At 63.1% G+C, this 112,750-nt stretch carries 105 protein-coding genes and 1 pseudogene (1 of these 106 cut by a window edge); 64 read left to right on the top strand and 42 right to left on the bottom strand.

The genetic code is table 11. The features are described from left to right. Positions 1-508: TRAP transporter small permease (locus ACCO56_RS20785; protein ID WP_433642764.1), on the top strand; the 508-nt coding region annotated here is incomplete at its 5' end. A 10-nt stretch (positions 509-518) separates the two neighbouring features. Here the strand turns inward: ACCO56_RS20785 and ACCO56_RS20790 are convergent. The 4 genes from ACCO56_RS20790 to ACCO56_RS20805 are packed head-to-tail and all read right to left on the bottom strand — an operon-like array spanning position 519 to position 3,971. Continuing rightward, positions 519-1,364: a metal ABC transporter permease gene (locus ACCO56_RS20790; protein ID WP_433642765.1), complete on the bottom strand. Its 846-nt coding sequence runs from the start codon at positions 1,362-1,364 to the stop codon at positions 519-521. A gap of 2 nt (positions 1,365-1,366) precedes the next feature. Next, complete coding sequence (locus ACCO56_RS20795; protein ID WP_433642766.1) at positions 1,367-2,227, bottom strand: metal ABC transporter permease; 861 nt, start codon at positions 2,225-2,227, stop codon at positions 1,367-1,369. Then, positions 2,224-3,111, bottom strand: a complete 888-nt coding sequence (locus ACCO56_RS20800; RefSeq protein ID WP_433642767.1) for a manganese/iron ABC transporter ATP-binding protein — start codon at positions 3,109-3,111, stop codon at positions 2,224-2,226. The genes ACCO56_RS20795 and ACCO56_RS20800 overlap by 4 nt, the downstream gene beginning before the upstream one ends. Beyond that, the gene (locus tag ACCO56_RS20805; protein ID WP_433643032.1) at positions 3,108-3,971 is read right to left on the bottom strand and encodes a metal ABC transporter substrate-binding protein; all 864 of its coding nucleotides are present in this window, start codon (positions 3,969-3,971) and stop codon (positions 3,108-3,110) included. Before ACCO56_RS20805 ends, ACCO56_RS20800 begins: the two co-directional genes overlap by 4 nt. A gap of 260 nt (positions 3,972-4,231) precedes the next feature. Here ACCO56_RS20805 and ACCO56_RS20810 point away from each other — a divergent pair, with 260 nt between their 5' ends. From ACCO56_RS20810 to ACCO56_RS20900, 19 genes are all read left to right on the top strand, one after another. After that, positions 4,232-4,663, top strand: a complete 432-nt coding sequence (locus ACCO56_RS20810) for a Fur family transcriptional regulator (RefSeq protein ID WP_433642768.1) — start codon at positions 4,232-4,234, stop codon at positions 4,661-4,663. Positions 4,664-4,786: 123 nt separating this feature from the next. Continuing rightward, the gene (gene uxaC / locus ACCO56_RS20815; protein ID WP_433642769.1) at positions 4,787-6,190 is read left to right on the top strand and encodes a glucuronate isomerase; all 1,404 of its coding nucleotides are present in this window, start codon (positions 4,787-4,789) and stop codon (positions 6,188-6,190) included. Between the two features lie 264 nt (positions 6,191-6,454). Beyond that, the gene (locus tag ACCO56_RS20820; protein WP_433642770.1) at positions 6,455-7,438 is read left to right on the top strand and encodes a TRAP transporter substrate-binding protein; all 984 of its coding nucleotides are present in this window, start codon (positions 6,455-6,457) and stop codon (positions 7,436-7,438) included. A gap of 232 nt (positions 7,439-7,670) precedes the next feature. After that, positions 7,671-8,195, top strand: a complete 525-nt coding sequence (locus ACCO56_RS20825) for a TRAP transporter small permease (RefSeq protein ID WP_433643033.1) — start codon at positions 7,671-7,673, stop codon at positions 8,193-8,195. Continuing rightward, positions 8,195-9,475 carry a TRAP transporter large permease gene (locus tag ACCO56_RS20830; RefSeq protein ID WP_433642771.1) on the top strand — a complete coding sequence of 427 codons (1,281 nt, stop codon included), beginning with the start codon at positions 8,195-8,197 and terminating at the stop codon, positions 9,473-9,475. The genes ACCO56_RS20825 and ACCO56_RS20830 overlap by 1 nt, the downstream gene beginning before the upstream one ends. 33 nt (positions 9,476-9,508) lie before the next feature. Then, a complete protein-coding gene (locus tag ACCO56_RS20835; RefSeq protein ID WP_433642772.1) occupies positions 9,509-10,276 on the top strand; it encodes a FadR/GntR family transcriptional regulator in 768 nt (255 codons plus the stop codon). Between the two features lie 11 nt (positions 10,277-10,287). Next, positions 10,288-11,124 (top strand): 5-dehydro-4-deoxy-D-glucuronate isomerase, encoded by an 837-nt coding sequence (gene kduI / locus ACCO56_RS20840; RefSeq protein ID WP_433642773.1) that lies wholly within the window; start codon positions 10,288-10,290, stop codon positions 11,122-11,124. Continuing rightward, positions 11,121-11,885 (top strand): 2-dehydro-3-deoxy-D-gluconate 5-dehydrogenase KduD, encoded by a 765-nt coding sequence (gene kduD / locus ACCO56_RS20845; protein WP_433642774.1) that lies wholly within the window; start codon positions 11,121-11,123, stop codon positions 11,883-11,885. Before kduI ends, kduD begins: the two co-directional genes overlap by 4 nt. A 9-nt stretch (positions 11,886-11,894) precedes the next feature. Beyond that, a complete protein-coding gene (locus ACCO56_RS20850; RefSeq protein WP_433642775.1) occupies positions 11,895-12,233 on the top strand; it encodes a cupin domain-containing protein in 339 nt (112 codons plus the stop codon). Between the two features lie 104 nt (positions 12,234-12,337). After that, complete coding sequence (gene gndA / locus ACCO56_RS20855; RefSeq protein WP_433642776.1) at positions 12,338-13,753, top strand: NADP-dependent phosphogluconate dehydrogenase; 1,416 nt, start codon at positions 12,338-12,340, stop codon at positions 13,751-13,753. 330 nt (positions 13,754-14,083) lie between these two features. Next, positions 14,084-15,316 carry an ABC transporter substrate-binding protein gene (locus ACCO56_RS20860; RefSeq protein WP_433642777.1) on the top strand — a complete coding sequence of 411 codons (1,233 nt, stop codon included), beginning with the start codon at positions 14,084-14,086 and terminating at the stop codon, positions 15,314-15,316. Between the two features lie 154 nt (positions 15,317-15,470). Then, positions 15,471-16,373 carry a carbohydrate ABC transporter permease gene (locus tag ACCO56_RS20865; RefSeq protein WP_433642778.1) on the top strand — a complete coding sequence of 301 codons (903 nt, stop codon included), beginning with the start codon at positions 15,471-15,473 and terminating at the stop codon, positions 16,371-16,373. Further along, on the top strand, positions 16,366-17,304 hold the full coding sequence (locus ACCO56_RS20870; RefSeq protein ID WP_433642779.1) for a carbohydrate ABC transporter permease: 939 nt from the start codon (positions 16,366-16,368) through the stop codon (positions 17,302-17,304). Before ACCO56_RS20865 ends, ACCO56_RS20870 begins: the two co-directional genes overlap by 8 nt. A gap of 4 nt (positions 17,305-17,308) precedes the next feature. After that, a complete protein-coding gene (locus ACCO56_RS20875; RefSeq protein ID WP_433642780.1) occupies positions 17,309-18,394 on the top strand; it encodes an ABC transporter ATP-binding protein in 1,086 nt (361 codons plus the stop codon). A gap of 29 nt (positions 18,395-18,423) precedes the next feature. Continuing rightward, complete coding sequence (locus tag ACCO56_RS20880) at positions 18,424-19,170, top strand: sugar phosphate isomerase/epimerase family protein (RefSeq protein WP_433642781.1); 747 nt, start codon at positions 18,424-18,426, stop codon at positions 19,168-19,170. Between the two features lie 13 nt (positions 19,171-19,183). After that, positions 19,184-20,329 (top strand): Gfo/Idh/MocA family protein, encoded by a 1,146-nt coding sequence (locus ACCO56_RS20885; protein WP_433642782.1) that lies wholly within the window; start codon positions 19,184-19,186, stop codon positions 20,327-20,329. Between the two features lie 92 nt (positions 20,330-20,421). After that, entirely contained in the window at positions 20,422-21,471 is a 1,050-nt protein-coding gene (gene mgrA / locus ACCO56_RS20890) for an L-glyceraldehyde 3-phosphate reductase (protein WP_433642783.1), read from the top strand. A gap of 9 nt (positions 21,472-21,480) precedes the next feature. Continuing rightward, positions 21,481-23,094 (top strand): glycoside hydrolase family 43 protein, encoded by a 1,614-nt coding sequence (locus tag ACCO56_RS20895; protein ID WP_433642784.1) that lies wholly within the window; start codon positions 21,481-21,483, stop codon positions 23,092-23,094. A 232-nt stretch (positions 23,095-23,326) separates the two neighbouring features. Continuing rightward, complete coding sequence (locus tag ACCO56_RS20900) at positions 23,327-24,214, top strand: amidohydrolase family protein (protein ID WP_433642785.1); 888 nt, start codon at positions 23,327-23,329, stop codon at positions 24,212-24,214. Positions 24,215-24,456: 242 nt separating this feature from the next. Here ACCO56_RS20900 and ACCO56_RS20905 read toward each other — a convergent pair whose 3' ends face one another. From ACCO56_RS20905 to ACCO56_RS20920, 4 genes are all read right to left on the bottom strand, one after another. Next, on the bottom strand, positions 24,457-25,302 hold the full coding sequence (locus tag ACCO56_RS20905; RefSeq protein ID WP_433642786.1) for a fumarylacetoacetate hydrolase family protein: 846 nt from the start codon (positions 25,300-25,302) through the stop codon (positions 24,457-24,459). A 99-nt stretch (positions 25,303-25,401) separates the two neighbouring features. Next, on the bottom strand, positions 25,402-26,721 hold the full coding sequence (locus ACCO56_RS20910; protein WP_433642787.1) for an aspartate aminotransferase family protein: 1,320 nt from the start codon (positions 26,719-26,721) through the stop codon (positions 25,402-25,404). A gap of 143 nt (positions 26,722-26,864) precedes the next feature. Next, positions 26,865-27,794, bottom strand: coding sequence for a 2-hydroxyacid dehydrogenase (locus ACCO56_RS20915; RefSeq protein WP_433642788.1), 930 nt, complete (start codon positions 27,792-27,794; stop codon positions 26,865-26,867). Positions 27,795-27,832: 38 nt separating this feature from the next. Next, entirely contained in the window at positions 27,833-28,987 is a 1,155-nt protein-coding gene (locus ACCO56_RS20920; protein WP_433642789.1) for a mandelate racemase/muconate lactonizing enzyme family protein, read from the bottom strand. A 44-nt stretch (positions 28,988-29,031) separates the two neighbouring features. On the opposite strand from ACCO56_RS20920, the pseudogene ACCO56_RS20925 reads away from it, so the two are divergent. The 7 genes and pseudogenes from ACCO56_RS20925 to ACCO56_RS20955 form a co-directional block, all read left to right on the top strand. Then, positions 29,032-29,217: pseudogene (locus ACCO56_RS20925) on the top strand (LacI family DNA-binding transcriptional regulator); the annotation flags it as partial. A 57-nt stretch (positions 29,218-29,274) separates the two neighbouring features. Continuing rightward, positions 29,275-30,105, top strand: coding sequence for a LacI family DNA-binding transcriptional regulator (locus tag ACCO56_RS20930; protein WP_433643034.1), 831 nt, complete (start codon positions 29,275-29,277; stop codon positions 30,103-30,105). 228 nt (positions 30,106-30,333) lie between these two features. Continuing rightward, positions 30,334-31,194: an amidohydrolase family protein gene (locus ACCO56_RS20935; protein ID WP_433642790.1), complete on the top strand. Its 861-nt coding sequence runs from the start codon at positions 30,334-30,336 to the stop codon at positions 31,192-31,194. Between the two features lie 43 nt (positions 31,195-31,237). Further along, the gene (locus ACCO56_RS20940; RefSeq protein ID WP_433642791.1) at positions 31,238-32,209 is read left to right on the top strand and encodes a Bug family tripartite tricarboxylate transporter substrate binding protein; all 972 of its coding nucleotides are present in this window, start codon (positions 31,238-31,240) and stop codon (positions 32,207-32,209) included. Between the two features lie 58 nt (positions 32,210-32,267). Then, positions 32,268-32,759: a tripartite tricarboxylate transporter TctB family protein gene (locus ACCO56_RS20945; RefSeq protein ID WP_433642792.1), complete on the top strand. Its 492-nt coding sequence runs from the start codon at positions 32,268-32,270 to the stop codon at positions 32,757-32,759. Then, the gene (locus ACCO56_RS20950; protein WP_433642793.1) at positions 32,750-34,249 is read left to right on the top strand and encodes a tripartite tricarboxylate transporter permease; all 1,500 of its coding nucleotides are present in this window, start codon (positions 32,750-32,752) and stop codon (positions 34,247-34,249) included. Before ACCO56_RS20945 ends, ACCO56_RS20950 begins: the two co-directional genes overlap by 10 nt. A gap of 70 nt (positions 34,250-34,319) precedes the next feature. Further along, positions 34,320-36,053, top strand: a complete 1,734-nt coding sequence (locus tag ACCO56_RS20955; protein WP_433643035.1) for an IlvD/Edd family dehydratase — start codon at positions 34,320-34,322, stop codon at positions 36,051-36,053. Positions 36,054-36,234: 181 nt separating this feature from the next. Here the strand turns inward: ACCO56_RS20955 and ACCO56_RS20960 are convergent, their stop codons facing one another. Both ACCO56_RS20960 and ACCO56_RS20965 read right to left on the bottom strand, forming a co-directional pair. Further along, on the bottom strand, positions 36,235-37,011 hold the full coding sequence (locus ACCO56_RS20960) for a cyclase family protein (RefSeq protein WP_433642794.1): 777 nt from the start codon (positions 37,009-37,011) through the stop codon (positions 36,235-36,237). Between the two features lie 28 nt (positions 37,012-37,039). Continuing rightward, complete coding sequence (locus tag ACCO56_RS20965; RefSeq protein ID WP_433642795.1) at positions 37,040-38,026, bottom strand: fumarylacetoacetate hydrolase family protein; 987 nt, start codon at positions 38,024-38,026, stop codon at positions 37,040-37,042. Between the two features lie 95 nt (positions 38,027-38,121). On the opposite strand from ACCO56_RS20965, the gene ACCO56_RS20970 reads away from it, so the two are divergent. From ACCO56_RS20970 to ACCO56_RS20995, 6 genes are all read left to right on the top strand, one after another. Then, entirely contained in the window at positions 38,122-39,060 is a 939-nt protein-coding gene (locus ACCO56_RS20970; RefSeq protein ID WP_433642796.1) for an ABC transporter substrate-binding protein, read from the top strand. Continuing rightward, positions 39,057-39,773 (top strand): GntR family transcriptional regulator, encoded by a 717-nt coding sequence (locus tag ACCO56_RS20975; protein ID WP_433642797.1) that lies wholly within the window; start codon positions 39,057-39,059, stop codon positions 39,771-39,773. The genes ACCO56_RS20970 and ACCO56_RS20975 overlap by 4 nt, the downstream gene beginning before the upstream one ends. After that, entirely contained in the window at positions 39,770-40,537 is a 768-nt protein-coding gene (locus tag ACCO56_RS20980) for an ABC transporter ATP-binding protein (RefSeq protein ID WP_433642798.1), read from the top strand. The genes ACCO56_RS20975 and ACCO56_RS20980 overlap by 4 nt, the downstream gene beginning before the upstream one ends. Further along, positions 40,534-41,295 carry an ABC transporter permease gene (locus ACCO56_RS20985; RefSeq protein ID WP_433642799.1) on the top strand — a complete coding sequence of 254 codons (762 nt, stop codon included), beginning with the start codon at positions 40,534-40,536 and terminating at the stop codon, positions 41,293-41,295. The genes ACCO56_RS20980 and ACCO56_RS20985 overlap by 4 nt, the downstream gene beginning before the upstream one ends. 10 nt (positions 41,296-41,305) lie before the next feature. After that, complete coding sequence (locus ACCO56_RS20990) at positions 41,306-42,073, top strand: ABC transporter permease (RefSeq protein ID WP_433642800.1); 768 nt, start codon at positions 41,306-41,308, stop codon at positions 42,071-42,073. Between the two features lie 101 nt (positions 42,074-42,174). Next, positions 42,175-42,579, top strand: coding sequence for a Fur family transcriptional regulator (locus ACCO56_RS20995; RefSeq protein ID WP_433642801.1), 405 nt, complete (start codon positions 42,175-42,177; stop codon positions 42,577-42,579). Between the two features lie 251 nt (positions 42,580-42,830). On the opposite strand, the gene ACCO56_RS21000 is transcribed toward ACCO56_RS20995, so the two are convergent. From ACCO56_RS21000 to ACCO56_RS21050, 11 genes are all read right to left on the bottom strand, one after another. Further along, positions 42,831-43,916 (bottom strand): ABC transporter ATP-binding protein, encoded by a 1,086-nt coding sequence (locus tag ACCO56_RS21000; protein ID WP_433642802.1) that lies wholly within the window; start codon positions 43,914-43,916, stop codon positions 42,831-42,833. Between the two features lie 17 nt (positions 43,917-43,933). Next, a complete protein-coding gene (locus tag ACCO56_RS21005; RefSeq protein WP_433642803.1) occupies positions 43,934-44,761 on the bottom strand; it encodes a carbohydrate ABC transporter permease in 828 nt (275 codons plus the stop codon). Further along, positions 44,758-45,630, bottom strand: coding sequence for a carbohydrate ABC transporter permease (locus ACCO56_RS21010; protein WP_433642804.1), 873 nt, complete (start codon positions 45,628-45,630; stop codon positions 44,758-44,760). The genes ACCO56_RS21005 and ACCO56_RS21010 overlap by 4 nt, the downstream gene beginning before the upstream one ends. A gap of 36 nt (positions 45,631-45,666) precedes the next feature. Next, complete coding sequence (locus tag ACCO56_RS21015) at positions 45,667-46,947, bottom strand: ABC transporter substrate-binding protein (RefSeq protein WP_433642805.1); 1,281 nt, start codon at positions 46,945-46,947, stop codon at positions 45,667-45,669. Between the two features lie 63 nt (positions 46,948-47,010). Then, positions 47,011-47,748, bottom strand: a complete 738-nt coding sequence (locus ACCO56_RS21020; protein ID WP_433642806.1) for an SIS domain-containing protein — start codon at positions 47,746-47,748, stop codon at positions 47,011-47,013. After that, a complete protein-coding gene (locus ACCO56_RS21025) occupies positions 47,745-48,470 on the bottom strand; it encodes a GntR family transcriptional regulator (protein ID WP_433642807.1) in 726 nt (241 codons plus the stop codon). The genes ACCO56_RS21020 and ACCO56_RS21025 overlap by 4 nt, the downstream gene beginning before the upstream one ends. 67 nt (positions 48,471-48,537) lie before the next feature. Next, positions 48,538-50,034, bottom strand: coding sequence for an FGGY-family carbohydrate kinase (locus tag ACCO56_RS21030; protein ID WP_433642808.1), 1,497 nt, complete (start codon positions 50,032-50,034; stop codon positions 48,538-48,540). Positions 50,035-50,079: 45 nt separating this feature from the next. Then, positions 50,080-50,820: a GntR family transcriptional regulator gene (locus tag ACCO56_RS21035; protein ID WP_433642809.1), complete on the bottom strand. Its 741-nt coding sequence runs from the start codon at positions 50,818-50,820 to the stop codon at positions 50,080-50,082. Between the two features lie 72 nt (positions 50,821-50,892). Continuing rightward, positions 50,893-52,071, bottom strand: coding sequence for a hypothetical protein (locus ACCO56_RS21040; RefSeq protein ID WP_433642810.1), 1,179 nt, complete (start codon positions 52,069-52,071; stop codon positions 50,893-50,895). A gap of 23 nt (positions 52,072-52,094) precedes the next feature. Next, positions 52,095-53,678: an N-acyl-D-amino-acid deacylase family protein gene (locus ACCO56_RS21045; RefSeq protein ID WP_433642811.1), complete on the bottom strand. Its 1,584-nt coding sequence runs from the start codon at positions 53,676-53,678 to the stop codon at positions 52,095-52,097. Positions 53,679-53,684: 6 nt separating this feature from the next. Beyond that, positions 53,685-54,695 carry a succinylglutamate desuccinylase/aspartoacylase family protein gene (locus ACCO56_RS21050; RefSeq protein WP_433642812.1) on the bottom strand — a complete coding sequence of 337 codons (1,011 nt, stop codon included), beginning with the start codon at positions 54,693-54,695 and terminating at the stop codon, positions 53,685-53,687. 80 nt (positions 54,696-54,775) lie between these two features. Between ACCO56_RS21050 and ACCO56_RS21055 the strand changes: the two genes are divergently transcribed. Next, positions 54,776-55,711, top strand: coding sequence for an amidohydrolase family protein (locus tag ACCO56_RS21055; protein WP_433642813.1), 936 nt, complete (start codon positions 54,776-54,778; stop codon positions 55,709-55,711). On the opposite strand, the gene ACCO56_RS21060 is transcribed toward ACCO56_RS21055, so the two are convergent. Both ACCO56_RS21060 and ACCO56_RS21065 read right to left on the bottom strand, forming a co-directional pair. Continuing rightward, on the bottom strand, positions 55,685-56,647 hold the full coding sequence (locus ACCO56_RS21060; protein WP_433642814.1) for an ABC transporter permease: 963 nt from the start codon (positions 56,645-56,647) through the stop codon (positions 55,685-55,687). The two genes, ACCO56_RS21055 and ACCO56_RS21060, sit on opposite strands and share 27 nt — an antisense overlap. Continuing rightward, positions 56,644-57,606 (bottom strand): ABC transporter permease, encoded by a 963-nt coding sequence (locus tag ACCO56_RS21065; RefSeq protein WP_433642815.1) that lies wholly within the window; start codon positions 57,604-57,606, stop codon positions 56,644-56,646. Before ACCO56_RS21065 ends, ACCO56_RS21060 begins: the two co-directional genes overlap by 4 nt. A gap of 71 nt (positions 57,607-57,677) precedes the next feature. Here ACCO56_RS21065 and ACCO56_RS21070 point away from each other — a divergent pair, with 71 nt between their 5' ends. Together ACCO56_RS21070 and ACCO56_RS21075 are read left to right on the top strand one after the other, a co-directional pair. Next, complete coding sequence (locus ACCO56_RS21070; protein ID WP_433642816.1) at positions 57,678-57,929, top strand: BrnT family toxin; 252 nt, start codon at positions 57,678-57,680, stop codon at positions 57,927-57,929. After that, positions 57,922-58,368, top strand: coding sequence for a BrnA antitoxin family protein (locus ACCO56_RS21075; RefSeq protein ID WP_433642817.1), 447 nt, complete (start codon positions 57,922-57,924; stop codon positions 58,366-58,368). Before ACCO56_RS21070 ends, ACCO56_RS21075 begins: the two co-directional genes overlap by 8 nt. A gap of 10 nt (positions 58,369-58,378) precedes the next feature. On the opposite strand, the gene ACCO56_RS21080 is transcribed toward ACCO56_RS21075, so the two are convergent. The 3 genes from ACCO56_RS21080 to ACCO56_RS21090 all read right to left on the bottom strand — a co-directional run bounded on the left by ACCO56_RS21080 (position 58,379) and on the right by ACCO56_RS21090 (position 61,716). Then, a complete protein-coding gene (locus ACCO56_RS21080; protein ID WP_433642818.1) occupies positions 58,379-59,887 on the bottom strand; it encodes a sugar ABC transporter ATP-binding protein in 1,509 nt (502 codons plus the stop codon). Between the two features lie 19 nt (positions 59,888-59,906). Beyond that, positions 59,907-60,959 carry an ABC transporter substrate-binding protein gene (locus ACCO56_RS21085; protein ID WP_433642819.1) on the bottom strand — a complete coding sequence of 351 codons (1,053 nt, stop codon included), beginning with the start codon at positions 60,957-60,959 and terminating at the stop codon, positions 59,907-59,909. 274 nt (positions 60,960-61,233) lie between these two features. Next, a complete protein-coding gene (locus ACCO56_RS21090) occupies positions 61,234-61,716 on the bottom strand; it encodes an SRPBCC domain-containing protein (RefSeq protein WP_433642820.1) in 483 nt (160 codons plus the stop codon). Between the two features lie 51 nt (positions 61,717-61,767). Between ACCO56_RS21090 and ACCO56_RS21095 the strand changes: the two genes are divergently transcribed. Beyond that, positions 61,768-62,091, top strand: coding sequence for an ArsR/SmtB family transcription factor (locus ACCO56_RS21095; RefSeq protein WP_433642821.1), 324 nt, complete (start codon positions 61,768-61,770; stop codon positions 62,089-62,091). A gap of 15 nt (positions 62,092-62,106) precedes the next feature. On the opposite strand, the gene ACCO56_RS21100 is transcribed toward ACCO56_RS21095, so the two are convergent. Continuing rightward, on the bottom strand, positions 62,107-62,913 hold the full coding sequence (locus ACCO56_RS21100; RefSeq protein WP_433642822.1) for an MBL fold metallo-hydrolase: 807 nt from the start codon (positions 62,911-62,913) through the stop codon (positions 62,107-62,109). Positions 62,914-63,126: 213 nt separating this feature from the next. Here ACCO56_RS21100 and ACCO56_RS21105 point away from each other — a divergent pair, with 213 nt between their 5' ends. Together ACCO56_RS21105 and ACCO56_RS21110 are read left to right on the top strand one after the other, a co-directional pair. Next, entirely contained in the window at positions 63,127-63,876 is a 750-nt protein-coding gene (locus tag ACCO56_RS21105; RefSeq protein ID WP_433642823.1) for a YebC/PmpR family DNA-binding transcriptional regulator, read from the top strand. Beyond that, a complete protein-coding gene (locus tag ACCO56_RS21110) occupies positions 63,873-64,169 on the top strand; it encodes a SelT/SelW/SelH family protein (protein WP_433642824.1) in 297 nt (98 codons plus the stop codon). The genes ACCO56_RS21105 and ACCO56_RS21110 overlap by 4 nt, the downstream gene beginning before the upstream one ends. 204 nt (positions 64,170-64,373) lie before the next feature. On the opposite strand, the gene ACCO56_RS21115 is transcribed toward ACCO56_RS21110, so the two are convergent. Beyond that, on the bottom strand, positions 64,374-64,862 hold the full coding sequence (locus tag ACCO56_RS21115) for a hypothetical protein (protein ID WP_433642825.1): 489 nt from the start codon (positions 64,860-64,862) through the stop codon (positions 64,374-64,376). 103 nt (positions 64,863-64,965) lie between these two features. On the opposite strand from ACCO56_RS21115, the gene ACCO56_RS21120 reads away from it, so the two are divergent. The 4 genes from ACCO56_RS21120 to ACCO56_RS21135 all read left to right on the top strand — a co-directional run bounded on the left by ACCO56_RS21120 (position 64,966) and on the right by ACCO56_RS21135 (position 69,914). After that, positions 64,966-65,103: a hypothetical protein gene (locus ACCO56_RS21120; RefSeq protein ID WP_433642826.1), complete on the top strand. Its 138-nt coding sequence runs from the start codon at positions 64,966-64,968 to the stop codon at positions 65,101-65,103. A 187-nt stretch (positions 65,104-65,290) separates the two neighbouring features. Next, the gene (locus tag ACCO56_RS21125) at positions 65,291-65,758 is read left to right on the top strand and encodes a hypothetical protein (RefSeq protein ID WP_433642827.1); all 468 of its coding nucleotides are present in this window, start codon (positions 65,291-65,293) and stop codon (positions 65,756-65,758) included. A 203-nt stretch (positions 65,759-65,961) separates the two neighbouring features. Further along, positions 65,962-68,907 carry an amino acid adenylation domain-containing protein gene (locus ACCO56_RS21130; protein ID WP_433642828.1) on the top strand — a complete coding sequence of 982 codons (2,946 nt, stop codon included), beginning with the start codon at positions 65,962-65,964 and terminating at the stop codon, positions 68,905-68,907. 410 nt (positions 68,908-69,317) lie between these two features. Next, on the top strand, positions 69,318-69,914 hold the full coding sequence (locus ACCO56_RS21135) for a 4'-phosphopantetheinyl transferase family protein (protein ID WP_433642829.1): 597 nt from the start codon (positions 69,318-69,320) through the stop codon (positions 69,912-69,914). 176 nt (positions 69,915-70,090) lie between these two features. On the opposite strand, the gene polA is transcribed toward ACCO56_RS21135, so the two are convergent. After that, positions 70,091-73,084 (bottom strand): DNA polymerase I, encoded by a 2,994-nt coding sequence (gene polA, locus ACCO56_RS21140; RefSeq protein WP_433642830.1) that lies wholly within the window; start codon positions 73,082-73,084, stop codon positions 70,091-70,093. A gap of 368 nt (positions 73,085-73,452) precedes the next feature. On the opposite strand from polA, the gene ACCO56_RS21145 reads away from it, so the two are divergent. From ACCO56_RS21145 to ACCO56_RS21165, 5 genes are all read left to right on the top strand, one after another. Further along, positions 73,453-74,844, top strand: a complete 1,392-nt coding sequence (locus ACCO56_RS21145) for a M20/M25/M40 family metallo-hydrolase (protein ID WP_433642831.1) — start codon at positions 73,453-73,455, stop codon at positions 74,842-74,844. A 10-nt stretch (positions 74,845-74,854) separates the two neighbouring features. Then, the gene (locus ACCO56_RS21150) at positions 74,855-75,472 is read left to right on the top strand and encodes a ribonuclease D (RefSeq protein WP_433642832.1); all 618 of its coding nucleotides are present in this window, start codon (positions 74,855-74,857) and stop codon (positions 75,470-75,472) included. Positions 75,473-75,654: 182 nt separating this feature from the next. Further along, complete coding sequence (locus ACCO56_RS21155) at positions 75,655-76,098, top strand: BA14K family protein (RefSeq protein ID WP_433642833.1); 444 nt, start codon at positions 75,655-75,657, stop codon at positions 76,096-76,098. Positions 76,099-76,638: 540 nt separating this feature from the next. Further along, on the top strand, positions 76,639-79,914 hold the full coding sequence (locus tag ACCO56_RS21160; protein ID WP_433642834.1) for an autotransporter outer membrane beta-barrel domain-containing protein: 3,276 nt from the start codon (positions 76,639-76,641) through the stop codon (positions 79,912-79,914). Between the two features lie 156 nt (positions 79,915-80,070). Then, positions 80,071-80,883 (top strand): DUF6065 family protein, encoded by an 813-nt coding sequence (locus tag ACCO56_RS21165; protein ID WP_433642835.1) that lies wholly within the window; start codon positions 80,071-80,073, stop codon positions 80,881-80,883. A gap of 56 nt (positions 80,884-80,939) precedes the next feature. Here ACCO56_RS21165 and ACCO56_RS21170 read toward each other — a convergent pair whose 3' ends face one another. From ACCO56_RS21170 to ACCO56_RS21180, 3 genes are all read right to left on the bottom strand, one after another. Continuing rightward, positions 80,940-82,919 (bottom strand): PAS domain S-box protein, encoded by a 1,980-nt coding sequence (locus ACCO56_RS21170; RefSeq protein ID WP_433642836.1) that lies wholly within the window; start codon positions 82,917-82,919, stop codon positions 80,940-80,942. A gap of 143 nt (positions 82,920-83,062) precedes the next feature. Then, a complete protein-coding gene (locus ACCO56_RS21175) occupies positions 83,063-84,211 on the bottom strand; it encodes an alpha/beta hydrolase (protein ID WP_433642837.1) in 1,149 nt (382 codons plus the stop codon). Between the two features lie 141 nt (positions 84,212-84,352). Next, the gene (locus ACCO56_RS21180) at positions 84,353-84,583 is read right to left on the bottom strand and encodes a hypothetical protein (RefSeq protein ID WP_433642838.1); all 231 of its coding nucleotides are present in this window, start codon (positions 84,581-84,583) and stop codon (positions 84,353-84,355) included. Between ACCO56_RS21180 and ACCO56_RS21185 the strand changes: the two genes are divergently transcribed. Continuing rightward, positions 84,573-86,597, top strand: coding sequence for a transglycosylase domain-containing protein (locus ACCO56_RS21185; RefSeq protein ID WP_433642839.1), 2,025 nt, complete (start codon positions 84,573-84,575; stop codon positions 86,595-86,597). The two genes, ACCO56_RS21180 and ACCO56_RS21185, sit on opposite strands and share 11 nt — an antisense overlap. A 190-nt stretch (positions 86,598-86,787) precedes the next feature. Then, positions 86,788-87,537 carry an SDR family NAD(P)-dependent oxidoreductase gene (locus ACCO56_RS21190; RefSeq protein ID WP_433642840.1) on the top strand — a complete coding sequence of 250 codons (750 nt, stop codon included), beginning with the start codon at positions 86,788-86,790 and terminating at the stop codon, positions 87,535-87,537. A gap of 248 nt (positions 87,538-87,785) precedes the next feature. On the opposite strand, the gene ACCO56_RS21195 is transcribed toward ACCO56_RS21190, so the two are convergent. After that, on the bottom strand, positions 87,786-88,346 hold the full coding sequence (locus ACCO56_RS21195) for a PAS domain S-box protein (protein ID WP_433642841.1): 561 nt from the start codon (positions 88,344-88,346) through the stop codon (positions 87,786-87,788). Positions 88,347-88,773: 427 nt separating this feature from the next. Between ACCO56_RS21195 and ACCO56_RS21200 the strand changes: the two genes are divergently transcribed. From ACCO56_RS21200 to ACCO56_RS21225, 6 genes are all read left to right on the top strand, one after another. Beyond that, on the top strand, positions 88,774-89,973 hold the full coding sequence (locus ACCO56_RS21200) for a substrate-binding domain-containing protein (RefSeq protein WP_433642842.1): 1,200 nt from the start codon (positions 88,774-88,776) through the stop codon (positions 89,971-89,973). 60 nt (positions 89,974-90,033) lie between these two features. Continuing rightward, the gene (locus ACCO56_RS21205) at positions 90,034-90,801 is read left to right on the top strand and encodes an ABC transporter ATP-binding protein (protein ID WP_433642843.1); all 768 of its coding nucleotides are present in this window, start codon (positions 90,034-90,036) and stop codon (positions 90,799-90,801) included. Continuing rightward, positions 90,798-91,517 (top strand): ABC transporter ATP-binding protein, encoded by a 720-nt coding sequence (locus tag ACCO56_RS21210; RefSeq protein ID WP_433642844.1) that lies wholly within the window; start codon positions 90,798-90,800, stop codon positions 91,515-91,517. Before ACCO56_RS21205 ends, ACCO56_RS21210 begins: the two co-directional genes overlap by 4 nt. Before the next feature lie 187 nt (positions 91,518-91,704). Next, positions 91,705-92,700, top strand: a complete 996-nt coding sequence (locus ACCO56_RS21215) for a branched-chain amino acid ABC transporter permease (protein ID WP_433642845.1) — start codon at positions 91,705-91,707, stop codon at positions 92,698-92,700. Positions 92,701-92,706: 6 nt separating this feature from the next. Further along, positions 92,707-93,816, top strand: coding sequence for a branched-chain amino acid ABC transporter permease (locus tag ACCO56_RS21220; protein ID WP_433642846.1), 1,110 nt, complete (start codon positions 92,707-92,709; stop codon positions 93,814-93,816). Continuing rightward, the gene (locus tag ACCO56_RS21225; RefSeq protein ID WP_433642847.1) at positions 93,813-94,652 is read left to right on the top strand and encodes an alpha/beta fold hydrolase; all 840 of its coding nucleotides are present in this window, start codon (positions 93,813-93,815) and stop codon (positions 94,650-94,652) included. Before ACCO56_RS21220 ends, ACCO56_RS21225 begins: the two co-directional genes overlap by 4 nt. Before the next feature lie 20 nt (positions 94,653-94,672). Here ACCO56_RS21225 and recQ read toward each other — a convergent pair whose 3' ends face one another. Both recQ and ACCO56_RS21235 read right to left on the bottom strand, forming a co-directional pair. Then, positions 94,673-96,475, bottom strand: coding sequence for a DNA helicase RecQ (gene recQ / locus ACCO56_RS21230; RefSeq protein ID WP_433642848.1), 1,803 nt, complete (start codon positions 96,473-96,475; stop codon positions 94,673-94,675). A gap of 218 nt (positions 96,476-96,693) precedes the next feature. Further along, a complete protein-coding gene (locus tag ACCO56_RS21235; RefSeq protein WP_433642849.1) occupies positions 96,694-97,143 on the bottom strand; it encodes a host attachment protein in 450 nt (149 codons plus the stop codon). 285 nt (positions 97,144-97,428) lie between these two features. Here ACCO56_RS21235 and cysG point away from each other — a divergent pair, with 285 nt between their 5' ends. From cysG to ACCO56_RS21260, 5 genes are read left to right on the top strand one after another with little or no spacing between them, the layout of a single operon-like run. Beyond that, entirely contained in the window at positions 97,429-98,877 is a 1,449-nt protein-coding gene (cysG, locus tag ACCO56_RS21240; protein WP_433642850.1) for a siroheme synthase CysG, read from the top strand. Beyond that, complete coding sequence (locus tag ACCO56_RS21245; protein WP_433642851.1) at positions 98,874-99,182, top strand: DUF2849 domain-containing protein; 309 nt, start codon at positions 98,874-98,876, stop codon at positions 99,180-99,182. The genes cysG and ACCO56_RS21245 overlap by 4 nt, the downstream gene beginning before the upstream one ends. Positions 99,183-99,201: 19 nt before the next feature. Continuing rightward, positions 99,202-100,872, top strand: a complete 1,671-nt coding sequence (locus tag ACCO56_RS21250; RefSeq protein WP_433642852.1) for a nitrite/sulfite reductase — start codon at positions 99,202-99,204, stop codon at positions 100,870-100,872. Next, positions 100,847-101,605: a phosphoadenylyl-sulfate reductase gene (locus tag ACCO56_RS21255; RefSeq protein WP_433642853.1), complete on the top strand. Its 759-nt coding sequence runs from the start codon at positions 100,847-100,849 to the stop codon at positions 101,603-101,605. Before ACCO56_RS21250 ends, ACCO56_RS21255 begins: the two co-directional genes overlap by 26 nt. A 10-nt stretch (positions 101,606-101,615) precedes the next feature. Continuing rightward, positions 101,616-102,158: a DUF934 domain-containing protein gene (locus ACCO56_RS21260; protein ID WP_433642854.1), complete on the top strand. Its 543-nt coding sequence runs from the start codon at positions 101,616-101,618 to the stop codon at positions 102,156-102,158. A 13-nt stretch (positions 102,159-102,171) separates the two neighbouring features. Here the strand turns inward: ACCO56_RS21260 and ACCO56_RS21265 are convergent, their stop codons facing one another. Continuing rightward, positions 102,172-102,375: a hypothetical protein gene (locus tag ACCO56_RS21265; RefSeq protein ID WP_433642855.1), complete on the bottom strand. Its 204-nt coding sequence runs from the start codon at positions 102,373-102,375 to the stop codon at positions 102,172-102,174. A gap of 289 nt (positions 102,376-102,664) precedes the next feature. Then, the gene (locus ACCO56_RS21270) at positions 102,665-103,861 is read right to left on the bottom strand and encodes an aromatic amino acid transaminase (protein WP_433642856.1); all 1,197 of its coding nucleotides are present in this window, start codon (positions 103,859-103,861) and stop codon (positions 102,665-102,667) included. Between the two features lie 316 nt (positions 103,862-104,177). Here ACCO56_RS21270 and ACCO56_RS21275 point away from each other — a divergent pair, with 316 nt between their 5' ends. Beyond that, positions 104,178-105,947, top strand: coding sequence for a type I secretion system permease/ATPase (locus ACCO56_RS21275; RefSeq protein WP_433642857.1), 1,770 nt, complete (start codon positions 104,178-104,180; stop codon positions 105,945-105,947). Then, positions 105,947-107,254: an HlyD family type I secretion periplasmic adaptor subunit gene (locus ACCO56_RS21280; protein WP_433642858.1), complete on the top strand. Its 1,308-nt coding sequence runs from the start codon at positions 105,947-105,949 to the stop codon at positions 107,252-107,254. The genes ACCO56_RS21275 and ACCO56_RS21280 overlap by 1 nt, the downstream gene beginning before the upstream one ends. A 66-nt stretch (positions 107,255-107,320) precedes the next feature. On the opposite strand, the gene ACCO56_RS21285 is transcribed toward ACCO56_RS21280, so the two are convergent. The 5 genes from ACCO56_RS21285 to ACCO56_RS21305 all read right to left on the bottom strand — a co-directional run bounded on the left by ACCO56_RS21285 (position 107,321) and on the right by ACCO56_RS21305 (position 112,074). After that, positions 107,321-108,058 (bottom strand): tyrosine-protein phosphatase, encoded by a 738-nt coding sequence (locus ACCO56_RS21285; protein ID WP_433642859.1) that lies wholly within the window; start codon positions 108,056-108,058, stop codon positions 107,321-107,323. Beyond that, on the bottom strand, positions 108,058-108,897 hold the full coding sequence (locus ACCO56_RS21290; RefSeq protein WP_433642860.1) for a carbohydrate ABC transporter permease: 840 nt from the start codon (positions 108,895-108,897) through the stop codon (positions 108,058-108,060). The genes ACCO56_RS21285 and ACCO56_RS21290 overlap by 1 nt, the downstream gene beginning before the upstream one ends. Next, on the bottom strand, positions 108,887-109,819 hold the full coding sequence (locus tag ACCO56_RS21295) for a carbohydrate ABC transporter permease (protein WP_433642861.1): 933 nt from the start codon (positions 109,817-109,819) through the stop codon (positions 108,887-108,889). The genes ACCO56_RS21290 and ACCO56_RS21295 overlap by 11 nt, the downstream gene beginning before the upstream one ends. 66 nt (positions 109,820-109,885) lie before the next feature. After that, positions 109,886-111,187, bottom strand: a complete 1,302-nt coding sequence (locus ACCO56_RS21300; protein ID WP_433642862.1) for an ABC transporter substrate-binding protein — start codon at positions 111,185-111,187, stop codon at positions 109,886-109,888. 14 nt (positions 111,188-111,201) lie between these two features. Next, a complete protein-coding gene (locus tag ACCO56_RS21305) occupies positions 111,202-112,074 on the bottom strand; it encodes a metallophosphoesterase (RefSeq protein WP_433642863.1) in 873 nt (290 codons plus the stop codon). A 113-nt stretch (positions 112,075-112,187) separates the two neighbouring features. Here ACCO56_RS21305 and ACCO56_RS21310 point away from each other — a divergent pair, with 113 nt between their 5' ends. Then, positions 112,188-112,750 carry the 5' portion of a TetR/AcrR family transcriptional regulator gene (locus tag ACCO56_RS21310; RefSeq protein ID WP_433642864.1) on the top strand. Its footprint extends 22 nt past the window's final position, so 563 of the gene's 585 nt are visible here — the first part of the coding sequence; its start codon is at positions 112,188-112,190; its stop codon lies beyond the right edge, outside the window.

Genomic DNA, 112,750 nt, shown 5'->3' on the forward strand with positions numbered 1-112,750 from the left:
TCTTGCCGCGGTCGGCGCCGGTTCCATGCTGTTCCTGATGATGATGGTGACGGTGATCAGCGTGGCCGGCCGCTACTTCCTGCAGGCCGACCTCATCCCCGGCGCCTACAACATCGTCGAGCGCATCATCTTCCCGCTGCTGGTCTTCTGGGCGTTGCCGATCGCGCATCGCGAAGGCATGTTTCCGCGCCTGGAGACCCTGGCCGATGCGCAGCCGCCGCGCCGGCGGGCCATCGTCGCGGCCCTGGTGACGGCCGTCGAGATCGCCGTTTACGCCGTGTTCATGTGGTACATCCTGCGCTTCGTCTGGACCAGCATCCAGTCGAACCGGACGATGCAGATCGGCACCTCGTTCTGGCCGTTGTGGCCGATCCTCGTGATGATGCCGCTGGCTTTCGGGCTGATGCTGCTGGAGATGGGCCGGCTGCTCTACCGCGATGTCAGACGGGTCCTGGGCCTCGAGGCCGCCGCCGACGAGCCGGCGTTCCACGGGAGTTCGGCAGTATGACCGCCTGGCTTTAGGTATCCGCCGGAATGCGGCTCTGCACCCGTGCAACGCGCTTTCTGGCGACGAGATAGGCGGCGGCGAAAGTGATGCTCATCAGGAGCACGATCGTTGGTGCGGGCGCCGAATCTAGAAAAAAACTCAGATAGATGCCGAGGAACGACGCCGAAACCGCAACGGCGATCGCGGAAATCAGCATGCGCTCGAACCTGTTCGTCAGGAGAAAGGCGATGGCGCCCGGTGCTATCAGCATGGCGATCGCCAGGATGATGCCGACGGCTTTCAAGGCCCCGACGATCGACAGAGACAATACCGCCAGCAGCCCGTAATGCAGCAGCCGTACCGGCAGGCCGATCGCCTGGGCATGCTGCGGGTCGAAGGCATGGAGCAGCAGGTCGCGCCGAAACACGCCGACCGTCGACAAGACCACCGCGGCGATAATTCCGCTTTCGAGCACGTCGCCCCAGCCGACGCCGAGCATGTCGCCGAACAGGATATGGTCGAGGTGGACGTCGGTCTGTATCTTGGTGTAGAGCACGAGACCGAGACCGAACATGCCGGAGAATACGATGCCCATCACCGTGTCCTCCTTGATGCGGCTGTTCTCCTTGAGAAAGCCGGTGGCGAGCGCGCAGGTCATGCCGGCCGCGAAGGCTCCGACGGCGAGCGGCAGGCCCGCAATGTAGGCGAGCACGATGCCCGGCAGGACGCCATGGCTGATGGCATCGCCCATCAGTGACCAGCCTTTGAGCACGAGGAAGCACGACAGCAGTGCCATCGGCGCCGCGACCAGGATCGCGATGACGAAGGCCTGCTGCATGAAGGCGAACTGGAAGGGCGCGAGGAGCATTTCGACCATGGTCACAGCCCCTGCTCCAGAGCTTGCCGCGCCCGGCGACGGGCGGCGAGCATGCCGTGCTTCGGCGCGAAGGCGAATGCCAGGAGGAAGATCAACGTCTGGAGAACGACGATGATGCCGCCGGTCGCGCCGTCGAGGAAATAGCTCGCATAAGCGCCGACCAAGCTGGTGATCGCGCCGATCCCGACGCTGATCGCGATCAGGCGGGGAAAACGGTCGGTGAGAAGGTAGGCGGTCGCGCCTGGTGTCACGACCATGGCGATGACCAGGAAGGCGCCGACGGTCTGAAGCGCCGCGACGGTGCAGGCCGAAAGCAGCGTGAAGAACAGCACTTTCATCCGGTCCGGATTGAGACCGATCGACCGCGCGTGGTTCTCGTCGAAGAAGGTCACCATGAGGTCCCGCCATTTGACGAACAGGATCAGCAGCGAAATGCCGGCGATGACGACGAGCTGGAGCGTGTCCGCGGCGGTGATGGCGAGGATGTTGCCGAGCACGATGGTCTGGATGTTCACCGAGGTCGGCGAGAGCGACACCATGAACAGGCCGAGGCCGAAGAAGGAGGTGAAGATCAGCCCGATGATGGCGTCTTCCCGAAGCTTGGTCCGCTGATTGAGGAAAAGCATGGCGCCGGCGGCGAGGCCGCCGGAGAGGAAAGCGCCGAAGGCGAAAGGCAGCCCAAGCATGTAGGCCCCGGCCACCCCTGGGACGATGGAATGGGAGAGGGCGTCGCCGATCAGCGACCAGCCCTTCAGCATGAGATAGGCGGACAGGAAGGCGCAGACGCCGCCGACCAGCGCCGAGACCCACATGGCGTTGATCATGTAGCCGTAGGCGAAAGGCTCGGCCAATTGGTCGATCATCTCGGGCCGCCCTGTTCGTCCGAGTTCTCGCCATAGATCACGAAAGGCCGCTCGTCGTCGGTCAGGACCGTCACCTTGCGCGGGTCGGCGTCGTCGTGCAGCTCCGTGCCGCCGAGCGTGAACTGCCGCAAGACGCCGCCGAAAGCTTTCTCCAGATTGGCCTGTGTGAACACTTCGGCGGTCGGGCCTTCCGCCAGCACGGCGCGGTTGATGAGCACGGCGCGGTCGCAGAATTGCGGCACGCTGCCGAGATTGTGGGTCGAGACGAGCATGATCCTGCCCTCGTCGCGCAAGGAACGCAGCAGCTTGACGATGGCGTCCTCGGTCTTGACGTCGACACCGGTGAAAGGCTCGTCGAGGAGGATGATCTGCCCCTCCTGGGCAAGCGCCCTGGCCAGGAAGACGCGCTTCTTCTGGCCGCCCGACAATTCCCCGATCTGGCGCTTGCGGTAGGCGCTCATGCCGACCCGTTCGAGCGCGGCATCCACCTTGTCGCGATCGTCCGGGCGCGGGATGCGCATGAAATTCATATGGCCGTAGCGGCCCATCATCACCACGTCCTCGACGAGCACGGGGAAGTTCCAGTCGACGTCCTCGGATTGCGGCACATACGCGACGGCGTTGCGTCTCAGGGCCTCCACGGCAGGCGCGCCGAACATCGAGACCCTTCCGGCCGCAAGCGGCACGAAGCCCATGATCGCCTTGAAAAGCGTGGATTTGCCAGAGCCGTTGACCCCCACCAGGGCCGTGATCGAGCCGCGGGGGATCGAGAAGCTGGCGTTGCGCAACGCGGTGTGGCCATTGCGGTAGGTGACGGTAATGTTCTCGACCGAGAGGCCGTCCCTGGCTGGCGCGTCCGTGGCGCTGGCTACCGAAAGGTTCATTCCGTCAGGCCTTTGGCGATGGTCTCCGTGGTGGCTCGCAACAAGTCGAGATAGGTAGGCACCGGCCCGTTGGCGTCGCTCAGCGAGTCCACATAGAGCACACCACCGTAATTGGCACCGGTCTCGCGCGCCACCTGCTTGGCGGGATCGGCCGACACGGTGCTTTCGCTGAACACGGCGGGAATGTGGTGGGCGCGCACTGCGTCGATCACCTTGCGCACCTGCTGCGGCGTGCCTTGCTGGTCGGCATTGATGGGCCAGAGATACAGCTCTTTCAGTCCGAAGTCGCGTGCAAGATAGCTGAAAGCGCCTTCGCTCGAGACAAGCCAGCGCCGTTCCTCCGGGATGGCCGAAAGGCGGGCATGGATCGGCTCGACCGTGGCCTTGATCTTTTCCGCGTAGGCGGTGGCGTTGCGGTTGTAGGTCTCGGCATTCTCCGGATCGCGCTCCGCCAACGCCTTGCGGATATTCTCGACGTAAATGAGGGCGGCCGTGGGCGACATCCAGGCGTGCGGGTTGGGTTTTCCGGTATAAGGACCTTCGGCGATCCCCATCGGCTCGACGCCTTCGGACACCACGACGCCCGGCACGTCCTTGAGGTTCTGGAAAAATTTCTGGAACCAGAGCTCCAGGTTCAGGCCGTTCCACAAGATGAGATCGGCGTCCTGTGCCCGGATGAGATCGCCCGGCGTGGGCTGATAGTTGTGGATCTCGGCATTGGGCTTGGTGATGGATTCCACGTCGGCGGCATCGCCGGCGACGTTCCGCGCCATGTCGGCGATGATGGTGAAGGTGGTCACGACCTTCAGTTTTTCACTGTTGCTGGCTTCGCCGCTGCAGGCGGCAAGACCGAGCGCCATGAGCACGGCAATGACGGCGCGGAGCATTTCTGTTGTCACTCCTCGGACGGATCACTTCGGAAGGGCGCGCAAGCACCATGTTCCAAGAAATAGAGGCGGGGCGGACATCTGTCAATGCAATTGCAAATCGTTTGCAATAAGTGTGGTCAACAGCGGGGCCGGCCGTCTTCCCCGGGGCTAAGCGAAGCTGAGGGTTGGATAAGCCGGTTGGAGGGGGCCATTTCTTTGCAACTGGTTGTCATCTGGCGCATAATTCGACCATGACGAAAGCGCCGACTCAAAAACCCGATTACGAGAAACAGCTACGCCGTGCCGGCGTTCGCATAACCCGCCCGCGACGGATTATTCTGGACATTCTGTCGAGCACGGAAGGCCATCCCGACGCGCTCGAGATCTTCCAGATGGCGTCGAAGGCCGACAGCAGCATTTCCCTGTCCACCGTCTACCGGACGATGAAGCTGCTCGAGGGCATGGGCGCCATTCATCGTCATGCATTTGAAGGCGGCCCCTCACGATTCGAGCAGGCCATGGGCGAGCATCACGATCATCTGATCGACATTGAGACAGGCGACGTCATCGAGTTCAAGTCCGACAGGATCGAGCAGCTGCAGGACGAGATCGCGCGCGCGCTCGGCTACGATATTGTCCATCATCGCCTCGAGCTCTACGGCAAGAAGCGGCGCAAGGCCTGACGGCGCATCCGCAGGCAAGAATCACGCTTCAGCTAGAAGTCATCATACAAATTTCGATCTAGCCGATTGACATAGTATCTCTGCCGCCTTACGACTCTCCATCCATCGCGAGGGGGAGATTTCGTGCTGCTGGATGACGATCGCCTTTTCCCCGTCGAACCTGCGGTGCGCGCTCTCGCCCGGGCCCTGTTCGCCGAGGTCCGGGACCTGCCGATCGTCAGTCCCCACGGCCACACGGATCCGCGTTGGTTCGCGGAGAACGAACGATTTCCCGATCCCGCCCAGCTCCTGATCGTCCCGGATCATTATATTTTCCGCATGCTTTTCAGCCAGGGCGTCGCGCTGGAAAGCCTGGGTGTGCCGCGCGCCGACCGTGGGCCCGTCGAGACCGACGGACGCAAGATCTGGCGCATCTTCGCCGAACATTTCCATCTCTTCCGCGGCACCCCGACGAGGCTCTGGCTCGACCATACTTTCGCGACGCTGTTCGGCATCGACGTGCCTTTGTCGGCGGACACGGCGGATTTGTATTATGACCGCATCGCGGAGTGCCTGGAGCGCGACGACTATCGCCCACGGGCGCTGTTCGAGAGATTCCGCATCGAGACGATCGCGACGACGGAAGGCGCGCTCGACGACCTCAAATGGCATCGCATGATCGCCGATTCCGGCTGGGGCGGTCGGGTGATCACGACCTACCGGCCGGACGCAGTCGTCGACCCCGACTTCGCCGGTTTCGCCGACAACCTCCGCATGCTGGGCGAGATCACCGGCTGCGACATCGGTGGTTGGGCGGGCTATCTCGACGCGCATCGGGCGAGGCGGGCCTTTTTCAAGGAGCATGGCGCGACCGCGACCGACCATGGCCACGCCACGGCCGATACTGCGGATCTCTCCCGCGGCGCAGCCGAGGCCCTGTTCGCTCGCATCCGGGCGGGCGAGGCGAATGCCGCGGAGAGGAACCTGTTCCGAGCGCAGATGCTGACCGAGATGGCGCGGATGAGTCTCGTCGACGGGCTTGTCATGCAGATCCATCCCGGCTCTCGCCGCAATCATTCGCCTGGGATCCTCCAGCGTTTCGGCCGGGACAAGGGCTTCGATATTCCCGGCCGCACCGACTACGTCGCTGCCCTGAAGCCGATGCTCGACGCTGTCGGGCTCGAGCCCGGCCTGACCGTCATCCTCTTCACGCTGGACGAGACGGCCTATGCGCGCGAGCTGGCGCCGCTTGCCGGCGTCTACCCCAGCCTGAAGCTCGGTCCTGCCTGGTGGTTCTTCGACAGCCCGGAGGGCATGCGCCGCTTCCGCCAGCTGACGACCGAGACCGCCGGCTTCTACAACACCGTGGGCTTTAACGACGATACCCGCGCCTTCCCTTCCATTCCCGCCCGTCACGACGTCGCGCGGCGGGTCGACTGCGCCTATCTCGCCGGACTCGTCGCGACCGGCCAACTCCGGGAGGAGGAGGCGGCCGAGCTTGCCGTCGAACTCGCCTACGGGCTCGCCAAGCGGGCCTATCGCCTTTGATGCCAACGGTCAAAAACCGTTGGAGCGCGCGACTGCGCGCCGCGGCAGCAGAGCGCCGCGCGTCCGTTCGGGCGCGCAAAGGACGCTCTGCCAGAGTAGGGTTGCCGCATCGTGCTTACCGAACCTTCGGTTCGGGCCGGTGCGGTGGCGCGAAAGCCAAGCGGCCCGGATGGGCCGCGCCGGCGCCTGAGGCGCCCTGGATGTGTCAACATCCAGGGCCATTGAATGAGAACGGAACCGAAATCAGGAATAGGGAGGAGAACCATGAACCTGATCCGGAAGTTCACTGCCGCCGCAGCACTGTCCGCGGTGCTGTTCGGCGGCGCTGCCTATGCGCAGGAAATCACGCTCAAATCGTCCGACACCCATCCGGACGGATATCCGACCGTGGAGGCGGTCAAATTTTTAGGCGAGCTCGTCAAGGAGCGCACGGGCGGACGCATCGCCATCGAGGTTTACCATTCCGCCCAACTCGGCGAGGAGAAAGACACGATCGAACAGACGCGCGCCGGCGTCATTGACATGAACCGCGTCTCGCTCGGGCCTTTCAACAACATCGTCGAGGAGACTCAGGCAGTCTCGCTGCCTTACGTCTTCAAGTCGATCGACCACATGCACAAGGTCATGGACGGGCCGATCGGGGAGGATATCCTGAAGGCTTTCGAGGCGCATGACCTCGTCGGGCTCGCCTTCTACGATTCGGGCTCGCGCTCCTTCTACAACGCCAGGAAGCCGATCAAGTCCATCGACGACCTGAAGGGCATGAAGTTCCGCGTCATCCAGTCCGACGTGTTCGTCGCCATGGTCAATGCCCTCGGCGCCAACGCCGTGCCGATGCCCTATGGCGAAGTCTATTCGGCCATCCAGACGGGCGTGATCGACGGCGCCGAGAATAATTGGCCGAGCTATGAATCTTCGAAGCACTATGAGGTTGCGAAACACTACACGCTCGACCAGCACCTGATCGTGCCGGAAGTGCTGGTCATGTCGAAGGCCTCCTGGGACAAGCTGTCGGCGGAGGACCAGGCGATCGTCAAGGCGGCCGCCAAGGAGAGCGTGGCCAAGATGCGCGCGCTTTGGGCCGCACGCGAAGCCGCGTCCGAAAAGACCGTTCGTGATGCGGGCTCCGAGGTGGTGACCGAGATCGACAAGCAGCCTTTCATCGACGCGATGAAGCCCGTCTACGAGCAGTTCGTGAAGAGCGACAAGCTCAAGGATCTCGTCTCGCGCATTCAGGCGACGGAGTGAGACCGCGGGGGGTCGATGATTGATCGGTCGCGAGCAGCCCCTCACTGTCCTGCCGGACATCTCTCCCCGCTTGCGGGGAGAGAGACGCTGACCGCTTGGGTTTCGCCAACTGCCAACGGCGGGCGATTTGCGAAAGTGGAGATGACAGCGGTCTTCTCCCCGCCTGCGGGGAGAAGTGGCCGGCAGGCCGATGAGGGGCTTGCCCAACGGGCAATCCTTCGAGGGCACTTCCATGCGTGAATACCTGCCGCGGATCGGGCGATTCCTGTCGGCCCTATCGAACCTCGCGCTCTGGCTGGCCGGCATCGGACTCGTTCTGATGACCGCGTTCGTGGCCTGGCAGGTCTGGGGCCGTTACGTGCTTAACGCCAGCCCGAGCTGGACGGAGCCGGCCTCCGTGATGCTGATGAGCTGGTTCATCTTTCTCGGCTCGGCCGTCGGCGTGCGCGAGAACTTCCATCTCGGTTTCGACGTGCTCCTCTACGCCATGCCGAAGGCGCGCGGCGTGCTGAGGACGATATCCGACGTGCTGGTCATGGGCTTCGGCATCGGCATGGTCGTCTATGGCGGAAAGCTCGTGGCCCTGACCTGGGATTCGACGATGCCCGCGCTCGGCCTTCCCGGCGGCCTGGACTACGTGCCGATCGTCGCCGGCGGCATTCTCGTCACCCTGTTCTCGCTGGAGCGCATGGTTCTGCGTTTCGCCGGCGAGCCGGTCGACATCGACGCGGTGATCGCGGAAGAGGCGGCAATCTGATGGAACTGTGGATTCTGTTCGGCGTTTTCACGCTGCTCATGCTGATCGGCACGCCGATCGCCTTCTGCCTGGGTGTCGCCAGCTTCGCGACCGTCCTCTACATGGGCCTGCCCCCGCTGGTGGTGTTCCAGCGCATGAATTCGGGCATGAATGTCTTCTCGCTGATCGCGGTGCCCTTCTTCATCTATGCCGGCGACCTGATGGTGCGGGGCGGCATCGCCCAGCGCATTGTGGCCTTCGCCGGTGCCCTGGTCGGCCATCTGCGCGGCGGGCTCGGTCAGGTGAACATTGCCGCCTCCACCATGTTCGGTGGCATCTCCGGCTCCGCTGTCGCGGAAGCAGCCGCCGTCGGCGGGCTGATGATCCCGCAGATGAAGGCCCGCGGTTATGGCGTGGACTATGCGGTGAACGTGACTTCCATGGCGGCACTGATCGCGCTGCTGCTGCCGCCCTCGCACAATATGATCATCTATTCGATCTCGGCGGGCGGCAAGATCTCGATCGCCGACCTGTTCACGGCCGGCATCATTCCAGGCCTGCTCTTCGCGGCCGCGCTGATGGTCACGGCCTATTTCGTGGCGCGCAGCCGCGGCTATCCGGTCGAGCCTTTCCCAGGGCTGGCTGCCGCGCTGCGCCTGGGGATCGTCGCGGTCCCCGGCCTGCTCCTGATCGGCATCATTTTCGGCGGCGTCCGCTCGGGCATCTTCACTGCGACCGAGAGCTCCTGCGTGGCGGTGATCTACGCGCTGCTGGTCACCATGTTCCTCTACCGGCAAATGAGCTGGAGCCAGTTCGTCCATTCGACGCTGGGCGCGGTGCGCACGACCTCGATGGTGCTTTTGATCATCGGCACGGCTGCCGCCTTTTCCTGGCTGATGGCGTTCCTGAAGGTTCCGGCGGCGCTGATCGCCTCGCTCAATGCCATCTCCGAGAATCCGTTGGTGATCTTGCTCCTGCTCAACGTGCTTATGCTTTTCCTCGGCACGTTCATGGACATGGGGCCGATGATCATCATCACGACGCCGATCTTCCTGCCGGTCGTGCAGGCCTATGGCATCGACCCCGTTCATTTCGGGGTGATCATGATCCTCAATCTCGGCATTGGCCTGAACACCCCGCCGGTCGGCTCCGTCCAGTTCGTCGCCTGCGCTGTGGGCAAGATCTCGGTCTGGGAGGCCATGCGATCCATCTGGCCGTTCTACGCTGCTGGCGTGATCGTGCTCATGGCTGTGACTTACATTCCTGCGATCTCGCTCTGGCTGCCATCGGTCTTTAAGTGAGGCGAAGCGTCGTGCCACTGCCGGAGGCCTGGAATGAACACTGATGAACGCTTGGCTGACGAGACACAGAGACGGCCGAAGCTCGCCGATCGCCTTGTCGATGCCATCCGGGAGCAAATCGTTTCCGGGATCTTCCAGCCGGGCGACAAGCTGCCGACGGAGGCCCAGCTCTGCGGCGAATACGGCGTCAGTCGGACGGTCGTGCGCGAAGCGGTGACGCGTCTTGCCGCCGATGGCCTCGTTCTTCCCCGGCAAGGCGCCGGTGTCTTCGTCAGCGAGCAGGCGCCGACCGCGCTGGCAAGCCTGGCCGCGGATCTGAGCGGCAAGGTGTCGATGGTGCTCAACGTCCTCGAGGTGCGCATGGCGATCGAGATCGAATCGGCCGCCCTTGCCGCGCAGCGGCGCTCGCCGTCCCAGGAAGCGGATATCCGCGCGGCCTTCCGCGAGTTCGACATGCAGCTCCAGCGTGGCGAGCCGACGGGCACGGCCGACTTCGCCTTCCATCGGGCGATCGCCCAAGCGACCAACAATCCCTTCTATGTCGAAATCCTCGATGTTCTCGGTCGCCGCACCATCCCGCGCGATCTCGTGACGACGGTCTCGTCCGAGCTGCTCCAGTCGCAGGAATACCAGGCGAAGCTGCAGGCCGAACATCGGGCGATCATGGAGGCGGTTTCGGACGGCGACGCCGAAGCGGCGCGAGACGCCATGCGCGGACACCTCTCCGCGAGCCAGCGCCGCTATCACGGTCTTCTGCAAAGCGGCGGAGATCTGCAACGACTGTTTTTCAGGAAACTCTGAGGGGATTTGCGATGCGTGTTGATATCCGTCAGCCGGTGGGACCGGAGGCCGCGCAAGCCTTCGATACGGCACAGCTGCGCGAGAGATTCCTGGTCGAGACCTTGTTCATGCCGGGAGAGATCCGCCTGACCTACACGCATTTCGACCGTCTGATCGTGGGCGGCGCCACGCCGACCATGGAGGCTCTCGCTCTCGCATCGATCAGGGAAACCGGCACGCCGGGTTTTCTCGACCGTCGCGAGATGACGGTCGTCAATATCGGCGGGCCGGGCGACGTCTTCGCCGACGGGCGCGCTTTCCCGCTGGGCCATCGCGACATGCTCTACCTCGGCAAAGGGGTGAAAGAGGTGCGTTTCGCCAGTGCCGAGAAGGAGAAGCCGGCGAAATTCTATCTCCTGAGTGCTCCCGCACATAAGGAGATTCCGTCCCGACTGATCCGTATCGGCGATGCCAAGCGGGTCGATCTCGGCGCCCGCGCGACTTCCAACGAGCGATCGATCTATCAGTTCGTCCATCCCGACGTGATGGAATCCTGCCAGCTCGTGGTGGGAATGACGGTGCTGGCGGAAGGGTCGGTCTGGAACACCATGCCCTGTCACGTCCACGACCGTCGGTCGGAGGCCTATCTTTATTTCGGCTTGCCGGAATCGGCGCGTGTCTTCCATTTCATGGGTGAGCCGGCCGAGACACGCCACCTCGTCGTCGCCAACGAGCAGGCGATCCTGTCGCCGGGCTGGTCGATCCACAGCGGCGCCGGCACCTCCAACTACAGCTTCATCTGGGCGATGGCAGGCGATAATGTCGACTACACCGACGTCGACATGGTCACGATGGAGGATCTGCGATGAACGGGTTGGACATCTTCAGCCTGGCTGGCCGCCGGGCGCTGGTCACCGGGGCCAATACGGGAATCGGGCAAGGCATCGCGATTTCCCTTGCGCGAGCCGGCGCGGAGATCCTGGCGGTAGGCCGTTCCTCAATGGACGAGACCATTGACGCGATCGAAGCACACGGCGGGAAGGTCGTTCCGGTCATGTCCGATCTCTCAGATTCCGTCGGCGCCGCCGCCGCGCTCGAACGCAGCTGGGACGAACTCGGGCCGATCGATATTCTGGTCAACAATGCCGGTATCATCAGGCGCGGTGACGCGGTGGACTTTTCTGAGGCCGACTGGGACGATGTCATGGACGTCAATCTGAAATCGGTCTTCATGCTGAGCCAGGCGCTGGCTCGCAAGGCCTTCACCGAGGAGCGCCCGGCCAAGATCATCAACATCGCGTCCCTGCTGTCCTTCCAGGGCGGCATCCGCATCGTCTCCTACACGGCGGCCAAAAGCGGCCTGGCCGGGCTGACGCGCATACTCGCCAACGAATGGGCGGCACGGCGCATCAACGTCAACGCCATCGCGCCGGGGTACATCATCACCAACAACACCAAGGTGCTGCGCGAGGACCCGGTGCGCAGCGCCGAGATCCTGAAGCGGATCCCGGCGGGACATTGGGGCAAGCCGGAGGACATCGGCGGCACCGCGGTCTTCCTGGCGAGCGCGGCGTCCGATTATGTGCATGGCGCCATCTTCCCGGTCGACGGCGGCTGGCTGGCGAGATAGGAGCGGTTCATGGCAAGCTCCAACTTCGTGAAACCGTCGGCCGGCGACTGGACGCCAACCGAGCCCGGCGTGCGCCGGCGACTGCTCACGCATAACGAACAATTGATGATCGTCGAGGTGGCCTTCGAGAAGGGGGCGGTCGGTTCACTCCATTCGCATCCGCACATCCAGGCGAGCTATGTGGCGGAAGGCGCCTTCGAGGTGACCATCGACGGCGAGACGGCGGTGCTCGAGGCCGGACAGAGCTTCATCGTGCCTTCCAACGCGGTTCATGGTTGCCGGGCGCTGGAGGCGGGGCGGCTCATCGACAGCTTCACGCCGGCACGACTGGAGTTCCTCTCCGTCTGAGCGGGATCGGACCGTCCACTCGCGATCGGTGCGGTTGACGAACGGCACGTCGGGGCGGATCATCGCCGTCCGCATCAGCGACAAGACCCAAGGGAAAAAAGAAGATGGAACAGAAAGCCGACATTGGCCTGATCGGGCTCGGCGTCATGGGATCTAACCTCGCGCTCAACATCGCCGAGAAGGGTCACCGGATCGCGGTCTTCAACCGCACGACGTCACGCACCGACGCCTTTGTCGAGCAAGCCGGCGACCTCAGGGACAGGATCATTCCCTGCAAGACGATCGAGGCTCTGGCGGAGGCGATCCGCCCGCCCCGGCCGATCATCCTGATGGTCCAGGCGGGCAAGGCTGTCGACGAGCAGATTGCGCTGCTGCGCGGTGTCCTGTCGGCCAACGACATCGTCATCGATGCGGGCAACGCCAATTTCCGCGACACGATGCGCCGTTTCCACGAACTCGAAGGCTCGGGTCTGACCTTCATCGGCATGGGTGTTTCTGGCGGCGAGGAAGGCGCGCGCCATGGGCCTTCGATCATGGTCGGCGGAACCGAGGAATCCTGGCGACGCGTCGAGGATGTGCTGACCGCCATCTCCGCGAAATATGAGGGCGAGCCCTGCGCCGCCTGGCTCGGAACCGACGGCGCCGGCCATTTCGTCAAGACCATCCATAACGGGATCGAATATGCCGACATGCAGATGATCGCCGAGATCTACGGCATCCTGCGCGATGGGCTCGGGATGGCCGCCAAGGAGATCGCGCCGATCTTCGGGGGTTGGAACCGCGGTCGCTTGAACTCCTACCTGATCGAGATCACGGCCAAGGTGCTCGAGGCGGACGATCCCCAGACTGGGTCGCCGGTGGTCGACGTCATTCTCGACCGGGCCGGCCAGAAGGGCACGGGCAAATGGTCGGTCATCGAGGCGCAGACGCTCGGCGTGCCTGCGACGGCCATCGAGGCGGCTGTGGCGGCGCGCGTGCTCTCGTCGATGAAGGACGAGCGTATCGCCGCTCAGAAAGTGTTCGGGGTGGCTGGGCCGGGGCTGAGCGCCGATCGGGCGAACCTTCTTCCGGATCTCGAGGCCGCGCTCTTCGCCGGCAAGATCGCCGCCTATGCGCAGGGGTTCGCGGTCATGGCCGCCGCTTCCAAGGAGTTCGGCTGGAACTTGCCGCTGCCCGTCATCGCCAAGATCTGGCGGGCGGGCTGCATCATTCGCTCGCAATTCCTCGGGCGCCTTGCCGAGGCGTTCGCGACCAGTGGCTCGGTCCCCAATCTCCTCATGGCGCCTGACTTCGTCGAGATGATGAACGAGACCCACCCGTCCTTGCGCCGCGTCCTGGCGCGTGCGGTTGAAGCCGGCCTGCCTGTGCCGGCGCTCTCTTCCGCGCTCGCTTATTTCGACAGCTATCGTCAGGGGCGCGGAACATCCAACCTCATCCAGGCCCAGCGTGATTTCTTCGGCGCCCACGGCTTCGAGCGTATCGACGCGAGCGGCGCCTTCCACGGTCCCTGGGCGAGCTGAGATCGGAGCGGCCGTATCGGCCGCGCCAAAATCCGGCGTGAAAACAAGAGCATGGAACGGCCACATCGAGATTGCCGATGCGGCCTGTCTGTTATGCCGGCTTGTGCCGCTATGGGGACTCGCATCCGGGGAGGGTGACGCTGTTGCGCGGGGTCGAGCTTCGCGCCGATTTGGCTTGACAATCCTTTTTTTCGGAAGTCAAAATAAATGTAATCGATTGCACCGCTCGTTTGCGGCACCCCAGTCGATCGATTGATCCCTCGGAAATAGGAGGCCGGCGGATCGAGTGGAACGCCTGTCGTGGGAGCGCCAGGCTAACGGGAGGAAATCATGAAGTCTTTCAAGGCACTTATTGCGGCCTCGACTCTGCTTGCCTCGGCGAGCCTTGCGAATGCGACCGATCTCGAGGTCACCCATTGGTGGACGTCCGGAGGCGAGGCGGCTGCCGTCGCCGAGCTCGCCAAGGCTTTCGACGCGACCGGCAACAAATGGGTCGACGGCGCCATCGCCGGCTCCGGTGGCACGGCACGGCCGATCATGATCAGCCGCATCACCGGCGGTGACCCGATGGGCGCGACGCAGTTCAACCATGGCCGACAGGCGGAGGAACTCGTCGAGGCCGGTCTGATGCGTGATCTCACCGACGTCGCCACGAAAGGGAAGTGGACGGAAATCATCCGGCCGAAGAGCTTGCTCGACAGTTGCACCATCGACGGCAAGATCTATTGCGCGCCGGTGAACATCCATTCCTGGCAGTGGCTGTGGCTCTCCAACAAGGCCTTCGAGGAGGCCGGGGTGCCTGTGCCGAAGAATTGGGACGAATTCGTCGCAGCTGCACCGGCGCTCGAAAAGGCCGGCAAGGTGCCGCTCGCGGTAGGCGGCCAGCCGTGGCAGGCGAGCGGCGCCTTCGCCGTCCTGATGATCGCAATCGGCGGCAAGGACACCTTCCTCAAGGTGTATTCCGACAAGGATGCTGAGGTTGCCGCCGGACCGGAGGTCGCCAAGGTGTTCAAAGCTGCGAACGACGCCCGCGCCATGTCGAAGAACACCAATGTCCAGGACTGGAACCAGGCGACCAACATGGTCATTACCGGCAAGGCTGGCGGCCAGATCATGGGCGACTGGGCGCAGGGCGAGTTCCAGGTGGCCGGCCAGGTGGCCGGAAAGGACTACACCTGCCTGCCCGGATTGGGGGTCAACGAGATCCTCTCGACCAATGGCGATGCCTTCTACTTTCCGCTGCTGAAGGACGAGGAGAAATCCAAGGCGCAAGACGTCCTGGCCGCGACCTTGCTCGATCCGAAGACCCAGGTCGCATTCAACCTCAAGAAGGGTTCGCTGCCGGTGCGGGGCGACGTCGATCTCGCCAGCGCCAACGACTGCATGAAGAAGGGCCTCGACATTCTGGCCAAGGGCAACGTGATCCAGAGTGCCGACCAGCTTGTTTCCGCCGATACGACAAAGCAGATCGAGGATCTTTTCGCGGAGTTCTTCGCCACTCCGAGCCTGACGCCGGAGGACGCGCAGAAGCGTTTCGCCGACATTATCGCGTCGGCCGACTGATCCTTTCGGGAGCCTTCGACCCGAAGCGAGCTGCGTTTCGGGTCGTGCTTCGCGAAAGCCGGGCGGCGGCGCTTACATCCGAACGACCGCCGACCCGGCGAAGGCTGGCCGCACCCTGGCCGAAGCCTGAATGCGCAGGAAAGGGTCGATCGAGATGAGCGAAACCTACGCAAGACGTCCAAGTCAGGTTTTCAGGAACCTGAGCGCAAAGATCGCATCCGTGCCGATGATCCTCACGGCGGTGGTCGTCTTTGCCGGCGGCACTGCCTGGACCGTCCTTTATTCCTTCACCAATTCCAAGCTGCTGCCGCGTCTCAATTTCGTAGGGCTGTCGCAGTACGAGCGCCTGTGGGCGGCGCCGCGCTGGCAGGTGGCCATCGAGAACCTGGCGATCTATGGCGTCCTGACCCTCGTCTTCTCGCTGGTCATCGGCTTCATACTGGCCGCCCTCCTCGACCAGAAGATCCGTTTCGAGGACACCTTCCGGACCATCTTCCTCTATCCCTTCGCGCTCTCCTTCATCGTGACCGGCCTCGTCTGGCAGTGGCTGCTCAATCCCGACTTCGGAGTGCAGGGCGTGGTGCGTAGCCTGGGCTGGGAGAGCTTCACCTTCGATCCGCTCTACGATGCCAGGATCGTCATCTACGGCATCCTGATCGCTGCGCTCTGGCAGGGCACCGGTCTTATCATGTGCCTGATGCTCGCGGGCCTGCGCGGTATCGACGAGGACATCTGGAAGGCCGCGCGCGTCGACGGCATCCCCACTTGGAAGACCTATCTTTTCATCATCATTCCGATGATGCGCCCGGTCTTTGTCACGACGCTGGTCATCATCGCGTCTGGCATTGTCAAGGTCTACGACCTCGTCGTGGCCCAGACGAGCGGCGGCCCGGGGATCGCTTCCGAAGTCCCGGCGAAATACGTCTACGACTACATGTTCCACGCACAGAATCTGGGCCAGGGTTTCGCGGCCTCGACGATGATGCTGCTCAGCGTGATCATCGTCGTGGTGCCCTGGGCCTATCTGGAATTCGGAAAGAGGCGTCGCCATGGCTGATGCCGCCGTCCTCGAACGTCCGATTTCAGCCGAGGCGCCTGCGCGGGCCGTGTCGGGGCCTTATGGCCCGAAGCCGCGCCGAGCGCTCTCCGCCCGAAACATCATGCTCTATGGCACGCTGATCGTCGTCGCCCTTTATTATCTTCTTCCGCTCTACGTGATGGTCGTCACGTCGTTGAAGGGCATGCCGGAGATCAGGGTGGGAAATATCTTCTCTCCGCCTCTCGAGATAACCTTCGAGCCCTGGGTGAAGGCGTGGTCGCAAGCCTGCACCGGGCTCAATTGCGATGGCCTGTCGCGCGGCTTCTGGAACTCCGTGCGCATCACCGTGCCGAGCGTCGTGCTCTCGATCGCGATCGCCTCGATCAACGGTTACGCGCTCGCCAACTGGCGCTTCAAGGGCGCCGACATCTTCTTCACCATCCTGATCATCGGCGCCTTCATTCCCTACCAGGTGATGCTCTACCCGATCGTCATCATCCTGCGCGAGATCGGCCTCTACGGCACGCTGACCGGCCTCGTCGTCGTGCACACGATCTTCGGCATGCCGATCCTGACGCTGCTCTTCCGCAACTACTTCGCGTCGATCCCTGAAGAGCTGTTCAAGGCCGCGCGTGTCGACGGCGCCGGCTTCTGGGGCATCTACCTCAAGATCATGCTGCCGATGTCTCTGCCCATTTTCGTCGTCGCGATCATCCTGCAGGTCACCGGCATCTGGAACGACTTCCTGTTCGGCGTCGTCTACACGCGGCCGGATGTCTATCCGATGACCGTCCAGCTCAACAACATCGTCAATTCGGTGCAAGGGGTGAAGGAATATAATGTGAACATGGCGGCGACCTTGCTCACCGGGCTCGTCCCGCTGGTGATCTACTTCATTTCCGGAAAACTATTCGTGCGCGGTATCGCCGCGGGCGCGGTGAAAGGTTGAGCCGATGACGAGCGTCGCGGTCAAGGATGTCTCGTTGAGCTTCGGCACGGTCGAAGTGCTGAAGTCGCTCGACCTCGAGATTCCCGAAGGCGAATTCCTCGTCCTGCTCGGGCCGTCGGGCTGCGGGAAATCGACATTGCTCAACTGCATTGCCGGCCTGCTCGACGTTTCCAAGGGCCAGATCTTCATCAAGGGGCGGAACGTCACCTGGGAGGAGCCCAAGGACCGCGGCATCGGCATGGTGTTCCAGTCCTATGCGCTCTATCCGCAGATGACCGTGGAAGGCAATCTTTCCTTCGGGCTGAAGAACGCGGGCCTGGCCAGGGACGAGATCGCCCGGCGCGTTGCCAAGGCATCCGAGATCCTGCAGATCGAACAATTGCTGCAACGGAAGCCTTCGGCGCTCTCCGGCGGTCAGCGGCAGCGCGTGGCGATCGGCAGGGCCTTGGTGCGCGACGTCGACGTCTTCCTGTTCGACGAGCCCTTGTCCAATCTCGACGCCAAGCTGCGTTCGGAACTGCGGGTCGAGATCAAGCGCCTGCACCAGCGGCTTGGCAACACGATGATCTATGTGACGCACGACCAGATCGAGGCGCTGACGCTGGCCGACCGCATAGCGGTTATGAAGGGCGGGGCGATCCAGCAGCTCGATACGCCGCACGCCATCTACAACAATCCCGTCAACCGCTACGTCGCCGGTTTCATCGGCTCGCCCGGCATGAATTTCATCGAGGGCAAGGTGGAGCCCGGCACTGTTCCGGCCTTCCGGGTCGGCGACGTTTCGGTGCCGCTCGACCGCTACCGCTTCGGCAAGGACGCTGTCCGGGGCGGTGGCGTCACGCTCGGCGTCAGGCCCGAGCACATCGGTTTTGGCGACAACGGTAAAGCCTATCCCTTCACGGGCGAGGTCGAGGTCGAAATCGTCGAGCCGATGGGCTCGGACACGCTGGTCTGGACGAAGCTCGGCGGCCAGCCGCTGTCGTTCAGGGTCGATGCCGAACGCCATCTCCATGTCGGCGATAAGGTGCGCATCGGCTTCGATCCCGCCCGCGCCTCCCTGTTCGATGCCGATATGGGCGACAGGCTCTGAAAAACAAACCACAAGCGGAAGAAGCGACAATGGATTGGTCATTTCAGCTTTACAGTGCGCGCAATTTTCAACCGTGGAGCGGCGTTCTCAAGACCCTTTCCAACCTGGGCTACAAGCAGGTCGAGGGGTTCGGCGGCGTTTACGGGGATCCCAAGGCGTTCCGGGCGGAACTCGACGGCAACGGCCTTGCGATGCCCACGGCGCATTTCTCCATCGAGGTGCTGGAGAACGATTTCGACGCCGCGCGCAAGACAGCGGAAACGCTCGGGACAAAGCTTCTCATCTGCCCTTTTCTGATGCCGGATCAGCGCCCCAATGACGCCGCCGGCTGGCAGACCTTCGGAAAACGACTGGCAAAGGTCGGAGACGCGGCGGCCAAGGCCGGCCTCGGCTTCGCCTGGCACAATCACGATTTCGAGTTCAAGCCGCTCGCCGACGGGTCGATCCCCCTGAAGCATATTCTCGACTCCGCCGCCGGCGTGGGTTGGGAGATCGACGTCGCCTGGGTGGTCCGTGGCGGCGCCGATCCCCTCAAATGGATCAACGACTATGCGTCGCGGATCGTCGCGGTCCACGTCAAGGACATCGCGCCGAAGGGCGAGGCGCTTGATGAGGACGGTTGGGCCGATGTCGGCCACGGCACGGTCGACTGGACGGGTATCTACAAGGCGCTCCGGCAGCATACGCCGGCTAAGCATTACATCATGGAACATGACCACCCGAGTGATCTCGAGCGCTTCGCCGCTCGCTCGATCGCCGCCGGAAAAAACTTCTAGGAGCTTCCATCACATGGCCAGGAAACTCGGAGTCGGTGTTATCGGCTGCGGCAATATCTCGGCAACCTATTTCGGGCTCGCCCCGATGTTCCGAGGCATCGAAATGCGCGCCTGCGCGGATATCGACGTGAATGTCGCCAAGACGCGCGCCAAGGAGTACAAGCTGCGCGCCATGGCGGTGGACGAGCTGCTGCAGGCCGACGATATCGACATCGTCGTGAACCTTACCATTCCCGCCGTCCATTACGAAGTGTCGAGGGACATCCTGGACGCGGGCAAGCATGTCTATTCGGAGAAACCGTTCGTCCTCTCGGTGAAGGAGGGGCTCGATCTCAAGAAGCGCGCGGAGAAGAAGGGCCGACGCATCGGTTCCGCGCCCGACACTTTCTTTGGGGGGGCGCATCAGCTCGCCCGCAGCCTGGTCGATTCCGGCAAGCTCGGGCGCATCACTTCAGGCACCTGCCACGTGATGAGCCGCGGCATGGAGCACTGGCATCCCAATCCGGATTTCTTCTTTCAGCCGGGCGGCGGCCCCATCCTGGACCTCGGCCCCTACTACATCAGCAACCTCATCCAGCTGATCGGCCCGGTGAAGCAAGTGGCGGCGCTCGCCACGATTCCCTTCAAGGAGCGCATCATTTCGTCAAAGCCGCGTTTCGGCCAGAAGATCCCGGTGAACACGCCGACCACGATCCACGCGCTGCTCGAATTCGAGAACGGCGCAGCGGTCTCCTTCAACGCGAGCTGGGACGTATGGCAGCACGGCCATGCCCCGATGGAGCTGTTCGGGGAGGAGGGGACGATCTATGTGCCGGACCCGAACTTCTTCGGCGGCACGGTGCGCTACACGAACCGCGGCGACGATGTGAAAAAGGCGCCGAAATGGGACCATCCCTTCGGCGTGCCGAACCAGAAGCATTCGACGGGTATGCTGGCCAACTACCGCACGGCCGGCCTTGCCGATATGGCCATCGCGATCATGGAAGGGCGGCCGCACCGCTGTTCGATGGAAGGCGCACTGCACTCGGTCGATGTCATGACAGGCATCCTGAAGTCGGGCGAAACCGGCAAGTTCGTCAAGATGCAGACCACCTGCGAACGGCCGGCCGCGCTCGGGGTGAAGGAAGCAAAGGCGCTGCTGGCGAAAAAGAAAAAGTAGCAATGATCGCGTCGCGATAGGCTACAGGTCATCTTCGAGGCTCGTCGGGCGAGCCTCGAAGTATGTGCCCACGATAACGACGAGGAAGAATCATGCCCTGGCAGCCAGCGGAAAATCGCTACGAGTCGATGATCTACAACCGGTGCGGTCGCTCGGGACTGAAGCTGCCGGCGATCTCGCTCGGTCTCTGGCACAGTTTCGGCGAGGATGCGTCGCACAAGCTGAAGCGCGCGATCTGCCGCAAGGCATTCGATCTCGGCATCACCCATTTCGACCTCGCAAACAATTACGGTCCGCCGCCGGGGTCGGCCGAAATCGCCTTCGGCGAGATCCTGCGGACGGACTTCGCCGGCTATCGCGACGAGCTGATCATCTCCACCAAGGCGGGCTACGAAATGTGGGCGGGGCCCTATGGCGAGTGGGGCAGCCGCAAATACCTGCTGGCGAGCCTCGACCAAAGCCTGCAGCGGCTGGGGGTCGACTATGTCGACATCTTCTATTCCCATCGTTTCGATCCCGAGACTCCGCTCGAGGAAACGATGATGGCGCTCGACCATGCCGTGCGCTCGGGCAGGGCACTTTATGCTGGCATTTCCTCCTACAACTCGCAGCGCACGCGCGAGGCTACCGACATCTTGCGCCAGCTCGGCACACCCTGCCTCATCCACCAGCCGAGCTATTCCATGATCAACCGCTGGGTCGAGGATGACGGCCTGCTCGACACCCTCGACGGGCTGGGCATTGGCTCGATCGTCTTCTCGCCGCTTGCGCAGGGCATGCTGACCGACAAATACCTGAAAGGCATCCCTGAAGGCAGCCGGGCCTCGCAGGGCAAGTCCTTGCGCAGGGAGTTCCTGAACGACAAGACGCTCGCCAACATCGGCGCGCTGAACGACATCGCCAAGCGTCGGGGACAGACGCTCGCGCAGATGGCGCTCGCCTGGGTGCTGCGCGGTGGCCGCGTCACGTCCGCGCTCATCGGTGCGAGCCGGCCGGAACAGGTCGAGGATTGCGTCGGCGCGCTGGCCAAGCGCGACTTCACCGAGGCCGAACTGGCGGAGATCGATCAATATGCTCGCGAGGCCGACATCAACCTCTGGGCGGCTTCGGCCGAACGTAAGGGGCCACCCCGCAAGAAATAGGGCGAATCCATGATCCAGAACCCGATCCTGCCCGGCTTCAATCCCGACCCGTCGATCTGTCGGGTAGGGTCGGACTACTACATCGCCACTTCGACCTTCGAATGGTATCCCGGCGTTCAGATCCACCATTCCACCGACCTGGTGAACTGGCGGCTCGCCAAGCGGCCGCTCGACCGCGCCGCTCAGCTCGACATGAGGGGCAATCCCGATTCAGGGGGTGTATGGGCGCCGTGCCTGTCCTTTGCCGACGGCCTGTTCTGGCTGGTCTACACGGACGTCAAGCGGCTCGATGGCAACTTCAAGGACGCGCACAACTACATCGTGACCGCGCCTGCCATCGAAGGGCCATGGTCGGATCCGGTTCACGTCAATTCGAGCGGCTTCGATCCCTCGCTGTTCCACGACGAGGACGGCCGGAAATGGTTCCTGAACATGGTCTGGAACCATGTTTCGACTGGCATCGGCGGCAGTCCGAAGCATCCGTCCTTCGCCGGCATCCTTCTCCAGGAATACGATCCGGAAGCGAGGAAACTCGTGGGTCCCGTGAAGAACATCTTCGCCGGGAGCCCGCATGGGCTGGTCGAAGGGCCGCATCTCTTCAAACGCGACGGATGGTATTATCTCACCACCGCCGAAGGCGGGACTGGCTACGATCATGCCGTGACGATGGCGCGCTCCCGTCGCATCGACGGGCCCTATGAACTGCATCCCGAAATCCACGTCATCACATCGAAGGACGCTCCAACTGCGGTCCTGCAGCGCGCCGGCCACGGCCAGATCGTCGAGACGCCGGACGGCGACTTCTATCATACGCATTTGTGCTCGCGTCCCTTGCCCGGCCTGCGGCGCTCTCCGCTCGGTCGTGAAACGGCGATACAGAAATGCGTTTGGGGCGAGGACGGCTGGCTGAGGCTGGCGCAAGGCGGCCCGGTGCCGCAGATCGAGGTTCCCTCACCTGTTGCGACCACGCAGCGAGCAGAGCCGGAGTCGATCTCCTACGATTTCAACGGCCCTGACCTGCCGCTCGATTTCCAGTGGCTGCGAACGCCCCATCCGGAACGGCTTTTCTCGCTCGAGGAAAGGCCTGGAGTTCTGCGCCTTTTCGGACGCGAATCGATCGGCAGCTGGTACGAGCAGGCGCTCGTCGCCCGCCGGCAGCAACATTTCGTGTTCCGCGCTGAAACGGAGCTGGCCTTCACGCCCGAGCACTTCCAGCAGGCTGCCGGCCTGACCCACTATTACAACCGCCACAAGTTCCATTTCCTCGGCGTTACCCACGACGCCAGGCATGGGCGCGTTCTCACCATCCTGTCATGTCCCGGCGACTGGCCGGACGGCAGGCTGCGTTTTCCGCTCGCCGATCCGCTCCCGCTCAGTGCCGATGGCCCGATCGGCCTGGCGGCCGAGGTCGATGGCGCGACGCTGCAATTCTGGTACCGCGATGGTGGTGTCTGGACAAAGGTGGGACCGGAACTCGACGCCAGCGTCATTTCCGACGAAGGCGGTCGCGGCGAGCATGGCTCCTTCACCGGGGCCTTTGTCGGCATGGCCGCCTTCGACACGAGCGGCGCGGGCAAGTCGGCCGATTTCAGCCGTTTCGCTTACATGAGGCGCGAGGACTGAGGCCTTGACCGGCCGGCCCGTCCCTCACTGCCCGGGTGAGGGATAGCCTTTCCAACCATGTTGACAGGAGTTAGATTAACGTTAAACCTGCGCTGCATGATGAAATTCAGCATGCAGTGTTGAGTTTTGTCCTGACAATTTTCTACCCCTCGGGGGGCAAAGCTACGCCGATCGCCCTGTGCCGGATTCGCGTAGACGGTGCCTTTCGTTGTTCTCAATGCCGGGAGGAATCATGATCATCGATATCCACACGCACACGCCTCAGTTCTTGGATAAGATTCCTCCTGAACAGCGCACCGTCAACAGCACGTGGCGGCCCGATGCGACGCGTAATTCGAACTTCACGTGGGCCGAATATCGCGAGTCGCAATCGGTCGTCGACAAATCGATCGTATTCGGCATCGCATGGGAGCCGGGCGAGCGCGTCGGCGGCAGCAATGGGCCACGCGACCACGGCGATGTCGCCGACAAGGCGAACGACTTCACGGCAAAATTCGTGCAGGCCTATCCTGACGAGCTGATTGGCTTTATGTGCGTGCATCCTTACGACGTCGAGGCAATGGACGAGATGGAGCGCAGCCGCGTCGATCTCGGTCTGCGCGGGGTGAAACTCGGCGCCAATTACCAGGCCTATGATCCGCTCGATCGACGAGCGCTTGCCGTCTACCAATATGCCGAACGGCATCGGCTGCCGATCATGTTTCACACTGGCACATCGGCGGTGAAGTCGGCTCCGATCCCTGCGGCGCACCCGCTCACCATCGACGAGATCGCAAGCCGTTATCCTGACCTGAAGATCATCATGGCGCATATGGGCCATCCGTGGACGGCCGACGCCGTTGTCGTGGCGCGCAAGCACGCCAACGTCTACACCGACATTTCCGGCCAGTTCTATCGGCCGTTCACCCACTACGAGGCGATGATCCGGGCAACCGAGTGGAACATTCTCGATAAGGTCCTTTTTGGATCGGACTATCCGGTGACCACGCCGACCGAGACGATGGAGGGGCTGCGCCGCGTCAATGACATCGTGGAGGGCACCCGCATGCCGCGCGTGCCGCTCGACAAGATCGAGGAGATCATCCACCGAGACAGCCTGAAGCTGCTCGGGCTGGACTGAGGCGATCGCGTAGCCCGGCAGCGGCCCGGTTGATGGCACCGCCTGGGGTTGGGCGAGAGAGCTGCAGCCCATCCGGTGCCGGTTTTTTGATGTGCTGATCGCCGGTTTCACCGCCGATCGTCAGCGGATCTGGCGCTCGACGGCCGAAATACGGCAGCGTGCGCTGAAGCTGAAAGAACTCTCGCTGCAGGGAAGAAGCAGGCTCCGCAACGCGGAGCCCCCCTCTTTGCGCTCGTGACCTGTCAGGCGTCGGCCACGAAACGCTGCTTCTGGCTACCGAGGCCGGCGATAGAGAGTTCGACCAGGTCGCCATCGCGAAGGTAGCGCTGCGGCTTCATGCCCATGCCGACGCCGGGCGGCGTGCCGGTCGCGATGACGTCGCCCGGCAGCAACGACATGAATTGCGACAGGTAGGAGATGAGGAAGGCCACCTGATAGACCATCGTCCGGCTCGAACCGTCCTGCATCGTCTTGCCATTGACGGAAAGCTTCATGGCCAGACTCTGGGGATCGGCAACCTCGTCGCGCGTCACCAGCCAAGGGCCGATCGGGCCGAACGTGTCGCAGCTCTTGCCCTTGGTCCACTGACCGGAGCGTTCGCTCTGATAAGCTCGCTCCGAGACGTCGTTGACGACGCAATAGCCGGCGACATGGCTGAGCGCGTCGGCCTCGCTGACATTCTTCGCGGTCTTGCCAATCACGACGCCGAGCTCGACCTCCCAGTCGGTCTTCTGCGACCCGCGCGGTATGCGCACATCGTCATTTGGGCCGCAGATCGCCGACGTCGCCTTCATGAAGACGATCGGTTCCGGCGGAACGGTCGCGCCGGTTTCGGCAGCGTGATCCGAGTAGTTCAGGCCAATGCATATGAACTTGCCGACATTGCCGACGCAGGGGCCAATGCGGGTCGACTTGTCGACCAACGGGAGGCTCGACGGGTCAATGGCGGCGAGACGCGAGAGGCTGGCGTCGGACAGCGCGTCGCCAGCCAGATCGGCCAGATGGCCGGTGAGGTCGCGGATGTTTCCCTCGGCATCGAGCAGGCCGGGGCGTTCAGCGCCGCTGGCGCCATGGCGCAAGAGCTTCATGTTCTTCTCCTGGAAGTGGTACGGCGCCGGTTTCCCGGCGCAGGCATCGGTCGCGCCGCCCGTGCCGGAGACAGGGCGGCGCGATTCTCCGGATAAACGTCAGTTCAGAGTCGAGACAACCGTCTCGGCCAGCTCGATCGTGCGGTCGATGTCGGCGTCGGTATGGGCGAGGGAGATCGAGCCCTGCTTGGTGATGACCGGGAACTGGAACACGCCTTTCTCGATCAGCGCGCGGCGGAAATTGATGTCGCGCTCGGCGTCGTGATTGAGCACGACATCGCGCCAGCTGACGGGGGCGTGATCCATGAAATAGACGGCGAAGGCCGAGCCCTGGCGGACGATCGTCGTCGGGTAGTTGCGTTTGGCGAAGACCTCATTGAGCCCGGCCTCCAGCCGCGCGCCGAGACGTTCCAGCTCGCCATAGACTTCCTTCTCGCGCGTCTTCAACCGCGTCAGGCAGGCCTTGGCCGCGGCGACGTTTACCGGATGGCCGTTATAGGTGCCGGCGATGACGACGCGCTTGGCAGGCGAGGGATGAGCGCACAGGCTCATGATCTCGCGTTTGCCGCCGACGACACCCATCGGGTAGCCGTTGGCCACTGCCTTGCCGAAGGTGCACAGATCCGGCGTGACGCCGGACAGCGACTGATAGCCGCCGAGCGCATGTCGAAAGCCGGTCTTGACCTCGTCGAAGATGAGCACCGTGCCGTATTTGTCGCAGAGCGCGCGCAGTCCTTCGAGATAGCCCGGAAGCGGCTTGACGATGCCGATGTTCTGCAGGATCGGCTCCAGGATGATCGCCGCGACGTCTCCTTTGGCAAGCGTCCGTTCCGCGGCCTCGAGGTCGTTGTATTCAATCGCGCGGACGATCTGGTCGATCACCTTCGGCACACCGGCCGTTGTGACGCTGAGCGGATATTCTTCACCGGGACGATGCGGCTCGACGAAGGAGGCCGGGTCCATCAAATTGTAGCTGACATAGTCGAAGCAGCCATTATAGCCGCCCTGCATGACAACGACGACGTCGCGGCCGGTGTGGGCGCGCGCCAGACGCAGCGCGTAACCGACCGCTTCCGAACCAGTGCTGGTCAGCTGAAGCTGTTCGATGCCGGGCACGCATCCGGTGATCAGCTCGGCGATCTCGGCTTCCCACGGCATCGTGCCGGCGCCGATCAGCGACGCGCCGGACCGGATCGCGTCGATCACAGCGTCGTCGATCTCCTTGTCGCCATGGCCGAAGAGGTAGGGGGCGAAGCCGGCATGGTAGTCGATGTATTGCTTTCCGTCGGCGTCATAAAGATAGGCGCCCTCGGCGCGAACGAAAAGCTTCGACGGGTTGATGGCGCGGTTGAGCGACATCGTGCCTCCCGCGATGTACTGGCGCTGTCGCTCTACCTGGGTGGTCAGATTTTCCGGCATGTTCTCGTCTTTCTGCTTGCGAGTTGCGCCAAGCTCCGGTGCGGCCAGCTCGCTGGCCGACGCTGCCCGAAATCTTGACGGTGTAGCGAAGTTGGGCAAGATTTAACGTTAAGTCAATGGGCGAATCGCAATGTTTCGGCGATTCATGCCACCCGTGTGAGCAAAGGCTTGCCGGCAAAGTGCGCGTCGAGGTTGGCGAGCACCAGAGCGCCCATGGCGTCACGCGCCTCTCTCGTTGCGGAGCCCTGATGCGGCGACAGCACGACGTTGTCGAGATTGCGCAGCGCCTCGGGAACAATGGGCTCGTTGGCGAAGACATCAAGCGCCGCGCCACCGAGCTTACCGTTCGTGAGAAGCTCGATCATCGCCTCCTCATCGACGACCGACCCGCGCGCGACATTGACGAAGACGCCGTCGGGTCCGAGCGCCTCGAGCACGTCCCGGCTGACGAGGCCGGCCGTGTCCTTGCCGCCTGACGTGATGGCGACGAGCCAGTCGACGTCGCGCGCCATAGCGCCCAAATCGGCGTAATACAGGTAGGGCTGGCGAGGCTGCTCGCGCCGCCCGTGATAGACGACGCGCATCTTCATCGCCTGTGCGCGGCTTGCTATCTCCCTGCCGATGCGGCCAAGGCCGACGATCCCGACCGTGCCTCCCGAAAGCTCGCGATAGACTGGCAGGCTGCTGTCGGCCCAGCGTCCGTCGCGGACGAAGCGGTCCGCCTGCGGCAGGCGACGCGCGAACGAGATCATCAGGCCGATGGCAAGTTCGGCCACGGCATCGCTCAGAACATCGGGCGTGTTGGTGACCATGATCTGGCGCTCGGCCGCCAACGGAATGTCGATGGCATCGTAGCCAACGCCAAAATTGGCGATGATCTCAAGCGCCGGCAGCCGGCTCATCAAATCGCGCGGCACGCCGATGCCGGCGATCGCCCGGATCGAGCCGCCGACCTCGGCAATCAGCCTGTCGCGATCCTTGGCGGTGTGCAGCTTGTGCACGACAAATCGTTCGGCCAGCGCCTTCTCGGTGGTTTCGGGCATCGCAAAGGTTTGCAGCAAATGAATGCTCATGGCGTTCTCTATCCTCGCGGTTTATGTTCGAACAGGGTTCAGGGCCAAAAGGTGCTGCCTTCAACGAAGGCGTATTTGGCCAGCAGTTCGTCGGTCAGGTTGACCCCGAGGCCAGGCGCCGTCGGCGCGGTGAACGTGCCGTCCACGAGCTTGAACGGTGTCCCGGCGAGTTCCTCCACCAGTGGAAGGCCATGCGTCGGATATTCGAGATAGCGCGCGTGCGGATCGGCGAACGCCAGACTGTAGTTGGCGGCGAGGCAGGGGGCCATTCCCCAGGAATGATAGATCACGCGGACCCCGTGTGCGCGTGCGATCGCCGCGATCTCCAGACATTCCGAAATGCCGCCCGAATGGGTCGGGTCGGGCTGAACCCAATCGAGCGCGCCATGCTCAAAGAAGGGCAGGAATTCGTGCACGCCGACAGCGGTCTCGCCGGCGGCGACGGGGATGGCGCTGTGCTGGCGGACGAAGGCGCAACCTTCATAGTCGCGATTGCCAACCGGGTCCTCGAACCACGTGATGTCAAACTTCTCGATCGCGTCGATGTGGGCAAGCGCTTCCTTGGCCGAGAACGGCCGCGGATTGTGCCCCATGACCGCGTCGACCATCAGCTCGACGTTGGGGCCGAGCACATCGCGGCATAGGCGCACCTTCTCGACGTCCTCCGCGATCGAACGCCCAATGCGGATCTTGACGGCGCGGAAACCGAGCTTGAGATAGTTCTCCATCTCGGCGACCAGTCGATCGCGCGGGGCGTCATTGCCGCCGCTTGCATACACAGTGATCGCATCATGCGCTTTGCCGCCGAGGAGTTCGTAGAGCGGCACGCCCAATGCCTGCGCCTTGATGTCCCAGAGTGCAACCTCGATCGAGCCGGCGACCATGAGTGGTAGGCCAGCCTTGCCCCAGGCGAGCGATTTCGAACGCAGCCTGTTGAACAGTTTCGTTGCCTGCGTGGCGTCCTCGTCGAGGAGCAGCGGCGCGTAGTTTTCGACCAACGCCCGCGTAGCCACCGGCGCGCTGAGGCCGGGATAGTAGGCCTCCCCAAACCCGCGCAAGCCGGACGCAGTCGTTACCTCGATCAACGCCGTGTTCCAGTAACGCATATTGCCGCCGGCCCACTTGATGCCGGTCTTGCTGATATCCTGGGTCAGGAGATGGCAGTGGACCTTGGTGATTGTCGTATCGCTCATGATTGTTTACCTGCTGAGAGGGCCGCTCGGTCTGCGTCGCCGCAATGAAGCTGGGAGTTGGAGATCTGGTGAAGAAGGAAGGGCCGCAGCCCAATCGCACTGTCACGATCAAGGATGTGGCGCGTGAAGCGGGCGTCTCGGCGATGTCGGTGTCGAATGTTTTGAACGGACGCGGGCGCATTTCGGATGCAACGGCGACCCATATCCGCGAGGTGGTGAAGCGGCTGGGTTACCGGCCGTCTGTCGCGGCGCGCCGGCTGCGATTGTCCCAGCAGTGGACAATCGGCATGCTGATCGTGGTCGAGGATCCGGACTTCCTGAGCGATCCGTTCATCACCGCGCAGGTGACAGGTCTGACGAATTACCTCACGGCGCATGCATACAGCCTGATCCTGCGGGGCATGAAACCGTCGGACTTCCGCACGACGAACCTGTTTCAGGATATCGACGCGGACGGAATGGTGGCGATCCTGTCGGGCGAGCGTGTGCAGCGGGACTGGTTCGTACGCGAACTGTCGGCGCTGCGCGTGCCGCTCGTGCTGCTGCAGGAGGACAGGCTGCCTGCGAACAAAGACAGCGCCATCATCCGACAGGACGATTTCGACGGCGGCCGACAGATCGCGCGGCACCTGCTGCGGAACGGAGCCCGCAATTGCTGGGTTCTGCTGCCGCAGGTGGAGTGGGCGGCGATGCGTGCGCGTATGGATGGCGCGGCATCCGAATTTGCGCTCGCCGGCGCGCCGGCGCTCAACATCGTGGAATGTGGCGACGAGAGTTTCAGCGTCACGTACAACGCCACTCTGGAGGCGCTCAGAACCTTGCCGACGCCCGATGCGATCATTGGCGGCAACGACCAGATGGCTATCGCCGCGATGAAAGCCTGCAGCGCAGCCGGGCTCGACGTCCCACGAGACGTCCAGGTTACCGGCTTCAATGCATTCGAGATGTGGCGCTATGTCGATCCCGTATTGACCACGGTTCGTTCGGCCGCGCATGCGCTTGGCGAACGGGCCGCGCGCGAGCTGATCGACAGGCTGCAGACGGGCCAATTTCGCGAGCGCGAGATTATCCTTCCGATCGAGTTTCAGCTGGGGAAATCCACAAGCCCGCGCCAGTAATTCTCCGGCCTTCGCCAGCGATGCCAAGTTCCGGCCTCCTCCGCATTTGACAAGCCGCAAGATCGGTGTATCGTTAAATCATAGGGGAGGCAATATGGCATCGATCGCGCTGTCTGACCGTGGAGGAGAAGGCTTTGGATGTAGGCGCAGCCTCGCCTATCGAAATGTCGCGCGTCGAGACGACCGTAGCGCCCGCACCTATCCAGACGCTTGAACGGAGCCTATTCGATGATCGTCGACTGCCATGTGAACATCTTCAATGCAGACCAGTTCACCCCGCCCGAGGTTGACCTGACGAGCAGCGCGCGGCCCGGGGGCGTTCCGATGGCCGCTGACGCCGACACGATCCACGCGGCAATGAAGAACGTCGACAAGGCGATCATCTTCTCGCTGCGCTATAAAGATTCGGTGGGCGTCGACGGCAACGACGAAGTGACCGCGGCGGCCGTCGCCAAATATCCCGACAAGTTCGTGGGCTTCGCCTGCGTCGATCCGCGACGTCCAGACTATATGGAGCTGCTCGATCACGCCATTGGCACGCTGAAGCTGAAGGGCGTCAAGTTCGGCCCAATCTACAACAGCGTCCCGCTGGACGATCCGCGCCTCGACCCTGTCTACGCCTATTGTCAGAAGAACGATGTGCCGCTGACCATGCATATGGGCACGACTTTCGCGCGGGATACGCTGCTTGACGCCGGTCGTCCGCTGCATGTCGACGCGGTCGCGCAACGCTACCCCGACCTCAAGATGATCATGGCCCATATGGGTCATCCGTGGATGGACGAATGCATCGTCGTCGCCCGCAAGCGACCGAACGTCTATGCCGAGGTCTCGGCGCTTTGCTATCGCCCTTGGCAATTCTATCAGGCGCTGGTTTCGGCGCAGGAATACCTGATAACCGACCGAAACAAGATCTTCTGGGGCACGGATTTTCCGTTCGCACAGGTCGACGAATCGATTGAGGGATTGCGCAATATCAATCGCCTCGTCGATGGCACGCCGCTGCCCAAAATTTCTCAGGAAACGATCGACGCGATCCTGCACTCCAATCCCTTCGAGCACTGGTGGCACAAGCCGCTGGCCGTCTGAGGCGAATATCCAAACATAGCCAATTTTGAGTGGGAGCAATCAAATGAAGAATCTTCTGAAGATGGCGGTTGCAGGCATTCTGGCGAGCGGAATGGCATCGTTTGCGGCATTCGCCGACGATTGGCCGAACCGCCCCGTCACCGTCATCGTGGCGGCGGGCGCAGGTGGCGGAACGGATGCGACGGCACGCTGGCTGGCGGCCGATTTCGAACAGAAGTTCGGCAAGCCGTTCAACATCGTGAACCGCGCCGAAGGCGGCGGCATTCCCGGCATCACCGAACTGGCCAATGCGACGCCTGATGGCTATACGATCGGCATTCTGTTCAACTATGCGCCGTTCCGTCTGCTTGGAATGGGCAATCTGTCCAGCGATTCCTATACTCCGATCGCCCAGTACAATTTCGATTACGCGGCCATCCACGTGAAGGAAAACAGCGAACTGAAGTCGGTTGCCGACGTGGTCGAGAAGCTGAAGGCCGATCCTCAGTCGCTGGCAATTGGCTGCGGCGCCGTCTGTCCCAGCAGCTGGAGCAGCGCTTTCTCCAAGGTGCTGATCGATAACGGTATCGACATCAAGGTGTTGCGTTGGGTGCCGAGCGCCGGCGCGGCCGCCGGCCTGCAGGAGCTGGTCGCGGGCGGCGTCGATCTGCTTACCGCATCGCTGCCCGAGGCTGCGGCGCTGATCGACGCGAAGGAAGTCCGGCCGCTTGCTGTTCTTGCGCCGGAACGTCTGAAGGCGTTCCCGGATGTACCGATCGCCAGCGAGCAAGTGCCGAACGCTGCCCCCGGCGGCGTGTTCCGCGCGGTCGCGGGCCCGGCCGGAATGCCGAAGGAGATCGTCGACAAGCTGGAAGCGGCGACGAAGGAAATCTATGACAGCGAGCAGTTCCAGAAGAACATGTCGGAGCGGGGTTTCGGTCTGCGCTATGCTGACCGCCAGGGTCTGCTCGATTGGATGAAGCAGCACGAGGCCGATACCGAAACGGTCCTGCGGGCGGCCGGCGCCGTCCAGTGAGGAGACCGGCGGCGCGGCGGCTCGCCGCGCCCTACGTCGGAGGCTCTGGGGAGAGGTCATGAAGGTATCCGATGTCATTTTGGGGCCGATCGTCGTCGCAATCGGCGTGATCGCGCTGATCGCCGCGTCCATGCAGCCCAAGCCTTTCTTCGGCGGCGGTTATGGGGGAGGTTTCTTCCCGGCGATCGCCGGCGGCGTGCTCATCGTCGCCGGCATCGCGCTGGCCTTTACCGGCTGGCAGCAGCGGGCGGCGACGCCGCTGCTGGAAATGGGAAGCTGGGTCAACTCGCCACGCCATATCGCAAACGCCGCCGTCGTCATCGGCTCTCTGATTTTCTACATTCTCTTGTCGAATTTCCTCGGATTCATCATCGCCGGCTTCCTGGTGACCTTCGCGACGCTGTTGCAGTTCACGCGCGCGCCTCTCGGCTCGTTCGTCGTCGCAGCGGTCGCAATCCTCGTCGTCAAAATCGGCTTCCAGGATTTCCTGCTGGTGCCGTTGCCCTGGGGGCTGCTCGAATCCTATGCGGGAGTCCTTACATGGAGGTGATCTACGAAGCCTTTCTGGCGTTGATGCAGCCGGACGTCCTGCTGGTCATGCTGCTGTCGTCGATCTTTGGGCTGTTCGTCGGCGCCATTCCGGGTCTGACAGCTACCATGGCGGTGGCGCTTCTCGTGCCTGTCACGTTCTTCATGCCGGCTCTGCCGGCGATCGCCGCTATCGTCAGCGCCAGCGCCATGGCTATCTTCGCCGGCGACATCCCGTCGGCGCTGCTCCGTATTCCGGGCACCCCCTCATCGGCAGCCTACACGGACGCAGCCTATCGATTGACGATGCGAGGCAAGGGCGAGGTCGTGCTCGGCGCTTGTGTCGTCACTTCTGCGGTCGGCGGTCTGATCGGTGCGCTGTTCCTGATGTTCTTCGCACCCGCCGTGGCGAAGTTCGCGCTCAGCATCAGCAGTTACGAATATTTCTGGCTCGTCTGCCTTGGCCTGACGTCGGCCGCGTTCATCGCGCCGGGCAATCCGATCAAAGGCATGATCTCGTTGCTGCTCGGCCTGCTCGTTGCGATGGTCGGCGTTTTCCCCGTCACCGGGCAGCCGCGCTTCACGTTTGGCAGCACGGCGCTCTATGGCGGCGTCGGGCTCGTCGCGACGCTGATCGGTATGTTCGCGATCGCCGAGATCCTGCGGTACGCGCTGGCACGCGAGGCGATGCCGAGCATGGCGACCAACAAGATCGGCAACATCTTCAAGGGGCTGATGCCGGAGTTGTGGCGTTATCGCTCCGGCTTCGGTCAGGGCATCGTGGTCGGCACTGTGACCGGGCCGCTGCCCGGCGCCGGCGCGGACATCGCAGCCTGGATCTCCTATGCGCTTGCCCGCAAATTCACGCGTAACCGCAAGGAGTTCGACGAAGAAGGGATGGAAGGCATCATCTCGGCCGGCGCCGCAAACAATGCGAGCGTCTCTGCCAGCTATGTGCCGGCGACAGTGCTCGGGATTCCGGGCGACTCGATGACCGCGATCGTCATCGGCGTGCTGTTCATGAAAGGTCTGACGCCGGGTCCCGCCATCTTCAACAATCAGCCGACGCTGATCTACGGTATCTTCCTGTCGTTCATCATTGCCAACCTGCTGATGGTCCCACTCGGTTACGCGGCGATCAAGCTGTCGCGCTACATCCTCGACGTGCCGCGCTCCTATCTCATGCCGGTGATCCTGATCTTCTGCATCGTCGGCGCATTCGCCATGGACAATACGCTGTCGGCTGTAGTGACCATGCTGATTTTCGGTATCGTCGGCTGGTTCATGGAGGAGAACGGTTTCCCGATAGCACCGGCTTTGCTCGGAATCGTACTTGGACGGATGCTGGAAGAGACCTTTCTTACCTCGATGATCAAGGCGCAGGGAGACTTCCTGCAGTTCTTCTCAAGGCCGATCGCCGGGACGATCGGGGTGATCACCATCCTCATCTGGATATCCCCGCTGATCATGATGTTGTGGAATCGCGTGAGGCGCAGAAAGGCGATTGCCTGACCCCACACGCGGGGCAGCGAGGTACAAGAGACCAGGTCGTTTGTCCGTTTTCCAGTTATGGCCGGAGTACATGCCAGACAAACCGAAAATGAAACAGTCTTTTCGCAGCGCAGAGTGGTTCGGGCGCGAGGGCAAATACGGGTTCATCCCGCGCAGCTGGATGCGCGGCCAGGGGTTCGGCCCGGAACTGTTCGACGGTCGGCCTGTCATCGGTATCTGCAACACCTGGTCCGAGCTCAATCCATGCAATCGACATCTGCGCGAACTGGCCGAATACGTTAAGCGCGGCGTGCTTTTGGCCGGCGGCTATCCGCTCGAATTTCCGGTCATGAGCCTTGGCGAGCCGCTGATGCGGCCGACGACAATGATGTTCCGCAACCTCGCCAGCATGGAAGTCGAAGAAACGATCCGTGCCAACCCGATAGACGGCGTTGTACTCCTGGCAGGCTGCGACAAGACCACGCCCGCTCTGCTGATGGGCGCCGCAAGTTGCGATATTCCGAGCATCCTCGTTTCCGGCGGCCCGATGCTCAATGGCCGTTTCCGCGGACGTGAACTTGGCTCCGGCACCGATGTTTTCCACTTCGACGAGGAATATCGCACCGGGCGACTGAGCAAGGCTGACTACGAGGAAGCCGAAGCAGCGATGAGTCGCTCCGCGGGTTCCTGCATGACGATGGGCACAGCCTCCACCATGGCGTCGCTTGCCGAGGCGATGGGTATCGCACTGCCGTTGAATGGCGCGATTCCCGCTGTTGATGCCCGCAGGCGGCGTTTGGCGGAACAGGCAGGCCATTGCATCGTTTCGCTCGTGCGTGGCGGCGTTACGATTTCCAAGATTCTGACGAGAGCTGCGCTCGAGAATGCAATCGTCGTCAACGGGGCCATTGGTGGATCGACCAATGCGGTGGTCCACCTGTTGGCACTTGCGGGTCGACTCGGGGTGCCGCTGACGCTGGATGACTGGGATCGACTGGGTGCGGGGGTGCCATGCCTCGTCGACCTGAAGCCGTCCGGCCGATTCCTGATGGAAGATTTCTACTATGCCGGCGGATTACCCGCGCTGATGAAGCGAATAGCGCCGCGACTGTGCCTCTCTGCGCCGACCGTGGAGGGCGCAACGATCGGCGAACGTTTGATTGGTGCCGAATGTTACAACGACGAGGTGATCCGGCCGCTTGAACATCCGGTCGCCGAGCAGGGCGGCATTGTCGTCTTGCGCGGCAATCTCGCGCCCGAAGGCGCAGTGCTGAAACCATCGGCGGCATCGCCGCGACTGATGAACCACCGCGGGAAAGCACTCGTCTTCGAAACGGTCGACGATTACCGGGCCCGCATCGACGATCCGGACCTGCCCGTGGAGGAGAATTCCGTTCTTGTCCTGAAATCCGTCGGGCCCGTTGGGTATCCAGGAATGCCGGAAGTCGGAAACCTCGTTCTCCCAGCCAAGCTCGTCGCCCGCGGCGTCACCGATATGGTGCGCATTTCGGATGGACGGATGAGCGGGACCGCCTACGGAACTGTGGTACTCCACGTCTCGCCGGAATCTGCCGTCGGTGGCCCGCTGGCATTGGTGCGGACTGGTGACGAAATCGTGCTCGACGTTGCCGGACGCCGTCTCGACCTCCTCGTTGGCGACGATGAACTGTCTCGTAGGCGGGCAGAACTCAAACCTGCAGAACCACATTTCGACCGTGGCTATGGCGCAATGTTCACCGGCTCGGTTCAGCAGGCTCATCTGGGAGTCGACTTTGAGTTCCTCGTCGGCAAGTCCGAGCTCAAACGCAGTCAAGAGTCGTTTTGATAGTACGCTGTGTTCGTCGGCGAGGATGTCGCACCCCATGCGGCGTTCGGTGCTTATGGAGCCCGCCAGGGGCCGATTGCAGCGCGTCGGTCAGCGGCGAAAATGTCGTAAAATTATCGAATGCAGGACGCGGCGCAGACAGAGCCTTCAATGCGTCCTGCATCGGGAATGGGATGGCCGCTTAGTCCTCCAGGATAGCGACGGCGCGCGTCCAGCCGGCGGAAGCCTTTTCGATCTTCACCGGGAAGCAGCTCACCATGAAGCCGGTCGAGGGCAGCTCCTCCAGCTGGTGCAGCTTCTCGATATGGCAATAGCCGGTGTGGCGCCCCGCCTTGTGGCCTTCCCAGATCAGCGAGGCGTCACCGGTTTCGGCATATTTCTTTGCGGTATGCACGAAGGGCGCGTCCCAGCTCCAGCCGTCCGTGCCCGTCACCCTGATGCCCCGGTCGAGCAGATACATGGTCGCCTCATAGCCCATGCCGCAGCCGCTGGCGACGTAGTTGGGCTGGCCGAAACGCGTGCCGGCTGACGTATTCACCACGACGATTTCGAGCGGCGTGAGTTCATGGCCGATGCGCTTGAGTTCGGCTTCCACATCGGCGGCGGTGACGACGTAACCATCGGGGAAGTGGCGAAAGTCGAGCTTCACGCCCGGTTGGAAGCACCATTCGAGTGGCACCTCGTCGATACGCATGGCGGGTTTGCCGCGATCCTGCGTCGAATGATAGTGCCATGGCGCGTCGAGATGCGTGCCGTTGTGCGTGGACAGCACCACCCGCTCCACCGCCCAGCCTTCGCCGTCCGGCAGATCTTCCGCCTTCAGCCCGGGGAAGAAGCTGACGATATCGCCGATGCTCTGCTTGTGGTCGATATAGGTGATGGCCGGGATCTGGATCGGCGGATCGGCCGGTATGTCGTTGGCGATGGGGATCGACAGATCGATGATGCGTCGTGCCACGGTTTCTCCTCCTCTTTGCCGGCCGCCTTCAGGCCTTCTGCCGGACCACCTTGTTCTTCAGGATGCCGATGCGCTCGACTTCCAGCTCGATCACGTCCCCGTCCTGCAGGAAGCGGCCGTGCTCGAGCCCGCAGCCGTTGCCGACCGTGCCCGAGCCGATGAATTCGCCGGCGAAGACCGTCTCGTCCTGCGACATGTGGGCCAGCATCTCCTCGAAGCTGAAGAGCATGCCCTCGGTCTTGCCCTGTGACCAGACCTCGCCGTTGACCCGCGCTTCCATCGCGAGCGAATAGGGATCGCCGATCTCGTCGGGCGTCACGATCCACGGTCCGATCACATTCGCGCCGTCGAAGCTCTTGCCCTTTGCCGGCCCAAGCCAGCCGGGCATCTCCTTGGCCTGCTGATCGCGCGCGGAGAAATCGTTGAAGATCGTATAGCCGAAAATATGCTCGGCAGCACGCGAGGCGGGGATATTGGCTGCCGTGTTCCACGTGACGACGCCGAACTCGAGCTCGTAATCCATCACCTGGCTGTAGCGTGGCCAGGTCACGGTGGCGCCGGGGCCGCGCACGATCATGCGGTTGGTGATGTAGTAGATCGGAAGCTGCCGGTAGACGGCTGCAAGCTCGGCAAGCGGCTCGGCGTCGATCGCGGCGAGCGCGGCGGCGTCGCCCTTGGCAAGGAGCCGGCGCATGCCGCGCGGCGATTGCCGGATGTGCGTGGGAAAGCTCATGCCGTCGCGCATCTGCCGGGGCTCCGGCAGCGGCGCGAGAAGCTCGACCGAGCCCAGGGCAACAGAAAGATCCTGCTCGCCGCCGCGCGAGGAGAAGAGCTCGGCGGCGCGGTCGAGGCCGCGGCGTCCGGAATCGATCAGCGCGAGCATCGATTGGAAGGCCGGATCGCCGCCGCCTTCGCGTTCGGCCGCCAGCGCAAGATCGAACAGCCTGTCGTCGTCGCCGTGGACCAGAGCGATCCGGCTCTCGCCGGTGTTTAACCTGTATGTCGCGAGCCTCACGACGCCTCCCTCTTGTGATTGTATATAAACTATGTTTTTATCGATAGCTGAAATCCACGGCTGATGGAAGCCGTTTTCCAGGGAGGAAGAACAAGATGAAGTCGTTCGGATCGGTCGCGTTCGGCGCGGCCTTGGTGGTGGCTGCGTTCTCAGGCGCGCCTGCCTTCGCCCAGACCAAAATCGCCATCGGCTGCACCGCAACGACCGACTGCGCTTCGGCTGCGGTTGCCCTCGAGGATGGCATCTTCAAGAAGAACGGACTCGATGCGGAACTCGTGTTGATCGGGCTCAATTCGAATATTCCGGCCGCGCTGCTTTCCGATTCCATCCAGATCGGCGGTCCGACGCCGTCGGTGTTCCTCCAGGCCGCCGACGGCGGGCTTGACCTTGTCGCGGTCGCGGGCGCCTCGTCCACCGCGAAATCCACCGTCGATTCGGCTGCGGTCGTCACGCCGGCCGGCAGCGCCGTCAAGGACGCCAAGGATTTCGAAGGCAAGAAGGTCGGCGCGCCCGGCATAGGCGCGTTCCTGCACGTGCTTTTCTCGCAATGGCTCATCGACAAAGGCGTCGATCCGAAGAAGGTCAACTTTGTCGAAGTCACCTTTCCGACCATGAACGACGTTCTGAAGTCCGGCGCGGTGGATGCGGTGGTGACGGCCGAGCCGATGCTGTCGCGTATCGTCGGCTCCGGCACGGGCACGGTCGCCGGCTATTATCTGGAATCGATCCCGGATGGTCGGCCGCAGATCCTCTACGCCTCGACTCGTAGCTGGGCTGACGCCAACCCGGAAGCACTCACAGCTTTCCGTGCGTCGATCGACGAAGCCGCCAAGATCGTCAACGCGGATCCGGAAAAGGCCAAGGGCGCGATCTCGCGCTTCACCAAGATCCCGCTCGACGTGCTTTCCAAGATGAAGCTCTCGGTTTCCGATCCCAAGATCGAAGCGGAGCAACTGGAGTGGTGGGTCGGCGTGATGGACAGGCAGGACATGCTTCAGTTGAAGCCGGACGCCGCCAATCTTATCCAGAAATGACATCCATTCAAACGGAAGACCTTGCCGAGGCCGCGCCCGCTGCGGCCTCGGATACGCTCAGCGAACGCGCCGCCGCCCTCATCGAACGCGACATATTGGCTGGCCTCTGGCTGCCGGACACGCGGTTGGGCATTCATGCCTTGTCCGGGCACTACGGCATAGGCGCCACGCCTCTGCGCGAAGGTCTTTCGCGGCTCGTGTCGCGCGGCCTCATCATGGCCGTCGGCAAGAAGGGCTTTCGTGTCGCCAGCACGTCGCGCGCCGATCTCGAGGACATCACGCGCGTGCGCACCATGGTCGAGGTCGAAGCTCTCAGGCGGTCGATCGCGACGGGCGGAGACGAATGGGAGGCAGGCATCGTCGCGGCGCTCCATAGGCTGCGCCGCTCTCTGGACCGAGATCCCGAAACCATGCGGGAAGGAACGGCAGAATTCGACGAGCTTCACAAGGCCTTCCACCGGGCGCTGCTCGCGGCCTGCGGTTCGGAGCGGCTGCTGCGCCTCCATGACGAGCTCTATCTGCAGGCCTACCGCTATCGCCGCGTCATGATGAACCGTTTCCAGGATCCAGCATGGTTCCTCACGGAGCATCAGGAACTGGCCGACATCATCATCGCCCGCAATGTGGACGAAGCCGTGAGCCGCCTTTCCAATCATCTCAACCACACGCTTGTGATCGTCTATGGCGAGACAGGCACGGACAAGTCCGCATGAGAACCGATCCGGTTATCGAATTCGACAATGTCAGCCTGTCCTATGGCGGCAAGCCGGTCATCTCGGACATGTCGCTGTCGATCGGGCGGGGCGAAATCGTCTGCGTCATCGGGCCCTCGGGCTGTGGCAAGACCACGGCGCTGCGCATGGCGGGCGGCCTTGTGCGGCCCGACAGCGGAACCATCCGCCTGCTCGGCCAGCCGCTCGCCGGGCCGCGGCGCGACGTCGCCATCGTGTTCCAGGATTACGGCAAGGCGCTTCTGCCCTGGCGTACGGCAGCCGGAAACGTGTCGCTGGCGCTGGAGGCGGCGGGCTTGCCGGCGCGCGAGCGCAAGGGCCGCATCCACGACCTGCTTTCCAAGGTGGGCCTGCCCGGGCACGCCGACAAATATCCGACTGAGATGTCCGGCGGCATGCAGCAGCGTCTCCAGATCGCGCGCTGCCTTGCCCAACAGCCGTCCGTTCTCCTGATGGACGAGCCTTTCGGAGCGCTCGACGCGATGACGCGCCAGACCTTGCAGGACGAGATGCTGTCGATCGTGGCGGGTACCGGTACCACCGTGTTCTTCGTCACCCATGATCTGGAGGAGGCGATCTATCTGGGCGACAGGGTGATTGGCCTCCTGCCCAATCCCGGGCGGTTGGGAACGGTGGCGGAGGTCGACCTGCCGCGTCCGCGGGACCAACTGGGCACGCGTGAGATGCCGGAGTTCCTGCGCCTGCGGCGCAGTCTTTTCGACTTCATCGAGAAGGCCGAGGCATGAAAGCGGGCCTGAAAGCACTCGTGCTGCCGGTCGCCCTCCTCGTCGCCGCGGAAGCGGCCGTGCGCATTTCCGGCACGACCAGCCAGGCGATTGCCGCGCCGACCGCCGTCGCGGTGGCGCTGGCCGAGGCGCTGATGGACGGCTCCCTGCTGGCGGCGACGCGCGACACGCTGTTCGGCGCCTTCGCGGGCCTTGCGCTCGGTTCGGTCCTCGGCCTTGCGCTCGGCATTCTGCTCGGGCTGGTGAAGCCGCTCGACAGACTGATGGAGATCACCATCGAGGCGGTGCGCCCCATCCCGTCGGTCGCCGTCATTCCCATTGCCATGCTCGCCCTCGGCTTCGGTTACGGCATGGAAATCGCCATCGTCGCCTTTGCCTGCCTCTGGCCTATGCTGATCCTGTCGCGGTCGGCGATCACCGGCATCGAGCCACGTCTCCTGGAAGTCGCGCGCGCCCTGCGCCTGTCGCTCCTCCAGCGTGTTTTCAAGATCGTTCTGCCCGCTGCGTTGCCGCGCATCATCGTCGCCTTCCGGCTCGCGGCCGGCATTGCCCTGGTGGTCGCCGTGACCGTCGAGATCGCGGCCAATCCGCTCGGCCTGGGCTACGGCATCCTGATCGCCCAGCAATCGCTGCGTCCGGAACTGATGCTGGCCTATCTCCTGTGGATCGGCGTTGTCGGCCTCCTCGTCAATGCCTTGCTGGCCTGGGGGCAGGGGCGCCTGTTCGGCCGGGCCGCTCTCGCGACGGCGAATTCGTGAGGCGCCGTACATGAAAGAAAACCGGATCCTCTGGCTCGCCGGCAGTCTCTTCGTGGCTGCATGCTTCGTGCTCTTCTGGCAGTGGGTGGCGGACAACAAGCTCGTCTCGCCGGTCTTCCTGCCGGGGCCGGACAGGGCCTGGGCCGCTCTCGTGAAAGGCATGACCAAGGGGGATCTCGCCGTGAAGCTCATGGCGACCGTCGAACGCATGATCTGGGGCTGGCTGATAGCCTCGCTGGTCGGGATTGCGCTCGGTGCGGCGATCGGCACTTCGCGGGCCCTTCGCGCCTATGTCGCGCCGATGCTGGAGTTCCTGCGACCATTGCCGGCTTCCGCCGTGATCCCAGTGGCCATTGCGATGCTTGGCCTTTCCGACGCGATGGTACTGACCGTCATCGCCTTCGGCGCGTTGTGGCCGGTCCTGCTCGCCACCATCCACGGCTTCTCCGCCGTCGAGCCGCGCCTCTATGAAGTGGGACGGGCGCTCGGCCTGTCGCGCGCCGCGGTGATCGGCAAGATCGCGCTGCCGTCGGCGAGCCCGGACATCCTCGCCGGCATGCGCCTCGGCCTTACGGTGGCGCTCATCCTTGCCGTGGTCTGCGAGATGCTTGCGGGGCGCGACGGGCTCGGCAATTGGATATTGCTTGCCGCGCGTTCCTTCAGGGCGCCCGACCTCTATGCCGGCGTTATCCTGCTCGGCGTTCTGGGCTATGTCAGCTCCGTGCTGCTCGCGGCCTTCGAGGCGCGCATGCTCGTCTGGCGCAGCCGCGCACGCTGAATATCTGCCTCTACCGGCACATTTGGGAAAATCGCGCCGAATTGCTATCTATCGGCTCGGGATCATGCGAAACCCGGCGTGGTGATGGCAGGAACGGAACGATGCAGGCCAAGGCGACCCTGACGAAAAACCAGCTTCTGGTCCTGGAGAAGCTCGAGGCGGCGACCGGACCGCTCAGCGCCTATACGCTGCTGGACCTCCTGCGCGAGCGGGGCTTCCGCGCGCCCCTTCAGGTCTATCGCGCTCTCGACGTGTTGATGAAGGAAGGTTTCGTTCATCGGCTGGAAAGCCTCAACGCCTTTGTCGCCTGCTCGGAGAAGCACGACCATAGCCATCGCATGACCGCCTTCGCGATCTGCGACAAATGCGGACAGGTCACGGAATTCTCCGATGATGCGGTCGAGCAGCAGCTCGATCACTGGGTCGGATCGACAGGATTCGTCGCCAAGAAAGCCGTCATCGAGTTTCGCGGCACGTGCGCCAAATGCGCAGCCATGGCTGCGTGAGGCCGCCTATTCCGATTTCCCGCAATCAGGCGGCAGTTGACCGGTCGCAAGTTGCCCCTCACTGTCCTGCCGGACATCTCTCCCCGTATTACGGGGAGAGAGACGACGGCCGCTTGGGTTTCGCCAGTCGGCAACGGCAGGCGATTGGCGAAAGTCGCGATGACAGCGTCCTTCTCCCCGTAATACGGGGAGAAGATGCCGGCAGGCAGATGAGGGGCCTGCCCGAACGGTCAATCCCCTTGCCACCTATATCAAACCCTCTTCCCGCCATCATCGAACAGGAAGGCCTTGGTCGGGGCGATGCCGAACAGCCCGGTGTCGCCCGGCTGGACATTGCGGGCGTCGCGGCTCTCCACGACGAGCGGGTTGCCGTCGGCGAGCGCGGCATGGATGTAGGTGACGCCGCCCAGCCGCTCGACCACGGTGACCTTGCCTTCGACCGCACCCGCCGCGCCCTCTGACGCCACGAAATGCTCCGGGCGGATGCCGAGGCTGAGCTTTGTGCCGGGTGCCGGCGGGGTGCCGCGCGCAGCAATCGTGACCCTCTTCAGGCCGAAGGCCGGAGCCTCCACCATGACATTTCCTCCGTCCACGCCCGACGCCGTGACCGGGATGAAATTCATCCGCGGGGAACCGATGAAGCCGGCCACGAAGGTGTTATCGGGGTTCTCGTAGAGTTCGAGCGGCGCGCCGACCTGCTCGATGCGCCCCGCGCGCAGCACGACGATGCGGCTCGCCAGCGTCATCGCTTCGACCTGGTCGTGGGTGACGTAGATCATTGTCGATTTGAGCTCCTGGTGGAGCCTGGCGATCTCGATGCGCATCTGGACGCGAAGTTCGGCGTCGAGATTCGACAGGGGCTCGTCGAACAGGAAGACTTCCGGCTTGCGCACGATCGCCCGGCCGATCGCAACGCGCTGGCGTTGGCCGCCGGAAAGCTCGCGTGGCTTGCGCTTGAGATAGGGTTCGAGGTGGAGGATGCGCGCGGCGTCCGCCACCTTTGCCTCGATCTCGGCCTTTGGATGTCCCGACATCTCCAGGGGGAAACCCATATTGGCGGCGACCGTCATGTGGGGATAGAGCGCATAGGTCTGGAACACCATGGCGATGCCGCGCTTGGCTGGATCGACGTCGGTGACGTCGCGGCCGCCGATCGTGATCCTGCCCTCCGACGTCGTCTCGAGGCCGGCGATCATCCGCAGCAGCGTGGACTTGCCGCACCCGGATGGCCCGACGAAGACCACGAATTCGCCGTCGGCGACGGCGAGATCGACGCCGGTGATGACCTCCGTGGCGCCGAAGCGCTTCTTGACAGCATTGAGTGCGAGGCCCGCCATGAGAGCTTGTTTCCGTTCTATTTGACAGCGCCTTCGGTCAGGCCGGAGACGAACCACCGGCCGACCAGGGCGAAAAGGATCACGACGGGGATGGTGGCGGCGGTGGCGCCGGCGAGCAGCAACCCCCAGTCGATCTGGTACTGGCCGATGATGCCGGCGAAGCCGACCGGGATCGTCCGGTTGGCGTCCGACACGATCAGCACCGAGGCGAAGAGATATTCGGTCCAGGACGAGATGAAGGCGAAGATGGCGACGCTGGCGATGCCAGGCGCGATCAGCGGCATCAGGATGCGCAAGAGGATGGTCGTGGTCGGCGCGCCGTCGATGATCGCAGCCTCCTCGATCTCGCGCGGAACCGAGGCAAGGAAGGAACGCATCATCCAGATCGAGAAGGGAAGCGCGAAGGCGACATTGACGATGACGAGGCTCGCCCGGCTGTCGATCAGGCCGGCCTTGGCGAAGAGGCCGTAGAGCGGGATCAGCACGACGACGCCGGGAAAGGCGTAAGCCAGCAGGATCAGCCGATAGAGTGCGTTCCTGCCGGGAAATTCCATGCGGAAGAAGGCGTAGGCCGCCGGCAGCGCCAGCACCACGGTGACCAGGGTCGAAAACAGCGCCACGGCAAGGCTGTTGACGAGATAGGCCGGGAAATCCGTGAACTGCAGGAGCTTCTGGAAATGCTGAGTGGTGAAGCTCTGCGGGAACATTGTCGGCACGCGCTGGATGATCTCGCGCGGCACCTTGAACGAACCGGTGATCACCCACCAGAAGGGTAGCCCCACGACGAGCACCAGGAGGCCGAGGCCGCCATAGAGCGACAGTGATTGCGGGACGCTGCGTTTCATGGCACGGCCTCGCTGGCGGTCATGGCGCGGGTGGCGAGGAACGCGAAACCCATGAGAAGAACGCTCGTGATGACCGAGATCGTCGCGGCCTCGCTCAACCTGTAGCCCTTGAACGCCGTCTCGTAGATCAGCACGGGCAGGGTCTGCGACGCCTGGGCCGGTCCGCCGGCGGTGAGCAGCCAGATCACGTCGAAGACGTTGAACGAGAGAAGCGTGCCGACGACGGCCAGCACCAGCAGCGTCGGCTGCAGAAGCGGCCAGGTGATGCGGGTGAAACGCCTGACGGCACTCGCGCCGTCGATGCGCGCGGCTTCGTAGAGATCGCCGGGAATGCGGGTGAGGCCCGCGAGCATCATCAGTGCTGTGAACGGAAACCAGCGCCACGAATTGATCATGATGAGTGTTGTCATCGCTCCTTCGCGGGTGGCGAAGAAACCGACCGGGCGGTCGATGATGCTGGCCTGGATGAGCAGCGGATTGATCATGCCGCCCGAAGTCGAAAGCAACCAGCGCCAGATGATGACGACCACCACGGTCGGCACGATCCAGGTCAGGATGATCCAGGTCCGGGCGATACGCACGCCGGGAAATTTCTGGTTGAGGATGAGGGCCGTGCCGAGGGCGAGCAACGTCTGAACGACGGCATTGGCGACGACCCAGACGATGCTGCGGCCGAACGCTTTCCAGAAGCCTGCGCCGCCGAGCACGGATAGATAGTTGGAAAAGCCGACGAAGCTGCCTTCGGAGCCGATCACGCCGACATTCTGGAAGCTCAGGATAATCGCCTGGACCAGCGGCCAGCCGAGCACGGCCAGCAGGAAAAGAAGCGCCGGGGCAACGAAGATGAAGGCCAGCGTTGTGTTCTTCATCGATAGGTCATGCCCTGCTGCCCCGGCGTCGGTTCGTTACTTCTTGGCGGTGATCTCGGTCATGCGCGCCTGACCCGCCTTGACGGCTTCCGCGGCGCTCTGGCCATCGACCACGATATGCTGCAGGGTCTCGGCGATCACATTCTGCGCCGAGATGGCGCCGATCGACGGGAACACCTTGCCGGTGGTGAAGCCGAACAGTTTGCCGGCGCTGGCATTCGCCACCATCGTCTCGACCTGGCTCTTGTACTTGGCGACGACCGGATCGTTCCAGAAGGAAGCGGCCTTGGCCCCGTCATCGGTCACAGGCAGGAAGAGGCCGGGCTCCATGGTCAGGAAACGGCCATAGGTCTCGGGCTCGAGCAGCCAGGTCAGGAACACCTTGGCGGCGTCCTGCTTGGCCTTGTCCTTGGTGGTCAGCATGATGGCGTTCGAATAAGAGATCGTACCGGAGGCAGACTGGTCGTCGGCATGCGGCACCGGCGCCACGCCGAGATCGGCGGCATCGCCCTCGGCCTGGGTGTCGTAGGTGTTGATCACGCCGAACTGCAGGATCATGCCGCATGTGCCGCTGGCGAAGCAGGCCTCGGCCTCGCCCCAGGTCCAGGATGTGCTGTCCGGCGGGGAGAGCTTCTGAAGCTCGCTGTAATACTGGTAGGCGGCGACCGTCTCGGGTTTGTCGAAAGCAATCGTGCCGTCGTCGGCATAGATGTCGGCCGCGCCGTTATTGACCATGAAGCTGTACACTGTCTGGTCGGTGTAGAGCTGCTTGTTGGCGGGGAGGCCGATGCCGTATTTGCCGTCGGTCGAGAGCTTCTCGGCCGCAGCCTTCCATTCGGTCCAGGTCTTCGGCACCTGCAGCCCCGCTTCCTTCAGCGCGCTGTTCCGATACCACAGCGAGATCGCCATGTTGTAGGCGGGCACTGCCCAGACATGGTCGTCATATTTGTAGGGCGCGAGCGTCGCCTCCACGAAGCCATGCTTGGCGTCGAGTTCCTTGACGAGGTCGTCGACCGGCACCACCGCGTCGATGCCCTTCATCACTGTGGTGAAGTCCGGAATGGCGAAGAGCAGATCAGGGCCGGTGCCTGCCGCGATGGCGGCCGGAGCCTTGGCATAAACCTCGCCCCAGCTCTGCGGCTCCTGCTTCACGACGATGTCGGGATGCGCCTTGTTGAACTCGTCGAGCAGTTCCTGCACGCGCTGGACCCGGTGCGGCGGCTGTTCCATATGCCACAGGGTCAGGCTGACCGGTTCCGCGTAAGCGGCGCTGCTCAGCAATGCGGCGACTGCCGCGAAAGGTAAAATCGTCTTCATTGTCTTCGTCTCCCTGTTGTCCGTGTTCCCCAAAGGCGCGGAATCCCCGAAAAGCGTCTCTGACTATAAATGCGGATTGCGTGGACGGTAGCGGGCGATCAGCGCCTCGTTGACCTCCGCCGCGCCCGGCATGTTGGCGCTGAGATAGATCGGCGCGCGGACGCCCGATGCCTGGAGGCGCGCCGCGACCTCGGCCAGTACCGCGTTCATCATCGCCGCGCCGACCGGCGTCGAGATCGGTCCGACACGAAGCTCGCTGCCCGGTACGGAGGTGATCGCGTCCCCGGGAGGCGCGCCATTGTCGAGCACGATGTCTGCGACATCCGCGAGCCTCGTGCGGCCCTTGGCAGCTGCCTTCGAATAGGTTTCCGAGGTAATGGCTATGACAGTGGCGCCCCGTTCTCGGCCGATCTGGGCGGCCTCCACGGGTGCGGCATTCACGCCGCTGTTGGAGACGATGATCAACACGTCGTCCGGGCCGATCGGATAACGGTCGAAGATCGGCGCCACGAGGCCGGGCATGCGCTCGAAGACCGTCCCTGCGACCGCGCCTTCGTGGACCATCGTCGGGCCCGAAAGGATCGGCACGGTAAGCGCCAGGCCGCCGGCGCGGTAGTGCGCCTCTTCGGCCATGGTGTGGCTGTGCCCGGTGCCGAAAATATAGACGAGCCCGTCGGCCCTCGCGGTCTTTTCGATCGCGTCGGCGGCCTTGGCAAGTGAGGCGCCATTCTGCTCCAGGAGCTTGCCGATACGTTCGGTCAGCTCGTTGAGATAGGCGGCGGCGGTTGCGATCTTTGTCATGTCAGCCTCAATCTAACCCGCATCGTGAAACAGTCGCCCCGGTAGGACGAGCGAACATATTCGAGCGGCCGCCCGTCGCGGCCGAAGGTGCAGCGGGTGAACTTCAGGATCGGCGTGCCGGGCTCGATGTCGAGAGCGGCAGACGTGGCGGCATCCGGCGTGTCGGCGAAGACGGTTTCCTCCGCTTCGGTCGGCATGTGGCCATAGTCGTCGCGCAGCACGCGATAGAGCGAATCCATCGAGAAATCGGTGCGCTCGAGCAAGCCGGGCGCGAGCGCGACCGGAACTTCCGTGCGCTCCACCGCGACCGGCTCGGCGTCGACGAGGCGGACACGCACCAGCCTGTGCACCGGCTCGTTTTCAGTAATATCGAGAGCGCTGGCCACCTCGGGATCGGCGGCGCCCAAGCCCGCATCGAGCACGATGCTCGAAACCCGGCGGCCGGCGCGCCGCATCTCCTCGGTGAAGCCGCTCAGAGTGCGCAGTTGCTTCTCGATGCGGGGCTGGGCGACGAAGCAGCCGCGGCCGACCCGCGTCTCGACGAGGCCCCGCCGCTCCAGCGACTTCAATGCGTGGCGTGCCGTCATGCGGCTGGCACCGAGATCCTCGGCGATCTGACGCTCGGAGGGCAGGCGGTCGCCGGCCTTCAGCGCTCCGGAGCCGATCCGGGCTTCCAGCGAGCGGGCGATGCGCTGATAGAGCGGCACCTGGTCGACCATCATAGGCGGTATATCCCGCTAGAGCAATGTGGTATGTACCACTCAATCTACGCAGGCGCCGGCATTTTCGTCAACGCGCCGCGATCGCCTTGTCCCGATATTTTCGGTAGTTCGCGAACGCCGCATCCCAGGCCGGCTTGGCCGATGGCGCCGGGTTTTGGCTCCGTTCGATCCGCCGGGTCGAGATCGAGGCTTCCCGGATCGACGGAAACCAGCCGATGGCCGTGCCGGCGAGCAGGGCCGCACCGCGCGCGCCGAACTCGGTTCCGGCCGGCACATGCACGGTCTTGCCGAGCGCGTCGGCGATCATCTGTGTCCACATATGGCTTTTGGCGCCGCCGCCGGTGAGCAGCAGCGTGTCGCCGATATCGGGCAGGTCGGCCAGGAGGTCCCGGATAGCGAGCACCACGCCTTCATAGACGGCGCGCATCATGTGCGCACGGCCATGGCGGGGCGTGAGCCCGTGGAAGCCGGCGCGGGCCTGGGCGTCGACGATAGGCGCGATGATGCCGCTGTCGCTGAGATAGGGCAGGAAGACCACGCCGTCGCTGCCGACCGGCACGGCGGAAACCATGGCGTCGAGCTTCGCGAAGACGCCGGGATCGCGGGCGGCTTCGGCCATGATCGTCTCGATCGCCCAGTCGAGATTGAGCGTGCCCGCAACGTTCACCATGGCGCGGAACCAGGCTTCGCCGGGCAGCGTGAAGAGCAGGCCGAGGTCGGGCGGCGTGAAGACGGGGGTGTCGGAGACGACACCGACGATGCAGGTCGTACCGAGAACGGCAAGCGCCATGCCGTCTTCGAGCGCGCTGGCGCCGGTCACGGTGGAGGGCACGTCGCCTGCTCCGATTGCGACGGGTGTACCTTCCTTCAATCCGGTCGCGGCGGCGGCCTCGGCCGTAACCGTTCCAGCCAGGCTTTCGGAATCGCGAACCGGCGGTAGCTTGTGGGCGATGTCCGCAAGGCCGAAGAGATCGAGCATGGCGTCGCTGCGGCCGCTCCGACGCGCGTCACCCGGAGCGACGGCTGCCTCCGTCCGGTCGGCCGCGGCTTGCCCCGTCAGCTTCATGCGCAGGAAATCCTTGTAGCTGAAGATATGGGCGGCACGGTCCACGATTTCGGGCTCGTGCCGCCTGAGCCAGGCGACGAGGGGCAGCGTGCAGCCCTGCTGCATGACGCAGCCGTCCTCCTGAAAGATCCGATGGTAGAAATCCGGATCTTCGGCCGCGCGACGGTCGAGCATCTCCTGGGCGCGGCTGTCTTCCCAGATGATGCCGGGCCGCAATGCTTCGCCGCTGGCATCGACCAGCCAGGCGCCGACCATCGCGGCGGAAATGCCGACGGCCGCAATGTCGTCGCTGCCGATCCCGGCCTTGTCGAGCGTGCCCTTGATGGCGGCGCGCGCTGCCTCCCAAGCCGCGACCGGGTCGGTCTCGCACCAGCCTGGTCGGGGGCGGTGCAGGACAACACGGTGGGTGCTGCTCGCGATCTCGGCCCCGTCCCTGTCGAACACGGCGGCCTTGGTCATGGAGGAACCGGCGTCGATACCCAGGAGAAAACGGCTCATCGAAATTCCAATGTTAGAGCGAGTGGTGTCGCCAGCGACGCCTTATCAATCCGGGAAGGAGAGATCGACGACGAAATCATAGGCGTCGCCACGAAAGATCGAGTGGCTCCATTCGACGAGTGTTCCGTCGCCGAGTTCGGCCACACGGTGGATGTCCAGCGCGGCATGGCCGTCCTCCACCTCCAGCAGGCGCGCCCACTCTCCGCCGATCGTCACCGCTGTGATGTTCTGAAAGGCCCGGACCGGCGAGTGGCCGCGTGCCCTCAAGGCTTCATAGAAGGAGACGCCGACCGCCTGCGGGTCGGGCAGGAAACGGGATGGGCTCACCGTCCATTCCAGGGCGATCGGCTCGCCGTCGGCGAAGCGCAGACGATGAAGTCGCGCCACGGGATCACCGGGCGCTATGCGCAGCCGACGGGCTTCTTCCGCATCGGCCGGACCGCTTTCGCGATAGATCCAGGCCGTGCCGGGCTCGCGGCCTCTGGCGCGCATGTCCTCGCTGAAGGAATAGAGGCGCGACAGGCTTTGGGCGACGCGCTGCGGTGGGCCGGCGACGAAGGTGCCGCTGCCGTGACGGCGCACCACCAGACCGTCGGCGACCAGTCCGTCCAGGGCCTTGCGCACGGTGACACGCGAGATGTCGAGTTCTTCGGCGATCTCCCGCTCGGAGGGCAGCGTCATGCCGGGATGGGATTTGCCCGACCGGATCGCCTGGCTGATCCAGTTCTTGAGCTGAAAATAGGCAGGGCTCGAACGGTTCAGGCGGAACCCTTCAAACGAGAACATGGCGTGCTCGCGAATCTGGCTAATACCAAAATGATACCAGTCGCGAGCGGCAGGGGCCAGTTTTGGGGCAGGCTATTTAGCATCCAGCGCCTGCCTCACCCAATCCAGCCGCGCGGCGGGCACCAGTCCGTAATTGTAGAAATTGATGCCGACGCCGGCTTCGAGCGCCGGCTTCACCTTGGCCGCGAGGGCGCCCGCATCGGGCATCTCCGGATAGAACAGCCGATAGCCCGTGCCGAGGAATTTGTCCGGACCGAGCGCGGCTCGCCCGGCCGTGAGCAAGTCGGTCACGCCTTCGGGCGACATGTCGTAGGCGCAAAGGATCGCGCCGTCGCAGACCTTGCCGAGTGCGGCGAGATCGCAGCCGCCGAGCCATCCGTCCTTCAAGTCGATGATGACGACCTGCGTCGCGGGATCGGTCGCGGCGCGGATCTCGTCGACCAGGCTCGTCACCGGCTCGAAGCGCCACAGAAGATAGGCATGGAGTTCGGGCCAGGGGGCGAAGGTGTCGAGCCCGCTCGCCGGGAAATCGGGAAAGCGGCGCGCCGGCACGGCCCGCTCGCAGCTCTCGGCGATCCACTGGCGCACCAGCTTCCGCGCGGCCTCGCCGTCGACGCCGGCTTCGGTCGAGCGGGCGAGACAGGACGGGCAGAAGCAGAGCGACAGGAGGAAGTCGTCTTCCGGCGTCAGGCCGACGCCGTCCTTCTCGTGGTGATATTCATGCGCGAAGCCCATGAAGGACGGGCTTTCGAGTTCGATCCGGTCGGGCCTGTAGTTGCGGCTGATGTCCTGGACCATCACGCGCACATAGGCACGGGCATCGGGGTGCGACGGGCAAAGATTGTAATAGTTGGGGTCGCCGAAGGCGTTGCGGGTGACGGCGTGGGGATGGAGCATGCCGAGCCTGGTATTATGCAGGCAGACCGTCCAGCAGGAGATCTTCATGCCGCCCTGGTCGCGCCGACGGACGAGTTCTCGCAGCACATCTCCGCCCTTTTCGATCACGTCGGCGAGTTTCGGCTGGATGGCGACACCTTCCCAGAGGGTCTTGTCCGGCCGGAAATATATCGTGCCGTCTTCCGGGAAGTAGGCCTTGCGGCGCGGGCTTCTGGGCTGGAGGAAACGGCCGGCATGGTAGGAAGTCGCCAGGCTGATCGTGTCGAGCCCGGCGCGCTGCGTGAGCTCCCGTTCCACTGTCTCATAGCCGAGATCCTGGACGTCCCAGGGATAGGTCCACATCGATAGTGGCATGCGTTCTCCTCCGCAGGTTCTTTTCAAGGGATCAGCCTGCCGGGCAGGCTGCCGGTCAGTTGTCCATCCACGACCACCGCTTCGCCCCTCACGAAGACATGGCTGACGCCGGTGGCGAAGCGCACGGGATCGTCGAACGTCGCGAGGTCGTCGATCTCAGCGGCGAACAGGGTGAGGTCGGCCACGAGGCCCTCGCGTATCACCCCGCGATCGGCCAGATTGAAGCGCTGCGCCGGCGCCGAGGTCATGCGCCGTACCGCGTCCTCGATCGGGAACCAGCCCTGGCGCACCAGCCTGCCGGCGAAGCGCGCGAAGGATCCGAAGCCGCGCGGATGCGGGCGCGTGCCGGCGCGCGGCAGGCCGTCGGAGCAGGCGAGATGCAGGCGGTGCGTGCAGGCGGCGTGAAGGTCGCCCTCGTCGAGCTGAAAGAGCACGATGCCGGTCTCGCCGCCATCCTCGAGGATCAGCCGCGCCATGAGGTCGAAGGGCTCCATGCCCTCCGACGCGGCGGCATCGGCGATCGAGCGCCCTTCGAAGTGCTTCAAGGCGGCAGTGCCGATCGCCGAGAGACGGACATTCTCCCAGCCGATCAGCGAGACCTTCGATTGACGATGCGGATCGTCGCCGCCTTCCTCGACCCAGCGGCGCAGCTCTGTCCGGGCCGCGGGATCGGCGAGGCGTCGCGCGAGCGCGGCATGGCCGCCGGCCAGCGCCTCGGGCGGCAGGAGCTGGAGCAGATAGGTGCTGCCTGCCGGGTAGGGATACATGTCGAAGGAAACATCGAGCCCTTCGTTCCTCGCCGCCTCCAGCCTTTCGATGACTTTGGGCACATTGCCCCAATTGGGCCTGCCGGCCGATTGCAGATGGGAAAGGAGGCCGGCCGCTCCGGCTTCCCGCAATATCGCCAGGAACTCTTCGGTAGAAGCGATCAGCCCGCCCTCGTAGCTGCGCACATGGGCCGTGAGCAGCTTCCCGTGATCGCGCACAATTTCGGCAAGTGCCACCAACTCCGCCTCGTCGGCATAGGCGCTGGGCGGATAGACGAGGCCGAGCGACAAGCCGGCGGCGCCTTGTTCGAGCTGCGCCCCCAGTAGGCGCTGCATGGCCCGGCGTTCCCTGGCGGTCGCCGCACGCGGTTCGTAGCCCATGACGGCGAGGCGCAGCGCAGCGTGGCCGACGAGCGATACGACATTGAGCGCCGTGCCCCTGTCTTCCAGGGCTCTGCGGTAGCCGGCAAGGTCGTCGAAGATCTCGCTGTCGGCAGTCTTGCCGAGCAGAGCCCCGAAATGCTCGGCAAGAAGCGCGCGCGACCCGGAGGCGGCCGGATAGAGCGAGAAGCTGCAATTGCCGACGACGACCGTCGTCACGCCCTGCAGGATCTTCTCCGGCCGTTGCGGCTCGCGAAGCGTGATCAGATCGTCATGGCAATGGGCATCGATGAAGCCGGGTGCGAGATAGCGGTCGCCGGCGTCGATCACCGTTGCGCCCTCGACCGGCAGGCCGGGCGCCACGGCCGCGATGCGGCCGTGGCCGATGCGCAAGTCCGCCCGGAACCAGGGCGCGCCGGTTCCGTCGATGATGCGGGCGTCCCGGATCACAATATCCATATGCTCTCAGTTCCCGACAGGCTCCGCCACCTGGATCAGGCAGTCGCCGGCCTCGCAATGTGTATGCAGCCTGCGGGAGATCACGATGCCGCCTTCGGCGAATAGCAACGGCTCCTCCGGCGCTTCCAGCCTTTCGAGATCATGGTACCAGCCGGCGAGATCGCCCACGGCGACACGCGCGCCCAGCCGAACGGCAGGCTCGTACCAGCCCCGGCGCGTGGCATAGATGCCTTGGCTGTGCCGGGCAAGCGAAAGAAGCTGCATCGGGCCCTCCGGCGGTTTCGCGGGACCGAGCACCGGCCCGTCCATGATGTTGGCGGCGACCAGCAGGCTGTCGATGGCGCGGGCCGTCAGCGCCATGCTGTCCACCGTCGCGGTGCCGCCCCCGCCGAATTCTCCGCTGACACCGATCGCCCCTGCTCGCCGCGCCGCGCCCATCGAGGTCGGTGCGGCCGGCCCGTTCTCGGCAATGAAGCCATAGGGCATGCCGAGCGACCGCATCAATTGCAGTGCCTGTTCATGCCGGTCGGGATCGCCGTTGCGCTCGATCAGCGCCGTGGCCAGATGCTCCATGGAAGTGCCGCCCGAATGGATGTCGAAGACGATGTCGTGGCGCGGGAAAAGCTCGCTTTCCAGGAAATGCGCCAGCCGCCACGTCGGCGTGCCCGTGGGATCGCCGGGAAAGGCGCGGTTGAGATTGCCTCCGTCGAGCGGCGAGCAGCGCTTCGCCGCCATCACAGCGGGCGCATTCGCCATCGGCAGGATGGTGACGCGGCCGCGAATGCGGCCTGGCTCGAGCCGGCGTATCAGCCTGGCCAGCGACAGCTCGCCTTCATATTCGTCGCCGTGATTGCCGGCCATCAGCAGCACCGATGGACCATCGCCGTTGCGGACGAGGCAGATCGGCACCTTCACCTGATAATAGGGGGAGCGGTCGATCGAAAAGGGGATGCTCAGGAAGTCGATCGTCTTGCCGTCGCGATCGAAATCGAGCTGATGGACGAGGCCGGTATGCATGGGTCAATCTCCGATGGGGAAACAGCAGGATGCCTCGCCGGTCTGCCGGTGATATTCCTGCGGTAAAGGAGAGGGAAGGCGTGCCAATCTATTCCGGTCCGATCATCGACGCTCATCACCATCTGTGGGATCTCGACCTGCATCGCCATCCCTGGCTCGATGCAGCGGCTGCGCAGCGCGGCGGTTTGGGCGATCTCGAACCGCTGCGCCGAAACTACCTGTCCGAAGACTACCGGCGTGACGCGGCGCGCCATGCTGTCGTTGCGACGGTACATGTCGAGGCCGGCTGGCGGAGCGACGATTCTCTCGGTGAGACGCGCTGGCTGGAGACGCTCGACAAATCCACCGGGGTCCCCGCGCGCTACGTCGCACACGTTCCATTGGCGAGCCCGCACGCAGCCGAGCTGATCGACGCGCAGGCGGCTTTCGATCGCGTCGTCGGGATTCGTGACATATTGAGCTGGGATCCCGATCCCGCCCGGCGATTCGCCGCGCGCGACGGCATCATGGACGAGTCGGCATGGCGCGCCAGCCTTGCCTTGCTCGCGCGTCGCGATCTCGTCTTCGACCTCATGGCGTTTCCCCGCCAGCTCGCCGCCGCGGCGCGGCTTGCGGCGGACTTTCCGGACCAGCCTTTCGTGGTCAATCATTGCGGCAGCCCGATCGACCGCGACGAGGAAGGCATGCGGCGCTGGCGCGAAGGGCTCGCGATCCTGTCGCGCCGGGAAAACGTCGCGATCAAGATTTCCGACCTGGTCGCTTACGATCACGACTGGACCCTCGACAGCCTGCGGCCGGTCGTCATGCATTGCATCGACTGTTTCGGGCCCGAGCGCGCCATGTTCGGCAGTGACTTCCCGGTCGCCGGCCTGCATGCCACCTTTGACGAGGTGTACGATTCCTTCAAGGAGATCACCGCCGGCTTCTCCGAAGCGGAACAGCGCGCGCTGTTCTTCGGCACGGCGCAACGCATTTATCGTGTCGATACCTCATCGTCGGGCGGCCTCGCGACCTGAAAACAGCAGCAGCCCGAGAATCAGCGAGCCGAAGAGAATGCTGCGCCAGCCCGGCGAGGCGTTCACCACGGTTATGAGGGCGGTGATCGTCACCAGCAGGATCGCTCCGGGCATCGTGCCGGCATAGGTGCCGAGCCCGCCCAGGATCGAGGTGCCGCCGAGCACGACGGCGGCGATCGAGGCGAGCAGATAAGGATCGCCGATGCCGACATAACCCTGGCCGTTCATGCCGAGCACGAGAACGCCCGCCAGCCCCGCGGTGAAGCCGCTGATGCCGTAGACCGCGATGGTGGTGGCCGGGATCGGCACGCCGGACAGTTCGGCGGCGCGCTGGTTCGCCCCGAGCGCGAAGACACGGGCGCCGAACGGCGTCGCATGCATCAGCACCAGCACAGCGGCCGAAACGACCAACCAGAGCACGACGCCCGCCGGAATGCCGAGCGGGCGGGCATTGCCGAGCCAGCTTACCAGCGGGTTCTGGACGGAAACGGCGCTGCCGCCTGCGAGGATGATCAACAGCCCTTGCAGGAAGGTCGCCATGGCGAGCGTCATGATCATCGGGTGGACACGCAGGAAGGCGACCCCCAAGCCGTTGACGAGGCCTATCGCCGAGGTCATGGCGAGCACGAGCAGCACGGCTGACAGTCCCGTCGGGTCGGCCTGCCAGCCGAGCAAGGGCAGTCCCACGGCGCTGACGGTGACGATCGCGGCGACGGAAAGGTCGATGCCGCCGGCGATCACCACGAAGGTCTGGCCCGCCGCGACGAGGCCGATCACGGCGGCGAGTTCCACGAGATAGCGCAGATGGCCATAGGCGCCGAAACCACGGCTGAAGATGCTGGCGACGACCCAGACCGCCGCCACGACGGCAAAGGTGAGGAAGGGGCGGCTGCGCAGGACGGCAAGCGCACGGGCTTGGGCGGGAACGCTGCTCATCTCTGCACCTTGCGGAATTGCGGGATCGCGACCGCGCCGATGATGATCAGGCCTTGCGCGACATACTGGGCAACGGGCGTGAAACCGAGGAAGAACATGACGGAGATCATCAGGCTCAAGAGCAGGCTGCCGGCCAGCGCGCCGCGCATCGTTCCCTGGCCACCGAGGAAACCGATGCCGCCGAGCACGGCCGCCGCGATCGAGTTCAGCGTGAAGGCCGTGCCGATCACCGGATCTCCGGAGCCGGTCTGGGCGGCGACGAACAGGCCGGCGCCGGTCGAAAGCAGTCCGCTGATCGCATAGGCCGCGATCCGCGCGGCATCGACCGGGACGCCGGAGCGATAGGCGCCGACAGGATTCTCGCCGGCGGCATAAAGGCTCAGGCCCAGCGGCGTGGCGAGATACAGCTTCCATAGAAGCACGATCGCGACGAGGATCAGGAAGCCTGCAGGCGTGTTGCCGGCGAGGAGGTCGGACAGCCAGGCGGGGATCGAGCCTCCGGGGCGCGGCAGGATGAGGAGTGCCGCTCCGCCGACGATGAAGGAGCCGGCAAGGGTCACCACGATGGCCGGAAGGCGCAGTTTCACCACGATCAGGCCGGTCGCCGCGCCGAAGGTCAGGCCGGCAAGCGCTACAGCCCCCACACCGCCGGCCACGCCGAGCGGCCCGGACATGGTGGTGGCTGCAATGACCGCGCCGAGGCTGACCGTCGCGCCGATGGCGAGGCTGATGCCCCCGGCCAGCATGAGAATAGCTTGCGCCATGGCGACCAGCGCCAAAGGGAACCAGCTCTGCGTGAACTTGGCGAAACCTGACAGGGAGAACAGGCCGGGGAACAATATGCCATAGGCGACGAAGAACGCCGCGACGACAACGAAAAGACCGCGCACCCCGGCATTGCGGCGCGCTTGGACGGGCCAATAGAGTGGTCCGGCGGCGGTGGGCTCCACGGTGCTCATGCCGTCATCTCGACAGTTGACTTTTCTGACCTTTTTCGTACATACAAAAATCTAGAAATGCGTGGGTGGGGATGGAAATCATCTGGGATGAGCGGAAGCGAACAAGCAATCTCGCCAAACATGGCTATGACTTCGCCGATCTGTCCGGGGTATTTTTCGAAACCGCGATGGAACTGGGTACCTACGGTGGCCGACGGCTCGCGATCGGCCGGTTCGGCACAGGCTCTATCGTCGTAGTTTACCGGCCACTGGGCTCGGAAGCCATTTCCGTCATTTCCATGCGACCCGCCGACAGGAAGGAAAGGAGCCGCGTCCATGACTAAGCGATGGCCTTGCTTTGTGACCAAGGACCTCGGCGGTCCGAACGGCGAATGGTCGGATGCCGACGAGGCCGAACTGTATCGTCGTTGGGAAACATACGACCGAGAGATGAGGGCGCTAATTGCCGCGGGAGGCGTCCACCAGGATGATGATGGATGGTGGGTCGACGATACCACCGGGGAATTGATCGGACCCGATCCCGAAATTGAGCGGCCTTTAACCCAACAGGAACTAGCCAGCGCAAGGCCCTTTGCGGAAGCCCAGCCTGAGATATATGCCGCCATACAGCGCAACAAGGTCGGTCGACCTAAAAGCGAAAACCCGAAGCAGGCAGTGACCATTCGTCTCGACGCGGATGTTGTCGGCCGGCTGAAGGCGGGTGGCAAAGGTTGGCAAACACGCGCCAATGATTTGTTGCGCAAGGCGGTTGGGCTGAAATAGGCGGAAGCTGTCACGCCGTCGCCCTCGCACGGTCGCTGCCGAGCGCGGCGGCCACGATAGCCTCCTCGCTCAGCGCCTCGCGCTCCAGCGTGGCGGCGATGCGGCCGCCGCGCACCACTGCGACGCGATCGCACAGATGCACGAGTTCGGGCGTGTCGGAACTGAGAAGCACGACAGCCTTTCCGGCCGCTGCGAACTGGCGGAGCATGATGTAGATCTCGCGTTTGGTCTCGACGTCGACGCCGCGCGTAGGGTCGTTGAGGAGCAGCACCAGCGGATCGTGCGGCATCCATTTGGCCAGGGCGACCTTCTGCTGGTTGCCGCCGGAGAGTGCCTGGGCTTGGCGCTGGAGATCGCCCCTGATGGCGAAGCGCGTTGCAAGCTCCTTGCCGAGCGCGCGCTCCCGGCCGCGGCTGCGCAGCTTCAGCGCCGGCATGCGCGCGAAGGCCGGCAGCATCAGATTGGTCAGGATGGAATGGATGAGGTGCAGGCCCTCGCGCTTGCGGTCCGCCGGGACGTAGGCGAGGCCGAGCCGGTTGGCTTTCGGTACGCTGGCCGGGAGGCCGGACTTGCCGGCGAAGACCGCCGTCGCGGACTTGGCTGGAAGCGCGCCGTAGAGGCCGAGGAGCAGGTCTTCCTGGCCCTGGCCGACAAGCCCCCCGACGCCGAGGACTTCGCCGGCTTTCACCTCGAGATCGACGTCGCGCATCTGCCCGGCTGCAAGACCCCTGACGGAAATCGCCGGGGTTTTGCCCGGCGAAGGATGCCAGGAGGGGAAAAGATCGCCGGGATCGCGGCCCACCATCAGGCGCACCAGGCCGGTCGTGTCGGTGCCGGCCAGAGGACGATCGGCGGTGCAGGCGCCGTCCTTCAGCACGGTGACGTGCTGGCAGAGCGCCATCACCTCGTTCAGCCGGTGCGAGATGTAGAGAATAGCGATGCCTTCGCGGCGGAGGCGCCCCAATAGATCGGTGAGGATCCTCGTCTCGGTCGCCGACAGCGAGGAGGTTGGCTCGTCGAGGATAAGCACGCGCGGCTTGCGGTAGAGCGCCTTCGCGATCTCCACCATCTGCCGCCGGCCGAGCGACAATTCGCCGACAGGAGTGGACGGTGCTTCATGCAAACCGACCAGTTGGCAGGCGGCCTTCGCACGTGCGGCGAGCGCCGGATAGTCGACCATGCCGAAACGCCTGGGATAAGCTCCAAGCCCGACGTTCTCGGCGATCGACAGGCTGGATGTCAGGCTCAGCTCCTGCTGCACGACGGCGATGCCGGCACGCCGCGCCTCGGGCGGCGTCATGCGCGGCAGGGAGCATCCGTCGACCTCGATCGTCCCGCCGTCCGGCGGCAAGGCCCCGGACAGGAGATTGATGAGGGTCGACTTGCCCGCGCCGTTCTCGCCGAGCAGCGCGTGGACGCGGCCCTGCACGAGCGAGATGGAGACATCGCGCAGGACGGGGTTGCCGAAGAATGATTTCGACACCCCCCGCGCGGCGAGAAGCGGAGCTTCGCTAGCCACCTGTGCCGGCCTCTCGGGCTTACTGCTCGGCGAGCAGCTTGTCGAACAGGGCCTGATCGTAAGGCGAATAGATGTAGCCGTCAGCCGGGAAATCGGCTGCCCGGGCGAGATATTCGTCGATGTTCGAATTGTCGATCACCGGCAGCGGAATTTTTACGAAGCTCGGGATGTCCTTGCCTTCGAGCGCCTGGACGGCGACATAGGTTGCGAAGGCGCCGAGCCAGTTGGGCTGCATCGTGGCCCAGCTCTTGAGGCCTTTTTCCTTCCAGAGTTCGAGGAACTGGCGGGCATTCTCGCCGGTGATCGGCACCTGTTCGCGTCCCTGCTTGTCGAGCGCCAGCACGGCGCCGGCCGAGAGCGCGCCGCCGAGCGACAGGATACCGTCGATTTCCGGATTGGCGAAGAGAAGGCTGGTCACCGCCTCCTGCGCCGGGGCGACGTTATAGGCAGTGTTGGTCTCGGCGAGGATCTTCACGTCCGGATTGGCCTTGAGCACGGGTTCGGCACCCTTGCGACGGTCGTCGGATACGGAGACGCCGGCCGGGCCGTTGAGGACCAGTATGTTGCCCTTGCCGCCCATCTGTTCGATCAGGAACTTGGCGGCTTGCTCGCCCCATTGCGCGGAATCGGTGTTGACCTTGGCCGTCACGTCGTCGGTGTCGACGAGACTGTCGAAATTGATGATGGCGATGCCCTTGGCGCAGGCGTCGGCCAGCACGCGGGCCGGCGCGGTGGAGGAGCCGGCGATGAGGATGATTGCGTCGACATCGGAATCGATCATCGACTGGATCTGCTGGATCTGGACGTTGGCATCGCCCTGCGCGTCGGTGACGACGAGCTTGTCGACCAGGCCTTTCGTCTTCAACTCCTCGACCTGGGCCTCGATCGTGCCCTGGGTCTGCTTCATCCAGGTCGGCACGGAATAGATGTTGGCCCAGCCGATCGTGTAGGGTGCCTTGCGGTCGCCCTTGACGCATTTGGCGGCAGCTTCGGCCTGCGAGACGCCGCCGAGGCTCAGCACGAGGCCGAGGCAAAGGGCGCTCACGGATGCGAAGAATGACGATTTGAGCATGTTGTTCCCCTCCAAGTTTGCGCCTCAACGTGGTGGGACGGGACGATAAACCTCCGGCTCCCCTGAGGGGAACCGCCTCCTCCGTCCGGTCTGCACACGTCGGGGCCATCACGTCCAATATACCGGACATGATGCCTGTATATCGGACAAATGGATGCTAGACGTGCCCTCTGGGGATTTCAAGCGCCTTAAAAGATCGTCCGGCAAGAAAGGGAACGCGAGACAGGAATTTGGGGGAGGGGCGCCAGCCTCCTCCTCCATGCGCGGCGCATTGCTATAGGTTGGTTTCGCTGGCGCGCTCGCCGCGCATCTCGCTGCGGTAGAAGCCCTCGCGCAGGTTGATGCCGTATTCGAGATAGGCCTTCATCGAGCACAGCATCTGCGTCCAGCCCCCGCAATTGAGATAGGACTTCTCCAGCCCGTTTTCCCCTTCGCGCCATCCGGACTCGGCGATGGTGACCATGGTGCCGCCGTCGTCGAGCGCCTCGAAGTTCATTTCGATGCGCGTCTTGTAGGCCGGCTCGCCCTCCTGGACGCTGGCGTCCCAGCGCAGCACGATGCGTTTGTCCTTCGTCACCTCGTCCACTTCGACGGGCACGTCGCCCCACCAAGTCACTGTCGTGCCCGTGGTGAGCGGAGCGCTCGCTCCGCCGATCGTCGTGAAATAGCCGCTGAGCTTGGTCGGGTTGACCACAGCGTCGAACACTTCCGCAACCGGTTTTCCGATGCGGCCGGAAATCCTGAAACCGAGAGACATCGCTACCTCCTTTTGCTTGTCTGTCGCCACAATGTGTTATAAAAACATAACATGTCAAGCGAATCGAAAGATGATCGTGTTTTCAAAGCCTTGTCGCATCCGCGTCGACGGCAGTTGCTCGATCTTCTCAGGGATCAGCCGCGAACGACGGGGGCGCTTTGCGAGGCGTTTCCGGAGATGGACCGCTGCACCGTGATGCAGCATCTCAAGGTCCTGGAGGAGGCCGAACTGGTCATAGCCCGGCGCGAGGGGCGCGAGCGCTGGAACCACCTCAACGCAATGCCGATCAAGCAGATCCATGACCGCTGGATCAGCGAATACGCGACTCACGCCGTCAGCATCCTCGACCGGCTCAAGGCCGACCTGGAGCGGTGAGTTTTCAGCCTTCGCTCAGACGCCTTCGAGGATGATGATCGTCGGACGCTGCGGAAGGCTCCTTGTCGAGAGGGTCAGGAAAGGGCTGTCACGGAAATCCACGGCGAAGCCCTCGCCCATCCTGAGGGTGAACTCCTCGATCGGGGTGGAATGCCGGTGCATCGGCAGCACGACCGACGAGTAGAGTCGCTTGGTGATCTCCTGCATGTTGGCCAGCGATTGCGTCATGCCGCCGTCCACCGGCACCATGACGACATCGAGCCGGCCGATCGCGGCATAGTGTGCGTCCTCGAGATTATGATGGAGGTGGCCGAGATGACCAATGCAGAGACCTGCCACCTCGAAGATGAAGATGGAATTGCCGTCCTTCTCCATCTGGTCGAAACGACGGATGTCGGTCGGCACGTTACGGATATAGACATCGTCGACCACGAGCCGATGCTTGGCCGGCCCGCCCTCGGGATTCCAGCCGCGCAGCACATATTCGATGCCGGCCTCGGGCAGGTCCGTGTAGTGGGTGCGGTGCGCCTTGTTCATGGTGACCACGCGCGGCAGCGGGTCGGTGCCGTAGACGCCGCTATAGTCGGTGGCGATGCGCACGCCGGCCGGCGTCTCGATGACGTAGGTGGAATGGCCGGCATAAGTGAGCTTCACCTCGCCTTCGCTCGTGCCGCCCGCCGGCGTGAAGTTCACATAGGTCGCATTGGGCAAGGCATTGGCCATCGCGACGCAATGGCTCGGGACCGGCTCATCCTGGGCGCGGGCCGCGGAAACGCCGAGCAACGTCGCCGTTATCGCGGCGAAGATCAGGGACATGCGCATGGGGCATCCTCCTCCGACGGAACTGCCGCGATGGCGCGGCAGTCAGATGAGCGAGTATGGCAAGCCGGCGCCATGATCGCGTAGTCACGTTTTCGCGAGACTTTTGCCGATCGCGAGCGGTGAGGAATGCGGGCCAGACTGGACCTTTGACGCCAAAATAACTATAAGGCGCGCCATTCCAGACAATATCGAAACCGTCGTCACAGGGGTTCCATGGCCGGCCATTCACAGTTCAAGAACATCATGCATCGCAAGGGCCGTCAGGATGCGGCCCGGTCGAAGATGTTTTCCAAGCTCGCGCGCGAAATCACGGTTGCAGCCAAGACCGGCACGCCCGACCCGGCGATGAACCCGCGCCTGCGACTGGCTGTCCAGAACGCCAAGGCGCAATCGATGCCGAAGGACAACATCCAGCGGGCCATCAACAAGGCTGCCGGCGGGGAAGGCGAAAACTACGAAGAGGTGCGCTACGAGGGATATGGCCCGGGCGGCGTGGCGTTGATCGTCGAGGCGCTGACCGACAACCGCAATCGTTCGGCCTCCAATGTGCGTGCCGCCTTCACCAAGGCCGGCGGTTCGCTCGGCGAAACCGGCTCCGTGTCCTTCATGTGGAACCGCGTCGGTGAAATCTACTATCCCGCATCCGCCGGTGACGCCGACAAGGTCATGGAAGCGGCGATCGAAGCCGGCGCCGACGACGTTCAGTCGGACGACGAGGGCCACACCATCCTTTGCGCCTTCGAAAGCGTGGGCGAGGTCTCCAAGGCTCTCGAGGCCGCACTCGGCGAGGCCGAGAGCGTCAAGGTCATCTGGCAGCCGCAGAACACGGTGCCGGTCGACGAGGAACGCGCCCAGTCGCTGATGAAGCTGGTCGCCACGCTCGAGGACGACGACGACGTGCAGAACGTCTACGCCAATTTCGAGGTGGACGACGAGACAATGGCCAAGCTCAGCGCCGCATGACCGATCGGCCGAAGGTCCGCATAGACTATTGCACGCAATGCCAATGGCTGCTGCGCGCCGGTTGGATGGCGCAGGAGCTTCTGTCGACCTTCGGCACCGATCTGGGCGAAGTGGCGCTCGTGCCCGGCACGGGCGGCATCTTCACGATCACCTGCGATGACCAGCTGGTGTGGGACAGGAAGCGCGACGGCGGCTTCCCCGATGCCGCCAGGCTCAAGCAGCTTGTGCGTGACGTGATAGACCCCGGCCGCGCCCTCGGTCATTCCGACCGGAAGAAGCCGCCGGCGGAATGATATCATGGGCGGTCGATCTTTGATCGGTCGCGAGACGCCCTCACTGTCCTGCCGGACATCTCTCCCCGCAAGCGGGCGAGAGACGCCGGCCGCTTGGGTTTCGCCAGTCGCCAACGTTGGTGATTGGCGAAAGTGGAAATGACAGCGTCCTTCTCCGGTTTTTTCTCCAGCCCATAGCATTGGCCTAGGTGATAGCAATGGCGATCAGGCCCCTCGGAGGTTGACACGCACGCGACGACATCGTGGTGACCTCCGTGGTCGCAGCAGCGCCAAGGCGTTGACGGCGATAAAAACAAGCCCGGATAGTTCAAACAGAACGTTAAGGCGATGGCCGAGAAACCGGCGGTCGATTAGAACATCGAAGTGGTGAAATCCGACAGCCCTGACCGCTACGAAGCCGGCCACGAATGCAAGTCCGAGTATCGCCAGACCGTTCCGCCGCAAGCATCCACGCATTAGCCACAAAACTAAGGCGAGGAACAGGGTAGCCACAGTGACAAGCCCGATGATGAAATTCCGCTGGAAAGCCCGTCGCTCTTCATACCAACCTTGAAGTTGGGACAGGCAGCGTCCGCCTGCCGTCAGCATGGATTGCAGGTCTAGCTGCTTGTTCACTCCAAGCCCCAGCATTGCGAGCATAACAAATCCCCAGAAAACCCGTTCGCGGCCGCGCTGTGCGCGCAGCAGAGCCATAAAGCCCAACGCCGCACAGGCAGCGTATGCGACGACCGTCGCCCAACCAGCGACAGTTGGGTCACCAATCTGAGGCGACCATCGGTTCCCTACGCAAGTCGCAATGATTGATAACTCGATTTCATTTGCAATGCCCGGCGTTGGTATGGCGTCTGCCCTGGCCGAACTGGCGCATCCGGCAGTCAAGGTCGAGAAAAGGATCAATCTGGCGACAAATGCTCGCAAAGCCTATAGCCCTTAGACTTCGGTGCGGCGTGATGATAGAAAATAATAACAGAACTACGCAAAGTATTCTACTGCTATGGCATTGCGCCATACTGCATCAGGTCAGTACGATACTGGAGATCACCGTCAGGAGACACTCCGTCGCAAACATTTATCCGGGGAATGCTCTCCGCAACTACGACAAAGCACCCGAAGGAGAAAATATGAGCAAGGTGTCTAATGAAATTATGGACGTTGTAGCCGGTTTCATCACCCGTGTCGCCTCCGGCGTCCTTGCTCCGGCGGGCCTTACGCCGCACGAGGTCATTCTCGCCTCGCATATCCAGATGGGCAACAAGGAGAAACACCCGCAATCGGTTTCATCCTTGGCGAATTTGCTGGGCGTCCATCGGGACAAGGTGGAAAATATCCTTAAGAGTCTGACAAAGAAGGGAGTCTTACGGATGATCCCGCAAGGCCAAGGGCGACCGACACAGGTTCAGTTTCCAATCGCGCCGATCCCGAAATACATCTCCGAATATTATGGTGCTTTCGCTTCGGAGATCGTGCGAGCTGCCTGTGAGTTGATCAGGAATGATCAAGCTTTCGCAGAAAAAATGGCCTACGTTTTGCTGGAAATTTCCAATAAGGACCAAGATATTGCGGAAAGGATAAGAAGTATAATGAGTTGATGCTTGCCGCATTCCGGCATGTTCCCCAATTGACAAATATATATACTTGTCAGCAATCTAAGCGCCCGATCTAACAAAAATACTTATCAGATCTCGCGGGGGATGATAAAGCGGCCTATGCTGGCGAGGTGTCGACCGCAGTCCCGCCATGCAGTCAAGCCTCAATATATCCCTGCTAGTTCAGAAAGCGATCTGAGGCTTATATGATTAGGCAATTACTACCTGATCCTACAACAACTCTGACGTTTACTGGATCATCGTTAATCTTTGATTCATTTCTACATCAAGCAAATGCTTCTCCAAACGCCACGGCGTTGGTATACCGCAACGAGCATTGCTCATACGGTGCGCTAGAGCAGATAAGTCGGGGTGTTGCAAATGCGCTATTGGCACGGCACATTCGCTCCCACGACAGAATATTGATCGTATCAGATCGCAGTCCAGCACTTGTTTTTGCAATTTTAGGCGCAGCTAGGGCGGGTGTACCGTTTAGTGTAGTGGACGCAGCCTACCCGAAAGCGCGAATTGCTTCTGTCGGGGACATTTTGGAGCCATCTGTAGTTCTGATATGCGGAGGCATTCCCGTAGACGCTGCTACCTATCTTCCAAAGTCGTGCGTCGAGAAATGTGCCACGTTAAGAATCTCAGAAAGGCCTCGCGCCACCTTAGAGGCTTTTAGTCTTTCCGACGGCCAAAATAAAAGCGCCGACTTAGATCCGAATAGACCTGCCTATATCGTATTCACCTCTGGCAGCACTGGACAGCCGAAAGGCGTTGTGACTGGACATGCGCCGCTATGTCATTTTGTGGATTGGCACGCACATGAACACCATCTGTCGCGAGATGACAGATTCTCTTTGCTTTCCGGCCTCAGCCATGACCCGATATTTAGGGACATCTTCACGCCGCTTTCTATAGGAGCCTCGCTGCATATTCCTGATCAGAACACCATCTCAGATGCGCCTCAGCTAACGAATTGGTTCCTTAAAGAGCAAATTTCAGTGGCCCATCTCACGCCGGCAATGGGTGAGATCATAATTATGGGGGCAGAGGGGAAATCGTTAAGGTTTAGTGCGTTGAGGTATTTATTTTGGGGTGGCGACGTTCTGACCCAGCGAACTTATAGTGGCCTATACAAGATTGCCCCAGATGCCAAACAGATAAATTTCTATGGCACTACCGAAACTCCGCAAGCGATGGCTCATTTTGAAGTGCCTTCTCAGTCTAGCGGGATACGCAAATACCCCATCGGACACGGTATCGCTGATGTTCAGGTACTCGTAATGCGGGACACCGGGACGTTGGCCGAGGTTGGCGAACTTGGAGAGGTCTGGATACGCACTCCCTATCTTTCTCGCGGGTACATAAACGATAAAGACGAGACACAGGCTAAGTTTATCATAAATCCTTTTACAAACGCAGCGCGTGATATTTGTTACCGGACCGGCGATCTCGGCCGATACTTGCCAGATGGGGACGTTGAGTTCGTAGGCCGCGCGGACGATCAAGTAAAAATACGCGGGTTTCGCGTCGATCCAGCCGAAGTTTCGGCGGCGTTGGCATCTATTAGCGGGATCAAGCAAGCTGCTGTTTCAGCTAGAGATGATGCGCTGGGGACCAGACAGCTTGTCGGCTATTTCACCAGAGAACGAGATTCTGACATCAGCAGCCGACAAGTCCGAGAATTGTTGGAACAAGTCCTCCCGTCCTACATGGTTCCCGCGTCAATCATTCGTTTGGAAAACTTTCCGCTGCTCCCGAACGGCAAGATAGATAGACTGAAATTGACGAATCTGGAGGAGGCTCCTGAACAGTCAGATTACATCGCTCCAGCCGATGATATTGAGCGCACTTTAGCAAAAATTTGGCAGGATGCATTGGGTCTTGAGAGAGTAGGGGTGACCGAGAGTTTTCTTGCGCTTGGTGGAGACTCGCTCAGTGCAATGCAAGCTCTGATTCGCATGAGAAAGCATGGGATTTCCACCGAGGTCGCAAGGGGAATTTTTCAAGGCAGAACGATTAGACAGATTGCCCAGAACGACCTTATTGCGTCTCAATCCGAACTATCGTCGGATGCCAAGAGAAATCTTAATCTCAATATTGTGAGAGGCGTATTATTAGCTCTCAACGTTGCTAACCACTGGATGCCGGGATTTCTCATGCGATTTCCCTTGAAAGCACCTTTTTTGGAGCACGCACTTGCTGTCTTATTCAACGTTGCTACTCCGGGATTTGCATTTGTCTTCGGAGTTACCTTAGGGAACATTTACTACCCGAAGTATCGAACCAGTCCCGGAAAAACAATAAAATTACTTTTGACCGGAACTTGGATGTTAGTGGCCGGCATCGTCATAATGGTGGCAGGGGCAGCTGCGTCCGATCGAGAGCACCTTACTCTTTGGTCGCTATACGCAGGCGGAGTTGGTCCGTTGCAATACTACGCGATTGCTCTCGCAACCGCTCCAATATGGTTTCTCATAATATCTGCTTCGAGATCCGAATATCTATCATGCATCGGTCTGATGGTGCTGTTCTATTTCCTATTTAAACTGGCGGAAGGAGTCAATGACTCAGATGCACCTGAAATATTTAATCTTCTATTGGTTGAAAAGTTTAGTTACTTTAACATGTCAGTTGGGGCGTTGGCTGGAATACTAGCGGGAATTTACCTGCGGCGGCATTTCAACGAAAATATGGCAGCCAAGAGCCTGATCGTGGGGATTGTCAGCATGCTAGCAGGATTACTAATACTGTATACACGCTCCGGTACGCTACAGTCCATGTATGGGAACGGCGGAGACATGGGTATGTGGCGGTGGACCTTCTACATTGGTACCGTGTTTGTTCTAGCCAGCGGAGTTTCAGTCCTGGTTCGCAGACTGACAGAGCTATCCACATCGGCTCGAGTCTGCCTCCAGGCCGTTGCCGCATTTGGCCAATGTACGCTTCCAATTTTTGTGCTCCACTTGCTGGTGTTGAATCTTAAAGATGTTCTAGAGGCTTCTGGTATTCCAGAATTGCTAGCCATGTGTGTTGTGCTTGGAATATTCTTCACAATTTCTGTTTGGGTTGTGAGCCAGGTTTATCAGTTGTGTTACGGACCAGCGGGTTCTTTTTCCGAAGGCGTCGTAGTTCAGCAACCTGCCTGATTTCGCTGACCTGCTATGTCAATCGTTGGTTTAGGCTCTTGGCTGTCGTGGGCCGGATTGCACCCTTGCAACGGCAATTCCCAGAAAGCCGTCCGGTGGCCAATTTTGGAGAAACATGGGAGGGGATCACGTCGACCACGAAGTGCCTGCCTACCGATGACACGGCGATCATTGCCGGGCCTCTCGACTCCATTCGCAGCACCCCTACCGACGAATCCTGCTCGGCAGACAGAACGGATGTTCTCCCCTCGGCAATATGCCGATGTCAGAGCAGTGGCATTGCATCTGATCTGATACCCAGGTCTGATCAGATCTTGGCTGTGTGGCTTGGCGCAGTCGCGCCTTCGGGGACAGCAATCGCCGCTGGATCAATCCAACCGATTCGGCCATTCGATCGTCGTGAGGCCGCTATGGTGGCGAACGCAGTGGTCAAACGTCGCCACGAATTCCTTACGGGGCGCGCGCTCGCCCGTCGTGCTCTCGCAGATCTCGGATGCCCCCCGGTCGCAATTGGCGTCGGAGATTGGGGTGTGCCGATCTGGCCCGACAGCTACATTGGCGCGATAAGTCACTCTGGCGACCTGTGCGTAGCGCACATAGCCAGAACGCGGGACTTGGTCGGTATCGGAGTAGACATCGAGCAAATTAGGGCGCTGCCTCCCAATATATGCGCGCAGGTTTGTTCACGAGAGGAGTGGTGCCGTGTCTCGTCCCGAGAGACTTCGGACATCCTTGCCGCTACGCTGTGCTTTTCCGCCAAGGAGGCTGTCTACAAAGCCTATTTCCCGGCCGCCCGAGTCTTTCTAGAGTTCACTGATGTTTATCTAGAGGTTAATTGGCGGCGCAATGCCTTCTCCGCTTCGCTTAGCAGCGACAAGCCCGGTGTGTCGGGCCAACGGGTTTTCGAAGGACGTTTTGCTCGCATTGGCAATCATATCGCGACAGCGGTTTGGATAGCCTCCGCCGCGTTCGTGGTTGCCGTGCCGTTTCATCACCTGTTCTATTAGTCTTTGGCTCGACTTGCAGGGTATATGGACCTTGCCCTTACGACTTCCGCGACACGGGGAGAAGTGGCCGGCAGGCCGATGAGGGTTTGCCGACCTCAAGCCTTATTTGCCGGTGGCATGCCCCACCGCTTGTCCCAACCGATGCCGGGCCCCCGGCAGCATTCCAGCCCCCGGTATCAATGCGCCTCGTCCCAATTGTCGGCCGAGCGCGCATCCACCTGGAGCGGCACCGCGAGTGCGATCGCCGGCATCGCGGCATGTTCCATCACTTGGCGGATGACGGGGATCGTCGCCTCCACTTCGCTTTCCGGCGCCTCGAAGATCAGCTCGTCATGCACCTGAAGCAGCATGCGAGCAGAGAGCCCGGCCTTCTCCAATGCCGGTTCGATGCGCACCATGGCGCGGCGGATGATGTCGGCCGCCGAGCCCTGGATCGGCGCGTTGATGGAGGCGCGCTCGTTGAAGGCGCGCACAGACGGGTTGGAGGAACGGATTTCGGGGTAGTGGATTCTCCGCCCGAAGACCGTCTCGACATAACCGTTCTCGCGGGCCTGCGCCTTGCTTTTTTCCATATAGTCCCGGATCCCGGGGAAGCGCTCGAAATAGCGCTTGATGTACTCGCTCGCTTCCTCGCGCGGTATCGAGAGCTGGTTCGACAGGCCGAAGGCAGAAATGCCGTAGATGATGCCGAAATTGATCGCTTTGGCGCGGCGGCGGACCTCAGACGGCATGCCGTCGACGGGAACACCGAACATCTCCGAGGCGGTCATGGCGTGAATGTCGACGCCGCTTTCGAAAGCTTTCGTGAGTTGCGGAATTTCGGCGATATGGGCCAGCACGCGCAACTCGATCTGGCTGTAGTCGGCCGAGATGAGTTTGTTGCCCTTTTCCGCGATGAAGGCGGCGCGGATCTTGCGCCCTTCGGCCGTGCGCACGGGAATGTTCTGCAGATTGGGCTCGGAAGAGGAGAGCCGCCCCGTCGTGGTTGCCGCGAGCGCGTAGGAGGTATGGACACGCCCCGTCTGAGGGTGGACGTAGCCGGGCAGCGCATCCGTATAGGTGGATTTAAGCTTCGTGAGCTGGCGCCAGTCGACGATCTTGCGCGGCAGCTCATGTCCCTCGGCGGCGAGGTCTTCCAGCACCTGTGCGGATGTCGACCATTGCCCGGTCTTGGTCTTCGAGCCACCCGGCAGGCCCATCTTGCCGAACAATATGTCTCCGAGCTGCTTGGGCGAACCGATGGTGAAGCGGTCCCCGGCAAGCACGTAGATCTCGTCTTCCAGTCGCGCTGCTCCCTGGGCCAGGTCGCCCGAGAGCCGCGCCAGGATCTGGCGATCGATGGCGATGCCGCGCTGTTCCATGCGTGCCAGCACAGGGATGAGCGGGCGTTCCAATCGCTCGTAAACGGAAACGACGCCCTTTGCCGCGAGGCGCGGCTTCAGGACATGCCAAAGCCGCAATGCTATGTCGGCGCTCTCCGCGGCATAGCAGGTCGCCCTGTCGATTTCGACAAAGTCGAACGCGGTGAAGGACTTGCCGGAGCCGGTCAGCGACTTCGAGTCGATCGGAGTGTGCCCCAGCCATTTCTCCGAAAGAGAATCCATGCCGTGCCCGCCGGCTGTACCGCCGTCGAGCACGTAGGAAACCAGCATCGTGTCGTCATAGGACACGACTTCGATGCCATGGCGATTCATGACCACGACATCGTATTTGAGGTTCTGGCCGATCTTGAGGACGGATCTATCCTCCATCAGCGGCTTGATGGCATCGAGCGCTTCCCGGATCGCGATCTGGTTCTCGACAAGCCCGCCGCCGAGCAGATCGCCTTGCCCGTTCTTGTGGGCGAGGGGCACATAGGCGGCCCGGCCCGGCCGTACCGCGATCGAGAGGCCGCAGAGTTCGGCCTGCATCGGGTCGAGCGACGTCGTCTGCGTATCGAAGGCGAAGAGCCCTGTCTCCCGAGCTTCCGCCACCCACGCCTGCAAGGTCGGCAGGTCGCGGATGCAATCATAGGCGTTGACGTCGAACTTGGCGGAGACCGCCGATTCTGCCCGCAATGCCGCCAGCATCGACGGCGATGTGGGATCGGTTGCGCCGGCGGGTGCGGTGGGCGGGCCGTCGTCGGCCACTACGGGAGTGCCCCGCCTGCCCTGCGCTCCGTCCGTCGGAGCGGCCTCGATCTCGGCCGTCAGCGCGATCGTGCCGGCGCCGACATCCGGCCCGTGTGCATCGGCACCGGCTTCGACCGGGACCGCGGCCGGCTCGACCGCTGCCGGATCCGTTGACGTCGCCTCGGCGACGCGGCGGGTGAGGGTGGAGAACTCCATCGTCTTGAGGAAGGCGATGAGCTTCGGCCCGTCCGGCGGCTGCAGGACGAAGTGCTCCAGCGCCTCCGTCACCGGCACGTCGTTCTTCAATCGAACGAGTTCGCGCGAGATCAGTGCCTTGTCCGTATTGGCGATAATCGACTCGCGGCGCTTCTCCTGTTTGATCTCCGAAGCGCGCGCCAGGAGCGTGTCGAGATCGCCGAACTGCTCGAGCAACTGCGCGGCGGTTTTCGGCCCTATGCCCGGCACCCCCGGCACGTTGTCGATGGAGTCGCCCGTCAGCGCCTGCAGGTCGATCATCTTTTCCGGCGGCACGCCCCATTTCTCGACGACCTCGGGAATCTTGATCTCCCGGTCTTTCATCGGGTCGTACATGGCCACGGTCGGACCGACGAGCTGCATCAGGTCCTTGTCGGACGACACGATGGTGGTGTCGCCGCCCGCCTCGCAGGCCAGGCGTGCATAGGTGGCGATCAGGTCGTCGGCCTCGAAGCCTTCCATCTCGATGCAGGGCAGGCCGAAGGCGCGCGTGGCATGGCGGATCAGGCCGAACTGCGGGACGAGATCCTCGGGCGGGGCGGATCTATTGGCCTTGTATTCTGGGTAGAGATCGCTGCGGAAGGTTTTCGACGAATAATCGAAGATGACGGCAAAATGGGTGGGCGCGACACCGACATCGGTATTGCGCGCATCACAAATGAGCTTCCACACCATATTGCAGAAACCCAGGACGGCGCTCGTCGGCAGCCCGTCCGATTTCCGGTTCAGCGGCGGAAGAGCATGGTAAGCACGGAAGATGTAGCCGGAACCGTCTACAAGGAAAAGATGATCGCCTTTTTTCATGGGGCAACGGGTAGCGTGCGCGCCGGAGCCTGTCCATTGGAAACAGGCGCGACATGTCAGGAGACTGGCATTTCGGCTCACGTGTTTGTTACAAAGATGTAATCTTCGTGCCCTTGAAACGCCACCTTCTCAACGCCAGATAACGCGCATCGGCAAGTTTTTTGCCGAGTCCGGATCGAAGGCCCGTCCCCCGCCTAGGCCGGACAGTGCGGCAGCCTCATCCCCCTCTCCGGGCTGCCGCATCATTTCGTAAAGCGCCGCCGTGGTTCCCCTCCACCACGGCGGCTTTTTTATATGCAAGCCCGTCGGGCTTTTCGTCTTTCGCTACCATCGCTAGTTTAGCGGCAAAGAATCGAAAGGCCTTTGACATGTCCACGCTTGCTCCCGTTCTCGACCGGCTCGACGGCAATCTCGACAAGAGCCTCACCCGCCTCTTCGACTTGGTCAGGATCAAGTCGATCTCGACCGATCCGGCTTATGCCTCCGACTGCCGCAAGGCCGCCGAATGGCTGGTCGCCGATCTCAAGTCGATCGGCTTCGAGGCCAGCGTCAGGGATACGCCCGGGCATCCGATGGTGGTTGCCCATCACGAGGGACCTGCCGGCGCGCCACACGTACTCTTCTACGGCCATTATGACGTCCAGCCGGTCGATCCGATCGAATTGTGGGATGCCGATCCGTTCGATCCCCGCCTTAAGGAGATCGAGCCGGGGCGCAAGGTCATCACCGGCCGCGGCGCTTCCGACGACAAAGGGCAGCTCATGCTCTTCGTAGAGGCCTGCCGCGCCTGGAAAGAGGTGCACGGTTCGCTGCCCTGCAAGGTGACGCTGCTTTTCGAAGGCGAGGAGGAATCGGGATCGCCCTCGCTGAAACCCTTCCTCGAGGCCAACGCCGAGGAGCTCAAAGCCGATTTCGCCATGGTCTGCGACACCGGCATGTGGGATCGCGAGACGCCGGCCATTTCGGTCGCGCTGCGCGGCCTCGTCGGGGAGGAACTGACGGTCAGGGCCGCCAATCGCGATCTTCATTCCGGCGAGTATGGCGGGGCGGCGGCGAATCCGATCCGCATCCTGGCCTCCGTCCTGGCCGATATCCATGACGAGAGCGGCCGGATTACGATACCCGGCTTCTACGACGGCGTGGAGGAGACGCCGTCCCAGATCCTGAAGTCGTGGGAGAACCTCGGCGAAACGGCCGAGACTTTCCTCGGCCCGGTCGGCCTGTCCATTCCCTCGGGCGAAAAGGGCCGTTCCATCCTGGAGTTGGTCTGGGCACGCCCGACGGCCGAGTTCAACGGCATTTCCGGCGGCTACACCGGCAAAGGGTTCAAGACGGTTATCGCCGCCGAAGCCTCGGCGAAGGTGTCGTTCCGGCTGGTGCACAAGCAAGACCCGGCCGCCATCCGCAGCGCCTTCCGCAAATTCGTCGAGGACCGCATTCCGGCCGATTGCTCCGTGGAGTTCCATCCCCATGGTGGCTCGCCCGCCATCCAGCTTTCCTACGACTCACCTTTTTTGGCGAGCGCCAGGCAGGCGCTTTCCGACGAATGGACCAAACCGGCCGTTATGATCGCGATGGGCGGATCCATTCCGATCGTCGGAGACTTCCAGAAATTCCTTGGCATGGAATCGCTGCTGGTCGGTTTCGGCCTTTCGGACGACCGGATCCACTCCCCCAACGAGAAATACGATCTCTCTTCCTTCCACAAGGGCCAGCGTTCCTGGGCCCGCATCCTCGATGCGCTGACACGGAAGGGCTGAGGCGACAGACATGACGATCCGCTTCCACAAAAACGACCTGCCCGACCTCGCGAACTACGACGTCGAGGCGGTAGCCATCGACACCGAGACGCTCGGGCTCAATCCGCATCGCGACCGTCTCTGCGTCGTCCAGATTTCACCGGGCGACGGAACCGCCGACGTGATTCAGATCGCACCGGGCCAGAAGTCGGCGCCCAATCTGGTGGCACTGCTGCGCGACGCCCGCATCACCAAGCTGTTCCACTACGGACGCTTCGATCTTGCCGTGCTCTATCACGCCTTTGGCGCCATGCCCGAGCCCGTGTTCTGCACCAAGATCGCGTCGCGCCTCACCCGCACCTATACCGACCGGCACGGGCTGAAGGATATCTGCTTCGAGCTTCTCGGCGTCAGCCTGTCCAAGGTGCAGCAGTCGTCGGACTGGGCCGCCGAGACGCTCACGCCCGAGCAGCTCGATTACGCCGCTTCGGACGTGCTCTATCTCCACCGGCTCCGCGACGCGCTGTCGGGGCGGCTCGCTCGCGAGAACCGCGCCGAGGAGGCCGCGGCCTGCTTCCGCTTCCTGCCGACGCGGGCGAAACTCGACCTCATGGGCTGGGACGAGGACGACATTTTCGCCCATAGCTGAAGCCTATAGGCACAGCCTCGTTCCGCGTCCGAACAGGGTGGGGAACGAGGCTCCGTCGCTCCGATTTTTGGAACCATTTGAAAAGGTTACCAAATCGTCATCTTCTGTTCAGTTTCCATTCATCCACGGAGTCCTATCTCTGCATTCTATCCACGGTTGATGGAACAGGAAGGAAGATCGACATGAGGAAAATCGTTTCGGCGATCTGCGCGGCGGTCCTCTCTATGACGGGTATTGCCGCGACCGGCTCCGCCTCGGCGGCGCCGATCCAGCCGATGAAGGTGGAACGCCCGTCTCCCGAGGTTGAGCAGGTCCAGCACCGGCGCGGTTACTATCGCTATCATGGGCGGCCCTACTACAACGGCTATCGAGGCTATCGCTACCAGCGCCCGGGATGGCGGCGTTACAATGACTGGTGGTTTCCCCCGGCTGCCTTCATAACCGGCGCGATCATCGGCGGCGCCATCGCCAACCAGCCGTCGCCACCGCCTGCCTACCGGCCACGGCCGGCCGGCGACGCCCATGTGCGTTGGTGCTACAGCCGCTACAAGTCCTACAGGGCTTACGACAACACCTTCCAGCCCTATAACGGGCCGCGCCGGCAGTGCTACTCGCCCTATAGCTGATCCGGTCGCCAACTCCGGCCAAGATCGAGCGGTAGTTCCGGCGGCCGGAACTACCGCTTCACTTGCTCTCCTTTTAACTGGTCGGCCAAGATTTTGTCTTGGCGGCTGAAAGCACGTCGGGAGTTGCGGCGAAAACCTCGCTTATTATGTCCGGATTGCCGAGAAGTCGGTGAGCGAAATCGCAGTGACTTTCTTGCAACTGCTCTGGAGTTATTCCTGCAACTACAGCTTCTTAAGAAAATCATTGGCTTAGGGCTATTGCTGGCGACCGAGACCGATGGCATGTTGCTCTAAGTTGTAAAAGTGAGTCCAAGCGCTTTACTGAAACCTTGTGGCGGGGGTGACGGTGAGGGGAACGCGATGGAAGGACCACTCCAGGCCCTTGTCCGCCGCAGCCGGCAGCAAGCGAAACAGGCTGTTGCTCCCGCTTCCGCGCGTTTTTCACTCTCCGAAATTTCTAAGAGACGGACGCTGCTGGCGTCGACCGCGCTCTTGCCAAGCGGCCTCGCTGCGGCATTGGCGCTAATATCTGGCGAGGCGATGGCTCAGACCATTGGGCCGGGCCCGGTGACAGGGCCCGTGAATGTCACGACGGGGACGACGACCATCGTGGGCGGTACGCAAGTTACCGCGGCGGGGTTGACAAACGGCATTAATGTTACCGGAGGTGTGCTTGTCATCGACGGGGCAGCCGCTCCTACCGGCCCGATCATCGTTCAGACTGTGAATGGCAATGCCGTCCAGGCGAATGGCGGCACGATAGGTGTTCCTAACGGCAATCTGAGTGTGGTGACCCAGGGCGGCCACGCTTTCGTCGCGAATGGGGCGGGCAGCGCCATCACCGTCAATGGCGCGTCGATCACCACCACAGGCGTGGGCTCGGCCCTGGCCGCGATCGGGGGAACAATCGATGCCAGCGGGGTCGGGATAAACAACACTGCTGCTGCGGGAACCAACATCTCTGCCGGTCACGGCGCGATTGCCGAGAACGGCGGGACCGTCAATCTGCACGCTGGCACAAGCGTAACAACCGCCGCCTTCAATTCGGTCGGGCTGGGCGCCTCACACACTGGCAGCAGGGTCAATCCTGACGTGCTGATACCCGTCACCATGAACGGGCGCGGCTCGATGGGCGTCTATGTTCATGACGGCGGTCAGGTTAGCTTGCTGGCGGGCTCGACGCTGCAGATGAACGGGACGAACAGCATCGGCGTTTCGGTCGACAGCACCACGGTTTCTTCGGCCACGATCCGCAGCGGGCTGACGATAAATCTGACCGGCGTGGCGGCTGCCGGGACCGCTGGCAGCACGGGTGTCGTGGCCTTCAACGGTGGCAGCATCGCCCTGGAGAACCTGACGGTTACCGGAATGAACTCCGCGGCTGGCGTATGGGCGCGTCCCAATTCGAGCATCACCGTGTCCGGCCAGAGCGTGATTGACATAAACGCAGCTCAGAATCCGACATTCTACACGCTTACGACTGCAAACCTCGTGACGCTCGACGGGCCGGTTAGTTCAAGCTTCAGCGTGACGAGCGGCAGTCCCGGCGCCGGCCTCAAGGCAGATGGCCCGAACGGCTCGGTCATCAGCATCGGGACGACCATCAATGTGACTTCCGGCAACGGTTTCGCCGGCGCGAACACGTCGTTCGGCGGCTTGGTCGACATGACTGAAAATGCGATCACGACGACGGGCCCGAACTCGTTCGGGGTTAGGGTCGACAGCGGTACTGTGGTCGGCCGCGATTCGAGCATAGCGACTTCAGGCGGCGGCGCGGCGCTGTTCTTCAATTTCGGACCCGGCGTGATCGATCTCACCGACACGCCGGTTTTGGCAAGCGGCCCCAATACCACCGGTCTCGCTTCCCTCAACGGTACGCCCAGTTCGATGAACACCTTCCGCTTGTCGGGGGGCAGCCTTGTCAGCACGGAACAGACCGCTGTCTTGGCTCAGGGGCCGCTCAATGTCACAGCTACCGACGGCGCTGTCATGACTGGTGGCGGTGGCTTCCTGTTGGAGGCCTTTGATCAAAGCTCGTTCTTCCCCCAGCCGACTGTCGTGAATTTCGAGGCATCGAGCGCCAGCGTCTTGACTGGCGATGCGATGGCCGAGCCGCTTTCCATCGCGAATATCAGCCTCATGACCGGTTCGACATGGACAGGCGCGGCGTTCGATGTCACGAACGTCACGGTCGATCCAACCAGCACCTGGTCGATGACGAAGAGTTCGACCGTGACACAGCAGGTCACGAATGCCGGGCTCATTCAGTACGCGCCGCCAGTCGGCGATTCCAGCCAGCTTTCCAGCTACAAGACGCTTACCACGCCCGAATATGTCGGTGTGGGCGGGAGGCTCGCGCTCAACACGTTTCTCGGCGCCGACAGCGCTCCCTCCGATCGATTGATCATAGATGGCGGCTCCGGCACCGGCAGCACCGCGCTGCTCATCACCAACACCACAGGCGGCGGTGCGCTGACGCTGGCCGATGGCATTTTGGTCATCGATGCCCAGAACGGCGCCACGACCACCGGTGACGCTTTCAGTCTCGGCAGCCGTGTCGCGGCCGGGGCTTACGAATACAGCCTCTTCCGTGGCGGCGTGTCGAATGCGGAGAGCTGGTTCTTGCGTTCGGTTTTTGTGCCTCCATCACCGCCACCTCCGCCACCCGGCCCACCTCCGCCACCGGGGCCGCCCTCTCCACCAGGGCCACCCCCGCCGCCATTGCCGCACCACCGCGTCGAAGTTCCGCTCGACATGGCGCTGCCAGCGCTTGCGCAGCGCCTCGGGCTTGGCATGCTCGGCACCTACCACGACCGTGTCGGCTACGACTATGCCGATCCCGTCGCTCCTGCTGAGGAGATTTGGTGCAAGGAACCGTCCAAGAGTTTACGTTGCACGCCGGCGCCGGAGGCGGCGGCGGTCTATGCCGGGGCGAGTCCGCCCCGCATGGCGTCCTGGGGTCGCATCTTCGGCGAAACCGGGGAGACCGACTTCCGCGAAAGCGATCTTCGCGGCGCGCTGAGGAGCTTCCTCGACCATGGTCCCAGCTATGACTTCAACGTCTGGGGCCTACAGGCGGGCATGGATATCATAAGGAAACAGCATGAGGACGGCTCGCGCGACATTGCCGGCATTTATCTCGGTTATGCCCGCGGCTCGGCCGACGTCGATGCCGTGCTCGGTGGAGGTGCCGCCGGCACCGCCGACATGAACGCCTATTCGCTGGGCGGCTACTGGACTCATCTCGGTGCTTCGGGTTGGCATGTCGATGCGGTGCTGCAGGGCACCCGCTACGACCAGGCCGAAACCACCTCGATCTTCAGCGAAACTTTCGACACCGAAGGGTGGGGCATCGCCGCTTCGCTTGAGGCGGGTTATCCGTTCCATCTTGGCTCCGGGTGGACATTTGAGCCGCAGGCGCAGCTCGCCTACCAGCATGTGGCCCTCGACGATGGCGCCGATTCCTTCGGCCTGATCTCGTTTTCCGATGCCGACGCCATCTATGGACGGTTGGGGGGGCGGCTTACCAGAAGCTGGGCTATCGCCAGCGGACGGCGCATGTCCGGCTGGCTGTCGGCTAATGTGTGGACAAGCTTCGGCGCTGATGCCCAGACCACCTTCGCCGGACTGTCGGGTGCCAATCCGGTCAGCTTCGACACCGATCTCGGCGGCACCTGGGGCAGCTTCGGGCTGGGGGTCTCGGGCGAGGTGGCCGAGAACGTCCGGCTCTTCGCCTCTGGCGACTACAATATCGGCTTCGACGACGGTGATAGCTGGAGCGCTGGCGGGCGTATCGGTCTCAAGGTCTTATGGTGAGGACCATTTCCGGCGGTCCCGCCCATGGAGATGTCACGGAGTTCTGGGATCGGCGATGATGCAGGCGCGGATAGCCGCCTTGTTCATTCTGCCTAATGGGCTTGCTCGGCAAGGGATAGCGTGGGACCTTCCCGGCCGGGCGGTCCGGAGGACTTCATGACGGATGTCGCGGTACCAGGTTACGAAACCGGAAGCACGGCGGAGAATGCGGTCCGCGGCGCGCCACCCAAGCTCGTCTGCTACCCGTTGGAGCCCGACCCTCCGGCGATCGAGCCGGCTCGCGCCGCCCGCGATTGGATGGACGCGACAGACCAGCGTTTCGCCTATCGCTGCATTCCGCTCTCGATCGCCAATGCCAGCGGCTGGGAAGTTCTGTCTCCGGCGTCGTTCGTGGCGACCTGGACCGGCGGGGCCGCGACCTCGTCTCTGTCGATCCGGGCTCTCGACGACGGGCAACGCGTGGCGCGGCTGGTCAGTTCGCATTTCGGCCACGGCGTGCTGACCTTCCACACGGGATATCTCTTTCGCACCAGCCCGGGATGGGGGCTCTGGGTGCGCGGCTCGCCAAATGGCTTCAAGCGCAACATCGTGCCGCTTGACGGCCTGGTCGAGACGGAGTGGCTGGATTTCCCCTTCACCATGAACTGGCGCTTCACGCGGCCGGGCACCGTCCAGTTCGAAAAGGGGGAGCCTTTCTGTTTCATAACGCCGATGCCGCATGCCGTGCTCGACGCGGTCCAGCCGGAAATTCGCTCGATCGAGGAAAATCCCGCGCTCAAGGCGGCCTACGAAGCGAAGGTCAAAAGCCGGGGCGACTTCAACGGCAAGCTGGCGGCGCGGGATCCCGAAGCGGTCGCTCAGGGCTGGCAACGACACTATGTGCGTGGCGAGGAGGCGACCGGCCCGACCCGAGGCTTTCATCTTTCCAAGCGCAAGCTTAAGCCGGTCAAGAGAGGCCCTGGGCCGTAGGCCGGTTGTCTACGGCACCAATGGACGCGTCGCTTCTGTCGGACGCCTTCACCGCACTACGACGCGGAGCGGAGGAACTGCGACATCCGTTTCGTCGGGTTTCTTGTGCGCGTGACCTCGTTCACTGCGTTTTCGAGTTGTTGCTGAAAGAAGGGCTTTCCGAGGCGCGGAACGTCCGTGGCCACGCCTTCGGGCAGTTCGGCGTAACCCGTGGCAAGAATGACCGGGAGGTCCGGCCACTCCGCCCTGATCGTGCTGACGAGCTGGTCGCCCCGCATGCCCGGCATCGCCTGATCGGTGATGACGAGGTCGATCTTGCTTCCGTTCCGGAGCAGTGCGAGCGCGGCTTCGCCCGACCCAGCTTCCAGAACGCTGTGACCCATATCTTCGAGCATCGCGGCGGTATTCATCAGGATCAGGGCATCGTCGTCCACCGCAAGGACAGACAATTCCTTCGTCGTGGGGTCTATTTCGCCCGATGCGTCGACCTCGACAGCGCAAGTTTCGTCTGCGGCGTCCGCCACGGGAAGCCAGATCTCCGCCCTTGTCCCAGAACCTTTGCGGCTTTTCAGGATCAGTTGCCCGCCGGATTGCGCGGCCAGACCCTGTACCATGGACAGGCCGAGCCCGGTGCCTTTTCCGATTCCCTTGGTCGTGAAGAAAGGGTCCACGGCGCGAGCCAGAGTCTCCTCGTCCATGCCCTCGCCCTCGTCTTCTACGGAGAAGCAGACGTAGCGACCCGGCTGCAGGCCGCTCGCATGGGCCCGCGAGAGGATCTCTTCGGAGGCCGAGACAAAGATGGATCCGCCTTCAGGCATGGCATCGCGTGCATTGAGCACGAGATTGAGCAGGGCGGCTTCGAGCTGGTTGCTATCCGTCCTGACTTTGGCCAGCGAAGGAGGAAAGCGCGTCTCGATGTTGATTGACGGTCCGAGCGAACGTTGCAGGAGATCTCTCATGTCCTGCACAAGCTCGACCAGGTCGATCGGTCTTTGATCCAGCGCCTGGCGGCGGGCAAAGGCGAGCATTCGCTGGGTGAGGGCCGCGCCGCGCTGAGCGGCCTGCATGGCGTTCTCTACCAGGGAAAACAGCCTCCGGTCCTCGGGGAGCTTACGCTTCAACAGTTCCAGGCTGCTCAGCACCACCATGAGAAGGTTGTTGAAGTCGTGCGCTACGCCGCCGGTGACCTGGCCGACAGCCTCCATCTTCTGAACCTGGAAAAGTGCTTCGCGTGCCTCGTCCAGTGCCTGCTGCGCTTCTTTCCGTTCGGTAATGTCGCGGGTGATCTTCGCGAAGCCGATGAGCTCGCCTCGGTCGTCTCGGATCGCGTCAATGACGACATTTGCCCAGAAACGAGAGCCGTCCTTGCGAACGCGCCAGCCTTCCTTCTCGAAGCGTCCTTCTCTTGCGGCGATCCCGAGGCCGCGCTGGGGCTCGCCGCTTTGCCTTTCTTCCTCGATATAAAAGCGAGAGAAATGCTGGCCGATGATTTCCTGGGGAGCGTAGCCCTTGATCCGCTGTGCTCCGATGTTCCAGCTCGCGACGCGGCCGTCGGCGTCGAGCATGTAGATGGCGTAGTCGCTGACGCCTTGAACGAGCAGACGGAATTGTTCCTCGTCGCGCTTGAGCGCCATTTCAGCGGCCCTGCGTTCGGTAAGGTCGCGGGTGATCTTGGCGAAGCCGACAAGATTGCCGCTGGGATCGTGAATGGGATCGATCACAGCATGCGTCCAGAACAGGCTGCCGTCCTTGCGGACCCGCCAGCCCTCGCTTTCGAAACGCCCTTCGGACGCCGCCGTCGCCAAAGCCTTCTCCGGCAGTCCGGCCGCGCGATCTTCCGGCCTGTAGAAACGCGAGAAATGCTGGCCGATGATCTCCGAGGGGGCGTAGCCTTTGAATCTCTGGGCGCCGGAGTTCCAGCTCGTCACGATTCCGTCGGGGTCGAGCATGTAGACTGCATAGTCGGTGATGGCCTCTACAAGGAGCCGATAGCGGCTCTCGTCGGAGAGAGACGCTACGTGAATTTGGCTTTCCATGAAGCTCTTTGTTCCCCGCTGAAGTCCTTGATTGGTCGGAAGACAACGCAACGAAATGCCTACGACGAAGAAAAGGTTCCGTCGGGCCGGCAATCTTTGTACGGAGAACCGATCGATCCCGCGGCTTCAGCCGGGAAAAACTGCTACGGGACAGCACCGGCTTGAATCACGGCGCCGAGGATTCTCGCGGGTAGATAGATCACCAGCGAGGCTGCGCCCTCCACCACCGAGGAGCCGTCGGCCAGTATCGTCTCCGCCGCGCTGGCGCCCTCGCCTTCGATCACCCGGCGCATCAACTCGCCCTCGCTGGCGAGGCTCATCAGCGTCTCGGAGCTGGCGAAGATGTTGTGGCCCCCATTATCGAGATCCGAGGCATCCAGAACGGCGATCTGCTGCTTCTGCAGCAGGGCGATGTCCGCGCCGCTGCCGACGCGTGGATGCCCACCGGCGATTCGCCTGGAAATCCCCAAGGCCCGGTCGCGCCGCGAAACGACGATGATGAAGGGCCTGGGCAACTCGCCGATATCCCGCACCTGGCTTTGAAAAGCATCGATGTCTATGTCCGGTGCGGCCAGCACGACGCCGTTCAAGCGTTTGAGGTAGCGCCCCCTGCCGGTCTGCGCCAGTTCGCGGAATGCTTCCATGACCACATAGGCACCCATGGAATGCCCGACCAGAATGATTTTCCGGGCCTTGGTTTGCGCTGCTATTTCGATGGTCTCGGCCAGCCCGCCTCGCCCGACGACCGTGCTGTCCCGGTCATAGACATAGAGCGGAAGTGCGCCGCCCGATGGCCAGGCATAATGGAGCGTGACAGCTCTGACATTGTAGTCGTGGGCTATCTGGGCGGCACGAAAGATGCTGTCCGCGATATTGTTGTTGTATCCGTGGACGAAAATGAAAAGTTCGCGCTTGTCCGGCGCGCGCTGCATCAGTGCCGCGTCGAGCTTCTGGATGAACTGCTTTCGCCCTTCGATCGGCTGAAAGCTTCGCGCCATGAAGTGCCTCGCCGGGTCGGGCGTGCGGCCGGAGGCCTCGACAGAACCGGGCCTGTGGGCTTTCGGTATGGCGATATCGAACGCCGCGAAGTTGAGCGTTTGTGACCGCTTAGCCGAAAAGGGCAGCGAAAGGTTGTCGGATCGCGCGCGCGTCGTTGCGACAAAGATAGGAATTATCGCCGCAGGTTCGGTACTGGAGACGCTCGCGCCCAGCCCGAGGATCGCTCGCGGGCCACCGCAGCCTGTGAGCAGAAAGACCACGATGAAGACCGCGAATAGACGGATAGGCGGCACGTTCGACTTCAGTTTTTGACTGCCCCCGCAAATCTAAGAGCAGCAAATTCTTCCGACTGCAACCCCTGATGTTCGGCCCGGCTATCGTGGTGCGGACGGGGGCGCGAATTTAACGCCCCCTTAAATCGCCGCATTTAGCCTTCAACCGGGGCCGATGAGCATCGGGGACGACATGGGTAAACGCGACAGGCGCATAGAGCCGACCTTCGGCGCGCTGGCGCAGGAAAGGTCGTCCGGTCTTTCCGTGAGTGAAGAGGACCGCGTATTGCCGGCCACCCGAAAGCGCGCATCAGGAAAGCGGAAATCGTCGGCGAAGGCCCGGAAGGGGTCGAAGGCTCCGCGCCGCAAGCGGCGCAGCTCGTTGGGACTCATCGGGCGATTCCTCTATTGGTGCGTCGTTCTTGGCATTTGGGTCGGCATCGCCGGCGTCGGCATGGTCGCTTACTATGGCGCCAAGATGCCGGCCGCCACCACCTGGACCATTCCGGACCGTCCGCCAAACGTGCGAATCGTTTCGGTCGACGGCCAGCTGATCGCCAATCGCGGCATGACTGGCGGAGAGGCGATCGGCCTGCACGAGATGTCGCCCTACATCCCGCAGGCGGTGATGGCCATCGAGGACCGCCGCTTCTATTCCCATTTCGGCTTCGATCCGATCGGTCTCGCCCGCGCGATGGCCGAGAACCTGATGTCCGGCAGCTTTTCCCAGGGCGGCTCGACGCTTACCCAGCAACTCGCCAAGAACCTTTTCCTGAAGCCCGACCGCACGGTCGAGCGCAAGGTCCAGGAGGTGCTTCTCGCGCTCTGGCTCGAGCACAACCACACCAAGGACCAGATCCTCGAAATGTATCTCAACCGGGTCTATTTCGGCTCGGGCGCGTATGGTGTGGAGGCGGCGTCGCGCCGCTACTTCGGCAAGTCTGCGCGCGACGTGACCCTTTCAGAGGCGGCCCTCCTCGCCGGCCTCCTCAAGGCCCCGTCGCGGCTTTCGCCGGCTCGCGACCCGCAGGCGGCGGGCAAGCGGGCCCAACTCGTGCTCGCCGCCATGCGCGACGAAGGCATGATCAAACAGAAGGAACTGCAGGTGGCCATGGAGGCTCCCGCCGCACGCGCCGCCGCCTTCTGGACGGGCTCGGAGAACTATGTCGCCGACCGTATCGTCGAAGAGCTGCCGGGGCTGATCGGCGAGGTCCGCTCCGACGTCATCGTCGATACGACGATCGACCTTGAGCTCCAGAAGCTCGCCGAGGATTCGATCCGTCGCCTGATCGGCGCAAGCGGCAAGAAGCTCAATGTCAGCCAGGGCGCGCTCGTGTCGATCGACAATACCGGCGCGGTGCGGGCCATGGTCGGCGGAGCCGACTACGCCACCAGCCAGTTCGACCGCGCCTCCGAAGCGCGCCGGCAGCCTGGCTCCGCCTTCAAGCCCTTTGTCTTCCTGGCGGCGCTGGAGCAGGGCCGCACGCCGCAAAGCGTGCGGAACGATGCGCCGATCCGCATCGGCAAATGGACGCCCGAGAATTATCAAGGCAAGTATTTCGGCAAGGTCACGCTGGCGACAGCGCTTGCCAAGTCGCTGAACTCGGTGGCAGCGCAACTCACCATGGAGGTCGGGCCGGAGGCCGTGGTCGAGGCCGCCCACCGCCTGGGCATCGAATCCAAGCTGCAGGCCAACACATCGCTCGCGCTCGGCACGTCGGAAGTGACGCCGCTCGAGCTTACCGCCGCCTATGTGCCGTTCGCCAATGGCGGCTACCGCCCGGAAGTGCATTTCGTGCGCCGCGTGACGACTGCCTCCGGCGAGGTGCTTTATGAGCACGAAGGAAGCGCGATGCCGCGCGTCCTGCGACCCGAGATCGTCGGCATGATGAACTCGATGATGGCGAGCACGGTCGAGGCCGGAACGGCGCGCAAGGCGGCGTTCGGCTGGCCCGCGGCGGGCAAGACCGGCACCAGCCAGAAGTCGCGCGACGCCTGGTTCATCGGCTACACCGCCAATCTGACGACAGGCGTGTGGTTCGGCAACGACAACGGTTCTCCGACCAAGAACATCACAGGCGGCGGCTTGCCCACCCAGGCGTGGCACGAATTCATGCTCGCCGCCCATGAGGGCGTTCCCGTGGCGAAGCTGCCTGGCGAGTGGCATCCCGAGCCTACGTTCGACACCGCCCCGGTGCCGCCGGTGGGAGTAGGAGACGACACGCCTGCGATAAGCCGCAACGCGCCTGCCTCCCGCGGCATCGAGGCGGCGGGCGGCTTCGAGCCGCAACTCGGGCGGGATTCGTCCACCGCCTCGATCAGGCGGCCCTCCGCCGATGTCGGCGGCGGCGCGCCGCAGCGGCGGTCGGGATCCATTTTCGATGCGATCTTCGGCAAGGGCGGATGAGCGGGTTTCGCAAAAGTGTCCGCGGTTTTCCGAGAAAAACCTGTGGCAAAAGAAGAGACTAAGCAGGTGATGCGTGGACGAAGCCACGCGAACCTGCTTGGAGCGGCCTCACTGCAGGCGTGCCGGCCGGATCTGCGCCCTCTCGCCATGGCCCTTGGCTTCGGCTACATAGCGAGCCGAAGGAAACACCATGGCTGAAACCGACACACGAAAGACCATCGTCCTGACGGGCGCGAGCCGAGGCATCGGCCACGCGACCGTGAAACGTTTCTCGCGCGAGGGCTGGCGCGTCATCACCTGTTCTCGCCAGGCATTCTCCGAAGACTGCCCTTGGCCGGCCGGGCCGGAAGACCACATCAAGGTGGATCTGTCGGATGCGGAGGATGTGGGCGTGGCGGTCGCCGAGATCCGCCACCGGCTGGAAGCCCATGGCGGACAGCTTCATGCGCTGGTCAACAATGCCGGCATCTCGCCCAAGCTGAAGGACGGCGGCCGGATGAACTCGATCGATACGCCCATGCATGTCTGGCGCGATGTGTTCCAGGTCAATTTCTTCGCGCCGATCATGCTGGCGCGCGGCTTGTTCAAGGAACTCGCCGCAGCGAAGGGCTCGATCGTCAACGTCACCTCGATCGCCGGCAGTCGCGTGCATCCCTTCGCGGGAACGGCCTACGCCACCTCGAAGGCGGCGCTGGGATCGCTGACGCGCGAGATGGCGGGAGATTTCGGGCCGCATGGTATCCGCGTCAACGCGATCGCGCCGGGCGAGATCGACACGGCGATCCTGTCGCCGGGAACCGAGAAGATCGTCGAGACGATCCCGCTGCGCCGGCTCGGCGCCACGTCGGAAGTGGCCGACATCATCTTCTTCCTGTGCTCGGGGCAGGCGTCCTACGTCACTGGCTCGGAAATCCACATCAACGGCGGCCAGCACGTCTGACGCTGGACCGCCGCTGTTTCGGCGCCTACCCCTCATCCGACCTCGCTTCGCGAGGCCACCTTCTCCCACAAGGGAAGAAGGAAAGGCTGGCGCCAATGTCGATGCCAATCGCCTAGGTTCGTGATTGGGAGGGAGCGCTCATGCCAAGCTCCAGCCTTCTCCCCTTGTGGGAGAAGGTGGCCTCGCGAAGCGAGGTCGGATGAGGGGCCAGCGCGGCGATCGATCGTTGGGCCGTGCTCCAGCTTGCACTATTGCGGCATGCCGCCGAGATGGGCGAGCAGCTCGGCCACGTTGTTGGCGGCGAATTTGCGCAGAAGGCGGGCGCGGTAGGCCTCGACGGTGCGCGGCGATATGTCGAGCACCCTTGCAATGTCCTTGCTCGTGCGGCCCTCGCCGAGATGCATGACGATCTGCCTTTCGCGGGCGGAGAAGCCGAGCACCGGGCGTGACTGCGAAAGGTCGGCGAAGCTCCACACGGCGCGGCGCAGCGGGTCGTCCTCGCGCGTCAGCGAATGGCCGCGCACCCTGCACCAGAACAGCGAGCCGTCCTTACGCGCCATGATGCGCTCGTCGGAATATTTGTTGGTTTTCCGCAGCGGCTCCACGCCGACGTCGCGCACTCGCAGGAATTCTTCATGCGAGGGGTAGAGGATGGCGAAGGACTGATCGACCAGTTCCGTCCGCGCGTAGCCGAACATCTCCGCGAACGCCGGGTTGCAGGCTCGGATGATGCGGCTCTCGGTGACCACGAGGCCGACCGGCGCGTGCTCGAAAGCCAGTTCGTGAAGCGTCTCAGGCATATCCTTCATGGCGTATTTCTACGATATTGAAGCCTTTCAGGCGCCCGGCCAATATGCCCGCAGTGACGCCCGATCGGCCAGGGGTGAGACCATGGACCAGGCCGGGCGAACGAGGGAGGAGATCCGCGTCCGAGCTGCCGGATGCCGGGCCGAGCTTTATCCGGCCGGGCACCCGAAAGGCAAGCATATGCCGGCCCCGCGCGGTACGGAATTCCTTCAAGGCAATTGCAATAACCAACGGTCAATAGAATTGACCGTTGGAGCGCGCGACTGCGCGCCGCGCCTGTTGGCGCGAAAGCCAAGCGGCCGGAGGGCCGCGCCGGCGACTGAGGCACCCTGGATGTATCAACATCCAGGGCCGTTCGTACGAGAATCGCGTCCGGCCAATGCGGGCGCGCACGAGCGGCTGCGCTCGTGCCATTGGGGAGGAGAAGAGATGAAGAAGATACTCGCCGCTATGGCGGCCGGGGCGATGCTGCTGACGCTGCCAATGGCGTCGGCGCAGGACGGTACGGCAAAGATCGCGCTGATCCATGGGCTTTCGGGCTCGCCGCTCGAAGCCTATTCCAAACAGACGCAGACCGGTTTCGAGATGGGCCTCGAATACGCCACCAACGGCACCATGGAGATCAAGGGCCGCAAGCTCGAGATTGTCAAAAAGGACAGCCAGTTCAAGCCCGACATTGCCCGCGCCTTGCTGGCCGAGGCCTTCGAGGACGAGGACGTCGTGCTCGCCGTCGGTGACACCTCTTCCGGCGTGGCGCTCGCCATGCTGCCCGTCGCGGCTGAATATGAAAAGATCCTGCTGGTCGAGCCGGCGGTGGCCGACAGCCTGACGGGCAAGGATTCGAACCGCTACGTCTTCAAGACATCACGGAATTCCTCGATGGACATGGAGGCCCAGGCGATCTCGTTGAAGCCCGACCAGAACCTCTATGTCGCCACGCTGGCGCAGGATTATGCCTTCGGCAAGGACGGTATCGCCGCCTTCAAGAAGGCCCTGGAAGGGACCGGCGCCCATGTCGTCGCCGAGGAATATGTGCCGCAGCAGACGACCGACTTCACCGCGACGATCGAGCGGCTCTTCAATGCGCTCAAGGACCAGCCGGGCCGTAAGGTGATCTTCATCAACGTTGCCGGCATCGACGCCATGAGCCCGCTGGCGGCGGCCGACCCCGGCCGCTACGGCATCGAGCTCTCCAGCGGCGGCAACATCCTGCCGGCTTTGGTTGGCTACAAGAAGGTGCCGGGCATGGAGGGCGCGATGTATTATTACTACGAAGCGCCCAAGAACCCGGTGAACGACTGGCTGGTCGCCGAGCACATGAAGCGCTTCAACACGCCGCCGGACTTCTTCACGGCAGGCGGCATGTCGGCCGCGCTGGCGGTTGCCAAGGCGCTCGAGACGGCGTCGGACTGGGAGACCGAGACACTGATCGAGACCATGGAAGGCATGACGTGGGACACGCCGAAGGGCCCGATGACCTTCCGCAAGGAGGATCATCAGGCGCTGCAATCCATGTACCACTTCAAGATCAAGGTCGACGACAAAGTCGAGTGGGCGATCCCCGAGCTGGTGCGCGAGATCAAGCCGGAGGAAATGAAGATTCCGGTCGGACGCAACAATCAGGAATAGGAACGGGCTTACCCCTCTCCGCCTGCATCAAGGCGGAGAGGGGGCTGCCGAACCGACCCCATGGCTACGCCTTCCCTCAAGACCGAAAACCTGACGATCCGCTTCGGCGGCCACGCGGCCGTCAACGGCGTGTCGTGCGCCTTCGTGCCCGGTGAGCTGACCGCGATCGTCGGGCCGAACGGGGCGGGCAAGACGACATGGTTCAATCTCGTGTCGGGCCAATTGACGCCGACGGAGGGGCGCATCTTCCTGGAAGGATCCGATATCACCGGTCTTGCGCCCTCGGCGCGCGCCAAGGTCGGCATCGGCCGGGCGTTCCAGCTCACCAACCTTTTTCCGAAGCTGTCGGTGCTGGAGAACGTCCGGCTGGCCGTGCAGGCGCGCCGGGGCGTCGGCGCGCGTTTCCTGCGACGCGCCGCAGCTTTCCCGGTATTGCGCCAAGAGGCGGAAGGCTATCTCGAGCGGGTGCGTCTCGCCTCGGTCGCGCACCTGCCGGCCGCGGGCTTGCCGCACGGCGACCAGCGCAAGCTGGAAGTCGCCCTGTTGCTCGCCATGGAACCGAAAATCTTCATGTTCGACGAGCCCACAGCAGGCATGTCGGTCGACGAGGCGCCGGTGATCCTCGACCTCATCGCCGATATCCGGAAGGACAGGTCCAAGACCATCCTTCTTGTCGAGCACAAGATGGACGTGGTCCGTGCGCTCGCCGATCGCATCGTCGTGCTTCACAATGGCGAACTGGTCGCCGACGGCAAGCCCGATACGGTGATGGCCTTGCCTGTCGTGCGAGAGATCTATCTGGGCGTCCCCGCGGAGGCGGCGGCATGAGCGCGATACTGCGTCTCGACGACGTCCACACCGACATCGGCCAGTACCAGATCCTGCATGGCGTGTCGCTCGACGTGCCCGAGGGCGGCGTCCATGTCCTGCTCGGCCGCAACGGCGCCGGCAAGACCACGACGCTGCGAACCATCATGGGCCTGTGGCGCGCGCGCAAGGGCGCGATCGTGTTCCGCCATCACGACGTCACGGCGCTGAGCACTCCCGACATCGCCCGTCTGGGGATCGCCTATGTACCGGAAAATATGGGGATCTTCGGCGGGTTGACCGTCGAGGAGAACATGCGGCTCGCTACGGCGACAGGCCGCTTCGACGACGCGCGGCTCCAACGCATCTTCGCACTGTTTCCCGCGATGGAACGCTTCTGGACGAAGCAGGCCCATGCGCTGTCCGGCGGCCAGAAGCAGATGCTCGCCATATCCCGCGCGATCGTCGAACGGCGCGAGCTCATCCTCATCGACGAGCCGACGAAAGGGCTCGCGCCGGCCATCATCCGCAACATGATTTCGGCGTTCCAGGAGATTGCCAGGGAGACGACAATCCTTCTCGTCGAGCAGAACTTCCTCTTCGCCAGATCGCTCGGCGCGACCGTCGCGGTGATCGACGATGGCCGCATCATCCATCGCGGCGACATGGCCGAGCTTGCGGCCGACGAGGCGCTGCAGACGAAGTTGCTCAGCCTGTCGCTCGCGGCGCATCAGTAGGGATGGCAATGAGCAGTCTGCGTTGCACCCCCCTCTGGCCTGCCGGCCATCTCCCCCTCAAGGGGGGAGATCGGCTGTCGCGGCGGCTTTCGCTAATCATCAACGCCGCGGAAAGGCCAGCGGCGTTGAAACTGCCGATCTCCCCCCTTGAGGGGGAGATGGCCGGCAAGCCAGAGGGGGGTGCTCGATGAACGGACTGTCGAACACCCTTTCGCGCTTCGGCGGCGTCAACCTGCTGCCCGTTGCGCTTGCCCTCGTCGCTCTTGTGCTCATCGGCTCTCCGTCGAGCTGGGTGACGCTCACCGTGGCGGGCCTTGCCATGGGCATGATGATCTTCCTGATGGCCTCCGGCCTCTCGCTGGTCTTCGGGCTCATGGACGTGCTGAATTTCGGCCATTCGGCCTTCGTTTCCTTCGGTGCCTTCGTCGCCGCTTCGGTGCTGGCGGCGCTCGGCGGCTGGGCGACCGGCGGTAGCGCCGCGCTCAATCTCCTCGCCCTGCTTGCGGCAATCGGCGCGGCCACGGCTTTCGGTGCCGTCGCCGGCTGGTTCTTCGAGCGCGTCATCGTCAAGCCCGTCTACAAGGACCATCTGCGCCAGATCCTCATCACCATGGGCGCGCTCATCGTCGCGGAGCAGATGATCCTGGCGATCTGGGGCGGCGCGCCGATCGCGGTTCCTCGTCCTTCCGTGCTCAACGGGTCGGTCGTCATTGGCGACGTGGCGGTCGAGATCTACCGCATCTTCGCCTTCCTGCTCGGCCTGGCCGTCTACGCCGCCATGCATTTTGCGCTGAACCGCACGCGCGTCGGTCTCCTGATCCGGGCCGGCGTGGAGGATCGCGAGATGGTGGAGGCATTGGGCTTCCGTATCGACCGGCTGTTCATCGCCGTCTTCATGGCCGGCTCCGCCCTTGCCGCCATGGGCGGGGCGATGTGGGCCGGATATCAGGGCCTCATCACTCCGGCCATCGGCGCGGAGATGATGATCCTCGTCTTCATCGTGGTCATCATCGGCGGGCTCGGCTCGATCGAAGGGTCGCTGCTCGGCGCCATCCTGGTCGGGCTCACGGCCAACTATGTTGCGTTCCTGGCGCCGAAACTGTCGCTCGCCTCGAACATGCTTCTGATGATGGCGATCCTGCTGTGGCGGCCCAGGGGCCTCAAGCCGGCCGTCACGGGATAGTTGCCAATGGTCGTCACAACGTCCCCTTCGTTGGCGCAAACGGCTCATCGCCACATTCCCGCCGGGCGGCTCGCGGTCTATGCCGTCGCCGGGCTCATCGGCCTTTGCCTGCTTTTCGCGCCGTTCCTGTTCCCCGACGTGCGGGCGCAGGAGGTGGCGGCGCGTATCTGCGTCTTCATCGTGCTTGTCGCCAGCTATGACCTGCTCATCGGTTATACCGGCATCGTCTCCTTCGCCCATACGATGTTCTTCGGGCTCGGAGCCTACGGTACCGCGATGGCGTTGAAGACCATGGGGCCGGGCTGGGATGCGATCCTGCTTGGCGGTGTCGCGGGAGTGCTATGCGCGCTGGTGCTCGCCGTACTGATCGGCGCATTGTCCCTGCGCGTCAAGGCGATCTTCTTCGCCATGGTCACGCTCGCGGCTGCCTCCGTGATGATGGTGCTGGCCAGCCAGCTCTCTGACCTGACCGGCGGCGAGGACGGCATGACCTACCAGGTGCCGAAACTCTTCTCCGCCGCGACGAAACTGCTCACCGACGCGGATGGCAAGACGCTGCGCCTGTTCGGAGTCGCCATGAACGGCAAGATCGCCGCTTATTATTTCGTGTTCCTGTCGAGCCTCGCCCTTTTCCTTCTGATGCTGCGCATCGTCGCCTCTCCCATGGGCACGGTGCTGGAAGCGATCCGCGAGAACGAGATGCGGGCCGAGGCGATCGGCTACCGCGTCGTCTTCTACCGCACCGCGATCTTCTGCATCGCGGCGGTGGTGGCGGCCCTTGCCGGCGTGCTGCGGGCTGTTTGGCTGAAATATGTCGGACCGGACGTCGCGCTCTCCTTCGGCATCATGATCGACATCCTTCTCATGGTGGTCATCGGCGGCATGGGGACGATGGTGGGCGCGGTCATTGGCGTCGTCATCATGAGCCTGGCGCAGTTCTACCTGAAGGACCTCATGGAGGCGGGGGCCGAGGCGACGGCCGGGCTGCCGCTCCTGCCTGACCTTCTCAATCCCGACCGCTGGCTGCTCTGGCTCGGCCTCCTTTTCATCCTGCTCGTCTATTTCTTCCCGGCGGGGATCGCCGGAACATTGATGGGGAAAGGTACCCGCAAATGACGTTTCCTCGTTCGACCTATGTCCAGGCGGCCGGCTTCGAGATCCATGTCACCGAGTGGGGCGACAGGCGTAAGCCGGCGCTCGTCATGTGGCATGGGCTCGCTCGGACAGGCCGGGACTTCGACGAGGCTGCCTCCGCGCTGGCCGAACAATATTTCGTGCTCTGTCCGGACACGCCCGGGCGCGGCCTGTCGAGCTGGGCGAAGAGGCCGGAGGTCGAATATTCCTATCGCATGTTCGGCGAGGCCGCCCTCGGCCTTCTCGCGCATTACGGCATAGATCGTCTGCGCTGGATCGGCACCTCCATGGGAGGCCTGATCGGCATCACCTTGGCGGCGGAGGTGCTGAAAGAGCGCATCACCCATCTTGTGATCAACGATGTTGGCCCGGACATTCCCGCCGAAGGCGCCGGCCGCATCGCTTCCTATGTCGGTACGCCGCCGGTCTACGACACGGTCGCCGAGCTCGAAGCCTGGCTGCGTCGCAACTACGCCCCCTTCGGCGAGAACACGCCCGAATTCTGGCGCCGCATGGCCGACACTTCGGCGCGGCGCACCGATGGCGGCCGCGTCACGGTGCATTACGACCCTGCCATCGTGTCGCAATTCACCACCCATAAGGGGGATCTGGATGTCTGGGATAAATACGACGCGGTCTCGGCCCCGACCCTGCTCATTCGCGGAGCGACGTCGGACGTGTTGTCCGAGGTCACAGCGGCCCGGATGACGAGCCGTGGCCCCAAGCCGCGGTTGGTGACGATCTCCGACTGCGGGCATGCGCCCACGCTGGCGAACAGCGAGCAGATATCGCTGCTGCGCGAGTTCCTCGCCAGTTAGACCATGATCAGGTCTAACCGCTACGCGTGCTCGGCAATCACCGCCAGGAACGCTGGACCGTAGCGCTCCAGCTTGGCATCGCCGACGCCTGGAACCGCAGCCATCTCAGCGCGCGAGGCGGGGCGGGCGGCGGCCAGTTCGATCAGCGTCTTGTCGTGGAAAATGACGTAGGGCGGTACATTCTGCGTTCGGGCGATTTCCATGCGCTTTTCCCGCAACGCCTGGAACAATGCGCGATCGGCGTCGGGCAGGGCGGTCGATGTCCGGTTGCGGGAGACCTTGTCTCGCCCGGCGCTCGGCGTTGCCGGCACGCGCAGCATGAGCGTTGGCTTCTCGCGCAGGAATTGGCGCCCCGCCTCCGAGATCGACAGGCCGCCATGCCCGGCCAGGTCGACCGCGATCAGGCGCAGGGCAATCAACTGGCGCAGGATCGCGCGCCAGGTTCGGTTGTCATGCTCCTTGCCGATGCCGTAAGTGGAAATGCGGTCGTGGCCGAAGTCGGCGATGCGCTTGTCCTGGGCACCCAGAAGGACATCGACGATATAGGCCTGGCCAAAGCGCTCGCCGGTCCTGTGAATGCATGACAGGGCCTTCTGCGCTGCGATTGTCCCGTCGAACAACTGCGGCGGCTCGGCGCAGGTGTCGCAGTTGCCGCAGGCTTCGCCGTGGTCGCCGAAGTAGGAGAGCAGCGCCTGGCGGCGGCAGCCCGCTGTCTCGGCCAGCCCAAGGAGTGCATCGAGCTTTTGCCGTTCCATGCGCTTGCGCTGCTCGGGCGCGTCCGATTCCTCTATGAACCGGCTGCGCAGCGCGATGTCTTCATAGCCATAGAGCATCATTGCTTCGGAGGGCAGGCCATCGCGTCCGGCGCGTCCGGTCTCCTGATAATAGGCCTCGATGCTGCCCGGCAGGTCGAGATGGGCGACGAAGCGTACATCCGGCTTGTCGATGCCCATGCCGAAGGCAATGGTAGCCACCATGATGACGGCTTCGTCATGTTGGAAGCGGGCCTGGTTCGCCTCGCGCGCAGCCTTGTCCATGCCGCCGTGATAGGGGAGGGCGTCATAGCCCTGCGCGCAGAGCCAAGCCGCCGTCTCCTCCGTCTTTCGTTTCGAGAGGCAATAGACGATGCCGCTTTCGTTCTCATGGTCCTTCAGGAAGCGCTTCAGCTGTCCCCGTGGATTGTCCTTCTCCTTGATGGCGTAGCGGATGTTGGGGCGGTCGAAACCGGCAATGAAGGCATCGCGTTCCGCGATCTTGAGATGCGTCAGGATTTCGGTCCGCGTCGGCGCGTCGGCAGTGGCCGTCAGCGCCATGCGCGGTGTGTCCGGGAACAGCGCGACCAGCGCGTCGAGCTGACGGTATGACGGACGGAAATCGTGCCCCCATTGCGACAGGCAATGTGCTTCGTCGATGGCAATCAGCGACAGGGGAACCTGGCCGAGCCGCTCCAGGATTTCGGGCCTGAGCAGCGTTTCTGGGGCCACATAGAGGAGGTCCAGCGCGCCGCTGGACACGTCTCGCCACAGCGCTCGTCGTTCATCGCCTTGCAGGTCGGAGTTGAGCGCAACTGCCTTCACCCCCGCCTGACGCAAGGCAGCCACCTGATCGGCCATCAGAGCGATCAATGGCGAGACGACGATGCCCATCCCCGGCCGCGCCATGGCCGGGATCTGATAGCACAGCGATTTGCCGCCGCCCGTCGGCATCAGGACGAAAGCGTTGTTGCCGGCCATCACATGCTCGACGATTTCCGCTTGCCGCCCGCGAAACGCGTCGTAGCCATACACGGCTTTCAGGATGTGAAGGGGATCGGCGGCGGTCACAGTGGCCTACGCAAGGGATCAGAAAGACATGTCTGTGGCGCTCTGCAGGATGCTCGCGGTGTCGCCTGTTGGTGCAAACGCTCGGTCCCTAAGCCTAGCATCGCCAAGGGCACCGTTCGTCACGGCGATGGATGTGAATCAGCGCTGTCAACCTACCCGGATGCGTTCAAGGAAATCAACCGCGCGGAATGCGGGAAGGCGTGCGGGGGATTACCGGCTCACTCCTGCTGGAGGATGGCTTCGATGTCGGGGACCGGCAGATTGGTCAGCGTCTTCGGCACTTCCCCCGAAACCTTGTCCGCGACTTCCTTGTGCAGCTTCTTGCGGATCTCGCCCAGCACGAGGGGCGGCGCAACCAGGACGATCTCGTCGAATTCACCGCGATGCGCGAGCTTGTAGAGCCGCTCTGCTATCTCCTCCGCGAAGCGCCCCTTGGCCAGCCTGTGCCAGTCGGTATCATCGACGGCGCTTCTATGCGCGGTTGGCCCGTCGCTGTAGCGACCGGGGCGATCGGTACCCTGCTCGCGTGTCGGCGGGTTCTCTTCCTCGATCTTCCGTACGACGTTCAGGTCGGGGTAAGTCGCATCGCCTTCGTTCTTCAGGAAGAGCGCCTTCTCGCCATCCGCCACCACAACCCACATCCCTCGTTTCAATCTGATGCTCGGCATGGCGGCGCTCCGTTCGCTTTTCAATCTCCGAATCCAACGTCCTGTCCCATGCGAAGTTCCTGCCAGATTAATTCTACTAATATTATAGAATTTAGAAGATCACCCTTCGCCAAGCCGGTCGCTGACGTGTTGCGGCGGCCTTCTTTCTATGGTGGCGGAATATTTTTCTTTCACCTTGGAAAGCTGCGGAAAAGAGTTTGCACCGGTTCGTGGGCAGCGCGAGTGCATTCCTTCTGATCGCTGGCGCCTGCCGGTAGATATTGTTCCTCCCGAGGAAAGCCGCGCATGACGCAGAAACAAGCCAAGCTCAATGCCTTTCCCGTCTTTGTACGGGTAGAAGGCCGCGTCGTGGTCATCGTCGGCAACGGCGACGAGGCGCTTGCCAAGGCGCGGCTGATCGGCCAGTCGAGCGCCTCGCTGAAGATCGTCGCCGACACGCCTGAGGAGCAGCTCGATCGCTGGATCATCGAGCATGGCGCCGTTCACTTGAAAAGCCCTTACGATGCATCGGCGCTCGATGGGGCGGTGCTCGTCTTCGCCGCGACGGGCGACGCGGCGCTCGACCGCCGCATTGCCGACGATGCGCGCGCCCTCGGCCTGCCGGTCAACGCGGTGGACCGTCCGGACTGCTGCGATTTCTTCACGCCCGCGCTGGTCAATCGTGCCCCGGTTGCGGTCGCCATCGGGACCGAAGGGGCTGGCCCAGTGCTCGCCCAGCTCATCCGCGCCAGGATCGATCAGATGCTTTCGCCTTCGCTCGGACGGCTCGCCTTGCTTGCCGAGTCGTTCCGAGGCGTGGCCGAGAAGCTGCTGCCCAAGGGCGATCTCCGTCGCCGCTTCTGGGACGATTTCTTCTCCGGCGCGCCGGCGCGCCAGATGGAAGTGGGGCATGCGGACGAGGCGCGCCAGGCCGCCGAGGAACTGCTGAAGCGCCGCCGCGCCGCGAGAGGACATGTCGCGCTGGTGGGCGCCGGGCCCGGCGCGGAAGACCTGCTGACCCTGCGCGCCCAGCGCCTCCTGATGCAGGCGGATGTCATCGTCCACGACGCTCTGGTGCCCGAGGCCGTCGTCGCCATGGGACGGCGTGACGCGGAGCGGCTCCCGGTGGGAAAGCGTAAGGGCTGCCATTCCAAGAGCCAGGCCGAGATCAATCGGCTGCTCGTCGAGCTGGGAAGCAAGGGCAGACAGGTCGTGCGCCTGAAGAGCGGCGATCCGCTGGTTTTCGGCCGGGCCGGCGAGGAGATGCAGGCACTGCGCGACGCCGGCATTTCCTACGAGGTGGTGCCCGGTGTTACGGCTGCCTTCGCGGCCGCCGCTGATTTCGAACTGCCGTTGACGCTGCGCGGCGTCAGCTCCTCCATGGTGTTCACGACCGGCCACGACCTAAAAGGCGGCACGCTGCCGGATTGGGCCAAGCTCGCCATCTCCGGCGCCACCGTCGCGGTCTATATGGGGCGCTCGGTCGCGGCCGATGTCGCCGCCCGGCTGATCGAAGCCGGCCTGTCGCCCGACACTGCGGTCGCCGTGGCGGAGAATGCCAGCCTGGCCGGTCGCCGGCTCTTCCACGGCACGCTCGCCGATCTGCCGTCGCTCGAAGGCCGAAGCGATCTCACGGGGCCGGTGATGACCGTGATCGGCGATGCCGTCGCCGGCGCGAACTTCGCCAAATCCGAGCCGCTCGCGATGGGGAGATTCGCCGTCCCGGCGCCCGAAGGCGAAAGGACGCCAGCATGAAGGTCTTAACCGCCAATCGCCTGATCGACGGTGAGGCCGTCTGGTTCGCTGTCGATCGTTCGTGGGCCGAAACGATAGGGCGCGCCGAGGTTGCCTCCGACAAGGAAACCGAGGGGCGGCTGGAGGCGATCGGCAAGACGGCCCATGACAACAACGAGGTCGTCGACGTCAATCTGATCGATGTCGAGTTGATCGACGGCGTGCCGGTGCCAATACGGCTGCGCGAGCGCATCCGCGCCGCCGGTCCCACGAACCGCAGCGATCTCGGCAAGCAGGCTCGCCCGGAGCTGGTCCGGGCGGCGTGACGCGTTCACGGAAGAAGACATGTACCGCTACGATGAGTTCGACCACGATTTCGTCAAGGCCCGCGTCGCCGAGTTCAGCGACCAGGTGGACCGGCGGCTCGCCGGCCAGATCACGGAAGACCAGTTCCGTCCGCTGAGGCTGATGAATGGAGTTTATCTGCAGCTCCACGCCTATATGCTGCGCATCGCCATTCCCTACGGCACGCTGTCGTCCAGGCAGCTGCGTATGCTCGGCCACGTCGCCCGCAAATACGACAAGGGCTATGGCCATTTCACCACACGCCAGAACATCCAGTTCAACTGGCCGGCGCTGTCCGACGTGCCGGCGATCCTCGCCGAGCTCGCGAGCGTCGAGATGCACGCCATTCAAACCAGCGGTAACTGCATACGCAACGTTACCGCGGACCATTTCGCCGGCGCCGCGGCTGACGAAGTCGCCGACCCCCGCCCTTATGCCGAGATTCTGCGGCAATGGTCCTCCGTGCACCCCGAGTTTTCCTATCTGCCGCGCAAGTTCAAGATCGCGGTAACCGGCGCCGAACGCGACCGCGCGGCGATCCAGGTCCATGACATCGGCCTGCATCTGAAGAAGAACGACAGGGGCGAGCTCGGCTTTGCCGTCTATGTCGGCGGCGGACAGGGCCGCACGCCGATGATCGCCAAGAAGATCAGGGACTTCCTACCCGAGGAGCACCTGCTTTCCTACACCACGGCGATCGTGCGCGTGTACAATCTCCACGGCCGCCGCGACAACAAATTCAAGGCGCGCATCAAGATTCTCGTGCACGAGACCGGCGCGGATGAGCTGGCTCGGCAAATCGAGGCCGAGTGGGAGGCGCTGAAGCAGAGCGAGCTCAAGCTGCCGGAGGCGGATATCCGCGCCATCGGCGCATATTTCGCGCCGCCGGCTCTCGTGGCGCGGCCGGAAGGCGACGAGGTGGTGCGGCTCGCACGGCTCGACTCCAGGTCCTTCTCCGAATGGCTCGACCAGAACGTGATCACCCATCGCCATCCCGATTATGCGGCGGTGACGATTTCGTTGAAGGCCATAGGCGAGTCGCCGGGCGATGCAAGCGACAGCCAGATGGAAGCGGTCGCCGACATAGCTGAGACATATGCCTTCGACGAGATCCGCGTCAGCCATGAGCAGAACCTCATCCTGCCCCATGTGGCGCGGGCAGATCTGAAGGCGGTGTATGATGCGCTGGTCGAGATCGGCCTGGCCACGGCCAATTCCAACCTGATCACGGACATCATCGCCTGCCCCGGGCTCGATTACTGCGCGCTAGCCAATGCGCGCTCGATCCCCGTCGCGCAGGAAATCTCCCGGCGCTTCGCCTCGCTCGAGCGTCAGCGCGAGATCGGCGAGCTGAAACTGAAGATCTCGGGTTGCATCAATGCCTGTGGCCATCACCATGTCGGCCACATCGGCATTTTGGGCGTCGAGAAGAAGGGTGCGGAGCTCTACCAGATCACCTTGGGCGGCTCGGGCGACGAGAACACCTCGATCGGCGAGATCGTCGGCCGTGGCTTTGGTCCCGAAGAAATCACCGATGCCATCGAGACGATCGTCGAGACCTATCTGGCCCTGCGCCTCGGCCGCGACGAGAAGTTCCTCGACGCCTACCGCCGGGTCGGTCCGGCTCCGTTCAAGGAGGCGCTTTATGGCGGCGAAGCCAAGGCTGCCTGAAGCGGGCACGGAAGAGCAGGTCGCCGCCCGGGCGGCCCAGCTCGATGCGCGGCATGGCGGCCGAACGCCGCGGGCGATCGTCGAGTTTGCAGCCCTCGATGAATTCGCCGGCGGGGTCGCCGCCGTGTCGTCGTTCGGGGCGGATTCGGCAGTGCTCCTGCACATGATAGCGCAGGTCGACCGAGCCACGCCGGTAATCTTCCTCGACACGGGAAAGCACTTCGGCGAGACGCTCGATTATCGCGATGCATTGGCCGCCGATCTCGGCCTGACCGACATCCGCATCGTCACGCCGGAAGAGGCGGCGCTCGACCGCGCGGATCCGGACGGCACGCTCCATCTCAGGGATACGGATGCTTGCTGCGCCCTCCGGAAGGTGGAGCCGATGGCCCGGAGCATCGAACCGTTTCGCGCCTGGTTCACCGGCCGCAAACGTTTCCAGGCTGCGACGCGGGTCGCCCTTCCGGTGTTCGAGGCGGTGGGCATGCGCATCCGCGTCAACCCGCTGGCCCGGTGGACGACCGCCGACCTTGCCGATTATATGCGCCTGCACAAGCTCCGGGAGAATCCGCTGGTCGCCTATGGCTATCTGTCGATCGGCTGCTTCCCGTGCACGCAGCCGGTGAAGCCCGGACAGGATGCACGTTCGGGCCGCTGGGCAGGGCAGGCCAAGACCGAATGCGGCATTCATCTTTCGGGCCTCGACCGATCGCTGGGCAGCCAGTTGTTTTAGGATTTGGACGATGTCGCAACCGAATGCCGGCGCGGCAACGCGCCTCTGGACCCCGGCGGGCTTTCGCGAGGATGAATGGCGCCATGCCGACACGGCCGATGCGCTATCGACCAATAGCCGCGTCATCCTGCCGCTGGAGGTCTTCCTTGGTCTCGGCCCACAGACTCGCGGATCGGCGAGGGAGCGGCTGGGCGTGGTGCTGCAGCCTGGCGAGCCGTTGGAAGCGATCGTCGAACTGCTCGGCCAGCTTTCCCTCGTGGCGCTGGCTTTCCCCGCCTTCAGCGACGGTCGCAGCTTCTCCAAGGCCGAGCTCCTGAGGAGCCGTCACCACTTCGGTGGTGCGGTGCGCGCCGTCGGCCAGGTGCTTATCGACCAGTTGCCGCACATGCTGAGGCTTGGCTTCGACGAGTTCGAAGTGTCCCATCCGGTGCTGGTCGAGCGGCTGAAGAAAGGGGAGTTTGGTGGAATCGGCCTCTATTATCAGCCGACCGCCAAAGCTGCGGATGGCGTCGGTAAAGGCGCGTCTTATTCCTGGCGTCGGGCAGGCGCCTAGCCCGGCAGCTTCGCTACATCGTCTTCGAACGCCTTTCCTTCTGGCTGCGCTCGGCGCGATCGATATCGCGCAGCAGGCCATGGAATGATTTCGGCAATTCTTTGTCTACGCGAAACAGCGGCAGCGCACGCAGATAGCGAGCATTGGCCTGCTGGCCAATCTGGCGCTTGATTTCCTTCGAGATTTCATTCGGCTTCATGCCGTTGCTGCGTGACATCGTCTCGATCCCTTCGCGGATGAAAACTCGTCCGGCAGGTCAATGGTTCCCCTAACCTGTTGTCGCAGCAAGCAGAAGTGGCAAGTATGGTAAAGTTTAAATTAAATGTTGGAAATTGCGCATAAAGCTGGAATCCGCATGACATGATGCGGATTCCAGCTTGCCGTGCCGTCAGAAGCGACACGTCGCGCCAGCGCCGTGGATATCGCTTCCATCAGCAGTTTCGGTCCGAGGCGATGTGTGAAACCCCTCTGTCGGACCGAGGTAGCATGCCGCGGGCCGAGACCGCTTATTCCGCCATCACCGCGGCCATCGCCTCCGCGACGGTCGCGGCGTTGTGCTCGTTGATGCCGGCCACGCACATGCGGCCGGAACGCACGAGATAAACGGCGAATTCGTCACGCAGGCGGTCGACCTGCTCCGGCGTCAGGCCGGTGTAGCTGAACATGCCGCGTTGCGAGAGAAGATAGTCGAAATCCCGGTCCTGCACGCGTTTTGTCAGCACGTCGTAGAGCGTCTTGCGCATCGCCTTGATGCGCGCGCGCATGACCGCCACTTCGCCTTCCCATTCGGCGCGGAGGGCCGGATCGAGCATCACCGTCGCGGCGACCTGGCCGCCATAGGTGGGCGGATTGGAATAGTTGGAGCGCACGGTGAATTTGAGCTGGCCGAGCACGCGAGCCGCCTCGTCCTCATCGGCGCAGACGACCGAAAGTCCACCGCAGCGTTCGCCGTAATAGGACAGGTTCTTGGAGAAGGAATTGCTGACCAGGAGACTGATACCTGCGTCGGCCATCGCGCGGATAGCATAGGCATCCTCCTCGATGCCATCGCCGAAGCCTTGATAGGCCATGTCCAGAAACGGGATGAGCTGCCGTTCGGCGATCAGGGGGATGAGCTCTGCCCATTGCTCGCGTGACAGATCGACGCCGGTCGGGTTGTGGCAGCAAGGATGGAGGAGCACGATGCTTTTCTCCGGGATTGCCTTCAGCGTGTCGAGAAGCGCGTCGAAGCGCACGCCACCGGTGGCAGGGTCGTAATAGGGATAGGAATGGACCTTGAAGCCGGAGCCCTGGAAGATGGAGCGATGGTTGTCCCAGGTCGGGTCGCTCACCCAGACCTCGCTGTCCGGAAAGTGTCGCTTGAGGAAATCCGCGCCGACCTTCAGCGCGCCGGAGCCGCCGATGGATTGGATCGTCGCGATGCGCTTGGATGCGATCGCCTCGTGGCCGGCGCCGAACACCAGCGCCTGGATGGCAGCGCGGTAGTTGGCCGGTCCCTCGATCGGCTGGTAGACGCGCGGCTCGGCATTTGCGGCGCGCATGGCCTCCGCCTTGCGGACCGACGACAGCACCGGAATCCTGCCCTCGCCGTCATAATAGAGGCCGATGCTCACATTGACCTTGCCCGGCCTGGTATCCTTCTGGAAGGCATCGACGATCGCGAAGATCGGGTCGCCGGGATAGGCTTCGACATGCTGGAACATTTCGCGGTTTCCTGAGTGATGATGATGGCGCGGGGCACTCCTACTTGCCGGAGGCTTCGGTTTCAATCCCGGGAGGCCTCTTGGCGCAAGTCGCGGCACGGCGCTGTCGCTCGTCCACCGGAATATCGGCCGCGCCTCCGTTTATTAGGTATGTTTTAGTATGCTATAAAAAGTTACCGACCGGGGATATGCCGATCAGACGCTGTTCATGTATCTGGGCGTCGAACCGAAGATCCTGAGTAAAACAAAGAAAAGAATTGGGACGGGATTTGACCATAATGTTACTCGTTATGGTTTTAAAACCGCTGAGTGCTGAATGTCGGCAATTTCAACTGATGTGCCACGACTTACTCTAGCGAAGGCGCTGTTGTCCTTCCGCAAAGCCTTTACGGGCGTCGGTCTTATGACCGGTGTAATCAACATACTGGCGTTGACCGGCTCCATCTTCATGTTGCAGGTCTATGATCGCGTCGTCCCCTCGAAGAGCGTGCCGACGCTCGTTGGGTTGATGATCCTGGCCGGCACCTTGTTCGCCTTCCAGGGCGTGCTCGAGCTCATTCGCTCGCGCCTGATGGTCCGCCTCGGCTCGGCGCTCGACGCGCGAATGAGCGGCCAAGTCTATTCGGCGCTGATGCGCCTGCCGCTGCGCACGAAGATCAATGGCGACGGGTTGCAGCCGCTGAGGGATCTGGACCAGGTCCGTTCCTTCCTGTCCAGCCCCGGTCCGACCGCCCTGTTCGATCTTCCCTGGATGCCGCTTTATATAGGCATCTGCTTCCTTTTCCATTTCTGGATCGGGGTGGCCGCACTTGCAGGCGCCGTGGTGCTCTTCGCGCTGACCCTGCTGGCCGAGGTGCTCACCAGAGGCCCGACGAAGGTCGCGGGGCAGCAGGCCCAGGGCCGGCAGTCGCTTGCCGAGGCGACGCGCCGCAACAACGAAGCGTTGCAGGCCATGGGCTTCGGCTCCCGGATGGGTGAACGCTGGGCGGCGATCAATGCCGATTATCTCGCTTCCCATGCGAAGGCCAGCGACGTGTCAGGCACGCTCGGCACGATTTCACGCATCCTGCGGCTCATGCTGCAATCGGGCATCCTTGCCATCGGTGCTTATCTGGTGGTGCTTGGCCAGGCGACCGGCGGCATCATGATCGCCGCCTCCATCATGACCAGCCGCGCCCTTGCTCCCATCGAGCTGGCGATCGCCCATTGGAAGGGATTCGTCTCGGCGCGCCAGGGCTGGAGCCGGCTCAAGCAGCTCCTGGACATGCTGCCCGAGAACCAGGTGAGTGTCGGACTGCGGGATCCCAAGGAAACGCTTGCCGTCGAGAGTGTCACGATCGTGCCGCCAGGCGACCGCAAGCTCGTCGTGCAGGATGCGACCTTCACGCTGGCGAAGGGAGCCGGGCTCGGCATCATCGGTCCCAGCGCGTCGGGCAAGTCGTCGCTCGCCCGCGCCATCGCGGGGGTCTGGACGCCGGCGCGCGGCACAGTGCGCCTTGATGGCGCTACGCTGGATCAATGGACGCCGGAGGCGCTCGGGATCCATATCGGCTACCTGCCACAGGACGTCCAGCTCTTCGACGGCACGATCGCCGAGAATATCTCCCGTTTCGAGCCGAACGCACCATCGGAGAAGATACTGAAGGCCGCCATGGCGGCGGGCGTCCACGATCTGATCGTTCGGCTGCCGGACGGCTACGATACGAAGATCGGAGAAGCGGGAAGCACCATTTCCGCCGGTCAACGGCAACGCGTCGCCCTGGCGCGCGCGCTTTACGGCGACCCGTTCCTCGTCATCCTGGACGAGCCAAATTCAAATCTCGATGCCGAGGGCGAGGAGGCGCTGACCGGCGCGATCCAGAGTGTGCGCAACCGCGGCGGCATCGCCGTGGTCGTCGCTCACCGCCCCAGCGCATTGGCCAGTGTCGACCAGGTCCTGGTGATGGCCGGCGGCAGGGTGCAAGCGTTCGGGCCGAAGAACGAGGTGCTCGGCAAGGTCTTGCGGCCGGCTCCGGTTCCGGCGCAGCGACCCGCGCCCGTGCAGGTGCCGCTCAAAGTGGTTGGGACCGAGGAAGGCAAGGCGTGATGGCACAGAACGAAAAATCGATCGAGCGTTCGATCCGCCGCTATCTTCTGGCCGGTGTTGCCACCGCTGTCTTTTTCATCGGCGGCATTGGCGGCTTGGCCGCAACGACGGAACTCTCGGGAGCCGTGATTGCACCCGGGCGTGTGGTCGTCGATTCCAGCGTCAAGAAGATCCAGCACCCCTCGGGCGGCGTGGTCGGGCAGATCAATGTCCGCGAGGGAACACGCGTGAAGCAGGGCGACGTACTGGTCCGACTGGACGAGACGATGACGCGCGCCAATCTGGAGATCGTTGCGAAGGGTCTCTATGAGTTGAAGGCTCGCATCGCCCGGCTCGAGGCTGAACGCGACGGAGCCGATGCGATCGTCTTCCCTCCCGATTTGGTCGAACGGGAGAACGATCCCACCATACAGCGTATGATGGCCGGCGAGCGCTCGCTGTTCGATTTCCGCCGCTCGGCAAGGGAGGGGCAGAAGTCGCAGTTGCGCGAGCGCATCTCCCAACTCGGTGAGGAGATCGCGGGCCTCGAGCAGCAGCGTGTCGCCAAGGGCCGTGAGATCGAGATCATGAAGACCGAGCTCCAAAGCGTGCGCAAGCTTTGGGAGCAGAAGCTCGTCTCCCTTGAGCGCATGACGGCGCTCGAACGCGACGCGGTGCGGCTCGACGGCGAGTTCGGCCAGCTGACCGCTGGGATAGCTCAGTCCAAGGGGCGCGCCAGCGAGACCGAGCTGCAGATCATCTATGTCGACCAGCAGATGCGCAGCGAAGTCGCCGGCGAGCTGCGCGAGTCGCAGGGCAAGGTCTCCGAACTGGAGGAGCGCCGCGTCGCGGCGGAGGATCAGCTCAAGCGCATCGATATCCGCAGCCCGCAGGACGGCATCGTGCACGAATTGTCCGTGCACACGCTCGGCGGTGTGATCTCGCCTGGCGAGAGCCTGATGATGATCGTGCCGGTGTCCGACGAACTCACGATCGAGGTGCGCGTGGCTCCGCAGGATATCGATCAGTTGCGGCCGGGTCAGCAGGCCGGCATCCGTTTGTCGGCGTTCAACATGACGACGACGCCGGAACTCGACGGCGAGCTGCGCAACCTGTCGCCTGACCTGACGGTCGATGAGCGGACCGGCGTCAGCTATTATACAGCCTATGTCACCTTGCCGAAGGAAGAGGTGGACCGGTTGAAGGAGCTGACGCTGACGCCGGGCATGCCGGCCGAAGTGTTCTTCAAGACGACCGACCGGACGATCCTGTCCTATCTGGTCAAGCCGATGCGCGATCAGGTCGAACGGGCGTTCCGGGAGGATTGATCTGAGCCCGACCGTCATCTGTCGTCGCGCTGGGCACGTCGCGACGACATCGATCCCCGCCGGCCGTCAGGCGCTTTCCACAAGGCGTGACTTCAGGCGTGCGATGGTAACCGGAGCGAGTCCGATCGCGGCGAGATAGGCTTCGACTGAACCATATGTCTGGGCGATATAGGCCATCGTTTCAGCCATGGTTTTCGGCTCGCAGGCGAGCAGGGGCCTGAAGGTCTCGATATCCGTGCCGCGAGCGGCGGCCTCGTCCAGGAAGATTGCGATCAAAGGCGCGATCCTGGCCTTGGTCAGCGCGTAGTCCTCGACGATGGTCGCGGTTTCCACGCCGGCAACCGCCAGCAGCAATGCAGCGATGATGCCGGTGCGGTCCTTGCCCGCGGTGCAATGGAACAGGACGGCGCCTTCCCCCGCATCCGCGATCCTCCTCAGGACCTGCGCGATCGCTTCCTGACGCCGGGCCAATGCCTGAATATAGAGATCGTAAAGCACGTCCTGGTCCGACATCGCGCCCGGGGCGAGTTGGTCGAACAGCGATACATGGTGGTAGGCCACGGTCGGGCGGCTGGCTAACGGATTGGGCTGTGCCCGGCATTCCTCGTGGCGACGCAGATCGATGACGGTGGCGACGCCCTCGGCCAGGAGACTGGCGATGCCCTCCTCACCGAGCCGGTGCAGCCCGTCGGAGCGCAGGATGCGGCGCCAGCCCGTCCGGCCGCCAGCGAGCGGATAGCCGCCGAGGTCGCGGAGATTGAAGGTTCCATCGATGGCGAGGTGCCGCCGGGAGGTGGTTTGCATCAGCGAATTCCAGATTGCATGAAGGATTGGACGACCTGCCTTTGAAGGACGACATAAAGCACGAGAATGGGGAGGCTGGCCATGGTCGAGGCCGCCATGAGAGGTCCCCATTGCGTGCCCTCCGACGTCATGAACATCTGGATGCCGATCTGGACGACGCTGTTCTCCGGCGTGCGGGAAAGGAGCAGCGGCCAGAAATATTCGTTCCAGGTGGAGATGAAGATCAGGATGGCAAGCGACGCGATCGTGCCGCGCAGATTGGGCGCGATGACTTCCCATAGGATACGCCAGCTTCTTGCCCCGTCCATGCGGGCGGCTTCCAGCACTTCCCGCGGAAAGGAACGCATGGCCTGGGCAAGAAGCAGGATGGCGAGCGCGGCCGCGAAATGCGGCAGGATGAGCGCCGTCACGCTGTCCAGCAGTCCAAGACTGGAAACCAGCAGGTAGTTCGGGATCATCACCACCTGGAAGGGAACCAGCCAGGTCAATGCGATCAGCGTATAGATCAGCTTGTCGAAGGGGAAACGCCAGCAGGCGAAGGCATATGCCGCAAGAAGCCCGGTGAAGAGCTGGGCGATCGTGACGACCGACGATACGAGAAGCGTGTTGCCCAGCATCTCGATGATCGGGATCGCGCTCAACGCGTAGTCATAGTTGGCGAGGGATGGCGCGGTCGGCCAAGGCGTCGTGTCGAAGATCGCATTGGCTGGACGCAGCGATGTGACGATCATCCAGTAAACCGGGAACAGGCTGAAGATCGCCAGCAGCACCATGACGATGTGGCCGGCTGCCGTGTTCATTCCAGCGCGCGCAGCGCGAAGGCTGGGATCAGTTGTCATGGAAGGAGTACCTGTCCATCAGGCGGAAAAGCACGAAGGCCAGCACGCCGAAGCCGAGGAAGAGGATCACCGCGGCTGCCGAACTCCAGCCGACCGAAAGGCTCGAGAAACCAAAATCCCAGAGGATGTAGAAGATGTTCGTGGTCGCGCCGAGAGGGCCGCCCCCCGTCAGCACGTGGATGAACGAGAAGCTCCACTGCGCGCCGAGCAGGATGGTCATCAGCACGAGAAAGAACACAGTCGAACGAAGCAACGGCAGCCTGATGTTGCGGATGATCTGCCACTTCGAGGCGCCGTCCATGCGCGCAGCCTCGATGAGGGAAGGGTTGATGTTGGCGTTGGCGGCGGAGAGGATCAGGGTCGAGAAGCCGATCAGCTTCCAGCCGGTGATCGCGATGATCGTCCAGATGGCGAGTTTCGGGTCCTGCAGGAAGCGGATGGGACGCCAGCCCAGGGCGGTCATGGCTTCGTTGACGATGCCGTGGCCGGGATCGAGCAGCCAGCGCCACACCGCCGCGGCGACAACCGGCGCGATGATCATCGGCACGAAGATGACGGCCCGATAGAGATTGCGGGAGCGCTGGGGAAGGTCGTGCGTATGGATGGCGATGGCGAGCGGGATGAGCACCGACATCGGCAGGAGGCCGAGGACATAGATGACCGTGTTGCCCAATGCCTGCCAGAATTTCGGCAGCGCAAATATGTGCATGTAATTCTGCCAGCCGACGAAGGTGCGCGGCGCGGTCGGCAACATGTTCCATTCGTAGAAGCTCAGCCGAAAAGCATCGGCCAGCGGCCAGTAGATCCAGACAGTCAGCGTGAAAACGGCCGGCGCGAGATAGAGCCACGGGGCAACGCGCACTCCGGCGAAGCGCTTGCTCGTCGATGCGGTGACGCGGGTGCTCAGCACGGCTTCTGACATGAACCAAACCTCGGGTTTATCTGGAGAGGCCGGCCTCGGTTCAGCGAGGCCGGCCTGCGCCGATGATCACTTCGGCATCATTGCCTGGGCGGACGCCTGCGCGGCCTGCATCGTCTCGGCTGGATCGACGCCTCCGAAAACGGCCATTTCCGCGCCTTCCATCATGGTCTTCTGAATTTGCCGGTAATTCGGGCCCGGAAAGGATTCCCAGCGCTCCAGGAGACCGAGCTGCTCGAGATTCGGCTGGATGAGCGGGTGTTCCTTCACCCAGTTGCCGAGATATTTCGGATCGTCGACGATATCGGTCCGAAGCGGCAGGTATCCGATCTCGGCAGTGATGACCGTATAGGCCTCCTTGGAGGTCATGGACTTCATGAGCTCCCAGGCAGCCCGGCGCTTGAGGGGATCGCGGCTCAGGATAACCAGCGCGCTGCCGGAATTGTTCGGACGCTGCGGCTTGTCGCCGAAACGCGGCATGGTCGAGGCGCGCAGCTCGAACTTGCCCTCGGCGCCCTTGACCAGGAAGCCTTGTATCGCGGAGGTCTGGAGATACATGCCGACATTGCCCGAGGCCATGCCTTCCATGGCGGCCGTGAGATCGAGATTGGCATAGGCGCCGCTCTCATAGAGATCACGCAGCATTGTCACCGCCTCCAGCGCGGCCGGCTCGGCGAAGGTGAGCGACTTGCGGTCGGCCGACATCAGGCCGCCATTGTTGGAGCGAAGAACGCCCTGGAACAGCCAGTCGCCGGCCGTCGGGCCGAAGATTCCGGTCGCCAGGCCCTCGGCGTCGGTCTTGTCGACGATAGCGAGCGCCGCCGATTTGACTTCCGCCCAGGTCTTGGGGGGCTTGTCGGGATCGAGCCCGGCTTGGCTGAATAGATCGGCGTTATAGAAAAGGACCGGTGTCGAGAAGGTGTAGGCGAGGCCGTAGGTCTTGTCGTTCAGCACACCGAGCTTCAGCCCCTGCGGGGACATGCCCTGAAAATGCGCGGCGAGTTCCTCGGCCGGAACCATGTCCTCGAGCGCTGCCGCGCCGAGATTGTCGACGGTGAATTCCAGGTCCGAAAAGACCATCTGGACGACGTCCGGAACACGGCCGGCGGCGACATCGGCCTGAATGCGGCTGGTGATCTCGGCCGGGCCGACGCCGATGCCTTCCACCTTGATGTTCGGATTTGCCGCTTCGAATTCGGCGATGAGCCGCTTCGTGGCCTCGGCGCCGTTTCCGGCCGATGCGAGGTTGTAATTGTAGTAGCTGATCGTCACCGGCTGGTCGACGGTGGCGGGGATGGGCTGGGCGAAGGCCGGCAGCACGGTACCGGCAATGAGCGCGAGGCTGCTTGCGAGGAAGGTCTTGCGGTTCATGGCTTCGGTTCCTCTCATTCGGCAGCGACAGCCGCGGCTGCCTCGTGGCCTTTGACGAGCTCCGCCATGCCGGCAAAGGTGTAGACCTTGAGCTCGCGGCGCTCCGAAGGTTGCGGGACGAAGGAGATCGTTAGGCCGGAGGGGCGCACCGTCCCGACCGCGAAGGAGGCTCCCGACACCATGCGGAGGCCTTCGTGGAGGTAGAGCACATCGGTGGCGGCATGCTGGCCGATCCCGACCACCACGGGGATGCCGTACCAGTTGCTGACGCGGTCGAAATGGATATGGCCCGACAGGATGCCCAGCACGCTGCGGCCCTCGAGCGCGGCGCGCAGACGGTCAGTGTCCGCGATCGAAAGAGACTCCCACTCGAGTTCCGGCCGCTGATCGAGCGCCGGCGCATGATGCATCACGATCAGCTTCGGCAGTTCGGGGTGCCGGTCGAGTTCGTCCACGAGCCACTCGATCTGGCCGGGCTCGAAATGGCCGCCGATCTTGAAGGGCGTGCTGGTGTCGATGAGGATGATGTGAATGCCGTCGATAACCTGGGCATGGTCGTAGGGCTTGTCGAGACCCTCGGTGCGGCCGAGCATCACCGGGTAGAAGCCGGTGCGCTTGTCGTGGTTCCCGAGCGTATAGAGAACCGGAATGTCCAGTTCCGCCTCGGCGATGATGGCCTTGAGCTCTTCGTAGCTGCCCGTATCTCCCTGGTTGGTGAGGTCGCCGCTCGCGACAACGAAGCGCGGGGCCGGTACCATCGTCTTCACTTCGGCGAGAATCCGACGAAGCGTGGTCGCGGTATCGGAATAGAGATGGTCGTCTTCGACCAGAGGGTTGCCGATATGGAGGTCGGTCAGGTGGACGAAGGTCAATGGGGCGTCTGACATGGGCTTGGTTCCTGTCGGGCTGGCAACAATTCTGTAGAGCGCGCGATGGGCTCTTGCGCGGGGACCCGGTTATCGCTACCTAGCTTTCATGACAGGTGAATGAACGTTCATTCATGGATGCAATTGTTACAGACAAGCGGGAACGCATTCTGGCGGCGGCCGCGAACCTCATCGTGAGGAACGGCTTGCAGTGCTCGATGGCCGAAATCGCCGCGACCGCGGAAGTCGCGACGGGCTCGCTCTACAACTATTTCAGGTCGAAGGACGACCTGATCTGGGGCGTGTATCAGCGCCTGACCGAGGAAGCTGCGGCGGCGCTCGTCGTCGAGCACGATCCTACGATGCCGCACGAGGCCCGCATACGCCGCTACATCGAGGACTATATCGAGTTCATCTGGGCCGATCGCGACCGCGCCATCCTGTTCGAATATCTTTCGAACGTGCCGCTCATCCCCGGTGGCGAGCTGCGCCGCGCCTTCGCGCCCGTCACCGCTTTCACCGCCAAGCTGGTCGGAGAAGCGAAAGCGGCAGGCGTGCTGCGCGATTTCCCGGTGAGCGACATCGGAGGCTTCATCGGGGGCGGCATCCGCAACGTGCTGAAATGGCGGCGCAGCGACGAGACGCCATTGACGCAGACGGAGCGCGATCACATCGCCGAAATGTGCTGGTCGGCGAT

Origin of the sequence: Mesorhizobium sp. 1B3, from assembly GCF_050958605.1 — a bacterium.
Classification (GTDB): Bacteria; Pseudomonadota; Alphaproteobacteria; order Rhizobiales; family Rhizobiaceae.

What these genes read in the sequence shown, in the direction of transcription:
- ACCO56_RS21040 (WP_433642810.1), bottom strand. Translation starts at nt 52,071, where the DNA reads ATGCCACTATCGATGTGGACCTATCCCTGGGACGTCCAGGATCTCGGC.
- ACCO56_RS20860 (WP_433642777.1), top strand. Translation starts at nt 14,084, where the DNA reads ATGAAGTCTTTCAAGGCACTTATTGCGGCCTCGACTCTGCTTGCCTCG.
- ACCO56_RS20975 (WP_433642797.1), top strand. Translation starts at nt 39,057, where the DNA reads ATGACATCCATTCAAACGGAAGACCTTGCCGAGGCCGCGCCCGCTGCG.
- ACCO56_RS21105 (WP_433642823.1), top strand. Translation starts at nt 63,127, where the DNA reads ATGGCCGGCCATTCACAGTTCAAGAACATCATGCATCGCAAGGGCCGT.
- ACCO56_RS21075 (WP_433642817.1), top strand. Translation starts at nt 57,922, where the DNA reads ATGACTAAGCGATGGCCTTGCTTTGTGACCAAGGACCTCGGCGGTCCG.
- ACCO56_RS20930 (WP_433643034.1), top strand. Translation starts at nt 29,275, where the DNA reads ATGCTGATCGTGGTCGAGGATCCGGACTTCCTGAGCGATCCGTTCATC.
- ACCO56_RS20945 (WP_433642792.1), top strand. Translation starts at nt 32,268, where the DNA reads ATGAAGGTATCCGATGTCATTTTGGGGCCGATCGTCGTCGCAATCGGC.
- ACCO56_RS20865 (WP_433642778.1), top strand. Translation starts at nt 15,471, where the DNA reads ATGAGCGAAACCTACGCAAGACGTCCAAGTCAGGTTTTCAGGAACCTG.
- ACCO56_RS20970 (WP_433642796.1), top strand. Translation starts at nt 38,122, where the DNA reads ATGAAGTCGTTCGGATCGGTCGCGTTCGGCGCGGCCTTGGTGGTGGCT.
- ACCO56_RS21215 (WP_433642845.1), top strand. Translation starts at nt 91,705, where the DNA reads ATGAACGGACTGTCGAACACCCTTTCGCGCTTCGGCGGCGTCAACCTG.
- cysG (WP_433642850.1), top strand. Translation starts at nt 97,429, where the DNA reads ATGACGCAGAAACAAGCCAAGCTCAATGCCTTTCCCGTCTTTGTACGG.
- ACCO56_RS21020 (WP_433642806.1), bottom strand. Translation starts at nt 47,748, where the DNA reads ATGACAAAGATCGCAACCGCCGCCGCCTATCTCAACGAGCTGACCGAA.
- ACCO56_RS20870 (WP_433642779.1), top strand. Translation starts at nt 16,366, where the DNA reads ATGGCTGATGCCGCCGTCCTCGAACGTCCGATTTCAGCCGAGGCGCCT.
- ACCO56_RS20920 (WP_433642789.1), bottom strand. Translation starts at nt 28,987, where the DNA reads ATGAGCGATACGACAATCACCAAGGTCCACTGCCATCTCCTGACCCAG.
- ACCO56_RS21035 (WP_433642809.1), bottom strand. Translation starts at nt 50,820, where the DNA reads ATGTTCTCGTTTGAAGGGTTCCGCCTGAACCGTTCGAGCCCTGCCTAT.
- ACCO56_RS21280 (WP_433642858.1), top strand. Translation starts at nt 105,947, where the DNA reads ATGGCACAGAACGAAAAATCGATCGAGCGTTCGATCCGCCGCTATCTT.
- ACCO56_RS20810 (WP_433642768.1), top strand. Translation starts at nt 4,232, where the DNA reads ATGACGAAAGCGCCGACTCAAAAACCCGATTACGAGAAACAGCTACGC.
- ACCO56_RS21065 (WP_433642815.1), bottom strand. Translation starts at nt 57,606, where the DNA reads ATGAGCACCGTGGAGCCCACCGCCGCCGGACCACTCTATTGGCCCGTC.
- mgrA (WP_433642783.1), top strand. Translation starts at nt 20,422, where the DNA reads ATGCCCTGGCAGCCAGCGGAAAATCGCTACGAGTCGATGATCTACAAC.
- ACCO56_RS21090 (WP_433642820.1), bottom strand. Translation starts at nt 61,716, where the DNA reads ATGTCTCTCGGTTTCAGGATTTCCGGCCGCATCGGAAAACCGGTTGCG.
- ACCO56_RS20950 (WP_433642793.1), top strand. Translation starts at nt 32,750, where the DNA reads ATGGAGGTGATCTACGAAGCCTTTCTGGCGTTGATGCAGCCGGACGTC.
- ACCO56_RS21200 (WP_433642842.1), top strand. Translation starts at nt 88,774, where the DNA reads ATGAAGAAGATACTCGCCGCTATGGCGGCCGGGGCGATGCTGCTGACG.
- ACCO56_RS20895 (WP_433642784.1), top strand. Translation starts at nt 21,481, where the DNA reads ATGATCCAGAACCCGATCCTGCCCGGCTTCAATCCCGACCCGTCGATC.
- ACCO56_RS21005 (WP_433642803.1), bottom strand. Translation starts at nt 44,761, where the DNA reads ATGAAACGCAGCGTCCCGCAATCACTGTCGCTCTATGGCGGCCTCGGC.
- ACCO56_RS20835 (WP_433642772.1), top strand. Translation starts at nt 9,509, where the DNA reads ATGAACACTGATGAACGCTTGGCTGACGAGACACAGAGACGGCCGAAG.
- polA (WP_433642830.1), bottom strand. Translation starts at nt 73,084, where the DNA reads ATGAAAAAAGGCGATCATCTTTTCCTTGTAGACGGTTCCGGCTACATC.
- ACCO56_RS21070 (WP_433642816.1), top strand. Translation starts at nt 57,678, where the DNA reads ATGGAAATCATCTGGGATGAGCGGAAGCGAACAAGCAATCTCGCCAAA.
- ACCO56_RS21205 (WP_433642843.1), top strand. Translation starts at nt 90,034, where the DNA reads ATGGCTACGCCTTCCCTCAAGACCGAAAACCTGACGATCCGCTTCGGC.
- ACCO56_RS21260 (WP_433642854.1), top strand. Translation starts at nt 101,616, where the DNA reads ATGTCGCAACCGAATGCCGGCGCGGCAACGCGCCTCTGGACCCCGGCG.
- ACCO56_RS20820 (WP_433642770.1), top strand. Translation starts at nt 6,455, where the DNA reads ATGAACCTGATCCGGAAGTTCACTGCCGCCGCAGCACTGTCCGCGGTG.
- ACCO56_RS21300 (WP_433642862.1), bottom strand. Translation starts at nt 111,187, where the DNA reads ATGAACCGCAAGACCTTCCTCGCAAGCAGCCTCGCGCTCATTGCCGGT.
- ACCO56_RS21030 (WP_433642808.1), bottom strand. Translation starts at nt 50,034, where the DNA reads ATGAGCCGTTTTCTCCTGGGTATCGACGCCGGTTCCTCCATGACCAAG.
- ACCO56_RS21180 (WP_433642838.1), bottom strand. Translation starts at nt 84,583, where the DNA reads ATGAGTCCCAACGAGCTGCGCCGCTTGCGGCGCGGAGCCTTCGACCCC.
- ACCO56_RS21015 (WP_433642805.1), bottom strand. Translation starts at nt 46,947, where the DNA reads ATGAAGACGATTTTACCTTTCGCGGCAGTCGCCGCATTGCTGAGCAGC.
- ACCO56_RS20995 (WP_433642801.1), top strand. Translation starts at nt 42,175, where the DNA reads ATGCAGGCCAAGGCGACCCTGACGAAAAACCAGCTTCTGGTCCTGGAG.
- ACCO56_RS21275 (WP_433642857.1), top strand. Translation starts at nt 104,178, where the DNA reads ATGTCGGCAATTTCAACTGATGTGCCACGACTTACTCTAGCGAAGGCG.
- ACCO56_RS21170 (WP_433642836.1), bottom strand. Translation starts at nt 82,919, where the DNA reads ATGGAAAGCCAAATTCACGTAGCGTCTCTCTCCGACGAGAGCCGCTAT.
- ACCO56_RS20955 (WP_433643035.1), top strand. Translation starts at nt 34,320, where the DNA reads ATGCCAGACAAACCGAAAATGAAACAGTCTTTTCGCAGCGCAGAGTGG.
- ACCO56_RS21095 (WP_433642821.1), top strand. Translation starts at nt 61,768, where the DNA reads ATGTCAAGCGAATCGAAAGATGATCGTGTTTTCAAAGCCTTGTCGCAT.
- ACCO56_RS21130 (WP_433642828.1), top strand. Translation starts at nt 65,962, where the DNA reads ATGATTAGGCAATTACTACCTGATCCTACAACAACTCTGACGTTTACT.
- ACCO56_RS20800 (WP_433642767.1), bottom strand. Translation starts at nt 3,111, where the DNA reads ATGAACCTTTCGGTAGCCAGCGCCACGGACGCGCCAGCCAGGGACGGC.
- ACCO56_RS21290 (WP_433642860.1), bottom strand. Translation starts at nt 108,897, where the DNA reads ATGACAACTGATCCCAGCCTTCGCGCTGCGCGCGCTGGAATGAACACG.
- kduI (WP_433642773.1), top strand. Translation starts at nt 10,288, where the DNA reads ATGCGTGTTGATATCCGTCAGCCGGTGGGACCGGAGGCCGCGCAAGCC.
- kduD (WP_433642774.1), top strand. Translation starts at nt 11,121, where the DNA reads ATGAACGGGTTGGACATCTTCAGCCTGGCTGGCCGCCGGGCGCTGGTC.
- ACCO56_RS21295 (WP_433642861.1), bottom strand. Translation starts at nt 109,819, where the DNA reads ATGTCAGAAGCCGTGCTGAGCACCCGCGTCACCGCATCGACGAGCAAG.
- ACCO56_RS20980 (WP_433642798.1), top strand. Translation starts at nt 39,770, where the DNA reads ATGAGAACCGATCCGGTTATCGAATTCGACAATGTCAGCCTGTCCTAT.
- ACCO56_RS20940 (WP_433642791.1), top strand. Translation starts at nt 31,238, where the DNA reads ATGAAGAATCTTCTGAAGATGGCGGTTGCAGGCATTCTGGCGAGCGGA.
- ACCO56_RS21025 (WP_433642807.1), bottom strand. Translation starts at nt 48,470, where the DNA reads ATGATGGTCGACCAGGTGCCGCTCTATCAGCGCATCGCCCGCTCGCTG.
- ACCO56_RS20935 (WP_433642790.1), top strand. Translation starts at nt 30,334, where the DNA reads ATGATCGTCGACTGCCATGTGAACATCTTCAATGCAGACCAGTTCACC.
- ACCO56_RS21305 (WP_433642863.1), bottom strand. Translation starts at nt 112,074, where the DNA reads ATGTCAGACGCCCCATTGACCTTCGTCCACCTGACCGACCTCCATATC.
- ACCO56_RS20825 (WP_433643033.1), top strand. Translation starts at nt 7,671, where the DNA reads ATGCGTGAATACCTGCCGCGGATCGGGCGATTCCTGTCGGCCCTATCG.
- ACCO56_RS21010 (WP_433642804.1), bottom strand. Translation starts at nt 45,630, where the DNA reads ATGAAGAACACAACGCTGGCCTTCATCTTCGTTGCCCCGGCGCTTCTT.
- ACCO56_RS21060 (WP_433642814.1), bottom strand. Translation starts at nt 56,647, where the DNA reads ATGAGCAGCGTTCCCGCCCAAGCCCGTGCGCTTGCCGTCCTGCGCAGC.
- ACCO56_RS21100 (WP_433642822.1), bottom strand. Translation starts at nt 62,913, where the DNA reads ATGCGCATGTCCCTGATCTTCGCCGCGATAACGGCGACGTTGCTCGGC.
- ACCO56_RS21220 (WP_433642846.1), top strand. Translation starts at nt 92,707, where the DNA reads ATGGTCGTCACAACGTCCCCTTCGTTGGCGCAAACGGCTCATCGCCAC.
- ACCO56_RS21270 (WP_433642856.1), bottom strand. Translation starts at nt 103,861, where the DNA reads ATGTTCCAGCATGTCGAAGCCTATCCCGGCGACCCGATCTTCGCGATC.
- ACCO56_RS20875 (WP_433642780.1), top strand. Translation starts at nt 17,309, where the DNA reads ATGACGAGCGTCGCGGTCAAGGATGTCTCGTTGAGCTTCGGCACGGTC.
- ACCO56_RS20790 (WP_433642765.1), bottom strand. Translation starts at nt 1,364, where the DNA reads ATGGTCGAAATGCTCCTCGCGCCCTTCCAGTTCGCCTTCATGCAGCAG.
- ACCO56_RS21250 (WP_433642852.1), top strand. Translation starts at nt 99,202, where the DNA reads ATGTACCGCTACGATGAGTTCGACCACGATTTCGTCAAGGCCCGCGTC.
- ACCO56_RS20850 (WP_433642775.1), top strand. Translation starts at nt 11,895, where the DNA reads ATGGCAAGCTCCAACTTCGTGAAACCGTCGGCCGGCGACTGGACGCCA.
- ACCO56_RS21235 (WP_433642849.1), bottom strand. Translation starts at nt 97,143, where the DNA reads ATGCCGAGCATCAGATTGAAACGAGGGATGTGGGTTGTGGTGGCGGAT.
- ACCO56_RS20990 (WP_433642800.1), top strand. Translation starts at nt 41,306, where the DNA reads ATGAAAGAAAACCGGATCCTCTGGCTCGCCGGCAGTCTCTTCGTGGCT.
- ACCO56_RS21265 (WP_433642855.1), bottom strand. Translation starts at nt 102,375, where the DNA reads ATGTCACGCAGCAACGGCATGAAGCCGAATGAAATCTCGAAGGAAATC.
- ACCO56_RS21160 (WP_433642834.1), top strand. Translation starts at nt 76,639, where the DNA reads ATGGCTCAGACCATTGGGCCGGGCCCGGTGACAGGGCCCGTGAATGTC.
- ACCO56_RS21050 (WP_433642812.1), bottom strand. Translation starts at nt 54,695, where the DNA reads ATGCATACCGGCCTCGTCCATCAGCTCGATTTCGATCGCGACGGCAAG.
- ACCO56_RS21135 (WP_433642829.1), top strand. Translation starts at nt 69,318, where the DNA reads ATGGTGGCGAACGCAGTGGTCAAACGTCGCCACGAATTCCTTACGGGG.
- ACCO56_RS21190 (WP_433642840.1), top strand. Translation starts at nt 86,788, where the DNA reads ATGGCTGAAACCGACACACGAAAGACCATCGTCCTGACGGGCGCGAGC.
- ACCO56_RS20885 (WP_433642782.1), top strand. Translation starts at nt 19,184, where the DNA reads ATGGCCAGGAAACTCGGAGTCGGTGTTATCGGCTGCGGCAATATCTCG.
- ACCO56_RS20915 (WP_433642788.1), bottom strand. Translation starts at nt 27,794, where the DNA reads ATGAGCATTCATTTGCTGCAAACCTTTGCGATGCCCGAAACCACCGAG.
- ACCO56_RS20985 (WP_433642799.1), top strand. Translation starts at nt 40,534, where the DNA reads ATGAAAGCGGGCCTGAAAGCACTCGTGCTGCCGGTCGCCCTCCTCGTC.
- ACCO56_RS21115 (WP_433642825.1), bottom strand. Translation starts at nt 64,862, where the DNA reads ATGGCTCTGCTGCGCGCACAGCGCGGCCGCGAACGGGTTTTCTGGGGA.
- ACCO56_RS21045 (WP_433642811.1), bottom strand. Translation starts at nt 53,678, where the DNA reads ATGGATATTGTGATCCGGGACGCCCGCATCATCGACGGAACCGGCGCG.
- ACCO56_RS21210 (WP_433642844.1), top strand. Translation starts at nt 90,798, where the DNA reads ATGAGCGCGATACTGCGTCTCGACGACGTCCACACCGACATCGGCCAG.
- ACCO56_RS20880 (WP_433642781.1), top strand. Translation starts at nt 18,424, where the DNA reads ATGGATTGGTCATTTCAGCTTTACAGTGCGCGCAATTTTCAACCGTGG.
- ACCO56_RS21125 (WP_433642827.1), top strand. Translation starts at nt 65,291, where the DNA reads ATGAGCAAGGTGTCTAATGAAATTATGGACGTTGTAGCCGGTTTCATC.
- ACCO56_RS21165 (WP_433642835.1), top strand. Translation starts at nt 80,071, where the DNA reads ATGACGGATGTCGCGGTACCAGGTTACGAAACCGGAAGCACGGCGGAG.
- ACCO56_RS20910 (WP_433642787.1), bottom strand. Translation starts at nt 26,721, where the DNA reads ATGCCGGAAAATCTGACCACCCAGGTAGAGCGACAGCGCCAGTACATC.
- gndA (WP_433642776.1), top strand. Translation starts at nt 12,338, where the DNA reads ATGGAACAGAAAGCCGACATTGGCCTGATCGGGCTCGGCGTCATGGGA.
- ACCO56_RS21155 (WP_433642833.1), top strand. Translation starts at nt 75,655, where the DNA reads ATGAGGAAAATCGTTTCGGCGATCTGCGCGGCGGTCCTCTCTATGACG.
- ACCO56_RS21245 (WP_433642851.1), top strand. Translation starts at nt 98,874, where the DNA reads ATGAAGGTCTTAACCGCCAATCGCCTGATCGACGGTGAGGCCGTCTGG.
- ACCO56_RS21195 (WP_433642841.1), bottom strand. Translation starts at nt 88,346, where the DNA reads ATGAAGGATATGCCTGAGACGCTTCACGAACTGGCTTTCGAGCACGCG.
- ACCO56_RS21255 (WP_433642853.1), top strand. Translation starts at nt 100,847, where the DNA reads ATGGCGGCGAAGCCAAGGCTGCCTGAAGCGGGCACGGAAGAGCAGGTC.
- ACCO56_RS20805 (WP_433643032.1), bottom strand. Translation starts at nt 3,971, where the DNA reads ATGGCGCTCGGTCTTGCCGCCTGCAGCGGCGAAGCCAGCAACAGTGAA.
- ACCO56_RS21225 (WP_433642847.1), top strand. Translation starts at nt 93,813, where the DNA reads ATGACGTTTCCTCGTTCGACCTATGTCCAGGCGGCCGGCTTCGAGATC.
- ACCO56_RS21145 (WP_433642831.1), top strand. Translation starts at nt 73,453, where the DNA reads ATGTCCACGCTTGCTCCCGTTCTCGACCGGCTCGACGGCAATCTCGAC.
- ACCO56_RS21085 (WP_433642819.1), bottom strand. Translation starts at nt 60,959, where the DNA reads ATGCTCAAATCGTCATTCTTCGCATCCGTGAGCGCCCTTTGCCTCGGC.
- ACCO56_RS21110 (WP_433642824.1), top strand. Translation starts at nt 63,873, where the DNA reads ATGACCGATCGGCCGAAGGTCCGCATAGACTATTGCACGCAATGCCAA.
- ACCO56_RS21285 (WP_433642859.1), bottom strand. Translation starts at nt 108,058, where the DNA reads ATGCAAACCACCTCCCGGCGGCACCTCGCCATCGATGGAACCTTCAAT.
- ACCO56_RS20905 (WP_433642786.1), bottom strand. Translation starts at nt 25,302, where the DNA reads ATGAAGCTCTTGCGCCATGGCGCCAGCGGCGCTGAACGCCCCGGCCTG.
- ACCO56_RS21000 (WP_433642802.1), bottom strand. Translation starts at nt 43,916, where the DNA reads ATGGCGGGCCTCGCACTCAATGCTGTCAAGAAGCGCTTCGGCGCCACG.
- ACCO56_RS20830 (WP_433642771.1), top strand. Translation starts at nt 8,195, where the DNA reads ATGGAACTGTGGATTCTGTTCGGCGTTTTCACGCTGCTCATGCTGATC.
- ACCO56_RS21150 (WP_433642832.1), top strand. Translation starts at nt 74,855, where the DNA reads ATGACGATCCGCTTCCACAAAAACGACCTGCCCGACCTCGCGAACTAC.
- ACCO56_RS20795 (WP_433642766.1), bottom strand. Translation starts at nt 2,227, where the DNA reads ATGATCGACCAATTGGCCGAGCCTTTCGCCTACGGCTACATGATCAAC.
- ACCO56_RS21120 (WP_433642826.1), top strand. Translation starts at nt 64,966, where the DNA reads ATGATTGATAACTCGATTTCATTTGCAATGCCCGGCGTTGGTATGGCG.
- ACCO56_RS20900 (WP_433642785.1), top strand. Translation starts at nt 23,327, where the DNA reads ATGATCATCGATATCCACACGCACACGCCTCAGTTCTTGGATAAGATT.